We start from the raw sequence: 114,205 nt of genomic DNA, 5'->3' as shown, positions 1-114,205 counted from the left end.
GAGCACGCGGATTATCCGATGATCGCCGACGTCACGGCCGATTTCGTTTACCTCCGGCTACAGAAGGGCAGCGACGACATCGAAACCTGCTATGCGCCGGACAAGCTCGACCTCTGGGCCGAGCGTGCCAAGGCTTTTGCGCGTGGTGACGAGCCGAGCGGGCTCGAGAAGAGTGCTCCGACCCGCGAAGCTGCAAAGGAACCGCGTGACGTGTTTGCCTTCTTCATCACCGAAGGCAAGGTGAATGCGCCGAACGGCGCACGGGAACTGCAAAGGCGCGCTGGCTAAGTATCAGGTCGAGGAGCGGGAACGTACGCAAACGTCCCGTTCCCACCTCCATCGCGTGACACGGGTGGCGGCAGAATGCCTGACTGTTTTTTCTGAGCTTCGGGCGCATCGGCGAGCAAGGCGATTCAACCCTTCGTGCAGCCATTTATGCATCGTTCAAGCCGCGGCCACTGGGATCTGAAAAACGAATCACCGTCGCCCACCCCATATCGCTTTCGCAGACGCAACCAAGGGTGCCGTTAGGGATGGGTTTTATCCGGTTTTTTACCCGTCAATTTTTTGATTTTCCGCTGACCGTTGCGTCAGTCTCACAGGCAACCTCCGGAAGTGCCTGATTTTCATGATGTTGACCGATGTCCCCGTTTTCCACAGTCGAGCCACACAACATCTAGCGCTCAAACTTCCGTCACAAACCACCCCTTGACGCCCCCGGACGATTCACGGTTAATAGATTTCACGTTGCAACGGCGGCGGACCGGATTGGTTAAGTTCCGGTTCCTCTCACCAAATCGGCGGTTCTGACAGGCGACAGTCATGGATTTCACCATGCGGTCGCCGTGAGGATTTCTGTGCGGTTTTTTTGGCCTGTCGGAGCAACATTTGGCTGGCATAAAGATGCTGTTAACACTATATTTAGTGCTTGCAGCCAGCCTATCTCACAAGATACAGGGTCACCCAGCAATGGGTTTCTCTCCAAGGACGGAAGCTGAGACTGGCTGCGGGATACCCCTGCGGCCGGGCGGGGACAATTGCGCCTGTGGCGGGCGCGAGGCAACACGAAGGACCAGGGACAATGAAGATCGAACGTCGTTTCACAAAGGCCGGGCAATCCGCCTATGCGGAGATCGAATTCCGCAAGGCTACGAGTGAAATCAAGAATCCCGACGGATCGATCGTCTTCCGCCTTGCCGACATCGACGTGCCGGCTCAGTTCAGCCAGGTCGCTGCCGACATTCTCGCCCAGAAGTATTTTCGCAAGGCTGGCGTCCCGGCCAAGATGAAGCGCGTTGAGGAGAACGATGTCCCCTCCTTCCTCTGGCGCTCGGTTCCCGATCAGGACGCGCTGAAGGCGCTGCCGAAGGAAGAGCAGTACGGCTCCGAAACCGATGCCCGTCAGGTCTTCGATCGCCTGGCCGGCACCTGGGCCTATTGGGGCTGGAAGGGCGGCTACTTCGACACCGAGGAAGACGCCTCCGCCTTCCAGGACGAGCTTGCCTACATGCTCGCCACCCAGCGCGTCGCCCCGAACTCGCCGCAATGGTTCAACACCGGCCTGCACTGGGCCTATGGCATCGACGGCCCCGGTCAGGGCCACTTCTACGTCGATCCCTTCACCGGCAAGCTGACCAAGTCCAAGTCGGCCTACGAACACCCGCAGCCGCATGCCTGCTTCATCCAGTCGGTCGCAGACGATCTCGTCAACGAAGGCGGCATCATGGATCTCTGGGTGCGGGAAGCGCGCCTGTTCAAGTATGGCTCCGGCACCGGCTCCAACTTCTCGCACCTGCGCAGCGAGGGCGAAAAGCTTTCGGGCGGCGGCAAGTCCTCGGGCCTGATGTCGTTCCTGAAGATCGGCGACCGCGCAGCCGGCGCGATCAAGTCGGGTGGCACAACCCGTCGCGCCGCCAAGATGGTCGTCGTCGATATCGACCATCCGGATATCGAGGAATACATCAACTGGAAGGTCAAGGAAGAGCAGAAGGTTGCAGCCCTCGTCACCGGCTCCAAGGTCGTCGCCAAGCACCTGAAGGCGATCATGAAGGCCTGCGTCAACTGCGACGGCACTGACGACGCCTGCTATGACCCGAAGCAGAACCCGGCGCTGAAGCGCGAAATCCGCGCTGCCAAGCAGGCGTTGGTTCCGGAAAACTACATCCAGCGCGTCATCCAGTTCGCCAAGCAGGGTTACAAGGACCTCGAGTTCAAGACCTACGACACCGACTGGGATTCGGAAGCCTACCTCACGGTTTCCGGCCAGAACTCCAACAATTCCGTCTCGATCAAGGACGACTTCCTGCGCGCCGTCGAAGCCGATGGCGACTGGCACCTGACCGCCCGCAAGGATGGCCGCGTGATGAAGACGCTGAAGGCGCGCGACCTCTGGGAATCGATCTCCTACGCCGCGTGGGCGTCTGCCGATCCGGGCCTGCACTTCAACACGACGATGAACGACTGGCACACGAGCCCCGCCGCCGGCCCGATCCGCGCGTCGAACCCGTGCTCGGAGTACATGTTCCTCGACGACACCGCCTGCAACCTCGCCTCGCTGAACCTGATGACGTTCAAGGATGCGGCGAGCAAGCGCATCAACATCGCCGACTACGAGCACGCCGTGCGCCTGTGGACGATCGTTCTCGAAGTCTCGGTCATGATGGCGCAGTTCCCGTCCCGCGAGATTGCCGAACTCTCCTACGAGTACCGCACGCTCGGCCTCGGCTACGCCAATATCGGCGGCCTGTTGATGTCCTCGGGCATCCCCTATGACAGCGCCGAGGGCCGCGCGATCGCCGGCGCCCTCACCGCGATCATGACCGGCATCTCCTATGCCACCTCGGCCGAGATGGCCGAGAAGCTCGGTCCGTTCCCGGGCTTTGCGCCGAACCGCGACAACATGCTGCGCGTCATCCGCAACCATCGCCGCGCCGCCTATGGCGAGACGACCGGTTACGAGGCGCTGTCGGTGAACCCGGTCGCGCTCATCCATGCCGACAATCCGGATCAGGACCTCCTCATCCACGCCATGAGCGCCTGGGACAAGGCGCTGGAACTCGGCGAAAAGCACGGCTACCGCAACGCCCAGGCAACCGTGATCGCGCCGACGGGCACGATCGGTCTCGTCATGGATTGCGACACGACCGGCATCGAGCCCGACTTCGCTCTCGTCAAGTTCAAGAAGCTCGCCGGCGGCGGCTACTTCAAGATCATCAACCGTGCCGTTCCGGAAGCGCTGCGCTCGCTCGGCTATAGCGAAAGCCAGATCGCCGAGATCGAAGCCTATGCAGTCGGCCACGGCAACCTGAACCAGGCGCCGGCCATCAACCCGTCGACGCTGAAGGCCAAGGGCTTCACCGACGAGAAGGTCGAGGCCGTCAATGCCGCGCTGAAGAGTGCCTTCGACATCAAGTTCGTCTTCAACCAGTGGACGCTCGGCGCCGACTTCCTGAAGGGCACGCTGAAGGTCACCGACGAACAGCTTGGCTCTATGGACTTCAACCTGCTCGACCACATGGGCTTTACGAAGAAGGACATCGAGGCGGCCAACATCCACGTCTGCGGTGCGATGACGCTCGAAGGCGCGCCATTCCTCAAGAACGAGCACCTGCCGGTCTTCGATTGCGCCAACCCCTGCGGCAAGATCGGCAAGCGCTACCTCTCGGTCGAAAGCCACATCCGCATGATGGCGGCTGCCCAGCCGTTCATCTCGGGCGCGATCTCCAAGACGATCAACATGCCGAACGAGGCGACCGTCGAGGATTGCAAGAACGCCTACATGCTTTCGTGGAAGCTGGCGCTGAAGGCAAACGCGCTCTATCGCGACGGCTCCAAGCTGTCGCAGCCGCTGAACGCCTCGCTGATCGAGGACGACAAGGACGAGGATGCGCTGGAAGACCTGATCCAGGCGCCTGCCGCCGCCCAGGCCGTCACCATCACCGAGAAGATCGTCGAGCGCGTCATCGAGAAGGTGATCCGCGCCCGCGAAAAGCTGCCGAACCGTCGCCAGGGCTATACCCAGAAGGCCGTCGTTGGTGGGCACAAGGTCTACCTGCGTACCGGCGAATTCGGTGATGGCCGCCTCGGCGAGATCTTCATCGACATGCACAAGGAAGGGGCCGCCTTCCGTGCGATGATGAACAACTTCGCTATCGCCATCTCGCTCGGCCTGCAATATGGCGTACCGCTGGAAGAATATGTGGAGGCCTTCACCTTCACCAAGTTCGAGCCGGCCGGCATGGTCCAGGGCAACGACGCGATCAAGAACGCGACGTCGATCCTCGATTACGTCTTCCGCGAACTGGCCGTCTCCTATCTCGGCCGCCACGACCTTGCCCATGTCGACACCTCCGACTTCGGCAACACCGCGCTCGGCAAGGGCATCCAGGAAGGCAAGACCAACCTGATCTCGACGGGCTGGACCCGCGGCTACAAGCCGACCATCGTCGGCGGCACCGCCGACCGCACCGGCAGCGAACCGAAGGGCTCCGCAACGGCTGCCCCTGCCCGGGCCTCGTCCGGTGCAACGGTAACGGCGATTGCCGGCAACACCGTGCGCAAGATCGAGACGACAACGGCGATTGCAACGTCAGAAATCGTCGCCTTCAAGCGCGACTATGAAGAGCGCGCGGCAGAACTGGCGGAAGAGATCGCCGAGGAATCGGTGAGCGAAGCGCCGGCCGATGTCACCGCCCTCTTCTCCGACAAGGCGGCCGCCGAAGCGGCCTCGGCCAAGACGGACGCCAAGAAGGTGGAAGCCGAACGTCGCGCCCGCTCGATCATGCAGGGCTACACCGGCAACATGTGCACCGAGTGCCAGAATTTCACGATGGTGCGCAACGGCACCTGCGAGAAGTGCGACACCTGCGGCGCCACCAGCGGCTGCAGCTAAGCGGTCCGAACTCCTATTGTTGTCACCTGTCGGCGGCGACACGAACCTGCGGCCAACCCGAATTTTTCGGGTTGGCCTATTTTTCGGAACGAAACGTGAATATCACGCATCCAGGACCTGGGTCGAACGAGCCGGATACGCCACCGGCGGCCGCGCGAACCCGTTCAGCAAAGCCGAGCAGCCCTCATGTCCGCGCCAATCCTTGACATCGTCCTCGAAGACCCGAGCAGCGACGACCTGCGCAGCATCGTCGCGCCTCTGGACGCCTATAATGACGCCCATAGCGGCATGGTCGATCTTCCCGGCTTTGCGATCGTGCTTCGCGATCCGGAGACGAAAGTCGCGACCGGCGGGCTCTATGCGACGGACGGCTACGGCTGGGCCTTCATCCGCTATCTCGCCATTCCCGAGCAGTATCGCGGCCAGGGCCTTGGCCGACGCCTGATCGAGGAAGCGGAGAAGATCGCGCGAGATCGTGGCTATGTCGGCCTCTGGCTCGACACCTTCGAATTCCAGGCCCGGCCTTTCTATGAAAAGCTTGGTTTCGAAGTCTTTGGCGAGCTCGAAGGCGGCCCGGGCGCAATCGCACGTTACTTACTGAAGAAGCGGTTCTGAGCTCCCAACGCGAACACGGCAATCAGATCTACGCCAATATCTCGCAGTCAGCCCCGTCGCCCAAGGCGTCGCGCACCAAGAGACCGCCATCCCGTGCGTTCCCAGTCACATGGTTCGATCGCCGCAATTTGGCTGCTGCGTTGCCTCTTGCAATGAAATCCGATTGGTTCATGATTCCGCTGGAGTGGGGCCGTAGCTCAGTTGGGAGAGCGCCGCAATCGCACTGCGGAGGTCGAGGGTTCGACTCCCTTCGGCTCCACCATTCGGGGGATGTCCAGACCGGAGATGTAGGCAGCAACTTACCCTCGAACATCGAACGCCGCTCGCTCCGACCTACCGGCGCGCCCAAACGTCGGCGTCTGTCGTTGACAAGAGCAGCCGATCCGAAGCCCTCGTGTCGGCCGCTCCCTTCCCCCAGCAACGCGACCGGCGTGTCTTGCAGAAAGAACTGTTGAACACATGACAGTGATCGGCATGCTTGCTGGACTTCGGAACGAAAGCGCGGTTCACATCGTTAACCAACCTTTCGCTCACCCCGCACCAAGTGGACGATACACCGTGCTTGCCGCCCTGCTTATCGCTTCGATCGTCGCATCCCCCAATATGCCTGATGTCACGCTCAGTGCCGCCAGCGTCGACGAACTGCAGACCGATTTCGAATCGGCGGTTCCCTGTCACCAGATCGACGGTCGCAATGTTTGGAAAGGTGCAATTGCCTACTACATCCAGTCCTTCGTCTATGACGGAGACACGCCGGTGGCGACCGATGCGGCGGACGCGGTGCTGCCCGAAGACAACAGCGCCGAGACGGTAAAGGAGTTCGAGGACGCCTGCTCCGGAGCACAACCGGTCTGATTCTCGAACGAAAGGCCGCCCACACATCGCGCGAATCAGCTGGCCTTTCTTGCGCTCAAGCGTTCCCACGGAACCTCTCCACGCACGCCAACAGCGCCAAAGCATCCATTTTTGGGCCTTTAAAGCGGCATCGACGCCCCGCCCGGCGCAATTCACGGAATTTTAGGCACTTGCGGAACACATATGGAACAGATAGTGTCTGTTCTTGATTTGTTTCATGCCTCTCTGGAGCGTGCCATGCTGACCCGCAAGCAACAGGAATTGCTTCTGTTCATTCACGAGCGAATGAAGGAATCGGGCGTGCCGCCATCATTCGACGAAATGAAGGATGCACTCGACCTCGCATCGAAGTCCGGTATTCATCGGCTTATCACGGCTCTCGAAGAGCGCGGTTTCATTCGCCGCCTTCCAAACCGGGCGCGCGCGCTCGAAGTCATCAAGCTTCCCGAGGCCTATGCCTCCAATCAGCAGCAGCCGCGTCGCGGCTTCTCACCAAGCGTGATCGAGGGCAGCCTCGGCAAGCCGCCGGCAGCACCCCCTGCCCCACCGAAATCAGCACCCGTCGCCGACAACGCCTCGGTGTCCGTGCCGGTCATGGGACGAATTGCCGCCGGCGTGCCGATCTCGGCCATTCAGAACAACACCCATGACATAACCGTGCCGCTCGACATGATCGGCAGCGGCGAGCACTACGCCCTTGAAGTCAAGGGCGATTCGATGATCGAGGCCGGCATCTTCGACGGCGACACGGTGATCATCCGCAATGCCACAACCGCCAATCCCGGCGACATCATCGTGGCGCTGGTTGATGACGAGGAAGCGACGCTGAAGCGCTTTCGCCGCAAGGGCGCATCGATTGCGCTCGAGGCCGCCAACCCTGCCTATGAGACGCGGATCTTTGGTCCGGATCGCGTAAAAATCCAGGGCAAGCTTGTCGGGCTGATCCGGCGCTACCACTAAGTCCCAGGGCAATTCCAGGAAGGGCGTGAAACGGCTTCCCGTCCGGAATTGCATAGTCTCAGAACCTTGGATCCTTTCACTTGTTTGGTGAAACAATGAAATGATCCGGAGAATTGCTCAAAAAGAAAAACTCGCTGCGCTTTGCTGCAGCGAGGTTCTTCTTTTGGTCGGCTCAGTGGCCCTTGGTGGTGGCCCTTACTCGTGGATCGAGTATTCGCCGAGTACGCAAAGATCCTGCGTGTCCTCGGTCGTATCGAGGCCGGAACCTTCCTCAAATTCAAAGCGCATGTCGTACTTGCAGACATCACGGCCATCGGCGATCGTGATCTCCATGTTTTCGCCCGGGTTCAGAACTTGCCGACCGAAAACATCGTCTTCCCATTCGTTGACGCCCACGGGGGACGTGTAGAAGTTCGTCAGTACGGCACTGGTGTTGTTCTTAAGCTTGAACACTAGGTCTTCTGCGCGCGCCTCAAATGTGGTCGCGGCCAAGCATCCCAGGGCCATCAGGACAAGTCTCGTCTTCATGAATGCCATTGCCTCCGTTTTGGATGTGGACGGACGCTATCGAAGCGGCTGATGTCAGCGGAGTCATCGTTCCCCCTCTACCGATTGCACCGAGCGATAAGATCCGACCAACACATGGCAGGCCTGGCTTGCGCGGGCGTGTGGCGGCGAAGGTCAATCGGTGTGCCTGCAGATTAAGCGCGACCTGCGCCAGAGGTGAGACGTTGGGGCGCCGGACCCGGAATGACTGAACTGCGCGCGTTTACGCCTCAACCATCACCGCGCCTGCTGATCGCGTGGGGAGACGGCGGCAATTAAGGAAGTTGCGCGATGTCGAAGCGGTTCTTGAAGAATAGCGCCAGGGCGGCCACCCCGCCAAAAAACCGATTATCGCCACATAGGGCCATTGCTCTGTCAGAGCATCGCTTAGCCCGCCTTCAACCTTGAAGCCGGCAACGTTGATCGCAAACTGCACGATCAACTGCCTTCCGAATAGCATTGCCCACCGCAAAGGAGACGATGTTGAGCGGCATGACGATACCGAGCTTGCAATCATCCTTTCGAAAGGAAGCGAAAGGATAGACGTCGAAGTTCTACACGCGGAATGCCGAGCACGCCCCGCCTGGCACTGCGGAGCGCCTCCAGGATCACGCGGGACGGCGAACATCTGCTGGCGCCTGGGGACAATGAAAAGAAGGGCCTAAGAACGACGTGCCACGCACAAAGGGAAGTATGCTACCTGGCGGATTTCGGGCGGAAAACTCTCGCCATAAGTCCAATATCCAGGTGTGGCTTTGGAGGCCTCGCCCGGAATTGAACCGGGGTACAAGGATTTGCAGTCCTCTGCGTCACCACTCCGCCACGAGGCCTCAGCGCTCGGATAACTGAGCGTTGGCGCGGATTTAGAATGATTGCAGAAAAACCGCAAGAGGCATTTTCTGAAAAACGCACCACCAAATTTTCAGAGCATCGCTTTCCACAGGGCGTGATGGACCAGCGCGGTTATTCACCGGGAAGACAGTTCAACACCACGGCGTCGCCTGGCCTGTCCATGGCCGAACCAGGCCTTCAGAGATAAGAACCCGCCCAAGCGATTGATCGCCGCGGGTGACCAGCCGCAGTTTTTCACCGGCCTTGGCATCCTGCCGCGCAGCCGCGGCCACCAGCCTGAAATCGCCTGCATTCAGCAATTCGCGCAGCCGCTGTTTGGCGTAGAAGCCGCGCGAACGCTCCTTGTCGCAACTTGCCTGGCGGATTCTCGGCGCATCGATGTCTGCCACCCGGATCGTCTCGCCGTGGTAGAGGAAAGTGGCGCCGTCGATCACGCAATTGTCGTTGCGGATCCCGCAGAAGTAAAATTGGTCCGTCCTGACGGATGCCGTGCTCACCTCCCCGTTCGGCCGCACAACCGGTGTCGGCGCAGTGACGCCGACGTCGACGGCCGGCACCGGAGCGGCAAGTGCGACTTTCGTCGCCGGTTTCGGTCTGTGACTTTCCGCTTGCCGTACGGGACGCTCGTCCGCTCTCTGCACGGCGCGAACGGGCTTCGGTTTTGATTCCTGGCGCGACGTGAATGCCATCACGTCCGAAACCACCGGCCAATGCCGCAGCTCGGCGCGATGATCATAGGCGGCCACGCCACCGACCGTAAGCGCGGCGGCCAGATACCACGGCGCCATTCCGGCTGATTTGCTCCCGCTTCGGCCAGAGCTCTTGCGTCGACGTTTGGTAGTGGCTTTGGCCATGCGTCCCCATCCTGATTCACGACTGCATTATGCGATGGATGCGTTGCCGAAAAGTTTTCGACAGGCTCCCCAACACAGGCGTGCTGCTCCGCAGAAATGCGATCGGCAACAAATCCGGGATCGAAACACAGGCCTCGGCGACAGCGATCAGATGAAGGTCTTCATGTTCTGCCAGGGATGCCGCTCTGGTGGCACCGGGCCATCAACCCTTCGAGGAATCGGTGCGCCCACGCCAGCGCGCCCACCAGACCGCCAAGCGACGGCGGCGACGGCGAACGGACGGGATGTCATGGGAAAGCACGATGAGACCGAGCGGAATCATCCAGAAGCCGAGCACCGGCAGAAAGCCGAGAAAGCCGCAAAAAATCAGCAGCGACCCCAACAGGATGCGCAGCAACGGAGAGTCGGGCAACGCAATACGCCATTTGCCAAGCACGATCTGGCGCGTCTGCGGATCAATGCCGAAATGCGTCTGCTTCCTGTTTTTGCTCATCATTCCCTATCCGGCGTGTTTTCCAACAATTGGGGGCTTCTCCACAGCCTCGCAACCAAACTTGTCATTTTTTTTGAAAAAACCGCTTGGCAAATCAGAAAAGCATGCGTATTAGCAGCCTCACTTCTGAAGCGCACAGCAAACAGCGGCGCGGATGATCCCTGGTAGCTCAGCGGTAGAGCATTCGACTGTTAATCGACAGGTCGCCGGTTCGAATCCGGCCCGGGGAGCCAGTTTCAAAAAGAGCCATTTGCAGAGATGCGAATGGCTCTTTTTCATTTTGCACCTATGTTCCCCGCGTGATCAATCCCAATCCGCAAACGGTACCCATGACAAAGGCTCAAGCGGCGCCCATCATTGTCTGGTTCCGCAAGGACCTGCGCCTTGCCGACAATCGCGCCCTTGCGGCAGCAGCAGGCGAAGGCGCCGTCATCCCGCTCTATATCCGCGAGCCTGTTGAAAGCGGCAACGGCCCACTTGGTGCCGCGCAGCTTTGGTGGCTGCACCATTCGCTCGAGGCCTTAGGCGGCCGCCTTGCGCAGCGCGGTTTGCAACTGATTTTGCGTTCAGGAGATCCGCTTGACGTGATCGGCGACCTTGCGCGGGCGACGGGCGCCGATCGCATCTATTGGAACAGACGCTATGACCCTGCCGGCATCGCCACCGATGCTCCCTTAAAGAAGACGCTCGTGGCACAAGGCATTACTGCCGAGAGTTTTGCCGGGCAATTGCTGCATGAGCCCATGCGTCTGCTCACGACGACGGGCGGCCCCTACCGTGTGTTCACACCGTTTTGGCGCGCGCTTGGATCCAGAGGCGAGCCGGCAGCCCCGATCGACGAGCCGCACCATCTCGCCGCGCCGCAAGCCTGGCCCATGTCCGAACGGCTCGACGATTGGTCGCTGCTGCCAAAGAAGCCCGACTGGGCGGCAACCTTCGCCGAGGTTTGGACACCAGGGGAGCAAGGCGCTGCCGCGCGCCTCGAGGACTTCATCGACGGCAAGCTGGACGACTATAAACGCGACCGCGACTTTCCCGACGCCAACGGCACCTCTCTGCTTTCTCCTCACCTCGCCTTTGGCGAAATCTCGCCGTCAAAAATCTGGCACGCGACAGCACGGCTACCGGCGGGCGCCGGCGAAGGCGTCGCCACCTTCCGCAAGGAACTCGCCTGGCGCGAATTTTCCTACCATCTGCTGTTTCACTATCCGGAGCTGCCCGCTCGCAATCTCAACCGCCGATTCGACGGCTTCCGCTGGATGAACGCTGACGATGATTTCACACGCTGGACCAAGGGCATGACGGGTTTCCCGATCGTCGATGCCGGCATGCGCCAGCTTTGGCGGCATGGCTACATGCACAATCGGGTGCGCATGATCGCCGCCTCCTTTCTGATCAAGGACCTGCTGATCGACTGGCGGCAGGGCGAAGCCTGGTTTCGCGACACGTTGCTCGATGCGGATCCGGCCAACAACGCAGCGAGCTGGCAATGGGTCGCGGGATCAGGCGCCGATGCCGCGCCCTTTTTCCGCATCTTCAATCCGATCCTGCAGGGGGAGAAGTTCGATCCCGATGGTCACTATGTAAAGCGCTTCGTGCCCGAGCTGGAGCGCCTTGCCGCCCGCTACATCCATCGCCCCTTCGCAGCGCCCGCGACCGCCCTTGAGAAGGCCGGCATCAAGCTCGGCACGACCTATCCGAAGCCGATCGTCGATCATGCCGTCGCACGGGATCGTGCGCTTGCGGCCTTCCGGGAAATCACCAGCGCGGCGAGAGAGGCGTAGCCGGCAGAGACCCCTCCGGTAGAATTCCTCAGTTGGCGTCTCGCCCGATTGCAGCTAGGCTCACGCTGCGGATGCAACAGCTTGAGGGGGTGGTGTATGCGTGAATTCGAACCCGACTTTGCCGCATTCGACGGGGCGGTAACGTTGTCCTCTGACAATCTCGCAACCGCCTTGCGGGACTTCCCGTTCAAAGCACGGATGGTGCTTGGGGCACTGGTGCATCTCCAGGTGGGGACACTGATGCTCTCTACCCCCGACGGCCGCAAGCTGGTGATCAACGGCACGAGAGCCGGTCCCCGTGCGATACTCGCCCTCAACAACTGGAACCTGCCGCAGCGGGCGATATCGGGCGGCACGATCGGCGTTGCCGAAAGCTATATCGATGGCGACTGGGATAGCCCTGATGTCGGGGCCTTTCTCGAGCTTTTCCTCGTCAACGCCGAAATCGGCAGCAATTTTCCGAACCGGGCGCGTGGTTTCCTGCGCCTCCTCGACAAATTCCTGCATTGGCGCCATGCCAACACCCGGTCCGGTGCGCGCCGCAACGTTTCGGCCCACTACGACCTTGGCAACGCCTTCTACAGCGAATGGCTCGATCCGAGCATGACCTATTCCTCCGCGCTCTACGCCACAGGCGCCAACGATCTACGCTCCGCACAGAAGGCCAAGTACCGCGCGCTCGCCGAAGCGACGAACCTGCGCGCCGACGACCATGTTCTGGAAATCGGCTGCGGCTGGGGCGGTTTCGCCGAATTCGCGGCAACCGAAGTCGGCTGCAAGGTAACGGGGCTTACGATTAGCCGCGAGCAACTGGCCTTCGCCCACGAGCGCATGCGACGGGCCGGCGTTGCCGATCGGGTCGAACTGAAATTCCAGGACTATCGCGAAGAGAAGGGCACCTATGACCGCATTGTCTCGATCGAGATGTTCGAGGCTGTCGGCGAGAAATTCTGGGCGACCTATTTCTCGCAGCTCAAGCGATGCCTGAAGCCCGGCGGCAAGGCCGGTCTGCAGATCATAACGATCAAGCCCGAGGCCTATGAGGAATACCGCTCCAATCCGGATTTCATCCAGAAATACGTCTTCCCGGGCGGCATGCTGCCGACGCGCGAGCATCTTATCGAGCTTGGCCGCAATGTCGGTCTGCGCATGATCAACGACTTCGGCTTTGGCATCGATTATGCCCGCACGCTTGGCGAATGGCGGGAACGGTTCTGGTCGGTCTGGAACAGGATCGAGCCGCTCGGCTTCGACCTGCGCTTCAAGCGGCTTTGGGAGTTCTATTTCTATTACTGCGAAGCCGGCTTCCGCGCCCGCAACATCGACGTCCGGCAGATCGTTTTCGAATGAGAACGCTTGCGGCGCGTCTTTACCCCGTCCCGCTTAATGCCTAAGAGGCGGGCGGTCCGATCCAAACTGTTTTTGAAGGTTCCGCATGCGTCTTGCATGGTTTTTCCTCGCGCTCGCCATCGCGACTGAAGTGGTGGGCCTGACGGTGATGAAGGCCGCTTCCACAAGCGGCAACTATTTCGGCCACATCGTCATGTATGTCTCGATCGCGCTTTCCTATGTCTTTCTGGCGAAGGCGGTGAAGACCATTTCGGTCGGCGTCGCCTATGCCATCTGGGAAGGCTCAGGCGTCGCGATCATCACGCTCGTCTCTGTCTTCGTCTTCGGCCACGTGCTGACGGGGCGCGAAATGCTGGGGCTGTCGATGGCGATCATCGGCATCCTTCTCGTCAATGCTGGCGAGCGCCACGATGAAGATGAAGTCTCGGCAGAAGGAGCAGCCAATGAGCGCGCCTAGCATCTACTTCGTTCTGGCCGTGCTTGCGGGCATTCTCGACGTCGCGGCCAACCTCGCATCGACGAAATCGGAAGGTTTTGCCCGCCGCGGCTGGGGCGCGCTCTCCATCCTGCTGGTGCTTGCCGCCTTCGCTCTGCTGGCCGAAGCCACCAAAGGCATGGAACTGGCGATCGCCTATGCCGTGCTTGGCGCAACCGGTATCTTCGGCACGGCGATCTGTGGACGGATCCTCTTTGGACAGAAGCTCAAGCCGATTGGCTGGGCCGGGCTCGCGCTCATCTTCGGCGCGGTGCTGGTGCTTCACACCGCCTGATGCCGACGCTCGCCTGGGCCGGCGCGCTTTGCCGGTCCCGCCGCCTCGGCGCTGCCGGCCGTCAGCCACTTGAGAAGGCCGAAATAGAGGCCGTAGGGCAGCAGACGCATGAGTTTCACCGCATAGGCGAAATGCCGCGGGAAAGCGATTTCAAAGCGCTTCGACTTCAAGCCGGCGACGATCCGATCAGCGGCCTCGTCAGCACTGAGCATGGCAGGTCTCGGAAAGCGAATTCTCGCCGTTCCAGGCGTGTCCACAAATCCCGGACAAATGATCTGCAGCCGGATGCCGATCCGGTCGAGATCGAACTTCAGGCTTTCGGCCATGTTGATCAGCGCAGCCTTCGAGGCCCCGTAAGCGGCACTGGTGGGCAACCCGCCATAACCAGCGGCCGACGAAACGATGGCGATATGGCCGTGCCCTTGAGCCTTCATATGGGCGACGGCCGGCAGCAGACAGTTGACGACGCCGTTGACGTTGACCGCAAAACTCGTCTCGAAAGCTTCTCTATGGAGGTCGTCGCCTCGGACTGACAGCGCGACCCCGGCATTGAGCACAACGAGCGCAAGGTGGCCGTGGTCATACTCGATGGCGGCCATCACCCGCTCCATGTCGTCCGGATCGGTGACATCGCCATCGAGCACGGTGATCCGCCCCTCGCCTGCCGCTTCCTGCTGCAGCTCCACCAGTTTCTCATGGCTTCTGGCGGTAACGACGACCGAATAGCCGGCGCGCACCAACCGAAGCGCCAAGGCGCGCCCAATTCCCGCACTCGCACCCGTAACCCAAGCCAGTTTCCGTTCCGGTTTCGTGGAATTTACACTCATCACCTACTCCTCGGCACGCGCCGGGAAACACGCACACATCGCTACGGGGCAGGACAACGCGCCTGGCCCCAGACCAAATCCTCTCCTATCGCAGCAGCGCTTGCCGCCATTGAGCGCTCCCATGCCCCGGAGACGATTTTTGTTCGGGACAGAGCGGCAGCGAAACGCTATTTCTTGCCTGAAGTGCAGGCTGAGCCGAAAACACGCCAACATTTCGGCGATCCGAGATCGTTGTCGCTAATCGCTGGTCGCCGCTTAATTTTACCTGGTACGTGCCGCCCTGCTGCGGCGTCTGTCCTCAAACACGAGGTTCTGCAAATGGCCATTCTACCGTCCGTCCTCGAAGCGATCGGCAACACGCCCCTGATCCGGCTGAAATCCGTGTCCGAGGCAACAGGCTGCACGATCCTCGGCAAGGCCGAGTTCCTGAACCCCGGACAATCGGTGAAGGACCGTGCGGCGCTGTCGATCATCCGCCATGCGGAACGCACCGGGCAGTTGCGGCCGGGTGGCGTCATCGTCGAGGGCACTGCCGGCAACACCGGCATCGGCTTGGCGCTCGTCGGCCAGGCCCTCGGCTATCGCACCGTCATCGTCATTCCGGAAACCCAAAGCCAGGAGAAAAAGGACGCCATACTGCTGCTCGGGGCCGAACTCGTCGAGGTGCCCGCCGTTCCCTACAAGAACCCCAACAACTACGTGAAGATCTCCGGCCGGCTCGCCGAGCAACTGGCCAAGACCGAGCCGAATGGCGCCATCTGGGCGAATCAGTTCGACAACGTCGCCAACCGCGACGCGCATGTGGAAACCACGGCACCGGAAATCTGGCGCGATACGGATGGCAAGGTCGATGGTTTCATCTGCGCCGTCGGCTCCGGCGGAACCCTTGCCGGCGTCGCGCTGGGGCTCAAGGCGAAGAACCCGGCAGTCAAGATCGGTCTGGCGGACCCCCAAGGGGCTGCACTCTACAATTTCTATACCAACGGCGAGCTGAAATCCGAGGGCAGCTCGATCACCGAGGGCATCGGCCAGGGCCGCATCACCGCCAATCTGGAAGGATTCACACCGGATTTCTCGTACCAGATCCCCGACTCAGAGGCGGTTCCCTACGTCTTCGACCTGATCGAGCGCGAGGGCATCTGCGTCGGCGGCTCGACCGGCATCAACATCGCCGGTGCCGTGCGCCTCGCCAAGGAACTTGGTCCCGGACATACGATCGTGACGATCCTCTGCGACTATGGTAACCGCTATCAGTCGAAACTCTTCAACCCGGACTTCCTCACCTCCAAGGGACTGCCGGTACCGGCATGGTTGAAGACGTCTTCCAACCTTGCAGTGCCATACGAATCAGTGGGATAGGAATGCGATGACCAGGACCGTGACTGCCCTTTTCCGAGACGATTTCTACCTCTCGACCTGCGAAGCAAGCGTCACGGCAATTCTGGAAGATGGCGGGATCGAGTTTGATCAGACCTGCTTCTATGCGACTTCAGGTGGACAGCCCGGTGATACGGGCTTTCTGGAACGTGCCGACGGCAGCCGCATCGACATTGCTGTTGCCCGTCACGGCGAAACCAAGGACATCATCATTCACGTGCCGGCCGAAGGTCAGCCACGGCCTGAAATCGGCGAGACGCTCGTTCTTCACATTGACTGGCCGCGCCGCTACCGGCTGATGCGCATGCACACCGCCTGCCATCTGCTCTCCGTCGTCTGTCCCTTCCCGATCACCGGCGCTTCTGTCGGCGAAGACGAGAGCCGTGTCGACTTCGACATGAGCGAGACGATCGACAGGGACGAGGTCACCACGGCGCTGATGAAGCTCATCGAGGAAAATCACCCGGTTTATGTCCAATGGATCACCGACGAGGAACTGGCCGGCAATCCCGGCATCGTCAAATCGAAGAACGTGCGCCCGCCGATCGGGCTCGGGCGTGTCAGCCTTGTCTGCATCGGTGAAGATTCGGCCATCGACAGCCAGCCCTGCGGCGGCACGCATGTGTCGGAGACCCAGGAGGTCGGCGCCATCCACATCGCCAAAATCGAGAAAAAGGGTAAGGAGAACCGCCGGTTCCGTATCCGCTTCGGTACGCCCGAAGATCGTGCATCAGTCTGAGTAGGAGCTGCGACCGTGACCACCAACAATAGCGCCTTTGTCGTGTCCGCCGATTGGCTGCAGGAGCGGCTCGGCGATCCGTCGATCCGGATCCTCGACGCCGCCTGGTACCTGCCGGCACAGAACCGCAACCCGAAGGCTGAATACGATGCCGGGCACATTCCCGGCGCTGTCTTCTTCGATCAGGACGCCATTGCCGACCACACAAGTGGCCTCCCGCACACGCTTCCGACACCGGAAGCCTTTGCCGAGGCAGTCGGTGCCCTGGGCGTCAGCGAGACGGACACGATCGTCGTTTATGATGGCCCCGGCATCATGACGGCGCCGCGCGTCTGGTGGGAACTGCGCATCATGGGCGCCAAGAACGTCTACGTTCTCGATGGCGGCATGGACGGCTGGAACAGGGAAGGACGCCCCGTCACCACGGACGTCCCCTCGCCCAAGCCGGCCACATTCAGGGCGAGTTTCACGCCGACGGCCGTGACCTCATTGGCCGAGATGAAGGACATCGTCGCCGGCAGCTCCGTCCAGATCGCCGATGCCCGCGGTGCAGCACGCTTCTATGGCGAGGAACCGGAACCGCGCGCCGGTCTGCGCTCCGGTCACATGCCGGGTGCCCACAGCCTTCCCTCGGGTGTCTTTTCGGAAAACGGCAAGCTCAAGGATCTCGCAGCACTCCGCCAGACCTTTGCCGACGCGGGCGTCGATCTTTCAAAGCCTGTGGTGACCACATGCGGATCGGGCGTTACCGCCGCCATCATCACGCTGGCGCTGCAATCGCTCGGCCATGCCGACAATACGCTCTACGACGGCTCCTGGTCGGAATGGGGCGGTCGAGCCGACACTCCGGTCGTGACCGGTCGAGAGTGATATCATGCGCACCCAGAAGCTCGCCCCACTGACGGCGCATGTGACCGAACTCGAAATGACGGCACCGCCGAAGCAGAGCCTGCCGATGCCGGTCAATATCCAGACCGCGATCTTGCGTGTCTCCGACATTCCGCTCAGCTACTATCGCTTCCTCTATCTGCGGGTCGGCAAACGCTGGCACTGGACCGAGCGGCTGCGGATGAGCGACGAAAAACTCGCCGAGGTGCTGGGCGACAAGCGGACGAGCGTGACTGTGCTCTACGTCAACGGTGCGCCGGCGGGGTTCTTCGAGTTGCACCAGGGTGAAGACGACATCGTCGAGCTTGTCCATTTCGGGCTGATGGAACATGCGCTTGGCCTCGGCCTTGGCAAGTGGTTCCTGCTGCAGACGCTGTTTGCCGCCTGGGCGCTCAACCCAAGCAAGCTGACGGTCACGACCAACAATCTCGACCACCCCCGCGCGCTCCAGCTCTACCAGCAGTTCGGTTTCTCGCCGGTTGCGACCCGGGAGGCGACCGTCGAACCTTTGACTGACGCCGAACTGCTTGGCCTGGCGAAAAGCCTCTGACGGACCCGACGCGGCAAGTTCCGGGTGTCGGAACGGCCGCGACCGGTGCAGTCTCCTGATCGAGCAATTCGGACCGATCAAGGAGATACACCATGCCGTTGCGCTACGTTCCAATGTCCGCCGACGACGCCCGCCGGATGCGGGAAGGCGAGCCAGATGCCTACGGCAATGCGCCGGAGCGACAGATTTCCGATGGCAGCGGCGTGCCATGTCGTCATTGCCTGGACTATGTCGAGGCCGGCGCGCCCTACCTGATCTTCGCGCTTCGGCCGTTCTCCTCGATGCAGCCTTATGCGGAAACCGGCCCCGTCTTCATGCATGCCGAGGTATGCCCCGCGCATGATGGCAAATCATTGCCGCCGATCCTGGTCTCGCGCGACAACTATCTCCTGCGCGGCTACAGCGACGACGAACGAATCGTTTATGGAACCGGCGACGTCGTTGCGAGAGACGATCTCGAAACCAGAGCGAAAGAACTGCTTGCGCGTTCGGACGTCGCGGCTGTGCATGTGCGCTCGACCCGATACAATTGCTATCAGTGCCGGATCGTCGGCGCTTGACGCATTGGTAGCAATCGGCCCGGCATTTTTGCCGGGCCGCTGCAATTCTTCATCAATCAGGCGACGTTCAAGACAGCCTCGGGCGCATAGGCGTCATAGCCGAGCGCTTCGGCAACCGGGCCGTTGGTCACGCGGCCACGGTGAACGTTGAGGCCGGCGCGAAGGTGGCGATCCTCAGCGATCGCCTTCAGCCCCTTGTCGGCGAGCTGCAGGCCATAGTGAAGCGTGGCGTTGTTCAGCGCATGCGCAGAGGTCACCGGCACGGCGCCCGGCATGTTGGCGACGCAGTAGTGAACGACACCGTCGACCTCATAGGTCGGATCGGAATGCGTGGTCGCATGCGAGGTCTCGAAGCAGCCGCCCTGGTCGATGGCGACGTCGACGATGACCGCGCCCTTCTTCATGCCGGTGAGCATCTCGCGCGTGACGAGCTTCGGAGCCGCTGCGCCCGGAATGAGCACGGCACCGATAACGAGATCGGCGGAGAACACTTCTTCTTCGAGCGCATCGATCGTCGAGTAGCGCGTGTGCACCCGTCCGGCGAAGAGATCGTCGAGCTGACGCAGGCGCGGGATCGAGCGATCGATGATGCTGACGTCGGCGCCAAGGCCGGCCGCCATGCGCGCGGCATGCAGACCGACGACGCCGCCGCCGATAACAGTGACCTTCGCCGGAAGCACGCCAGGTACGCCGCCAAGCAGGATGCCACGGCCGCCATTGGCTTTTTGCAGCGAGGTCGCGCCCGCCTGGATCGCGAGACGACCGGCCACTTCCGACATCGGCGCCAGAAGCGGCAGCCCGCCGCGTTCGTCGGTGACGGTTTCATAGGCGATCGCCGTGACGCCGGAGTTCAGCAGACCCTTGGTCTGCTCCGGATCCGGCGCCAGATGCAGATAGGTATAGAGAATTTGGCCTTCGCGAAGCTGCGCCCACTCGGAGGGCTGCGGCTCCTTGACCTTGACGATCATGTCCGACTTTTCGAACACTTCCTTTGCCGTCGCGACAATTTTCGCGCCAGCGGCACGGTAGGCATCGTCATCCGCGCCGATCCCTGCCCCGGCCTTGGTTTCCACGATCACCTCGTGGCCATGGGCAACATATTCACGCACCGAGCCGGGCGTCAGGCCGACACGATATTCATGGTTTTTGATTTCCTTCGGGCAACCGACACGCATCCTCGCGTTCCTCTCCTTTTTTAGGCATTTCGCCATTTGTAACGAGACATCCAAGCAAAACACGCAGTGAACCGAATGTCCTTGCAAAGACATGATCGGCGGGGCAATGATTTCGAAGAAAATTGCACAAATTCAGCCGAGATCAGGGGAAATCACGAATGAGCGAACTCGACGCCATCGATCATGCGATTCTGCGCATTCTTCAGCAGAACGGACGCATATCGAACGCCGATCTCGCGGCAAAGGTCGGGCTGTCGCCGTCGGCCTGCTCCCGCCGGGTCGATATCCTGGAAAAGTCGGGGACGATCGCCGGTTACCATGCACGCATCGCCCACAAGGCGCTCGATTACCAGATCATGGTAATCGTCCATATCTCGCTGTCGGGACAGTTCGCCAAGACGCTCGCCGAGTTTGAATCGGCAGTGAAGCTCTGTCCGAATGTGCTCGTCTGCTACCTGATGTCCGGCGAATACGACTACATACTAAGGGTCGCGGCCAAGGACTTGCAGGACTACGAGCGCATTCACCGTGACTGGCTTTCGGCCTTGCCCCACGTGGTCAAGATCAACTCCAGCTTCTCGCTGCGCGAAATCATCGATCGGCCGAATGTCGGTATCTGATGTCGTCGAGTGCTATCGGCCGACAACGCAATTGCGACCACGCCCCTTGGCTGCGTAAAGCCTGAGATCGGCTTGCGACAGCAGATCTTCGATCACCGTCCCGTCGGCAGGTGTCGACGAAAGGCCAATGCTCGCTGTCACCGGTCGTCCATCTGGCGTCGACAGCTGCTCGGAGACTGCGATCCGGATGTCGTCCGCACGGCGCAATGAGTCCGGATGAGCCATTGCCGGGCAAAGGATCACGAATTCTTCGCCGCCATAGCGAAACAGCCGATCCACCGGGCGCAACCTCGACTTCACCGTCTCGACCAGGCGCTGCAAGACACGATCGCCTTCCATATGGCCGAAGCGATCGTTGACCCCCTTGAAGTGGTCGACATCGATGATCATCAAGGTGACGGCTTCACCCTCGGCACTCGCCGCTCGCAGCATGTCCGGCCCCTCGACCTCAAACCGGCTGCGATCGAGCGATCCGGTCAAGGTGTCTTGGCCTGAACGCGACAGCAGATCCTCGTAGCGCTCGCGGAACGTCAGCGTGTTGAAGATATCGCCAAGTGGACGGTTCGACATGGCGAGCGACGGGTGGCGCGAAGCGTTAAGGTAGAGGCCGATGGCGATTGCGTAAAACGGAGCGGCCAGCATCTTTGCAAACCACCCGCCCCAAAACACCTCGGCCGGCGCCCCGTTCCACCAGCGAAGCGCTGCGTAAAAGGCCGCCTGATCGAAGGTGAGCACCAGGACGCTACAAACCAGAAAACGGGCCGTCGCGAAACGCCGCAACCACGGCCCCAGGCGCTCATAAAGCAAGATGATCATCAGCGAGTCGAGGTAGAGAATGGTCGTTCCCCAGACCATCAGCCAGCCCATTTCATCAATGAAGGCAAGGTCCGCGGAGCGTTGCGGCACAATCGCCACGGTGTCGTGCTCGCGCAACAGGAGGCTCAGCGCCACGGTCAGGAAATTTCCGGCGAGCAGACCGTAGATCGGCTGGCGCACCGTGGCTGCATCCTCCTTCACGTAAAGCAGAAGGATCATCATCAGCTTGCCGGAGAACAGCACAGCCGATCCGGGCGAAATCACGCCGAACGGCAATTGCACATAAAAGACCGCGGCCAGATAGGTTTCGATGAAGTGCATCACGCCGAGGGCTGCGACGAAGACACCAAGACCCAATCGGGCACGAAGATGCAAGAGCCCGATCATCGCCGTGACGTAGACCAGCGCCTCGCCGACGAAGAGAAGAAGGTTGGCGTTTGGCATGTGCTTGAAAAAGTTCCGTTTCCCGACGCAGGGTTAACCAGGAAGCTTAAAGAAAACTTTACTGGGAACGGACCGGCAGGCGGCTTGCGACTGCGAAAATCCGCCGCTTTCAGAAACGTCTGTGTTGCGGCATAGTCGCTGCCAACCCACCGTGGTTCGCACGTCAGCGAACAAAACTCCGGATTGCATATGCCGCACAATAGATCCGGATTCTTGATCAATGGAGGACCGTATGACATCGATGATATCCCCGCTCCACCTCACGCGCCGCTCGCTTCTTGCCGGGGCTGCGGCCACTTCGGCACTCGTCATGCTGCATCCGTTCTCCGCTCGCGCCGCGGCCAACCAGGCGCATCTGCGAATCATGGAAACGACGGACCTGCACGTCCACGTCTTTCCCTATGATTACTATGGCGACAAACCCAACGACACGGTCGGCCTTGCACGCACCGCGTCGATCATCGACGCCATCCGCGCCGAGGCGACGAACTCCATCCTCGTCGACAATGGCGACTTTTTGCAGGGCAATCCGATGGGCGACTACATCGCCTACCAACGCGGCATGAAGGATGGCGATGTCCACCCTGTTATCGCCGCCATGAACGTGCTCGGCTATGATTGCGGCACGCTCGGCAATCACGAATTCAACTACGGCCTGGACTTCATGTTCAAGGCACTGAACGGAGCCAACTTCCCGCTCGTCTGCGCCAACCTGACGAAGGGTGCCCTCGCGGCCAGCGCGCGTCAGGACGAACTGTTCCTGAAGCCCTACGTCATTCTCGACCGCAAGGTGAAGGATGGCTCGGGCGAGGAACATCAGATCCGCATCGGCCTCATCGGCTTCGTGCCGCCGCAGATCATGACCTGGGATGCGAAGCATCTTGAAGGCAAGGCCAATGCCCGCGACATCGTCAAGGCGGCTGAAGCCTGGGTGCCGCAGATGCGCGAGGAAGGCGCCGATATTGTCATCGCCCTCTCGCACTCTGGCATCGGCCAGCAGACCTATGCCGAGAATCTCGAGAATGCCACCATACCGCTGGCCGCGATCGAGGGCATCGATGCCATCGTCACCGGCCACAGCCACCTGGATTTCCCCGGACCGAAGTTCGACGGCGTCACAGGCGTCGACAACAAGAAGGGGCTGATTTCCGGAAAACCTGGCGTCATGGGCGGCTTCTGGGGCTCGCATCTCGGCCTGATCGACCTCTTGATCGAACGCGAAGGCGGTGGCTGGCGCGTGGTCAGTTCGACGAGTGAGGCGCGGCCGATCTATCGCCGCGAGGAAAAGAAGGTGATCGCCGAAGTCGCCGATAGACAGGATGTTCTCGCGGCAGCGCAAAAGGACCACGAGGCGACACTTGCCTATGTGCGCACGCCGGTCGGCAAGACCAGCGCGCCACTCTATTCCTACTTCGCGCTGGTCGCCGACGACCCGTCGGTACAGATCGTCAGCCAGGCGCAGACCTGGTACATCAAGGAGATGCTGAAGGACACGGAGCACCGTGATCTGCCGGTGCTTTCAGCGGCCGCCCCCTTCAAGGCCGGCGGTCGCGGCGGTGCCGATTACTATACCGACGTTCCGGCCGGCGACATCGCGATCAAGAATGTCGCTGATCTCTATCTCTATCCCAACACGGTCCAAGCCGTCATCGTCACCGGCGAGCAGGTGCGCAACTGGCTGGAAATGTCGGCCGGCATCTTCAACGAGGTCAAGCCCGGCGCCTCCGACGCACCATTGATCAACGGCAGTTTCCCGTCCTACAATTTCGACGTCATCGACGGGGTTACCTACCAGATCGACCTTTCAGTGCCGCCGAAATTCGACAAGGACGGCAACACGATCAACGCATCCTCGAACCGCATCAAGAACTTGCAGTTCAATGGAAAACCGATTGATCCGGCGCAGAAATTCGTCATCGCGACCAACAACTATCGGGCGGGCGGCGGCGGCAACTTCCCCGACATCACCGCCGACAAAGTGGTGTTCGTGGCGCCTGATACCAACCGCGATGTCGTTGTGCGCTATATTATCGATCAGGGCACGATCAACCCTTCGGCCGACGCCAACTGGACATTCGTGCCACTCGCCAATACGAGCGCAACTTTCGACAGCGGACCGAAAGCGCGGCAGTTCCTGGCGCAGGTAAGGGGTGTCACGATCGAAGATGCCGGTGATGCCGCCGAAGGTTTTGCCCGCTTCCGGATCAAACTCTAGACTTCCACCGATCAGATCGGGCCGCACATTGTGCGGCCCGCCATTCAAAGCGGATAGCGATGAGCCATCGGCGCTCTCGTGCGCCTGAATCGAAGCGGAAACTGGTCCGCGCGCGGCAAAACAAACCGACACATCACATTAGCAATATCGGTCAACGTTCTGAAAATAAAAGATATGTTGCCGCCGCTAAACCTGACGCGATTGCGCTTCGTCGGAAAACAGCGACGGGCCGGTCTGGTCGATGATCTGACGCCCCTTGCGCAGCGCCGCGTCAATCGCGTCCTGCTCAGAGGTGAAGAGATCGGCCCGGATGAAGTTGCGGACCTTGGCAGCGCCTTCTGGCGAAACCTTCTCGATGCTGCCCGCCAGACGGAACTGAGAGCCTTCGCGCATCGGCGTCGCGCGAATGGTGCAGTCGGCATAGGCCTCCGCTTTCCCGGGCGCTGCCTGCGCCTGATTTTCGGAAGTGCCGGAACGGCCGAACAATTTCGAGAAAAACGATGCCATGCCCAAGACTTAGACGCCGCGACCGACACTGTCAAAGCCTAAGTGCCGATAATGGACCGCGACGCCCGCATCCCCGTTTAGATGATGAGGTTTGAGAGGATCTCGTTCTCGGTGATGTCCTGGTAACGCAGTCCGGCGGCGTCAAACCGTGCCTTCAGCAGTGGAAAGTTCTCGGCGTGTCTGGTCTCGATGCCGATCAGGATCGAACCGAAATTCCGCGCCGATTTCTTCAGATATTCGAAGCGTGAAATATCGTCCTCATCGCCGAGGAGGTTGAGGAAATCGCGGAGCGCACCGGGTCGCTGCGCCATGCGCAGGATGAAATATTTCTTGAGGCCGGCGTGACGCATCGCCCGTTCCTTGACGTCGGGCAGCCGTTCGAAATCGAAATTGCCGCCGGAAACCACCGCCACGACAGTCTTTCCCGCGAGCGTCTCGGGGCCGAGCTCCTCCAGGGCCGCAACCGACAGGGCACCGGCCGGCTCCAGCACGACACCTTCGACGTTCAGCATATCGACGATCGTCAGGCAGATCGCATTTTCCGCCAAGAGCATCACCTGATCGGCGGAGAAGCGACGGAGCGCTGCAAAATTGAGATCGCCGATCCGTCCGACAGCGGCACCGTCGACGAAGTTGTCGACCTGATCGAGGGTTACGACGCTGCCGGTTTCAAGGCTCTCGCGCAGGCTGGGTGCGCCGGCGGGTTCGCAAAAGATGAAATGATCCGCTGCAACCACGTCCTTGAGATATCCCGTCACGCCGGCGGCAAGACCACCACCGCCAACAGGCAGAACAACAAGATCGGGCGTGACGCCGTCAGGCAGTTGCCAGGCAATTTCGGCGGCGACGCTTGCCTGGCCTTCGATGATATCGGCATGATCGAAGGGCGGCACCATGACGCCGCCGATCGCTTCGACATGATCACGCGCCGCCTTGTAGCACTGGTCGAAGATATCGCCGACGAGACGGATGGTGATGAACTCGCCGCCGAACATGCGGGTCTTGTCGATCTTCTGCTGCGGCGTGGTCACCGGCATGAAAACGACGCCCGGCACGCCGAAATGACGGCAGACAAAAGCAAAACCCTGGGCATGGTTGCCGGCAGAGGCGCAGACGAAGGTCTTGCCCGAAGCACCGTCGCCAATCGCCTTGCGGAAGAAATTGAACGCGCCCCTGATCTTGTAGGAGCGGACGGGCGACAGGTCCTCGCGCTTGAGATAGATGTTCGCGCCGTAGCGTGCGCTGAGGTGCTCGTTGAGCTGCAGCGGTGTCGGCGGGAAGATCTCCCGCAGGGCTTCGGTTGCGGTTTCAACATCGTGCTTCATCACGCGCGGTCTTCCGTTGAGGTGATCGATGGCCGTCGCTATTGCACATTGCCACACATGAAGCCATCGCTTTGACACGAATCGGGTCGCCGTGAAAAATACGGTCACACCCTATTCGGCCGGCACGCCCGCAACACTCTCCGGGAAAATGAACGCTTGAACGCCACCCTGATCCGGCATGCCGTCCATATCTCGGCGATCCTCGGCATCTACCTTGCCTGCGCGATGCTGGTGCCGGCGATGGTCGATCTCTATTACGGCCACCCGGATTGGAGCATCTTCGCCGCTTCGGCTTTCATGGTCGGCGGTCTCTCGCTTGCGACGTTCATGGCCACACGTATGGGTCCGCCGCCGTTTTCAAAGAAATTCGGCTTCGTCCTCGTCAACATGCTGTGGGCCGTGTTTTCGGTGGTGGGCGCAATCCCGCTATGGCTGTCTTCGCTGAAACTCGATTTTGCTCAGGCCTTGTTCGAATCCGTCTCGGCAATCACCACGACAGGTGCGACGGTGATCGTCGGCCTCGACGATGCCCCGCCCGGGCTCCTGGTCTGGCGCTCGCTGCTGTGCTGGCTCGGCGGCATCGGCATCGTCGTGCTTGGCCTGTTCATCATCCCCTATCTGCGCGTAGGCGGGATGTCGTTTTTCAAGATGGAATCCTCCGACACCAGCGACAAGCCCTTTGCCCGCCTCGCCAGCTTCAGCCGTGCCTTCCTCATCGTCTATGTCGTCATCACACTTCTGTGCACCATCGGCTACTTCCTGACGGGCATGAACCGGTTCGATGCCATCAACCATGCGATGTCGACGGTGGCGACAGGCGGCTTTTCTACCCATGACGCGTCCTTCGGCTACTTCGGCAGCATTCCGCTGCTTTGGACGGCGACCTTTTTCATGGCGCTCTGCAGCCTGCCCTTCTCGATCCTGATCGTGCTGGTGGCGCGCGGTCGGCTCGATGCGCTGCGGGATCCGCAGATCATCGTCTTTCTCGGCTATCTCTCAGCCTTTTCGATCGCGGTCGCGGTCTATCATCGCCTCGTCAACGGCGTTGAATTTCACCTGGCGCTCGCACACTCCTTCTTCAACATCACCTCGATCCTGTCGACCAGCGGCTATGCGAGCCAGGACTATACGCTTTGGGGTCCGTTTGTGGTCATGGCCGCCTTCATCGCCACCTTCATGGGCGGTTGTTCCGGTTCCACCGCCGGCGGCATCAAGGCTTATCGCTTCATCGTGCTCTTCAACGCGATCCGCTCCGGCCTCAACAAGCTCGTCTATCCCAACGCGATCTATGCGGTGCGCTACGGCAAGAACACCGTTGATGCCGACACGCAGCGCGCCATCTTCCTGTTCTTCATCACCTACATCCTGCTGTGGGTCCTTGGAAGTCTCGCCATGGGTGCACTCGGTTACGATCTGGTCACCGCGACGTCGGCAGTCATCACCTGCCTCTCGAATGTCGGCCCCGGACTCGGCAACATTATCGGGCCCGCCGGGAACTTCTCCACGCTCAAGGATCCGGAGCTCTACCTCCTGTCGCTGATGATGCTGCTCGGCCGTCTCGAGGTCTTGACGGTGCTGGTGATTTTGACGCCGGTCTTCTGGAAGCATTGACCATTTGCATGCCGGCCCTATCGTCTTGACTCGATGCGGCAAATGCCGAAAGTCGGTCGAGATCGGCGATGGGGAAACGTCATGGTGAAACATCTGCTTCTTCTGGCGGCGTTGGCCACCGCCACAACGCTGTCCACATTTACGGCTGCCCAGGCTGGCCCGCTTGCCGAAGCGGCAACACAGGCAGAAAAGCTCGCGGCATCGGGTGACACGGCGAAGGCCCATGACCTCTTGCGACAGGCAATGAGTGATTTCTCGCAAACGCTGCCCTTTGCAATCGGCAAGGCGGTTTTCGTCTCCAAGCCGCCGACCGGCTATGCCATGTACCAACCGCGCGACGGCTCCGTGTTCAAGTCCGGAGAATCGCTGATCTCCTACATCGAGCCGATCGGGCTGAGCTGGAAGGATGCGGCAACAAAAGGCCAGCTCGAAAGCCACTTCACCGTCGATTTCGATATCCTCAATCCGAAGGGCGATGTCCTTGCCGGACAGAAGGCGTTCGGGGATTTCACGTTCACCGGTTTCCTTAGAAACCAGGAAATCTATTCGACGCTGACGATCGACGTTTCCGGAGCACCTGCCGGCGACTACGTGCTGCGCTTCCATTTCAACGACGTCAACAGCGGCAAGAGCGCCAGCGTTGACCAACCATTCAAGATCGCCGGACCTTAAAGACCATGCCCCATGCAATAACGACCGTCGGCTTCGACGCCGACGACACACTCTGGCAGAACGAGCAGTTCTACCGGCTGACGGAAGCGCGCTTTGCCGATTTGCTGCGGGATTACACCGACACCGAACATCTGCCCGAACGGCTGCTCGCGGCCGAGAAGCGCAATCTCGGCCTCTACGGCTTCGGCATCAAGGGCTTTGTTCTGTCAATGGTCGAGACCGCCGTCGAGGTGACAGAGGGTAACGTGCCCTCCTCCGTCATCGCCGAGATTCTCGCCGCGGGACGCGAAATGCTCGTCCATCCGGTCGAACCGCTGCCCCATGTCAAGGAAACGCTCGACGCGCTTCACGGCCAGTTCCGTCTTGTGATGATCACCAAGGGCGATCTCTTCGATCAGGAACGCAAGCTGGCGGCCTCCCGCCTCGGCGATTATTTCGATGCCATCGAGATCGTCAGCGACAAGAATGTCGCCACTTACGACCGCATCTTCAGTCGCCACGGCGACGGCCCTTCAAAAAGCCTGATGGTCGGCAATTCTCTGAAGTCGGACATTGTGCCTGCGCTCGATGCCGGAAGCTGGGGCGTCTATGTTCCCCACGCACTCACCTGGGCGTTCGAGCACCACGACAAACCGGAGCATCACCCGCGTTTCCGCGAGCTCGAAGACCTCGGCGGACTGGCCGATCTCGTTCGCGCTTTGGAAGGCTAAGTCTCTCCGACCGCGTGACCTAGTACTGCCAACAAACCGTCGTGGCCGCCGAGACAAAGCTGCGTCCATCCCCTTGACGCGGCAGCGCAAGTGATTGATCTAGGAGCCATGCGGGCGTGGCGAAACTGGTAGACGCAAGGGACTTAAAATCCCTCGGCCTTGGCTGTGCGGGTTCGATCCCCGCCGCCCGCACCAGACAACCGGCTTCTCAGGACCACTTTGCGGCGCGCGTCTGCGCTTCCGCCCAGCGGTATGGGCGTTTACCTCGGTGAGAGGCGACCCTCAGTTGTTATAGTAGTAGCAATCGCATTCGGCCCGGTAGGCATCGTCGTGCCATACCCGGACGGCGAGTTTCGTTGCGCATCCCTGGTCTTCCAGCCTGAGGCCGAGAAGCGAGACCGCTGCCGCCTTCGAATTGGGGGCGTCCACCTCGATTGCCGATCCGACCTGGTGGACACCCTGCCGCGGGGTCCAGGTGAAGATCTGAACGCTGTAGTGCATCGAAAACCCTCCGTGGAGTGATGGTGTGCACGCACTGCTGTTGAAGAAGAGCGTCCTTGGTGCGTTCAGATGAACGCATGGGCGTTCTCGTGTCCGGATTGAGCCGGTGGTCTAAGGCCATTCAACCGTCTTCGACGGTCGCCTCCGGCCGGTCGCCGCCATCTGTGTGTTCGAAGTGCCAGTGGCCCTCTTCGTCCTGAAAGCTAATGTCTTCGTCATCGCCACCGACCTGTTGCTCGGCGGCGACCGCCTTGGCGGCGGCAACCGCCATGTCGCGGCTGGGAAAGGGTTCCGAATAAGCGTCGGCGGCCTTGTAGGCCCAGCCTCCGTCATGAGGAACGATGGTGTAAGTAATCCGCGCCATGCTTCTCTCCCGATAGCCCGAAGACGTTACTGTCCTCGGCGGGCCGTTGCCGCACGGCCCTGATTTTCCTCCTCGTCAATGGCATGCTCATGCCGAACGCGGCGGATATTACCACAGGTGTGGTACGGATAGCCACATTTGCGAATCACCCGGAAAGGCTAACCTCAATGCAAAAAGGCGGCCCCTTGCGGAACCGCCCAAACGCATGATTCGACTTGCTTCCGTTGATCAGCCTGCGAGCTTCGCAGCGATCTTGGCGACGTGCGCGCCCTGGAAGCGTGCCGCTTCGAGTTCGACTTCGGAAGGCTGGCGCGAACCATCGCCGCCGGTGATCGTCGAAGCGCCGTAGGGCGAACCACCCTTGATCTCGTCGACGCCCATCTGCCCCTGGAAGGCGTAGGGAAGGCCAACGACGACCATGCCGTGGTGCATGAGCGTCGGGATGAAGCCGAGGATCGTCGATTCCTGGCCGCCATGCTGGGTCGCAGAGGACGTGAAGACCGAGCCGACCTTGCCGACGAGCTTGCCCTTGGCCCAGAGACCGCCGGTCTGATCAATGAAGTTGCGCATCTGCGAGGCGACGGTGCCATAGCGCGTGCCCGCGCCAAAGATGATGGCGTCGTATTGCGCAAGCTCTTCGACGTTGGCGATCGGCGCCGCCTGGTCCAGCTTGAAGTAAGAGGCCTTGGCGATCTCGTCCGGCACCAGTTCCGGAACGCGCTTCACATCAACGTCCGCTCCGGCCGACTTTGCGCCTTCAGCCACGGCGTAGGCCATCGTTTCGACGTGTCCATATGCCGAATAGTAGAGAACTAGAACCTTGGCCATAAATTGCTCCTTTGGATTCAAGCGATCCCACTTGATCACTGCTGCGCGGAAGATTTATCAAAATGCGTCCGGCTGCCAGGAGCCATCGGGGAAACAGACCGTTCTTATTACTCGAACAATAATCGATCACTGTTAAACGTTTCGCTCACATAATAGGAATAGCCGATGAGCAGCACAAAAGTCGTCACTGCCGCCATGGTCGCCATCGGCGACGAACTTCTGTCGGGCCGGACCAAAGACAAGAACATCGGCCACCTCGCCGACATGATGACCATGGTCGGCATCGACCTTAAGGAAGTCCGGATCGTTGCCGATGACGAGGCTGCAATCGTCGAGGCCATCAATGCCGTACGCAGCCGTTACGACTATGTGTTCACCTCGGGCGGCATCGGCCCGACGCACGACGACATCACCGCCGACGCCGTGTCACGTGCCTTCGGGGTCGAATGCATCCATGAGCCGGAGGCGATGGCCCTGCTCGGCGCCATGTACGAGCGCCGCGGCATGGAGTTCACCGATGCGCGCAAACGCATGGCCCGCATGCCGCTGGGAGCACGCCACATTCCCAACCCCGTCTCGACGGCGCCGGGCTTCGCCATTGGCAACGTTCATGTCATGGCTGGCGTTCCGCAGGTGTTCCAGGCGATGCTCGACGCGCTGCTGCCCGGCCTTCAAGTCGGCTCTCCGCTCCTGTCCCGGACCGTGCGCTCGCCTTTCGGCGAGGGCGACATCGGCACCCCGTTGACGGAGGTCCAGAAGAACCATCCGGAAACGAGCATCGGTTCCTACCCCAAGTTCGACGGCAAGCATTTCTCGACCGATATCGTCGTGCGTGCACGTGAGCCGGAAGCGCTGGCCGCAGCGGAAGCCGACGTTCAGGCGATGATCCAGGCAATTGCCGACGCGCGGGCAAAGGGATAGACGCGAAGCCCTTGCACTCTGGCCGTCAATGCCGTTATTGCATGTCGGCTAATCAGGATGACGCGTTCCCGCCTGCCCGATCTGCCGGACGCTTCGCCTTTACCTCGTTCAGACAAGCCGGAGCCCACCCCATGTCGCTGCCCGATAAAGCCTTTCCCGTTTCCTGGGACCAGTTCCACCGTGATGCCCGTGCGCTTGCGTGGCGGCTCGCCGACAACGGCCAGGAATGGCGCGCCATGGTCTGCATCACGCGCGGTGGCCTTGTTCCGGCCGCCATCATCTCCCGCGAACTCAATATCCGGATGATTGAGACCGTCTGCGTCGCCTCCTATCATGACTATGATACGCAAGGGCAGATGAAGGTGCTGAAGGGCATTGCGCCTGAAATCGCCAAGGACGGCGGCGAAGGCGTTCTGATCGTCGACGACCTGACCGATACGGGCAAGACCGCTGCAGAAGTGCGCGCCATGCTGCCGAAGGCGCATTTCGCTGCCGTCTATGCCAAGCCCAAGGGCCGGCCGCTGGTCGACACCTTCGTGACCGAAGTGAGCCAGGACACCTGGATCTATTTCCCCTGGGACTTGGGCTTCACCTATCAGGAGCCGATCGCCAAGGGCACGCGCGGCTAACGGGCCGACAATCAAACAAAGACATCTCAAGCGATCGCCTCATCGCGAGGCGATCGCTTGACCTTTGCGGCAGGGGTCAAGCGAGCGGCGGAATGACGCGGATCAGCGTCTCGGCGGTCAGCCCCGGCCCCGCGTTGTTGCCGGCTGCGCCGTGCCGCCAGACAGCAGCGGCCGCAGCCTCAAAGGCGGGCATCCCCTGAGCCAGATGTGCGCCAGTGATGCCGGCAAGCACATCGCCGGATCCGGCCGTCGCCAGCCACGGAGGCGCATTGCCATTGACTACCGCCCGCCCGTCCGGCGCCGCGACAACGGTATCTGCCCCCTTGTAGACGATCACGGCATGGCTCAACTGTGCGGCCTGCTGCGCCTTTTCGATCTTGGAAAGGGCCTGATCGCCGGCGATCTCAGGAAAGAGGCGGACGAACTCGCCTTCATGCGGCGTCAGCACTGTTTGGCCGCCGCGACAGGCCAGTGCCGCGAAGAGTTCGTCCGGGTTCGCCTGGAACGAGGTGATGCCATCAGCGTCGAGAACCAGGGCGCGATCGCACACTGCAAGCGCAAAGTCCCTCGCCTTCTTGCCGACGCCGAAGCCGGGTCCAAGGACGAAGCTGCCCAGGCGGTGGTCCCGCAACCATTTCGTCAGATCCCGCTTGCCGTCGACTTCCTTCACCATCACTGCGGTCAATTGAGACGCATTGATGCCAAGCGCTGCCTTCCCCGTGGCAACGGTGACAAGACCAGCGCCGGCCGCAAGACCCGCCGCCGCCGAGAGGCGCGCGGCGCCCGTTGCCTGCCGGTCGCCGGAGAAGACGACGAGATGACCGCGCTTGAACTTGTGCGTCGATGCTGCCAGGTCACCGCTCCAGCCCGCCCAGACGGCAGGCGTGTTGAGGCGCAACGAACCTGCGCCTGCGCGCACGATGCGCGACGGAATGCCGATATCGAACACCTCGAGAGTGCCGCAGAGGGACCGCCCGGGCAAAAGCCAATGGCCGGGTTTCGGCGTCATGAACGTCACGGTATGGCGGGCGAAAAAGGCGGCACCGCGGATCTGGCCCGTCCGGCCGTCGATGCCGCTCGGCAGATCGATGGCGAGGACCGGAACCCCGCTGGCATTGACCCGCTCGATCAGGTGGACGACGTCGTCCGTCAGATCGCGCGACAGTCCCGCCCCGAAGAGCGCATCGACAACGACATCGCCGGCCTGCGGCCCGAATGCGGTGAGCGGCGCCACCGGTCCATCCCATTCTGAGCGCGCCCGTGCGGCGTCGCCTTGAAGGGCCCCGGGGTCGCCGAGCGCAAAAACCGTGACATCCGCCCCACTTTCCGAGAGACCGCGGGCCGCAAGGTAACCGTCGCCGCCATTGTTGCCGGGGCCGCAGAGAACGACAAAACGGTGGGCACCCGGGAAATGTCGCAGCGCCGCCGCGGTCACCGCCAGCCCGGCGTTGCGCATCAGCATGAAGCCATCGATGCCGGATTGGGCGGCCGCCCGATCAATTGCCGTCATCTCCGACGGCGTGATCAAAAGGTGCTGAAGTTCGGAGCGCATGCACAGACTTATCCATGCCCGACGGCGTGAAGCAAGACCTCGGCCATCATATCGGATTTGCCCTTAAAATAAGCATCTGCACATATTTAGTGCTCAAATAACGTGCTTCTCGGCAGAAACGATGCGGAACCACGACTAGAACCGGACATCTTTCAATCGAAAATCATAAAAAATAGGCAGATCGCGCCCCGCCAAGGGCATGGAAATCCCGCAATCGGCGCGGCGACAGCAGATTTTTTGTCGTTTTGACAGATTTTCGCAGAAAAACTGGCATGCAACGTGCATATTCAGGGCGAGCGGGCATGATCCTGCTTTAAAGGGAGAAGCGGAGAGACATTTTCTCATGAAAAAGATCGAAGCGATCATTAAGCCCTTCAAGCTCGACGAAGTGAAGGAAGCCCTTCAGGAAGTCGGCCTGCAGGGCATCACCGTCACTGAAGCCAAGGGCTTCGGGCGGCAGAAGGGTCACACGGAACTGTATCGCGGCGCCGAATACGTGGTGGACTTCCTGCCGAAGGTTAAGGTCGAAGTCGTGCTGGCGGACGAAAACGCGGAGGCCGTCATCGAGGCGATCCGCAATGCCGCACAAACCGGCCGCATTGGTGACGGAAAGATTTTCGTTTCCAATGTGGAAGAAGTCATCCGAATTCGCACGGGCGAAACCGGCCTCGACGCCATCTGATATCACGGGCCGTCCGGCCCGGTTTTTTTCAAACCTCGTCATCTCACACAGGGAATAACGGCAAATGACGACTGCAAGCGATATTCTGAAGCAAATCAAGGACAACGACGTCAAGTTCGTCGACCTGCGCTTTACCGATCCCAAGGGCAAGCTGCAGCACGTAACGATGGATGTGGTCTGCGTCGACGAAGACATGTTCGCCGACGGCGTCATGTTCGACGGCTCCTCGATCGGCGGCTGGAAGGCCATCAACGAGTCCGACATGGTGCTGATGCCCGATCCGGAAACGGCGCACATGGACCCGTTCTTCGCGCAGTCGACGATGGTCATCATCTGCGACATTCTCGACCCGGTTTCGGGCGAATCCTACAACCGCGACCCGCGCGGCACGGCCAAGAAGGCGGAAGCCTATCTCAAGGCCTCCGGCATCGGCGACACCGTCTTCGTTGGCCCGGAAGCCGAATTCTTCGTCTTCGACGACGTCAAGTACAAGGCCGATCCGTACAACACCGGCTTCAAGCTCGACTCCTCGGAACTGCCGTCGAACGACGACACCGACTATGAGACCGGCAACCTTGGCCACCGTCCGCGCGTCAAGGGCGGCTACTTCCCGGTTCCGCCGATCGACAGCTGCCAGGACATGCGCTCGGAAATGCTGACCGTTCTCGCCGAAATGGGCGTGACGGTCGAAAAGCATCACCACGAAGTGGCTGCTGCCCAGCACGAGCTCGGCGTCAAGTTCGACGCTTTGGTGCGCAACGCCGACAAGATGCAGATCTACAAGTACGTCGTACACCAGGTCGCCAATGCCTATGGCAAAACGGCAACCTTCATGCCGAAGCCGATCTTCGGCGACAACGGCTCGGGCATGCACGTGCACCTGTCGATCTGGAAGGACGGCAAGCCGACCTTCGCCGGCGACGAATATGCCGGCCTGTCGGAAAGCTGCCTCTATTTCATCGGCGGCATCATCAAGCATGCCAAGTCGCTGAACGCCTTCACCAACCCGTCGACGAACTCCTACAAGCGTCTCGTCCCGGGCTACGAAGCACCGGTTCTGCTCGCCTACTCCGCTCGCAACCGTTCGGCATCCTGCCGCATTCCGTTCGGCACCAACCCGAAGGCCAAGCGCGTCGAAGTCCGCTTCCCGGATCCGACCGCCAACCCCTACCTCGCCTTCGCCGCGATGCTGATGGCCGGCCTCGACGGCATCAAGAACAAGCTGCACCCGGGCAAGGCCATGGACAAGGACCTCTATGACCTGCCGCCGAAGGAACTCAAGAAGATCCCGACGGTTTGCGGCTCGCTGCGCGAGGCCCTCGAGAGCCTCGACAAGGACCGCAAGTACCTGACCGCAGGCGGCGTGTTCGACGACGACCAGATCGATTCCTTCATCGAACTGAAGATGCAGGAAGTCATGCGTTTCGAAATGACGCCGCATCCGGTCGAGTACGATATGTACTACTCGGTCTAAGACCGTACGGACCGGCGGCAATGATGTTGCCCTCGGTCCGGCACCGTCACGAAAAGCCGGCGGCTCACTATTCGGGCCCGCCGGCTTTTTCTTTGAAACAAGCCAACGGACACGATGTCTGAACCCGGCGCCTTGGCGCCACGGCGTGGTTTGAGCAATTGTGTGATATTATGTTGTCAGCAACTTTTACGCGTCCAGAGAGGGCGGGCGAATACGATTGATCAACGGAGGGCGGAAGGGAGTTCCCTATTGATGTTTTGGGTACGCCAACCCAGATAATCTCCTGAAAGGATGTGTTGCGTCATGAAGCAGAGAAACGCCAAATTCGAGATCGGACAGGTGGTTCGCCATCGGATTTTCCCGTTCCGCGGCGTCATTTTCGACGTCGACCCGGAATACGCCAACACCGAGGAGTGGTGGAACGCCATTCCGCAGGAGATTCGTCCGAGCAAGGATCAACCCTTCTATCACCTGTTCGCCGAGAACGACGACAGCGAGTATGTCGCCTACGTGTCTGAGCAGAATCTGGAATTCGACGACAGCGACCGGCCGATGCGCCACGCTCAAGTCGATGCCCTGTTCGACAAGGATGGTATCGGTCACTACAAGCCCAAGACGACGACGTTCCGTCACTAGGCGCTATTCCAGGAGACGTGTGAAACGGCCTTCTGCCCAACCATTTCACCGTTTCAATGAATGAAATGATCACCCCGGAAATGGAAAACGCCCGGACGCGAGGTCCGGGCGTTTCTTTTTAACTCGCGAAGGATCGCTTAGTTCTGCTTGGCAGCCTTCTGGGCTTCCTCAAGCTTCTTGCGGGCGTCCTCTGCCTTCTTCTGCATTTCTTCCTGCAGCAGACGCTGACGCTCTTCCAGCTGCGACTGCTCGATCGGCTCGCCGTCGAACACGCCGGTGAAGCCGGTCAGGGCCATCTTGATCGGGTTCGGCGCGCGCTGGAAGTTGACCGACGTGAAGACCACTTCATTGCCCTTCTTCAGGCTGGCGATCAGCTGGTCGGAGAGCGGCGCTTCGGCGACGCACTTGTCGGGCATGCAGATCGCGTAGTCGAGCTTCACCGGCTTGCCGCCGTCAATCTGCATCTGAACACCGGTCGGGATCAGGCGTGCGGACGGTACGGAAACCTGCATGATCTTGCGGTTGACCTTGCCCTGCACGGTGATGAGGCCGACGGCGGTCACGAGCTGGCCGTTGTTGGCGGTCAAGAGGTTCTGCACGATGCAGACGTCGTTGTCTTCCTGCTTGGTGCAAACCTTGAACCAGCCCTGCGGCGGCTTGCCGCCAGCCTGCTGAGCGGAGGCAACGCCCGGTACGCCCGCAGCAGCTACCGAGAGCGCCAGCGCCGCCATTCCTGAGCGAGTAATATTCGACTTGAAGATCATTGTGATTCCGTCTCCTGAAATCCGGTAACGGAACAGTTCGTTCCGCAGGTGAGTATCGTCAGCCGCCGTTGTCCTGTTGGCCAAATAAGGCAAATGCATGACCCCGTTTCCGGAAACACCTGTTACATTGGCTTGCACCGATTATCCAGTGTTTCATGTCATTTTTTGACTTTCCACCCGCCGGTTTTTGGGCGTTCCATCGGTTGGATTCATCGACCACCGTTGGTAACGTTAAGGGAATCGACCTGTTGACGCCCTCACGGGAGGTAACCTTGCGTGCAATTCTTTCCGGTCTGGCGCTGCTGCTGACCGTCACTTCATTCGGCAATGGTGCGGCAGCCGCTCCGGTGCATGCCATTGCCATGCACGGCGAGCCTGCGCTGCCGGCCGATTTCAAGAATTTTCCCTACGTCAATCCGAACGTGAAGAAGGGCGGGAAGATCTCCTACGGCGTCGTCGGCACCTTCGACAGCCTCAATCCCTTTATCCTGAAGAGCATGCGCACGACCGCGCGCGGCATGTGGGATCCGGAATACGGCAACCTCGTCTACGAATCGCTGATGCAGCGGTCGCGCGATGAAGCCTTCACCATGTACGGCCTGCTCGCCGAAACAGTCGAATGGGATGACGATCGGACGTTCATTCAATTCAACCTCAACGCCAAGGCGCGCTGGGCCGATGGGCAACCGGTCACGGCCGACGACATCATTTTCACATTTGAACTTCTGCGTGACAAAGGCCGCGTCCCCTTCGCCAACCGCCTGGCGAAAGTGGCGAAGATGGAGAAGGTTGGCGACCTGAGCGTACGCTTTACCTTCACCGAGGAAGCCGACCGCGAACTCCCGCTGTTGCTCGGGCTCTCACCAATCTTGCCGAAACACGCCATCGACGTTGCCACTTTCGACCAGACAAGCCTGAAGCCGCCGCTCGGCTCCGGTCCCTACCGCGTCGCCGAAGTGAAACCAGGCGAGCGCATCATCTACAAGAGGAATCCCGACTACTGGGCAAAGGACCTGCCCTCGAAGGTCGGCCAGGACAACTACGACGAAATTTCCGTCGAGTATTTTCTCCAAGAGAATTCACTTTTCGAAGCTTTCAAGAAGGGCGAGATCGACATCTATCCGGAGGGCAGCGCGACCAAATGGGCGCGCGGCTACGACTTCCCAGCAGTCCGCTCCGGTGACGTTGTCAAGGAGACCTTCACGCCGAAGACACCGTCGGGCATGCTCGGCATCGTCTTCAACACCCGCAAGCCGATGTTCAACAATCTCAAGCTGCGGCAGGGTCTCGCGCTGGTGTTCGATTTCGAATGGGTGAACAAGAACCTGTTCGACAGTGCCTATACGCGCACCCAGAGCTACTGGCAGAATTCGACATTGAGCTTCCTTGGTGCACCGGCCGACGACCGCGAACTCGGACTCATCGGCGATGCGCGCGACAGGATCAATCCAGCGATCCTTGACGGCACCTACCGGTTGCCCGTGACCGACGCGTCGGGACGCGATCGCAACGTGCTGCGCGTTGCGGTCTCGCTGATGCGCGAGGCCGGCTACCAGATCAAGGACGGCAAGATGATCGACCCTCAAGGCAAGCCGCTTGCCTTCGAGATCATGAGCCAGAACGCCGGCCAGGAAAAAATCGCACTCGCCTATCAGCGTTTTCTCACGCCTCTCGGCATTCAGGTCTCTGTGCGTACCGTTGACGATTCGCAATATCAGCAGCGCAGCCAGTCCTTCGACTATGACGTGATCATCAAATCCTTCCCGTCAACGCTTTCGCCCGGCATCGAGCAGGCCGGACGCTGGTCCTCACAATCGCGGGACCGGCAGGGCAGCGACAATTTCGCCGGCGTTGCCGACAAGGACGTCGATCGGATGATCAACAACATCCTGCAGGCGCGCACAGCCGAGGACTTTACCGCCGCCGTGCGCGCGCATGACCGGCTGCTCGTCAACAATTCCTATCTGGTGCCGCTCTATCACCTTGACGCTCAGTGGCTGGCCCGACGCAAGCATATCGGCCGCCCTGACGTCATGCCGCTCTACGGCTACCAGCTTCCGACCTGGTGGGACCAGAACGCGCAATAAAGGGTCGGTTCCCTTTTGGTAACGCATTGAAAGCCGGGTCAAACCGGCTTATCTCGCCGCTATACCAAACAAGGAAAGGCAATCGCACCATGCAAACCGTCAGTATCGATATCGTCTCGGACGTCGTCTGCCCCTGGTGCTATCTCGGCAAGGCAAGGCTCGATCAGGCGATTGCCGGTGTGCCGGATATCCACGTCTCGGTGCAATGGCGCCCCTATCAGCTCAACCCCGACCTTCCACCTGAAGGCGTCGACCACAAACAGCATCTGGCGGCAAAGATCGGCGGCCAGGCGGCTGTCGACCGGGCGCATGAAATGTTGCGCGAACTCGGAAGCGCAGACGGCATCGCCTTCGACTTCGATGCGGTTAAGATCAGCCCGAACACGCTCGACGCGCATCGGCTCGTCCGCTGGGCGGCAACCGATGGCGCAGATGTGCAATCGGCCGTTGTCGACCGCCTGTTCAAGGCGAATTTCGAAGAGGGCCGCAATGTCGGCGATCATGCCGTGCTATTGGATATCGCCGAGGCCGCGGGGCTTGATCGCCCTGTGATCGCAGCATTGCTCTCGTCCGATGCCGACAAGGATGCGGTCAAGGAAGAGGTCGACATGGCCCGTGAGATGGGTGTGACCGGCGTACCCTGCTTCATCATCGAAGGACAATACGCCGTGATGGGCGCACAATCGGTCGAAGTGCTGACCAATGCGCTGCGCGAAATCGCTCAGATGAAGGCGAGCGGCAAGCCGAACTGAGCGGGGCGGCCAGCTGGCGCTGCCGTGTCATGCGGCAGCGCGACAGACTTACTTCGCCAACCCTGCCAGCTGCGTCATGACCATTGCAGCCCCTGAAAGCCGCTTTTCCGGTGTCGCCAGCTCCCGCTGGAGGAAGACGCTGTGGTCCGGCCGGATCTTCGCAAGCGTTCCCTGCTTGGCGATGTAGCCAACGAGTGCGGCGGGGTTCGGGAACTCCTTGTTGCGGAACTGGACGACCACACCCTTCGGTCCGGCGTCGAGCTTCTCGACATTCGCCGTGCGGCAGAGCGACTTGATGTAGACGATCTTCAAAAGGTGCTGCACCTCGATCGGCAGCGGACCGAAGCGATCGATCATCTCGGCGCCAAAGCCGTCGATTTCCTTGAGATCCGTCAATTCGCCCAGACGACGATAGAGACCAAGCCGCAGATGCAGATCCGGAACATAGTCTTCGGGGATCATGACCGGCGTTCCGACCGAAATCTGCGGCGACCAGCCGGTATCGTGGATTTCTTCCTCACCCTTGAGTTCAGCGACCGCCTCTTCGAGCATCTGCTGGTAGAGCTCGAAGCCAACCTCCTTGATGTGGCCGGACTGCTCTTCGCCGAGCAGGTTTCCGGCACCGCGGATGTCGAGATCATGGCTGGCGAGCTGGAAGCCCGCGCCCAGCGTGTCGAGCGACTGAAGCACCTTCAGCCGGCGTTCGGCCATTCCCGTCAGCGTCTTGTTGACCGGTAGCGTGAACAGCGCGAAGGCCCGCACCTTCGAACGGCCGACCCGACCGCGAAGCTGGTAGAGCTGGGCAAGACCGAACATGTCGGCGCGATGGACGATCAGCGTGTTGGCAGTCGGCACGTCGAGGCCGGACTCGACGATCGTCGTCGACAGCAGCACGTCGTACCGGCCGTCGTAAAACGCGTTCATGATGTCTTCGAGCTCGGTTGCCGGCATCTGGCCGTGGGCAACGGCCACCTTCAGTTCCGGAACATCGGACTTCAGGAAATCATGGATTTCCGAGAGATCGCTGAGGCGCGGGCAGACATAGAAGCTCTGGCCGCCACGATAGTGCTCGCGCATCAGCGTTTCGCGGATTACCAGCGCGTCGAAGGGCGAAATGAAGGTGCGCACCGCCATGCGATCGACCGGTGGCGTGGTGATCAGCGACAGCTCGCGAACGCCGGTCAGCGCCAACTGCAGCGTGCGCGGGATCGGGGTCGCCGACAGGGTCAGGACGTGCACGTCGGACTTCAGCTCCTTCAGCCGCTCCTTGTGCTTGACGCCGAAGTGCTGCTCTTCGTCAATGATGAGCAGGCCGAGATTGGCGAAGTTGACCGAAGTGCCAAGCAGCGCGTGCGTTCCGACCACGACATCCGTCTTGCCATCCGCCACTTCCTTCTTGGTCAGCGCCAGCTCCTTCGAACCAACAAGGCGTGACGCCTGCTGGATGCGGATCGGCAAGCCACGGAAACGTTCGGAGAAGGTCTTGAAATGCTGGCGTGCGAGCAATGTCGTCGGCACGACCACCGCGACCTGCACGCCGTTCATCGCCGCGATGTAGGCGGCGCGCAGTGCAACTTCAGTCTTGCCGAAGCCGACGTCGCCACAGACGAGCCGGTCCATCGGACGGCCGCTGCCGAGATCGTCGCGCACCGCATCGATCGAACTCAACTGATCCTCGGTCTCGTCATAGGGGAAGCGAGCGGCAAATTCGTCATAGACGCCATCCTGCGCGACGAGAACCGGCGCATGGCGCGTATGCCGCTCGGCGGCGATGCGAATAAGTCCGCCCGCCATGTCGAGTAGCCGCTTCTTGAGCTTGGCCTTGCGCGCCTGCCAGGCAACGCCGCCAAGCTTGTCGAGGATCGCGTCCGTCCCCTCAGTACCGTAGCGCGACAGAAGTTCGATGTTTTCGACCGGCAGGAACAGCTTGGCATCGTCGGCATAGACGAGCTCGAGGCAATCATGCGGCGCGCCGACAGCCTCGATGGTGCGCAGACCGACGAAGCGGCCGATGCCATGCTCGGCATGCACCACGTAACTGCCCTCATCGAGACCAGCGACCTCGGCGATGAAGTCGGCACCACGCTTGCGCCGCTTCGAGCGGCGCACCATGCGGTCGCCCAGGATATCCTGTTCGCCGATGATCACGAGATCGCCAGTTTCGAATCCGGCCTCGATGCTGAGAACGGTCGCAGCCGCTTCGCCCGGCTTCAGCGCTTTCACTTCGGCGAGCGTCTTGATTGGCCGGATGTTGCCGAGACCGTGCTCGGCGAGAACTTGAAGCAGACGGTCGAGCGAGCCTTCGCTCCAGCCGGATATCACCACCTTGGCGCCCTTCGAGCGGCGCTCGGCGATGTATTTGACCGCCTGATCGAAGACGTTGACGCGGTCGTTCTCCGCTTCGCCCTCGCCCGCCGACTTCGCCCAGCGCATGCCCTGGCGCGCCTCGACCGTGATGACCTGCCGGGCTTCACCTTCATGTTCGTTGAACGGCGACAGGCGGATTGCGTCGCGCGCCGTCAGCGCCGCACTGAAGCCCTGCGACGTCAGGTAGAGCAATTCCGGCGGTGCGGGTTTGTAGGGCGTACCCTGGGTGGCCTGCGCCTTGCCCGGAGAAGCCGACGCCAGGCGGGCGTCGTAGTAGTCGAGGATCAGCTTCGACCGTTCGGTGGCAGCTTCGCGCGCCAGGTGATCGGTGACGATACGGAAACCATTCAGGTAGTCAAAGACCGTCTCCAGCCCATCGTAAAAGAGCGGCAGCCAGTGCTCCATGCCGGCATAGCGCCTGCCCTCCGACACAGCCTGATAGAGCGCGTCGTCGCGGGTGGTCGCGCCGAAGAGCGAGAGATATTGCTTGCGAAAATGGCTGATCGTCTCGGGCGTCAACGATACCTCGCTCATCGGGTTCAGATCGAGCGAACGAACCTGCCCGGTGGTGCGCTGGCTTGCCGGATCGAAGGAACGGATGGTTTCGAGCGTATCGCCGAAGAAGTCGAGGCGCAGCGGTTCGGCGCTGCCGGGTACGAAGACATCGAGAATGCCACCGCGTACCGCATATTCTCCGACTTCGCGCACCGTCGCGACCCGGTCGAAGCCGTTACGTTCGAGCCGGGCGGCGATGTCGTCCATGCGCACCTGGTTGCCGGGCCGGGCGGAAAACGCCAGGCTCTGGATGACGTCCTGCGGCGAGATCTTCTGAAGAGCCGCGTTGACCGTCACCAAGACGATCGCGGCGTGGGGCTTCTTCTTGTGTGCGATCAGGGCGCTGAGCGCCGCAAGGCGACGCGCCGACGTGTCGGCGCTGGGCGAAACGCGGTCATAGGGAAGGCAATCCCACCCCGGCAGGGTCAGCACCGGGATGTCCGGCGCCACGAAGCCTAGAACCTGCTCCAGGTCGGCGATGCGCTGTCCGTCCGAGAGAATATAGGCAACCGGCTGGCCGGCGCGTGCGAGTTCGGCGAGAACCAACGCCTCGGCGCCTGACGGAACCGGGCCGATCGTGATCTCCCGCTGTGCTTCGACAATCTTCTTCGGATCAAGACCAGCCAGCATCATCGGTTACTTCATCCCTTCGGGGAGCTTCTCGAAATCGGGACGATAGGCGGCAATGCGCGTAAACATCGGCGTCTGATAGCGTTCCGGCACCGGCTGTTCGCCGGTGATCCACTTGACGAGATCGTTGTCCTCTTCGCGCATGATCGTCTCGAGTTCGTCAAGATCAGCGTCGGAAAGCACCGAAAGCTCGGATTCGGCGAATTGCCCGAGAATCAGATCCATCTCACGAATGCCGCGATGCCAGGCGCGAAACAGGATCCGCCGTCGACGCGGATCGAGATCGGCGCTGGTGCGTGAAATGCCAGTCATGGGAATTCCTTCCTGCCCGCTCGATAGAGCGCCGCGAGCCTCAGCAGACACGCGAAGAACGCTCCAGCGCTTTGATACCCGGGCATGCCACCGGCTTCGGTGAATCCACTCAAACGCGGCGTGCCCTAAGGTACGGTTTGTCGTCCATGGGCTCTATAAACGCTGAATAGGTGATTGTCAGCCTTGCCAAAGCCCGAATTATCATCGCAATTTCATTGCCATGCGCCCCGCCCTGCTTGATCCGCTCTTCTCGCCACTCGACACGCTTCCTGGCATCGGTCCGAAGATCGGCGAGCTCTATGCCCGCCTGCTCGGTCGCGAGGCGATCGAGGATTGCCGTGTGGTCGACCTCGTGTTTCACGCGCCGCATTCGTTGATCGACCGACGCCAGCAGCCCGGCATCGCCCATGCACCGCAAGGCGTCATCGTCACCATCACCGGCCGTGTCGATCGCCATCAGCCGCCGCCACGCGGCAAACCCAACCTTCCCTATCGCGTCTTCCTCCACGACGAGACCGGCGAACTGGTGCTCACCTATTTCCGCGTCAAGGGAAACTGGCTGGAAAAGTCGCTGCCGGTGGATGAAACGGTCATCGTTAGCGGCAAGGTCGACTGGTTCAACGGCCGGCCTTCGATGGTCCATCCGGACTATGCGGTGCGGGCAAGCGAGGCGGAAAACCTGCCGCTGGTCGAGCCGGTCTATGGGCTGACCGCGGGACTTTCGCCCCGCACATTGCGCAAGTCGATCGAAGCGGCGGTTGCCCGCGTTCCGGAATTGCCCGAATGGATCGATGACGCACTCCTGGAGAAACAGGGGTTCCAAAGCGCCGTCGACAGTTTCCATGCCTTGCACGAGCCGCGCGATGCAACGGATATCGATCCGCAGGCACGCGCGCGACGACGCCTCGCTTACGACGAGTTTCTCGCCGGCCAATTGTCGCTCGCGCTCGTTCGTCAGCGTCTTCGCAAGGTTGCAGGAACCCCTGTGCACGCGACTGGCGCGCTCTCCCGGCCGGTCATCAGCGCCCTCCCGTTCTCGCTGACTGCCAGCCAGTCAACCGCAATCGCCGACATCCTGAAGGACATGGCCGGGACCGACCGCATGCTCCGGCTGCTGCAGGGTGACGTCGGCTCCGGCAAGACGATGGTTGCGCTGATGGCAATGCTGGCCGCGGTTGAATCCGGTGGTCAGGCGGTTCTGATGGCGCCAACCGAGATTCTTGCACGGCAACACCATGCGACCCTCGCGAGGATGGCGGCCCCCGCGGGCGTCACGATCGACGTTTTGACCGGGCGCACCAAAGGCAGGGAGCGCGACGCGATCCTCGAGCGGATTGCTTCGGGTGAGACGCGCATCGTGGTCGGCACCCACGCGCTGTTCCAGGATACGGTGAACTATCACCGGCTGGCGCTCGCGGTTGTCGACGAGCAGCATCGATTCGGCGTTCACCAGCGCCTGCGACTGACCGCCAAAGGGATCTCACCCCATATGCTCGTCATGACGGCGACCCCGATACCGCGCACGCTGGTACTTGCGGCGTTTGGCGATATGGACGTTTCGAAGCTCACGGAGAAGCCCGCCGGGCGAAAGCCGATCCAGACCGTGACGATCCCGACGGAGCGCGCGGGCGATGTTGTCGAGCGGTTGGATGCCGCATTGCGCGAGGGCAAGAAGGCCTACTGGATCTGCCCGCTGGTCGAAGAATCGGAAGCGGTCGACGTCATGTCGGCCGAAGAGAGATTTCAAAGCCTCGCCCAGCGCTTCGGCAACAATGTCGGGCTCGTGCATGGCCGCATGAACGGGGCGGAGAAGGACGCTGTCATGCTCGCCTTCAAAAACGGTGAGATCCGCCTGCTCGTGGCGACAACCGTCGTGGAAGTCGGCGTCGACGTACCCGACGCAACGATCATGGTGATCGAGCATGCGGAACGATTCGGGCTTGCGCAGTTGCACCAGTTGCGCGGCCGCGTCGGTCGCGGCGACGAGGCATCGACCTGCATCCTGCTCTACAAAGGGCCGCTCGGTGAAACCGGCCGCGCGCGACTATCGATCCTGCGCGACAGCGAAGACGGCTTTCTGATCGCTGAAGAAGACCTGAAGCTGCGCGGAGAAGGCGAACTGCTTGGCACGCGCCAGTCAGGCACGCCAGGTTTCCGCATCGCCAGCCTGGAAGCCCATGGCGATCTCCTGGAAATCGCCCGCAAGGACGCCGCCTATGTGATCGAGCGCGATCCGGACCTGACGTCGGAGCGCGGGGAAGCGCTCCGGACCCTGCTCTACCTTTACCGGCGCGACGAGGCGATCCGCTTCCTGCGGGCCGGCTAGCGCAATTCGTGGAAAGGTGTGACGCGGCTTTCCGTCCGGAACCGCGCCTGAAGCCTCAGGCGGTCTTCTGCTGGGTGATTTTCAACGGTGTATTGGCAAGCGGCTTGTAGTCCGGCGTTACCAAGCCACCGGAAATCAGCAGCTTGGCCGCATCTTCCGCGCTCATCTCAAGCGGGATGATCTTGTCGCGCGGAACAAACAGCAGAAAGCCGGCCGTGGGTATCGGAGTCGGCGGCAGGAAGACCGCCACCATGTCCATGCCGCGATCGTCGAACTTGGCTGCGATTTCGCCTTTAACATCCGTAGCGATGAAGACCAGCGACCAGATGCCCGGGCTCGGATACTCGATCAGCCCGGCCTTCTTGAAGGAGGAGGACTGATCCTGCAGTACCGTCTGGAAAATCTGCTTCGTGGATTTGTAGATCGTACGGACGAGCGGCGTGCGGTTGAGCAGGGACTCGGCGAGATTCACGATCGACCGACCGACGAGGTTCGCGGTCATGAAGCCAACGAATGTGATCACGAAAATGGCGATGAGCAACCCGAATCCGGGAATGGCAACAGGCGAATAGGTGTCCGGATTGTAGAAATTCGGCAGATACGGCTTCACCCAACCATCGGCCCAATCGATAAACGTGCGCACGAGCCAAACGGTGATTGCCACCGGTGCGCAGATGATCAGGCCGGTCAGGAAGTAGTTGCGCAGCCGTGTACCGAAGTAGCCGCGTTTTGAGTGTTCCGTCATGCTTCTTCCGTCTTAACCTCACTCCACCCCGAAGGCCGGATGATAGGCGACCGTGCCGGCCGCCATCGCACCGGAAAGAGCCAGCGCCATGAAATATTGCGGCGCACAACCGGGGAATACAAGAGCCGATTCGTTGCGGAAGCCGAACTTTTGATAATAGGCGGGATCGCCGACGACGACGCAGCCGGAAGCACCCTCGGCACGCAGCCATTCGAGGCCCTCGCGGATCAACTGCCTGCCTATGCCCTGCGCCTGAACATCAGGCTTGACCGAGACCGGACCGAGACCAAACCAGCCAGGTTCCACAGGCGTCAGCGTCACCGGCGAGAAGGCGACATGACCGACAACCTCTTCGTCCTTCTCCGCAACCAGCGACACGCTGAGCGCACCGGCTTCGCGCAGGCGTTCGATGATGAACGGCTCGCTCTGGTCGCTGTGCGGATGTCCCTCGAAGGCAGCCGCGGTCACGTCGTGGATCGCCTTTTCGTCGCCCGGGCGCTCCTGCCGGATATAGATCATTCGACGGTCACCGATTTGGCGAGGTTGCGGGGCTGGTCGACGTCGGTGCCCATGAACACCGCCGTATGATAGGCAAGCAACTGGATCGGCAGCGAGAAGATCATCGGCGCAATGACCTCATCGACATCAGGCAGTACGATCGTTGCCATGGTCTCGAGCTTGGAGGCTGCCGCCCCCTTCTCATCGGTGATCAGAATGATCCGCCCGCCGCGCGCTGCCACTTCCTGCATGTTGGACACCGTCTTTTCATAGAAACGGTCATGCGGGGCAATGACGATGACGGGCATGTTCTCGTCAATGAGGGCGATCGGCCCGTGCTTCAGTTCGCCGGCGGCATAACCTTCGGCGTGAATGTAAGAGATTTCCTTGAGCTTGAGCGCGCCTTCCATGGCCAGCGGGAAGCTGGTGCCACGGCCGAGATAGAGCACGTCGCGGCACTTCGAGAGTTCGCGCGACAGAAGCTCGATCTTCGGCTGAACGGCGTTCAACACCTGCCCCATGATGCGCGGCATTTCCGAGAGGTGACGAACCAGTATCTGCTCCTCCTCCGCGCTCACCGTACCCCGGGCGCGGCCGGCGCCGATCGCCAGCGACGCCAGTACGGCAAGCTGGCAGGTAAACGCCTTGGTCGAGGCGACGCCGATTTCCGGGCCGGCGAGGATCGGAAAGACGGCATCGGACTCGCGCGCGATCGTCGATTCGCGCGTGTTGACGACGGCGCCGATCTTCAGGCCCAGATCCTTGCAGTAGCGCAGCGAGGCCAGCGTGTCGGCCGTTTCGCCGGACTGCGAGATGAACAGCGCCGCCGCCTCAGGCGACAGCGGGATCTCGCGGTAGCGGAACTCCGACGCGACATCGATTTCGACCGGCAGGCGGGCGTAACGCTCGAACCAGTACTTGCCGACGAGGCCGGCAAGATAGGCCGTGCCGCAGGCCGAGATGGCGAGGCTCGGCACCTTGGCAAAATCGATGGCGCCGTCCGATGCCTTGATGCGATTGCCGGCAAAGTCGATATAGTGACCGAGCGCGTGCGAGATCACCTCCGGCTGTTCATAGATCTCCTTTTCCATGAAGTGGCGGTGATTGCCCTTGTCGATCATGTAGGCGGCGGCGAGCGACAGCTGCTTCGGCCGGTCAACGGCATTGCCGGCGAGATCGAAGATGTGCACGCCGTTCGATCCGATCACCGCCCAGTCACCGTCGATGAGGTAGGTGATCTCGTTGGTGAAAGGCGAAAGCGCGATCGCATCCGAGCCGAGGAACATTTCGCCCTTGCCATGGCCGATTGCGAGCGGCGGGCCGTTGCGTGCCGCCATGATCGTCGAGGGATCATCCTGATAAAGCACGGCCAGCGCATAGGCACCGGTGACCCGCTTCAGCATCGCGTGCATCGCCTCGCGCCGCCCAAGCCCTTCGCGACGGAACTTTGAGAGCAGATGCGCCACAACCTCAGTGTCGGTGTCCGTTTCGAACTTGGCTCCCGCCGCGGTCAGTTCGTCCTTCAGCGCGGCGAAGTTCTCGATGATGCCGTTGTGCACGACGGCAACGCCATCGGTGAAATGCGGATGCGCATTGCGCTCGGTCGGTGCGCCATGGGTTGCCCAGCGCGTGTGGGCGATACCGATCGTGCCGGCGAGCGGGTCCTCGCGCAGGCGGATCTCGAGGTTCACCAGCTTGCCCTCGGCGCGCCGGCGCTCCAGCTTTCCGTCAACGACGGTGGCGACACCGGCGGAATCATAGCCTCGATATTCGAGGCGCTTCAGCGCATCGACCAGTCGCTCCGATACCGCCTGGTTGCCGACGATGCCAACAATACCGCACATAGTGTTCTCCGAATTCGTTCCGCGCCAATCGCAGCGCTTCAACCAACGAGGGCGGATCTCCCACCCGGCGCGTTGCCTTGGTAAAGCATTTGCCGGGCGAGGCAATCCGCCCCGATTTCACTTTCGGTTTCAGTATTTAACGCGCGATCTATCCAGCCGCTTTCGCAGCTTTCTTCGCCGCCTTCACCGCCTCGTAGCGCTCGCGCAGCAACTTCGCCCGGCCCGGCTTGATTTCCTGACGCGCACGGCCGAAGGCAACGGCGTCCGCCGGAACATCCTCGGTAATCACGCTGCCCGACGCCACCAATGCACCGTCACCGATCGCTACCGGCGCTACCAGCGAGGAATTCGAACCGATGAAGGCATTTTCGCCGATCCGCGTCTCGTGCTTGTTCACGCCATCATAGTTGCAGGTGATCGTACCTGCACCAATGTTTGAACCGGCACCGACGAATGCATCGCCGATATAGGTCAGGTGATTGACCTTGGCGCCCGCACCGATCTCCGCCTTCTTGACCTCGCAGAAATTGCCGACCTTAGACTTCTCGCCAAGATCTGCCCCCGGACGCAGCCGCGCGAACGGGCCGACGGTCGCTTCGGCACGGACCGTCGCACCTTCGACATGGGAGAAGGCGTGGATGACCGCGCCACTTTCGATGCGCACGCCGGGACCGAAGACGACATTGGGCTCGATCAGCACATCCTGTTCGAGCACTGTGTCCCAAGCGAGGAACACCGTTTCCGGCGCGATCATCGACACGCCGGACAGCATCAGCTCGTGGCGGCGACGCTGCTGCCAAAGCCGCTCGATGTAGGCGAGCTCGGCGCGCGTGTTGCAGCCGGTCAGCTCCTCCTCAGGAGCTTCGACCGCGATTGCGTGACCGCCGATCGCGCGGACAATCTCAACGAGGTCGGTCAGATAGTACTCGCCCTTGACATTGGCGTTGCCGATGCGGTCGAGTAGGTCGAGTGCTTTGCGGCCATTGATCGCCATCAGGCCGCCGTTGCAATAGGTGATGCGGCGCTCTTCATCCGTCGCATCCTTATGTTCGCGAATGGCGAGCAGGGCACCGTCCTTGACGATCAGACGACCGTAACCGGTCGGATCCGCCGCCTCGAAGCCGATCACCACCACATCGTTGCCGGCGGCGAGCCCCTCGCGGGCCGCCTTCAGTGGCTCCGGCTTAATCAGCGGCGTATCGCCGAAGACGACGAGAACATCGTCATAGCCTTTCGCGATGGCTTCGCGGGCCGCAAGAACGGCATGACCCGTGCCGAGTCGTTCTGTCTGCAGATAGGACGAGATCGGGATATTGCCGATATCGGCGGCGGCCGAAACTGCTTCGGCATCACGGCCGACGACGAGAGCGATATCGGTAATCGCGGCGCTCGCCAGGGCCTCGACGACATGGGCGATCATCGGCCGGCCGGCCACCGGATGCAGCACCTTCGACATGGACGACTTCATCCGTGTGCTTTCACCCGCAGCCAAAATGACGGCCAGGCACGTCCGTTCCATGTATCTCTCCTTGGTCTTTTGCGGGACAAAGCCCTTCGTACAATTCCTTAAATCGGAATCAGCTCAAGTACAAAATCGCGCCCGATTCGGCGCCGTGCTAGCAGCAAGATATTGCGAGAAGCATAATTCGCACAATCACGTCGCATTAACCGGCTTAAAACCCGATGATGGCATAAGGAAGCGCGGAGCCTGTGTCAGCAAGCAGTGCGGGTGCATCGCTCCCCTCGGGAGAACGAAGCCGCAATGCACAGCCGCACCGAACTCGACACATCAGCAAGCGCCAGAGGCGAAGCCTTGCTTTTCGCTCGCTCGCCGCTCCTGCTGCTTGCCCTCGCCTTCGTTGTGCTGGGACTTCTGCTCACCTTCACAATCCCGCAGCCGATCGGCCCGATGTTCTGGGATCACTATCTTTATCTCGATGCTGCCAACCGCATTCGCGAAGGCCAAGTTCCCTCGGTCGACTTCTTCACGCCCGTCGGCGCCCTCGGCTACTACCTTTTCACCGGCCTGCAGAGCATCTTTTCCAACGGCCAGCCGTTGCTGCTCGCAAGCTGGTGCCTGCTCCTCGTCAGCGGGCCATTGATCGCCCTCGTCATCCTCGATGTCCAGAAGCGTTCGAAAGGCCTCGCCTATGCGATCCTCGTGCCGTTCCTGGTCTTCTCGGTGCTGCCGTTCAATACCGGCGATTTCTATCCCTATCCCGGCTCCGACGGCTTCGGCATCTACAACCGCCAGGTTTGCCAGCTGCTTTATGTGCTGGCGGCGGCATTGATCCACGTGCGCGACCGCTGGCTGCTCGTGCTCACAGTCGCCGGTGCCATGGCAGCCCTCTTCTTCGTGAAGATCACCGGCGCCGTAGCCGGCACGGTGCTGTGTCTCATGGCCGTTGCGGCGGGACGCCTGCCCTTCAGATTGGCGATGGCAGCGGCACTGATGGTCTTCGCCATACTTGCAATCGTCGAAGTTTCGCTTGGTGGGGTTTCAGCCTATCTCGCCGATATTCTTGCGCTGCTTTCCGTCAACGACGGCAGCCTGTTGCCGCGTCTGCTGCAGGCAGCTTCGCTCAATGCCGGCTTGCTGATCCCGGCCGGACTGCTCTGCCTGTTGCTATTTGGCGCCCACCTTGGGTCCTTTACCCAATCGCTGCGACAGCTTGGCGAGGGACCGTCTATTGCTGCAGGCGCCAAGGTGCTCGACCAGCCGCTCTTGTGGCTTGCCGCCTTTGTTGTCGCCGGCATTCTCTTCGAGAGCCAGAACACCGGCAGCCAGGCCTTCATCTTCCTGCTGCCGTTGCTGCTCAAGCTTGTCATCGATGAGGTCAAAGCCGCCCGGTCCCGGCCACTCGCAATCGGCATAGCCGTCCTCGCGTTCGCCGCGGCCTTGCCGCCGGCCACAGCAGTCGTGCAAAAAAGCGCCCGTGCCTGGGTCGGCGCGATCAACAACGTACCGCTGGAAAGCCGCAATCTCAAAACGATGGGGGCGGTGAATCTCCGGCCGATCCTGGCGCTGCGCGCCGGGCGCTTGCGCGAAATCTACGCCGCACAACGACCTGCGTTCGACGCCTTTGCCGAAGCGGGCGAATTGCCGTCATTTCTGCTCTACAGCGACTTCGACTTCCAGGCCGGCTGGCTGGCGAATGCAGACGAGGCCGTCGACGCGATCCGGGCGTATGAAGCTGCCAACGGCGTGCGCTTCGGGACGATCTTCAATGTCGACTTCAGCAACCCGTTCCCCTGGTTGATGGACCGTAGCGCCCCTCGGCATGTGGCGATCGGCGCTGATCCGTTCCGCGCCATTCCGCCGCCGGATCAGAACGTTCGCGCCGCCATCAGCGCCGTCGACATCGCGTTGGTGCCGACATGCCCTGTCACCAACGTCAACAGAACATTGTTGTCGCTCTACCTGCCAAGCCTCGAGCCGAGCCACAACCGCATCACACTGACGAAATGCTATGACGCTTTCATACGCAATGGCTTGAAAACCGGCGCCAGGACCATCGAGTTCATAGGCGGCAATAATCAGGCGCCCGGCCGCAGCCGGCTCTCGCTCAACAGCCCACTCTCTTCAAGGATCGGGTAAGCGACGGATGCGATATGGGCGTTGACGCGCTTCAAGTCGCGCAGCATATCGAGGTGAAGAGAGCTCGTCTGCAAGCTCTGGACCAGCCCGTCTCGCAGCCGCTCGATATGCCTTTCGGCCGAGCGTTTCTCCATATGACGGACGTTTACCTTCACCTCGATCAGTTGCTTGGCGAGATCAGCGTTGCGCGTGACGAAGATGGTCTGCGCAACGCGAAGATTGTCGATCGTCAGATTGAAGAGGCTCTTCAGCTCCTGATACCCCTCCTCCGAGAACTTCAGGCCGTTGTTGACCTTCTTGGCGATCTGTTCGCAGAGCCCTTTCTCGATGATATCACCCATGTGCTCGAGGTTGATGGCGTAATCGATGATCACGATCGAGCGGCGACCGTCCTCGGCGCTCAAACCGTCCCGCCCCAGCCGAGACAGGAAGATCTTCACTTCCTGTTGCAACTGGTCCACCTGCTTCTCGAACTTGCCAATGTCGCGAATATCCGAGAGGTCGTTGTTGTTGAAGGCGTTTGCGGCACGCATGAGCATCATTTCGACCAGATCGCCAACGCGCAGCACCTCGCGGGTGGCCCCGGAAAGCGCCATCACGGGCGTGTGCAGCGTGGCCACGTCGAGATAACGCGGGCCGGTCTCCTCCGCCTCGCCGTCCGGGATGAAACGAACCATCAGTTGCGACAGCAATCCGGCAAAGGGCCAGGCAAGGACAGCCACGGCCAGATTGAAGGCGAGATGAATGTCGACCGGAAGGTTCTGCCGCGGCAGCGGCAAGCTCTGGAGAAACTCGACGCTCACACTCGTCAGCGGCAGCGCGATCAAACAGCCGATGGCGCGAACGACGAGATTGCCGAGGGTGACCCTCCGGGCAGACGGCGCCGAAGCAAGGGTCGCCATGACAGGTGGGATGGCGCCGCCAAGGTTGGCGCCAAGCACAAGCGCCACCGTCAGCCCGACGGTCAGGATACCCGCTGAGGAGAGCGACAGCACCAGCATGACGACTGCGAGGCTGGACGAGGATGCGAAGGCAAGGCCAGCCGAAATGATCAGCGCGACCGGCCAGGCGCTGTCGAGCATTGCAAGGAATGTCGCCAAGGCCGGGGAATCACGCATCGGCTCGGTTGCAGCGCCGAGCAGGTGCAGCGACAGGAGCATCAGGCCGATGCCTACGAACGCGGCGCCAAGGCCCTGCCGCGCGTTCGAGCGGCTGGCTCGGTGCAAGACGACCCCGACGAGAATGACAAGCGGCGACAGCCACTCGATGCCGGTCGCGACGATCCAGGCGGTCATCGCGGTGCCCAGGTTGGCGCCAAGCAAGACGATCTGCGCCATGCGCGAGCGGATGAGCCCCTTCTCGACGAAGGACGCGGTCATCAGCGCCGTGGCGGTCGAGCTTTGCAGAGCGAGCGTTGCGACAAGTCCCGTCGCGAAGGAGCGGATGGATCCGTCGGTTCCCTGTGCGAGCCCGGCGCGCAACCGCGCCCCGAACGCACGCGTCACCCCGTCCTTGACGAGGGATAGGCCGAAGAGCAGCAGCGCCACTGCTCCAAACAGGTTAACCATTACGATTGTTGACTGCATTGGCGTGTCTTTCTGCGGGCCTGCCAGAATCGCCCGGCCCCCCGCAACAAAACCACAGTTTCAAGGCGTATTCGAGCCAATGTGACAGATATATTTCAGTTGCCGGCTAATGAATCCGACATCAATTATGCCGCCCACGCCAGCTCGAGCGACGCATCCAGTAGGCCCAGAGGACGCTCAGCCCGGACACTCCGCGGCAGGCGTTGAAAATGCAGACGATTGGAACGGGTGAACGATCCCGTGAGCGGGCGCAATTTGCGGCAAACCACCCTTCATTTCCTGTTTCGTTTGTTTTAAGGAACGATTTCGTTTTGGCGAACAGCCACCGCAATGCAACGAGGTTTCTGCCCCCATGCTCGAATTCCTGAGAACTGCCGCCCAGACCTGGGTCGTCAAAGGCCTGCTAGTCATTCTCGTGCTGTCGTTCATGGTGTGGGGCGGCTCATCGCTGACGATGACGAACCAGTCGGATGCGGTCGTGACCGTCGGCGACGTCAAGGTCAAGGCTCCGGAATTCCGGCTCGCCTACGAGACCATGCTGGCGCAGGCCTCTCGCCAGCTCGGAACGAGGCTGACGCCGCAGCAGGCCCGTGCCTTCGGCATCGAGCAGCGGGTCTACTCGCAGATCGTCGCCGGTGCCGCACTCGACCAACTCGCCAACGACATGAATCTCGGTCTGTCGCAGGATCGCCTTGCCAAGCTGATTGCCGATGACCCGGCGTTCCACAGCGTCAACGGGCAGTTCGACCGACTGACCTTCTCAAGCGTGCTGCGCAATGCCGGCCTGCGCGAACAGGACTACATCAACAGCCAGAGCCAGACCGCCATCCGTTCTCAGATCGTCGATGCGCTTTCAGATGGCTACGTAGCGCCTAAGGTTTTGACAGATGCCATCGGCGCCTACCGCCACGAAAAGCGGGCCCTCGACTATTTGCTGCTCTCGAACGCCAATATCGATCCGGTCAAGGCACCCGGCGATGACGTCCTTACGCCCTGGTACGACAGCCGCAAAGCGAACTATCGCGCGCCGGAGTACCGCAAGATCAGCTTTGTCAAGCTCGAACCGGCAGACGTAGCCGATACCGCGACCGTGACCGACGACGAGATCCGCACCGAATACGATCGCCGCAAGGAGAGCTTCCGGGCCGCCGCGTCGCGGACCATAGAGCAACTCGCTTTCCCCTCGCGTGCGGCAGCTGACGCTGCGTCAGCCAAGCTCTCCTCGGGCACGAGCTTCGACGATCTCGCGAAAGCCGAGGGCAAGACCTCTGCGGACGTTCTGCTTGGGGAATTCACGAAGGATCGCGTGCCGGACGCCAAGATCGCCGAGGCGGCCTTCGCCGTTCCGGCCAACGGCGGCGTAACCCCGGTTGTTGACGGCGCCTTCGGTCCGGTCATCCTGCGGGTGACGAACATCCGCCCGGAGACCGTCCGCAGCTTCGACGAAGTCAAGGAAGAGCTGCGCAAGGACATCGCGCTTAACGCTGCGAGCGAAGAAGTCATGCGCCTGCATGACAAGATCGAAGACGAGCGTGCTTCCGGCGCCCCGATCAAGGACGTGGCCGACCAGCTCAAGCTGAAGCTGGTGACCATCGATGCGATCGACGCAACCGGCAAGGACAAGAACGGCGACGACGTCGCTGGTCTGCCGGAACAGGCGGCCCTCCTGCAGGAAGTCTTCAAGGCGGACGTCGGTGCCGAGACCCTGCCCGTGAACGTCGGCCGGGACGGCTATGTCTGGTTCGATCTCGATGAGGTCATCCCCGCGCGCGACCGCACACTCGACGAAGCGCGCGACGAGATCGGAGCCGACTGGATGGCCGAACAGCAACGCGCAGCCCTTGCCAAGAAGGCCGGCGAACTGAAGCAGCGCGTCGAGGGCGGCGCAAAGCTCGCCGACATCGCGACAGAGCTCGGCCTCGTCGTCGAAACCAAGTCCGGCCTGACGCGCGCCACTTCGGATGCGGCGCTCAGCCCCGCAGCCGTTGCCGCCGCCTTCTCCGGCGCGAACGGCCACGTCGCCAATGCCCCCGGGATCGGCGGTGAGGGACAGGTCCTCCTGCAGGTAACATCGGTAGAAAATGCCGGTCCGGCGGACGTGCTTCAGGACGACAGCCGCCAGATCGAAGCGCTTGCACGTGTCAGCGGCGAGGACATTCTGGACCAGATGGTCGCCACGCTGCAGGCTGCTTATGGCGTTTCCATCAACCAGACGCTTGGCGAAACCGCAATTGCGCAACGATAGGTCCCGAGGAAAGATCGATGAGTGATCTCAAGCCATTCGTCGCCAAGGTCGCCGCCCGCGAGGCGCTGAACCGCGAAGACGCGCGCGCCGCCTTCGAAATCATCATGTCCGGTGCCGCGACGCCGTCGCAGATCGGCGGTTTCCTGATGGCGCTGCGCGTGCGTGGCGAAACGGTCGACGAAATCGTCGGCGCGGTCGGCGCGATGCGCGCCCGCATGCTACCGGTCGAGGCGCCGGCCGGTGCGGTCGATATCGTCGGAACCGGCGGTGACGGCGCGGGCACCTACAACATCTCGACACTTGCGGCGCTCATCGTCGCGGGTGCCGGTGTGCCGGTCGCAAAACATGGCAACCGCGCCTTGAGCTCAAAGTCGGGCACTGCTGACGCGCTCTCGTGCCTCGGCGTCAAGCTCGACATCGGCCCTGAGGCCATCTCGCAGTGCATTCGCGAGGCGGGTGTCGGCTTCATGTTTGCTCAGCAACATCACTCGGCGATGCGCCATGTCGGCCCGACCCGGGTGGAGCTCGGTACGCGAACCATCTTCAACCTGCTTGGCCCGCTTTCCAATCCGGCCGGCGTCAAGCGCCAGCTCGTCGGTGTTTATGCACCGCAATGGGTTCAGCCGCTTGCAGAAGTGCTGCGTGATCTTGGGTCGGAAAACGTCTGGGTCGTCCATGGCGAAGGCCTCGACGAAATCACCACGACCGGCACGACTGAGGTCGCCGCCCTGGAAAACGGCAAGATATCGACCTTCACCCTCACGCCGGCCGATTTCGGCTTGGAGACGGTGACGCTCGATGCGCTCAAAGGCGGCGACGGTGCGCACAATGCCGTGGCACTTCAGGCCGTGCTCGACGGTGCCGAGAACCCCTACCGGGACATTTCCCTTGCCAATGCGGCCGCTTCGCTGATGATAGCCGGACGGGCGAAGGACCTCACGGAGGGCATGGCGCTCGCCCGCCAGTCGCTGTCGACCGGCGGCGCCAAGACGGCGTTGCAGCGCCTGATCAGCGTTTCAAACGCGGCCTGAGGAAGGATCGGCAACGATGACGGATATCCTGCGCAAGATCGAAGCCTACAAGCGCGACGAAATCGCAGCCGCGAAATCGCAAGTTTCGCTCGAAGATCTCAAGGCGCGCATCGCTGAACAATCGGCACCGCGCGGCTTCCACAAGGCCCTCGTCGCGCGCAAGGCGGCCGGCGACTTCGGGCTGATCGCGGAAATCAAGAAGGCAAGCCCGTCCAAGGGCCTCATTCGCCCGGATTTCGATCCGCCGGCGCTCGCCAAGGCTTACGAAGCCGGCGGCGCCGCATGCCTTTCTGTGCTGACGGATGCACCGAGCTTTCAAGGCGCACCTGCTTTCCTTGAAGCCGCGCGTGCGGCCTGCGCCCTGTCGGCACTGCGCAAGGACTTCATGTTCGACACCTATCAGGTTTTCGAGGCGCGCGCCTGGGGTGCCGACTGCATCCTGCTGATCATGGCATCGCTTAGCGACGACGATGCGCGCCGCCTCGAAGACGCCGCGTTCACGCTCGGCATGGACGTGCTCATCGAAGTGCACGACGCCGAGGAAATGGAACGTGCCCTCAAACTCGCCTCACCACTCGTCGGTATCAACAACCGCAATTTGCGGACCTTCGAGGTCGATCTCGCCGTTTCGGAGCAGCTCGCAGCGATGGTGCCAGCCGACCGACTGCTGGTCGGCGAAAGCGGGGTCTTCACGCACGAGGATTGCCGGCGGCTGGAAAAAAGCGGCATCACGACCTTCCTGGTCGGCGAAAGCCTGATGCGCAAGAGCGATGTCGAAGCGGCGACGCGCACCCTCTTGACCGGCGCAGCAAACACACTGGCGGCCGAGTGATGGGTAAGCCGACGCTCACGCATCTCGGTGGCAGCGGCGAAGCGAACATGGTGGACGTCGGCGACAAGGCCGAAACCGTCCGCGTTGCCGTCGCCGAAGGCCATGTTCGCATGAAGCCCGAAACGCTGGCGCTCATTCTCGAAGGCGATGCCAAGAAAGGCGATGTCATCGGCACGGCGCGGCTCGCAGGGATCATGGCGGCCAAGCAGACGGCCAACCTCATTCCGCTCTGCCATCCCTTGATGCTGACGAAGGTCACGGTTGACATCACGCCGGACCCAACGCTTCCAGGCCTCAGGGTCGAAGCTCTTGCCAAGCTCACCGGCCGCACGGGTGTGGAGATGGAAGCGTTGACCTCGGTCAGCGTCGCCTGTCTCACCATCTACGATATGGCAAAGGCCGCGGATCGAGACATGGAGATCGGCGGCATAACGCTTGTCAGCAAGTCCGGCGGCCGGTCCGGCGACTATCGCCGCGAAGGGAACTGATGCCATGTCGCTGCTCTCCGTCGAAGACGCGCTCGAGCGAATTCTCCGCAGCGCGACTCCGCGGCCCCTGGCAGAGAATGTCGCTCTTCACGACGGCTTGGGGCGCGTGCTCTCGCAGGACATCCCGGCACGCGTCACCCACCCAGCCTTCGACAATTCGGCGATGGACGGCTATGCGGTTCGCCATCAGGACATTGAGACCATCGGCGCTGAATTGACCGTGATCGGCCAATCCGCCGCTGGCCACCGCTTCAAAGGCGAAGTCGCCGCGGGCCAGACCGTTCGCATCTTCACCGGTGCGCCCCTTCCCGCTGGCGCCGATACTGTCATCATCCAGGAGGATACCGAGCGCCTGCCCGGCAACCGGATCCGAACCAAATTCGTGCCCGGCAAGGGCCGCCACATCCGGCTGTCGGGCCAGGATTTTACGGCTGGCGAAGCAGCGCTTTCGGCTGGTGACGTGCTCGATGCAGGACGGCTGACTTTGGCCGCCGGCATGAACCACGCAAACCTCCCCGTCTTCAGGCGCCCACGTGTCGCGATCCTTGCAACCGGCGACGAGCTCATGCCTCCGGGTAGCAAGCCGGGCGACGACCAGATCATCGCCTCGAACAGCTTCGGCGTCGCGGCCATTGCGCGCGACAATGGCGCCGAGGTTATCGACCTCGGCATTGTCGGCGATGACCAGCAGGCGATCGCTGCTCAGGTCGCCCGGGCACAGGGAGCCGATGTCGACGTCATCGTCACGCTGGGCGGCGCTTCGGTCGGCGACCATGACCTGGTCCAGGCGACGCTGCTTGCCTGCGGCATGACGCTTGACTTCTGGCGCATCGCGATGCGGCCAGGAAAGCCGCTGATGGTTGGACAGCTTGGCGTAGCCACCGTGCTCGGCCTGCCCGGAAACCCGGTCTCCAGCCTCGTTTGCTCGCTGCTTTTCCTTGAACCGCTGGTGCGCAAACTTGCTCGATTGCCGGAACGGGAACGCATTGCAACCGCGCGACTGGCAAGCCCGCTTCCGGGCAATGACATCAGGCAGGATTACGTGCGCGCACGCCTTTCCAGGGACAGCGACGGAAACCTCGTCGCCCATCCCTTCTCGCGCCAGGACTCGTCAATGATGAAGGTCTTTGCGCAGTCCGACTGCCTGATCGTACGCGCGCCACACGCCGAGGAAGCGCCCCTGGGCACGTCCTGCGACATCCTCAGACTGCGCTGAATTCAATAGAAAATCTGCAAGATCTGAAAATCGGCGTAGCCCGGAACTTCATCTCCAAGGTACCGTCCGGCCACCGCAAGCGATGCGTTCTCAAGCCGGGGCAGGTCTGCCCCGACCTGACATCTCCGAGGATTGGATCAGCTGGTCGTTTCGTCGCTGCGGCTGACAAGGATCTTGTCGATACGGCGTGCATCCATGTCGACGACCTCGAAGCGATACCCGTGGGCGGTGGCAATATCGCCCTCCTCCGGCGTCTTACGCAGCTGCTGCACGAGGAAACCGGCAATCGTCTCGAAATTACCGTCCGCGTCGATCCCCTCAATACCGATCGTCAGGTGGATTTCATCAATCGGCGTGCGGCCGTCGACGAGATAGCTGCCGTCTTCGCGCTGGCGTATCAGCGCATGCTCGATGTCGTCGTAGTTGGAGGGCAGCACACCAACGATGGCCTCAAGGATATCAGCGATGGTGATGATGCCCTCGGTGCTTCCATATTCGTCGACGATCATCGCCATGTTGATGCTCGAGGACTTGAAGGCTTCCAGCGCCTTCAGGCAGGATGCGGTCTCCGGCAGCGTATGGATCTCGCGAGTGTACCGACGCACATCGAACGGACCGGAGCTCGGTGCGTTCAACAGCTCCTTTGCCAGGACCGCGCCGAGAACATCACCGCTCGGGCCATCGACCACCGGGTAGCGCGAATGGCCGAACTGACCGATCTTGCGGCCGACCGTCTCCAGGCTGTCGTTGACGTCGATGAAGCTCACCTCGGTCCGGTGCGTCATAATCGATTTGACGTTGCGGTCGCCGAGCCGAATGATTCGGCGCAGCATTTCGTGCTCTGACTTCTCGATGGCGCCGCTTTCGACACCTTCGGCCATGATCGCATGAACTTCCTCCTCCGTCACATGGTCCGGATCATCCGGACGTATGCCGAGGAGGCGCATGGCGAGCGAAGCCGCAGTCTCGAAGAGATAAACGATCGGAGCCGCGATCCGCGACAGAAGATGCATCGGGCGCGCGACGAACATCGCCAGCGCCTCGGAATTCTTCAGCGCCAATTGCTTCGGGATGAGCTCGCCGATGACCACTGAAAGAAAGGTGATGAGCGTCACGACGAGCGCAACGGCGACCGTGTTGCCGTAGGGATTGATCCAGGCGATCTCATTGAGCAAAGGGGCGAATTTGGCAGCGATCGTCGCGCCACCGTAGGCGCCGGCCAATGTGCCGACAAGCGTGATGCCAACCTGGACGGTCGAAAGAAACTTGCCTGGATCTTCGGCAAGGCTCAGCGCCACTTCGGCGCGGTGATTTCCCTGTTTTGCCATCTGGCGAAGCATGGGCTTGCTTGCCGAGACGATTGCCATTTCCGAGAGAGCAAAAAATGCATTGATCAAAAGCAGGACGAAAATGACAAAAAACTCGGACATGGTCTCCAGATCACCGTTGACGAAAGCCGCTCCACAAGGAACGGCCCCTCACCAGATAAGGCCAGCCGGCGATCTGAGCAAGCGGGAGCGTTGAAATCGACGCGATCTCTTGAACATTGAAAGCGATAATCGCTCTTTTCTTGAACAACCCCGACCAGAAGGAAGATCAGTTGCGGCTGCTGAGTGCGCTGCGAACGCGCTCACGCCCGATCTTGATCACATTCTCCATCGCGAGCCGCGCGCCCATTTCGTCACGCCGGCCGATTTCCTCGACGATGCGAATATGATTGCGGGCCACTTCGTCGATCCCGCCTTTTTCGGCAACGGGCGAACTCAGCTTGAACACGCCGACGAGCGCCGCTTCGATCAGCCCGCCGACCGTGCGCATGAAGGGATTTCCGGACGCTTCGGCAACCGCGAGGTGAAATTTCAGATCCGCAACGGCGAGGCTCTCGGCCGTATGCCCCAGCTCGCCCATGGCAACGGCGAGACGCATCATGCGGCTGATCTCGGCCTCCGAGGCGTTTCGCGCGGCAAGCGCTGCCGCATGCGGCTCGAAGGCCAGGCGCACTTCACTCAGGTGGTAAAGGAAATCTTCGTCAACGCCGCATTCGAAATGCCAGGTGAGGATATCGCTGTCGAACAGGTTCCAGTCGTTGCGTGGCGTCACGCGCGTACCGATACGAGCACGCGGTACAACCAACCCCTTGGCAGCCAATGTCTTCATCGCCTCGCGCAGCACCGTTCTCGATACTTTGAAACGCGCCGCGAGTTCCGGATCACCGGGCAAGATCGAACCGACCGGAAACTCACCAGATATGATCGCCTTTCCCAGTTGATCGACGACATGCGCATGACTGGTACGCTTGCGCGAGCCGGACACCACGGTTTCCAGCAAACTCCTGTTCAATCCATCTCCTCCAGGCACTCCCCTGCCTGACTTCCGTCGATGCGAGGCGCCACAACACCTTGTTGCGGTGACCGAAGCTCGCGTCAATCTTGCTGACGTGAATGTAGTTTGAACCGCCGATTCCGGAAAGCCCTACCAACCCCGCAAAAGCGCATTCCGTGCACGCCATCGGCGAATGACAACTTTTACGCGATATAAAACAACAAACCCCGCCAGATGGCGGGGTTTGCATGTATTCGGCGGGGCCGTCGCTTACTTCGGCAACTGGTCGTCGACACCTTCGACGTAGAAGTTCATGCCAAGCAGAGTGCCGTCATCCGAAGACGCGCCGGCTGCAAGCCATTCGCTGCCGTCCTGTTTCTTCAGCGGGCCGGTGAAGGGCTTCAGCTCACCCGACTTGATCTTGGCTTCGGTTTCCTCGGCCAGCTTCTTCACGTCGTCAGGCATGTTGGTGTAGGGCGCCATGGTCAGGATGCCGTCCTTCAGGCCATCCCAGCTCGACGTCGTTTCCCACTTGCCGTCGAGGAACGCCTGGGTGCGCTTGACGTAGTAGGCGCCCCAGGTATCGACGATGGCCGTCAGCTGAGTGGTCGGGCCGGCCGCAATCATGTCGGAAGCCTGGCCGAAGGCCTTGATGCCGCGCTCGGCCGCAACCTGCATCGGGGCGGTCGTGTCGGTGTGCTGCGTCAGGATATCAACGCCCTGGTCGACCAGCGCCTTGGCGGCGTCGGCTTCCTTGCCGGGATCAAACCAGGTGTTGGCCCAGACGACCTTGATCTTGAAGTCGGGGTTGACCGAGCGTGCGCCGATCACGAAGGAGTTGATGCCCATCACCACTTCCGGGATCGGGAAGGAAGCGATGTAGCCGGCGACACCCTTCTGCGACAGCTTCGCGGCGATCTGACCCTGAATGTAACGGCCTTCATAGAAACGGCTGTTATAGGTCGCGACATTCGGGGCGGTCTTGTAGCCGGTTGCGTGTTCGAACTTCACGTCTGGGAACTTCTGGGCGATTTTGATCGTCGCATCCATGAAGCCGAAAGACGTCGTGAAGATCAGGCCGCAGCCAGAACGCGCGAGACGCTCGATCGCACGTTCGGCGTCGGGGCCCTCCGGTACGTTTTCGAGGAACTGCGTTTCGATCTTGTCGCCGAGTGCCTTCTCCAGCTCCTGGCGGCCGATGTCATGGGCCTGGGTCCAGCCACCATCGGTCTTCGAACCGACGTAGACGAAGCAGATCTTGGCCTTTTCCTGGGCGCTTGCACCCGTAGCAAAGCCGATCGCGGCCGCGGTGCTTGCGAGGACGAGCAGTAGTTTCTTCATTTTCTTGACCTCTGTCGGTTTGAGAAATGTCCGTCTGAAATGCAGCCGTTCACCGGTCCGGCACAAACGGTTTGCCGAGCGATGCCGGCGTGTTGATCAAAGTCATGCGCCGGTTGTGGGAAATGAGGATGAGCACGACGATCGTCGCGAGATAGGGAAGTGACGACAGGAACTGCGATGGTATGCCGATGCCGAAGGCCTGGGCGTGCAGCTGGCTGATCGAGACGGCGCCGAAGAGATAACCGCCGGCCACCAGCCGCCAGGGCCGCCATGAGGAGAAGACCACCAGTGCCAGCGCGATCCAGCCGCGGCCGGCCGACATGTTTTCCACCCATTGCGGCGTGTAGACGAGCGACAGCTGCGCACCGGCAAGGCCGGCACAGGCCCCGCCGAACATCACGGCCAGATACCGCGTGCGGATGACGTTGACGCCGAGCGCGTGCGCCGAGGCGTGGCTGTCGCCAACGGCGCGCAGCTTCAACCCGGCCCGGCTCTTGAACAGGAACCAGTTCACCCCGGCAACGATCGCAATCGAAAGATAGAAAATGATATCCAGACGAAACAGAAGCGGCCCGAGATAGGGAATCTCAGAGAGCAGCGGGATTGCGATCGGCTGCAGCTTGATGCCCTGGATGCCGAGGAAGCTCTCGCCGAGCATGCCGGAAACGCCGATCCCGAGCAGCGTCAGGGCAAGGCCGGTCGCCACTTGGTTGGCCACCAACGTCAGCGTCAGGAAGGCGAAGAGCTGCGAGAAGAGCGCACCGCAGGCCACGCCTCCAAGCATGCCGAGATACGGCGAGCCGGTTAGTTGAGTGATCGCGAAGGCCGACACCGCCCCCATGATCATCATGCCTTCGACCCCGAGATTGAGAACGCCGGATCGCTCCGTCACCAGTTCGCCGATAGCGGCCAATACCAGCGGGGTTGCGGCGGTAATAACGCTCAGGAGGATCGCTTCAACAATACCCATTAGCGGCTCCCCTCGGTCTTGGTCGCGGTCAACCGGTCAAAGATCAGCCTGATGCGGTAGTGAATGAGCGTATCGCAGGAGAGCACGAAGAAGAGCAGCAGCCCCTGGAAGACGCGCGTCACCTTTTCAGAAACGCCGATCGATAGCTGCGCGGCCTCGCCGCCAAGATAGGTGAGCGCCAGAACCAGGCCGGCGGCGACGATGCCGAGCGGATTGAGGCGACCGAGGAAGGCGACGATGATTGCGGTGAAGCCGTAGCCGGGCGAAATCACCGGGCGCAGCTGCTGGATCGCGCCGCTGACTTCGGAAATGCCGGCGAGGCCCGCAAATGCGCCGGACAGCAGCATCGAGAACCAGATCATCCGGCGCGACGAGAAGCCGGCGAAGCGCCCTGCCCGTTCCGATTGGCCAAGGACGGAGATCTCAAAGCCTTTCAGCGTATAACGCATCATGAACCAGACGAGGATCGCGGCGATGATCGCAAAGGCGAAGCCCCAATGGGTCCGCCCGGACGCGATCATCTCCGGCAGGATCGCGTCGGCGGCAAAAGTGCGCGTCTCCGGGAAGTTCATGCCGCCCGGATTGCGCCAGGGACCACGCACCAACCAGTCGAGGAAGAGCTGGGCAACATAGACCAGCATCAGGCTCGTCAGGATCTCGTTGGTGTTCATATGCGCCTTGAGGAAGGCGGGGATCGCGGCAAAGAGCGCGCCACCGAGCATGCCCATCAGCATCATCAGCGGCAGCACCAGCGGCGACTGCCAGTCGTAGAAGACCACCGGCAGGATCGAGCCAGCAATGGCGCCCATGATGAACTGGCCCTCGGCGCCGATGTTCCAGTTGTTGGAGCGGAAACAGACCGACAGCCCAACGGCAATCAGGATCAAGGGCGCTGCCTTGATCGCCAGTTCGTGCAGCGACCAGACCTCGCTCAACGGCTCAACAAAGAAGCTATAAAGCGCCATCGCCGGGTTTTTTCCCAGCAGCGCGAACATGATGCCGCCGAAGACGATCGTCAGCAGGAAGGCAATGAACGGCGACAGGATCGAGAACAGCGTCGAGACCTTGGGGCGCTTTTCCAGTTCAATGCGCATGTCCGGCCTCCGTGCCTTCCATCTTGCCGTACATGCCGCCCATCAGGAGGCCGATCTTTTCGCGCGAAAGCTCATGCGCCGGATAGGGATCGGAAAGCCGACCATCGCTGATGACGGCGATTTCCGTCGCCACCTCGAAGATCTCATCAAGATCCTGGCTGATGACGAGCACGGCGGATCCCGCCTTGGCGAGATCGACGAGCGCCTGGCGGATGCGGCTTGCAGCTCCGGCATCCACACCCCAGGTCGGCTGATTGACGACGAGCACGCTCGGCTGGCGGTCGAGTTCGCGGCCGACGATGAACTTCTGCAGATTGCCACCAGACAACGAGCCCGCCGGCGGGTCTTCGCCGCTCTTGCGCACATCCATCGCCTCGGAAATGCGCTTTGCGGCGCTCGCCACCGCATCGCGGCGGATGACCTTGAGGAAGCCCCCGCCAAGGAATGCCTTGGCGTCCGATCGACTGCGGGCCAGCACGAGATTGTCCGATAGCGGCAGCGCCGACACGGCGGCGTGACCATGGCGCTCTTCGGGAACGAAACCAGCGCCCATCAGGCGGCGGGCATTGATGTTTCGGCTGCCGACGGGTCTCTGGCGGATCTGCACCGCATTGTCGTCGGCAACCGGAAATTCGCCGGAAAGCGCGTCGAAAAGCTCGCCCTGGCCGTTGCCGGCGACACCGGCAATTGCCAGCACTTCGCCGGCATGAACCTTGAGACAGATGTTCTTCAACGAAACGGCAAAGGGCGTGCGCGCGGGAACCGTCAGATGACGAGCCTCGAGCTGCACCTGGCCCTTCGTGCTCGTCCCCTCCGCAGTCACGGCAGCAACATCACTGCCGACCATCATGCGCGCCAGCGACGACGGTGTCTCTGCCTTCGGATCGCAGGCGCCCGTCACCTTGCCATGACGCAGCACGGTTGCGCGGTCGCATATCCGCTGAACTTCCTCGAGCCGGTGGCTGATATAGAGCACGGAGCGCCCCTCAGCCTTCAGCTTGTAGAGGGTCTCAAACAGACGATCGGCCTCCTGCGGCGTCAAGACCGAGGTCGGCTCGTCCAGAATGATGAGGCGCGGGTTCTGCAGCAACGCGCGCACGATCTCGATGCGCTGGCGTTCGCCGACTGACAGGTCGGCCACATGCGCCTTCGGATCGAGCGGCAGGCCGTAGGCGTGCGACAGGCGGGAAGCCTCGTCCGCCACCTTGGCAAGAGAGGTGTTCGCGTCCATCGAAAGCGCAATATTTTCAGCGACTGTCAGCGCCTCAAACAGCGAAAAATGCTGGAAAACCATGCCGATGCCGAGCTTGCGTGCCGCTGCCGGATTGGCTATGCGCACGCCCTGACCCTCCCAGAGGATCTCGCCTGCCGTCGGCGCCAACACACCGAACAGCATCTTCACCAGGGTCGATTTTCCGGCACCGTTTTCGCCGAGAAGGGCGTGGATTTCGCCCGGTTCAATCTGCAGATTGATCCCATTGCAGGCTGCAAAGCTGCCAAACAATTTCGTTAAGTTGCTCACAGCCAATAGGTGACTGTTCGCCGCTACTCCCTCAACAGGCACGCTGCCCTCTTTCCCCTCTGTCGATCCGCGTCCGCCTTAGGGCTTCGATCACGGAATCAGCAGTGTTGTTCCACTCGTTTTTCTTGTCTCGAGATCCGTATGCGCCCGTCCTGCGTCGGCGAGCGGATAAGTCTGATTGATATTGATACGCACTTTGTTGCTTTGCACAATATCAAACAGGGAATTTGCACACGCTTCCAGCGCAGGCCGCGTAGCAACGTAACCAAAGAGTGTCGGACGGGTCGCGAAAAGCGACCCCTTCTGCGCCAGAATACCGATGCTGAACGCCTCCACCGGACCGGACGAATTGCCGAAGCTGACCCACAGACCACGCGGCTTCAGGCAGTCGAGCGACGCCGGATAGGTATCGCGGCCGACAGAATCATAGACGACATCGACACCGCGACCATCCGTCAGTTCCTTCACCCTGGCGACGAAGTTATCGGTCCGATAGTTGATCACATGGTCGTAACCGTGTGCCAGCGCCAGATCGATTTTTTCCTGCGATCCGGCGGTGCCGATGACAGTCGCGCCAAGGGCCTTGGCCCATTGTCCGGCGATCAGGCCGACGCCGCCGGCGGCCGCATGGAAGAGGATCGTGGTGCCCGGACCAACCTGATAGGTCTGATTGAGCAGATATTGCGCTGTCATGCCTTTCAGCATCATCGCGGCCGCGGTCTCGAGACTGATCCCGTCGGGCACTTTCACCAGCTGCGACGCATCGACGTTGCGCTCGCTGGCATAGGCGCCGTCAGCCGATGCATAGGCAACCCGGTCGCCGACCGAAAAAAGACTGACACCATCGCCGACCGCGGTGATCACACCCGCGCCTTCCTTGCCCGGCACGAAGGGCAGGCCCGAGGCGGATTTGTAGAGGCCGGTGCGAAAGTAGACGTCGATGAAGTTGAGACCAACGGCAACCTGGCGGATCTGCACCTCGCCCGGCCCTGGCGGCGAAAGCGTGACGCCTTCCAGTTTCAGGACCTCCGGTCCACCGAGTTCGCGTACCACAATCGCCTGCGCCATTGCCTGCTCCTAATTCCGGCCGAGATTCGGGAAAATCTGCAGCACGAAGCCAATCACATAGAGGTAGATGCCTGTTAGCACGAAGCCGGTCACGACCCAGGCCGGTGTCGCAAAATGCAGGAGTAGTGCATAGACGCCGAGCGCCGACCAGACGAGAAAGATGCCGAGGTTCAACGGCCGCAGACGCTGGACGCGAACTGGGTGCAGGAAATTGATCGGTAGGAAGGTGAGTACCACCGAGACGAAGACCACGATCGACGCCGTCAGCTCGCTTGCCTGGATGACGAAGAGCGTAAAGACGATCATGTTCCAGACGACAGGGAAGCCGGAGAAGAAATATTCGTCCGTCTTCATGCCCATGTCGGCATAGTAGATCGCGCTCGATACCACGATCGCACCGGCGGCCACGAAGGACCAAGGCTCGCCGATCATGCCGCTCTGGTAGAGCGCAAAGGCTGGCAGCAGGACATAGGTCACGTAGTCGATGACATTGTCGAGGGTGTCGCCTGACCAGTTGGGCAGCACTTCCTTGACCCGGACCTTGCGGGCGATAGGGCCGTCGATACCATCAACGAGCAGCGCCAGGCCCAGCCACCAGAACATATCAACGAAGCGATGCTCGGCCGCGGCCACCACGCCGAGGAAGGCAAGAAACGATCCCGAAGCAGTCAAGATATGCACGGAAAAGGCGCGGATCTCGGCGTAGGGAACTCGTCTGTAGTTAAAGAACTTCATCTGCGGACGCCGCCCACCCCTGCCTGTTTTCTCCGCGCGGGCTTCAAGCCCGCCTCGACCGCTCTGCGGCGCATTGCGCGTAATATGCACCCTTTGCAACGCATCGCCACTAAAATTCAAGCTTTGCACTGTCCGCTCGCAGCATTGTCCTGTGGACACCTGCAAATTGCTTCTGCGCTGATTCTACCCATTTATTTCGCTGTCGGCGGCGACTAGAGGTATGATCGAGGCTGGACCAAGGGCCTCAACGCGTGCGGAAAGGGTTCGTTCACATCATGGATCACTACGACATCGCCATCATCGGCGCGGGTCTCGCGGGGTCGCTCGCGGCCATAGCGCTTGCCGACGCTGGTTACCACGTTGCCCTGATCGGCCCGGAGGCTGCAGTTGCCGACGGCCGCACCACGGCACTGATGGACCAGTCAATCGAATACTTGAAGACGCTGGAGCTCTGGGAAAAGGTCGAGCCACTGACCGCAGCGCTCTCGACCATGCGCATCCTCGACGGCACCGGCCGGCTCTTGCGTGCGCCGCCGGTCAACTTCCGCGCCTCCGAAGTCGGGCTCGACGCTTTCGGCTACAACATACCGAACGCGCCCTTCATCAACATTCTGAGGCAGCGCGCCGAAGCGAGCCCGACGCTGACGCGCATCACCGCCTCGGCGATCGGCTTCGATCTTTCCGATACCGTCGCGACGATCGACCTAGCCGATGGCAGCCAGTGCAGCGCCAACCTCCTTGTCGGCGCCGATGGTCGTCGCTCGCCGGTGCGCGAAGCGGCAAAGATCGCCGCCAGCACCTGGTCCTATCCGCAGACGGCGGTCGTTCTCAATTTTGCGCACGAGTTGCCGCACCAGAACATCTCGACCGAGTTTCACACCGAAAGCGGGCCCTTCACCCAGGTGCCCCTGCCCGGCAACCGCTCGAGCCTCGTCTGGGTGCGCAAGCCCGACGATGCCGCGCAAACGCTGATGCTGGATCTCACGGCGCTGTCGCGCGCCGTCGAAGACCGCATGCAATCGATCCTCGGCAAGGTGACCGTTGAGGGCACGCCACAATCGTTCCCGCTCTCGGGCATGACCGCACAACGCTTCGGCAAGGGCCGTGTCGTACTTCTCGGTGAGGCCGCGCACGCCTTTCCGCCGATCGGGGCGCAGGGGCTCAACCTCAGCCTTCGCGATGTGATGACACTTGTCGAACTGATCGGCGCGCCGAGCGGAGAGCCGCTGGCCGCCGATACTGGCGACCGCTTCGACAGTCGCCGCCGGCTTGATATCGTCAGCCGCACGGCAAGCGTCGACCTGCTCAATCGCTCGCTGCTTTCCGGCTTCCTGCCGGTACAGGCGCTGCGCGCGCTTGGGATGCATGTGCTTTCGGCCGTCGGCCCGCTTCGTAGTTTGTTGATGCGCGAAGGTGTGCATCCGGGCAGCGCGCTCAACGCCCTGAGGGAGGGCTTAAGGGAAAAGATCGGGCGGAAGAGCGCCTGAGCGGATGAGGTAAAGCAGGCCTGTCACGGTCGCGACCGAAAGCGTCGTGGTGATCAGGATCGTCGCCGAGGCGCGCTCCTGCCAGACACCATATTGATGGCCGATGACGAAGACGTTCGTCGCCGTCGGCAATGCGGCCAGCAACACCGCGGTCTGCACCCAGATCGGGTCGTAGTTTCCCGTCAGGCTCATGGCCGTGAACATCACAATCGGGTGCAGCACCAATTTCGCCGGAACGATGTAGCCGATCTCGACGGGAATGCGCTTGATCGGCCGAAGTGCCAGCGTCACGCCCATGGCAAAGAGTGCGCAGGGTGCGGCACACTGGGCGAGATAGTCGATGAGCCGCTGAACCGGCACCGGCGGCTGCACGGCGAAAAAGGCCGCGACCACGCCCGCAAGTGTCGCCAGGATGAACGGGTGCAGGATGATCTTGCGCGCGACGCTTGTCGCGAGCACCAGCGGCTTTTGCTGCCCGCCGCCGGCAATCGCCATCATCGCCGGTGCTACGGCAAAATGGGCGGCATTTTCGAAGCTGAAGATCAGCGCCACCGGTACTGCAGCCGCATCGCCCAGTGCGAGCAGCGCCAGTCCCGGGCCCATGTAGCCGATGTTGCCATAGGCTGCGCCGAAGCCCTGGATCGTCGCTTCGGCAATGGAGTTGCGCCTGATGTAGACGCCGACGAGGAAGATCAACGAGAACACGATGTAGGTCGCGCCGACCGTCGTCAGGATGAAGTCGGCGCGCGCCAGCTGCTCGATCGGCGTGCGCGAGACGAGCTTGAAGAACAGCGCCGGCAGCGCGAGGTAGATGATGAAGGTGTTCAGCCATCCCATCGCCTCGCCGGGATGATGCACGAAGCGCGCCGTCAGATAGCCGAGAAAGATCAGGCCGAAGAACGGCAGCACCAGGCCCGCAATTTCCGTCATGTCTTCCCCCCGTCCCTGCCGCTTTCGGCTTGGCCACGCCATCGCCAGGCATCCGCGACACGCCTAGCGCACGAACAAGCCCAAGCATTAGGCCAGTCCTGGCGAAAAGTGATTCCGGATTACGAGGGAATGCCCTAGCCGATTTTCATCAGGATCGGGAAGGTCGTCTGGAACCAGATGGCAACAGAACTGATGAAACCGAAGAGGAAAGCGAGGCCGGCGAGTACCAGGAGCCCACCCATCAGCTTCTCGATAAGGCCGAGATGACGGCGGAAGCGGAAGAGGAAGCGCATGAAGGAGCCGGAAAAGGCGGCCGCGATCCAGAACGGCACGGCAAGGCCCAGCGAATAGATGGCAAGCAGCATGGCGCCATCGCCGACCGTGTCGCGCGCGGCGGCAACGCCGAGGATCGTGCCAAGCACCGGACCGATGCAGGGCGTCCAGCCGAAGGCGAAGGCCAGCCCCATGATATAGGCGCCCGACAGCGTTGCAGGCTTGCCACCGCCCTGGAAGCGCGCCTCTCGCGCCAAGAGACCGATCTTGAACACGCCGAGAAAATGCAGCCCCATGATGATGATGATCACGCCGCCGATGCGCGAGAGCAGATCCATATGCTGCCTTAGCAGCAGGCCGATCGACGAAGCCCCTGCCCCAAGCGCTACGAAGACGGTGGCGAAACCGAGCGTGAACAATAGCGCCGCCGGCAGGACCGCGCGCCTGGTGCTGCCGATCGTCGCCGCATCGCCGCTGCGAAACTGGTCGACCGAGACGCCGGCCATATAACAAAGATAGGGCGGCACCAGGGGCAGGACGCAGGGCGACAGGAACGAGAGAGCGCCGGCAAGAATGGCGGTCCAGATGGAAATATCGGCAATCGACAACGGCAAGAACTCCGGCATGCGGCATTTGGGCTATCCCTTAGCCGCAGGATCACTATGATACCAATCACCTTTTGGCGATCATTGCGCCATGCACCCTTTGTTCGCGAAAATCGCAATTTTTCGGTTGACCGGCGGGAAACACGCGTGCATATGTCCGCCCACTTCCGCCGGGCTTCACAGCCGCGGCCAGGGAGCGCGTAGCTCAGCCGGTAGAGCAACTGACTTTTAATCAGTAGGTCCAGGGTTCGAATCCCTGCGCGCTCACCACGAATTTTCAACGACAAATCAAGCTGCCGCCCTAGCTTCCCGGGTCGCCACGACGGCACCAGATTCCCTGCTTATCGGCAGCTTCGGATCAAGCTACCCAACCCAGCGCATCATCGCCAAGGATCAGATGAGAGTTATCAAACCCTGTCGATTGCACTGGAGGCGCGCTTATGGAGCTCGGTCTTCGCGAATTAGGTTGGTGTCCTGACGGACATCATTCGTTCGACTCCCCACCAGATCAGAACATAATAAGAACACCCGCGACGTTGCGGTCGCATCCTGACAAAAGACGCATGCACTCCGCGCGAGCGGAGGAGGAGAAGCAGCCATGCGAGGCTCGCGCAACGCACAGAGCACGCGCCCTCCTGCTGACCGCGAACCGGATAGGACTTAAGTCCGACTTGCCCCGGCAAAGGTCCCACACGCGTTGCGGAATCGGAACCGCCCTGCCATTCCTAGTTGAGCGTCAACCGCACTTGACGTTAGCAACCCCAGAGCGTGCCCAGCCCCAAGCGGCATTGCGCTCTGGGGTCCGCCTGAAGCCATGACCGTCACCGACAATGTGGTTCGAAGACAAAGGCTTACGCCCTGCTGGAGACGCATAACGGAGAGAGGAAATGTCCCAGCAAAAGAAGCGCGTGATGAAGTCCGGTGAGATCCCAGACTACGTGGCTGAGATGATCGCCGCCGGGTGCGACATCTGCGCCGTCGGCCACTTTACGTACGTTACCGGCGACATGAACCCGAGCGAGGCGGCAATGAACAAAGTTGAGCGCATTGGGGAGAAGTATGGCGACCGCGACCCAATCAGGCAGGAAATTGCGACTTACCTCTGGTCGATCGGCCGGTACGTAGAGGTGGCGTCCGAAGATACGCGGCACTGACAGCGCAATACCCTACGTGGGAAAGACAAGTTTCAGCAGTTGCATGATGGACAGTCGACGACACGACCAACCCATTACTCTCGCCATAGCGATCAACCACCCTCGACAATTCGCCGCGTTGCGTAGATGCTGAACCTCACGCTGAGGATGCAAAGTGTTGAACTGCCCAGGTTGATATCGAGCAAAGGGGTGAAAGCATGAGAAAGCTTGTCATTGCGGCTTTGATGATTGGTACGCTTGCTTCTTGCACGCAGACCGAGAAAGGGACCGCCATTGGCGCCGGAACGGGTGCTATTATCGGCGGCGCAGTGAGCGACAGTTGGGGCGGCGCGGCGATCGGCGCTGTGGCCGGTGGAGTTATCGGCAACCTGATCGGACGTTCTCAGGAGCGCCAAGGCTATTGCATCTATCGTGATCGCTACGGGCGACGGTACGAGGCACGTTGCCGGTAACCGCAACCGCCTCTTGCCGAGGCGGCAGGCGTGTCTCGGCCTGTTCTTCGCGAACGAGATCGAGCGCACGTCCTGCGCGCCCGGCTAGAGGGTGCAAATAGAGCCGCCGAAACCGAACCCGGCGGGACGTCCCCCATCAAGCGTGTTACACTGCGGAAATGACTGACGAAGAGCAGACCTACGAGTTCTCGGAGTTTTCCGGCCAATTCAGTGACGACGGCGTCGTCGTGGAGTTGCGGATTTATCGGCCGGCAGGAACAAATCACGATTGGACCCTCGAAGTCATCGACGAGGAGGGCTTTTCCACCACGTGGGAGGAGCCATTTCCGACCGATCGGGAAGCCTTCGAGGAGTTTATCGCGACCGTTCAGCGCGACGGCATCCAGGCCTTTACCGACGAGCCGCCACAGACCGTGCACTGACGCCGATCCATGCGAATCCGACGGCTCAATCGGCGATCCATCCGGGCGCGTGCCCGTTGGCGCGCAAAGGCCTTGAACCGTTCCTCACGCCACAGCCTCACGTCGCGCCAACCGCATCTTCAAGGGACTGACCCCATATTCGCGGCTATAGGCCCGCGAAAAGACGGACAGGCTGTCAAAACCGCAGCGCAGCGCAATCTCGCGGATGGGGCTGCCGGAATCGCGCACCAGCCTGTGGGCAACCTGGAGGCGGAGGCGCAGATAATAGGCTCCGGGGCTGGTGGAAAGCCCTCTGGCAAAGAGCGACTCCAGCTTGCGCTGCGAAATCGATAATCGCTTGGTCAGTGCCGCAATTGTCAGGGGACGTTCGAGCGTGCGCTCCATCAGCCGGATCGCTTCGGCGAGCTCGGGATCTCGCGTTTCGATCCGACCAAGCGAGACATAGGGCTGCACGTCGGCAGCGCTATGTGTCTGGTCGTAGACGAAGATGCTGGCGACATCGAGCGCCAGAGCCGAACCCAGCCTTTGCGTGATCCAGTGCAGCATCATGTCGAAAGTCGGTGAAGCACCGCCTGAGGTCCAGAACTTGCCGTCGATGACGAAACGGTCGCCAAGCACGGTCAACGCGGGAAAGGCCTGGCTGAAATCTTCGAGCTCTTCCCAATGGGCGGTCGCCTTGCGGCCATTCAGCAGCCCGCTTCGGCCGAGCAGCCAGCAGCCCGATTCGATGCCGGCGACGATATCGAAATGCCGTGAGCACTCCTGCAACGCCCCGATGAATTTCTTGCCGGCGTGTCGATCGAGATTGAAGCCACCGATCACCAGCAGTGCATCGCCGGCAAGCGGCTGCCCCAGCAAACCGTCAACCGCGATCGGCACGCCGCAAGTCAGCGTCACCGGGCCGCCATCGGCCGAAAGCAACCGCCAGCGAAACACGTCGCGGCCGGAGATACGATTGGCGGCACGCATCGGGTCCAGCACCGAGGCGAGCGACATGATCGACGACTCCGGCAGGATGACAACGGAAACTTCGATCACTGAGTGTGGGCGTCCATCGGAAGGCATGCGGGAAATGTCAAATTTCAAGCGAGAAATGTCAATTCCCGCGCCGGCTTTCGGGCATTATCAGACCGTATCGATCTCCCTACGCGCGGCGCTGCAGCCCCGCGCAGAGACGTTCCCCTTTCCGCCTTTTGCCGGAACGGGCCGGTCGGAAACCATCCGCCGGCCCGTTTTTTTATCGGCGCCGGACCTGTGTCCGGACACGAGTTGCGAACACCGCCCCTCCATCGCGCCGCCGTGTCGAAAGCGCCGGATGTGTCGATACTTAGATCCCAGGACCGTCACGGGATCGGACCTCTAACGGCGCATTTCAAGGTTCGACAACCCACAACGCAAGAGCGCCGGTTGCCTTTCCGGCAACCGAGCCTAGCTAGGTAGAGGTGAAAAACGCAAAGGAACACTCTGCATGAGCCGACCCGGTCTCTACCTGATAATCGCCCTCCTCGCCGTGATCGCCACCGGACTTGGCGTCTATGTTTATCGTGAGGAGACGAAGCCAGGTGTCGAGATCAAGATCGGCCAGGACGGTGTTTCCGTTCAGGAAAACTGAGCTCGCCATAAACCGCGGTCCCTAGACCCAACGAGAACGACAAAAAGGGTCGCGCGAAAATTAGCGAAAGCTTGGGGATAGTTTAGCGCGCTTTACTCTCGGCAGCGGGAGGTCGTTGATGACGAAGAATCCGAGATTCCTGTCACCAAAGCGCGTGGGCTCTTACCCGGAAAGAGAGCTCGACTGCCAGTTGGCGATTGAGGATGTGTTTCGAACCGTGGCCGAGTACGCCGAAGCGGCCGGCTGGGATGAACGTGAAGTAGCCCGCGCGCTGATCGAACTGGCGCATAATCACTGGTCCGCTCTGGACGCGAAGGAACGGATGCTAGAGGAGGCAGCCGGTGCATTCGTCCGCAGACCGAAGGTTCACTAGTCCGTTGGTTGATGCCGCGGAATTCGACAAGCACCACTGAGCAGCAGACCAGCACCGTGACAGATCTACGCAAACGGGACGTAACAAACAACTGTGGGAGAGCTGTAAATGGGGGCCATGTGACGCCCAACACCCACCTAAGCGCTTGAAATCATTGGCGACCCCTGCAGGATTCGAACCTGCGACAACCTGCTTAGAAGGCAGGTGCTCTATCCAACTGAGCTAAGGGGCCGTCTCGGGCTGTGCCCGTCGAATGCCATCGAAGGACCCTAGTGGGTCCAGGGCTGCATCCGGTTGAAACGGAAATTGTCCGGGTAGGACACGCTTTTGCGTGTCGCTTCCTTCGGCGCGATCACGCGGTACTCGATGCCGTTGCGTTCAGCATAGGCGATAGCCTGCTCGGCGTTCTCGAAGGTCAACCGCAGCTGCTGCTTCATGTCACCCGAGCTGGTGTAACCCATGATCGGATCGATGGTGCGCGGCTTTTCCTGATCGAACTCCAGCACCCACAGATTCGTCTTGGCCTTGCCAGACTGCATGGCGGTCTTTGCTGGACGATAGATCTTTGCGGACATGGTTTCGAACGGCTCCATACTTTCGCTGGCCACATTCACGGGCACCAGCATGCCGTCATTCCCATAACGCAGAATGATTTAAAACGAAATGACTTTCGGCCGGATAAATTTGGCTTTTCCGCGGGAGATCAGGCGCGACGAAGCTTCCGCAGTGATCAGGCGGGCTCGAAGCAAGCGAAACATCATCTGAAAGTTGGAAAAGCCAGGTAAGGAAGGCCAAGAATGCCACCCGGCGCTTTGAATGGTCGGAGTGGAGAGATTCGAACTCCCGACCCTCTGGTCCCAAACCAGATGCGCTACCAGACTGCGCTACACTCCGTACCAACGGCGCCGGAGATACACGCTTCGCCCGGGGGCCGCAAGATGAAATTTCCTTGACCACAGCCAAAGATGCCATCTCATTGCGAAACGCCCGGGGCGCCAAGGGCAAAAAATGTCCCATATCGGGACAAATCGCCGCTTTGTCATTCGAATTTAGGAATCACTAAATCCATTGCGGTTAGAGCGGAGCGGCGCGCAACCGCGACGTGTCAGCCTCCCAAGCCTGCCCGAGCAATCAGATGACTGCCCAACTCGACCTTGCCACTGTACTCTTGCTTCACAAGTCGTCGTTCCTCATCGGCGCGTTCTGCTTCCTTTATGCGCGCTGGCAATCGCCGCGGGACGAGGGTCTCGGGATTTTGGCGAGCGGCTTTCTGTTTCTGGCTCTGGCATCGACGCTTGCCGGCTACGGCGAGCAGAAGTTGCTACCGGCCCATCTGTGGACGCTCTCCAGCTTCACGCTCGGGATCGGCGGATATGCATTGTTCTGGATCGGCGTGCGGCGCTTGAGCGCCGGTCGGCGCCGCAGCGCCGATTGGCTGGCGCTTTGCGTACCCGTCACCGGTGCGCTGATCGGCCTTGCCACGCATTTTCATGTGGTCAATACCGTTCGCGCCAGCGTCTTTAACGCCACCGCCTTTCTTTTCCTCGCCGCTTCGGCCTTTGCCATCATCTCCGATCGCTCAAGGGAGCCGCTGCCCGCCCGCGCCATGCTCGCAGCCGCCATGACTGTCGGCGCCAACCTTTGCCTCGCTGTCGTGATTGGCCTCGTGAAACCCGGCATCATCCCGGTCACCACCACGTACGCCTTCTTTCTTTCGATCATCTGCCATTTCGCGATCGCACTCTTCGCCCTCGTGCTTGTGAAGGAGCGGGCAGAGGCGGAACTGCGGCGCTCAGCCGACACTGACGCGCTGACCGGCGCCGGCAATCGCCGCTGGTTTCTTGCGCAATTGCCCAAATCGAACTGGCATGGCGACTGCCTCATCGTCATGGACCTCGATTTCTTCAAGCGCATCAACGACCGCTACGGTCACCACACCGGCGATCAGGTTCTGATGGCTTTTGCCGAGCTCGCCAGGAAGAACCTTCGCAAGGGAGATTGTTTTGCACGTTTGGGCGGCGAGGAATTCGGGCTTTACCTTCCTCTGACCAGCGAAGAACGGGCGCAAGCGATCGCCGAGCGGCTACGTCGTGCCGTGGAAGAACTGCGGATCATCAGCCGCGGCGAACAGGTGGCGCTGACCGTCAGCATGGGACTGGCGGTTGCCAATGGCCAAGAACGCTCGTGGGAGGAATTGTTCAACAGCGCGGATGCAGCGCTCTACGAAGCCAAACGCCACGGCCGTAACCGCATCACTTTATCCACCTCGTCAACCGTGACCATTTCAAAGCCGATCGCGCCGCCGCTTAGCCGCGCCGGCTAAACCGACGGATTGCCCGATGCGCGATGTGGAGACGACGCCATCTCGCGAAAAGAAAAGCCGCCTCTGCTCAAGCATTTCGAAGCCGCTTCAGATTGGAGGTGTGTTGGGCGATTCTACCTCAACGGCGAAAATTCGCTTGTGGCCAAATTTCACCTATTCCTCGAGAAATTCCACTCTGGCGCGTGCACAAGATGTCATTGCACTTTGTGCCCGCAGGCAATTCCTATAGGACGGTCGAGCAGCCACCATCGCGCTGTTTCTCGCGGAGTTTCGCTTTGCCTTTGTAAAATCCGGTCTCGCTAGTTTCACCCCGTACGCCCGGTAGCACGAGCTGCTATCGGATTGATTTTTGTTGCGTTCGTTGAGGTGACGGTTCGAGACCGGAATGGCATTGCCGATCTCATGCCTGGCACGGATTCGCCAGGCGGAACCATCACCAAAAAACGTTGCCAGACCGCGTCCCCGGAACGGGTGCTCAAACCGTCGTCTCGATGGACTTCCAATCGGAAGAACCAGACGACATGTCTTACACGTTAACGGTCCATTGGACCATCGAACCACAAACCGCACCACGCCCGTGGCGTGCCTGCAGCCGCTGCCGTGGCCAACGTCCATTCGTCTGCAGCGGCAAGACGCGGCTGAACGCCAATGGGCGACGGCTGGATGCCTGGCTGATCTACCGCTGCGCCGATTGCGCGGACACCTGGAACCGCCCGATTTTCGAGCGAAAGAACGTTCGGGAAGTCGATCCCGATACGCTCCACGCGCTTCAAAACAACGACCTTGCCTGGATCCGCCGCACGGCCTTCGACGTCGAAGACCTTCGCCGGAGCACCGACCGCATAGAGGAGTTTCCCGAATGCCGCGTGCGCCGTCGTGTGCGTGCGAGACCGTTCGAAGGCTGCAACCGCCTCGAGATCGTCCTTGCCGTGGCGATGGCTACGAGCATGCGGGCCGACCGCCTGCTGGCAGCCGAACTCGGCGTTTCGCGCTCGAGGCTTGCCCGGCTCGCCGCGATGGATCGATTGATCCTGCAACCGGAGACGCGAAAGAACCTGCAACGATCGATCAGGGACGGCACGCGCATCATGCTTGATCTTTCGGCAGAAGCGGATCGGGCCGAAATTATCGAGCGTGCGCAAGAAGGGGCGCCGTCGGGATAAGCCTATCGAGAGCGCGCCGGCATCGCGCCGGCGCGCTCTCCTTGACGTTTCCCTGCGATCAGAACTTCACGCCGACACCAACTGTGAACTGGTGCTGGTCGATATCGACGTTGACGCCGCCGAAGTCCTTGTCGCCGTAATCGTTGTAGCGGTACTCGGCGCGTCCAAAGACGCTGTCGGTGAAGGAGTAATCGACGCCGGCGCCGACCGTCCAGCCGTTGAAGGTTTCCTTCTCCTTCGACGCGCCGGGCACGTCGACGAAGCCTCGGGTCACCGCCCAGCCGCCTGTCCCGTAAAGCAGCGCCTTGTCGTTCAGCACGTAGCCGACACGCCCACGGATCGAGCCGGAGACGTCGGTTCCGACCTCCGTCGAGGTTCCGAAGATATCGAACGTCTTGTCATTCCAATTGTAGCTGACGTCGCCTTCTATGCCGTAGACCCAATCGCCCTGCTGATAGTTGAAGCCTGCGAAGGCGCCGAGCAAGCCGCCGCTAAAATCTTGCGAGGCGCTGCCGCCGGGTGCACTCAGATCGCCATTGAGCCAGCCACCCCCACCCTGGAGCCCGACATAGCCACCGGTCCAGACAAACACCGGTGGCGCCTCTACGACAGGGGCTGGCGCCTCCGTCAGATCTGCCGCCATCGCCGCCTGCGCAAACACAGACGTCGCCATGGCCGCCAACAGCACATTCCGGATAACCACAGATGCCTCCTGTTTCGCCCAGAAGAACATTAGCAATCTGTCATAATCAAGCCTGCTCTTAAGGCTTTGCGGCCCTTACCGGCAGAACCAGATTACCATCATCAGATGATTTAGGGGGTGATTCCGGGAGAACAAGGCGTGTTCTCGCGCCGCCCGCAAGAATTACGGCCGCTGGAGCGGGATCCGGGCGCCCTCCAGCCGATCGCCGGGACGGATGTGAAGTCGCCGGACAGTGCCGGCATTGAGCTCGAGCACAAAGGCAACCGGTTCGCCGGAATCAATGATCGCCTCCGAATGGGGCACAGCATCTTCACGGATCGTGCGTACGACGCCGTTGTCGTCGATGAAGAGCATATCGAGCGGCAGATAGGTGTTTTTCATCCACATCATCACCCGACGGGTCTGTCCGAAATCGAACAGCATGCCCTGGTCCGGCGCCATGGATTTGCGAAACATCAGCCCCTGCTCGCGCTGGTCCGGATCGACGGCCAGTTCGACCGTGAGTTCGTGGACCGTCTTGTCGGCTGTCACCAGACGCATCTTGTCCCTGGCAAACTCGACCTCTGCCGAACTCGCTGCGATGAGGGCGAAGAAAAAAAGCGCCAACAGGGCGCTTTCTTTAAAAAGATGACGTGCGACGATCATCAATGCGACCGCGTGGTTGGCGAGGGGCCGTCCGGATGGATTTCAGCCGCCATCAGGCCTTTTTCGCCATCGCCGAAGCGTACGAGGACGACCTGGCCGGGCCGAAGTTCGGTGAGGCCGAAGCGCCGCAGCGTTTCCATGTGAACGAAGATGTCTTCGGTCCCCTCGCCCCGGGTCAGGAAGCCAAAGCCCTTGGTGCGGTTGAACCACTTGACCAGAACCCGCTCGAGGCCGCTTGTCGGCGTCACCTGGACATGGGTGCGCACAGGGGGAAGCTGCGACGGGTGAACGGCCGTCGACTGGTCCATGGAGAGGATACGGAATGCCTGGTAGCCGCGATCCCGCTTCTGGATGAGGGCGACGACGCGGGCGCCTTCAAGCACTGTCTGATAGCCGTCACGCCGCAGGCATGTCACATGGACCAGCACATCCTGCATGCCGTTGTCGGGCACGATGAAGCCGAAGCCCTTGGCGACGTCGAACCATTTGATCACGCCGGTGATTTCGATGAGGTCGAGAGCGTCGCTGCCAAAGTCGTCACCATGCATGACGTCTTTTGAAGATGTCCTATCCGCCATTCTCTCCCAGCCCCTCGTTTACGCGCGACTACCGATACGGTTAACTGATTCTTATTGACCAGAATAACATCGTCCCGCCGCGGATACGCAAGACCCTCGGCATATTTTGGCCGAGAACTAATATGGGGACGCAGCCTTGCCTCTGGCTTGCTGGCGGCCCAGTATACGCCATCTTCTGCAAAACAGGGACATTGCAATGCGCTATCTGCACACGATGGTTCGCGTCAAGAATCTGGACGAGGCCTTGAAGTTCTACTGCACGCTGTTCGGGCTGACGGAGATCCGTCGCTACGACAATGAAAAGGGCCGATTCACGCTGGTTTTCCTTGCTGCTCCCGGCGACATCGAGCGCGCACGCGGCGAACTCTCGCCCTGCCTGGAACTCACCTACAATTGGGATACGGAAGACTACACGGGCGGGCGCAACTTCGGCCACCTCGCCTACGAGGTCGATGACATCTACGGCTTCTGCCAGCATCTGATGGACAATGGCGTGACCATCAACCGGCCGCCACGCGATGGCCATATGGCCTTTGTCCGCTCGCCCGACGGCATCTCGATCGAAATTCTGCAAAAAGGCGAAAACCGCCCGCCGCAGGAGCCCTGGGCTTCGATGGGCAATACGGGCGCGTGGTAAGCTCCGCGCAATTCTGACTGACGAAGATGGTTGCATACAGCCGGTGATCCCGGCTGGCATGGCCGGACCGTCGATCAGCAACAGCTACAAATGATCAAGGCCCGGCTGGTCCGGGCCTTCGCATGTCGGAAACATGCAAGCCCAAGGTTAGCGCCGGTTTACAAATCGCGTATCGTTGAGTATTTTTTCGCGCGAAACGTTGATGCCGGGTCCTATCCGCGATGTCTCGTGGCGGCGACCCCCTTTTGTACTTGGCCTGACCTTTTCCGTGGCGATCCTTCTGATCACCGCGCGAAGTGTGCGTTTGTTTGTTCTGGGCGATGTTTCGGAACTGAAACTTAATGCATGACAAGGCGAAGACTTCGCCCGTCATGCACGGAGAGCGGGGATAGGACGTTGCAACATCTGGACAAGAAGGGGGCCGTGCTCGCTGCCGTTGCGCGCGCGGCCGCCCTATCCGTTTCACTGCTGGCGCTCAGCAGCTGCATGTCGGCGGTTGCAGAAAACGATGCGGCCACTGCGCTGAAGGTCGAGGGGCAGACCGCCTCCCAGCAAACCGCCGAATCGGCTGGGCAGGGCACCGTCCAGGATGCACAGGTGGTTGCGCTTGGCAGCAATCCGCAAGCGCAGCTGGGTGCCGGCAACCCTGCCGCCACGCAAGATGCAGGACAGGCGCAATCCCTGACAATGCAGAGCACCGGTCTCAGGGCTGCATCATCGAGCATCTACGGCCAGGCGCCCGCGGCACAGGCGGCGACAACCGCCCAGCCGCAGACGACGGGCACAGTTCCGCTCCCGGCCGGCCAACCGGCGATGAATGCGACGACCAACAGCCTCTTCAGCGGTACACAGCAGCAGCCGCTGCCGCTCGCAAGCCCCCAGCAAGGCGCGGCGAACACAGTGACCGGCGGCGTCACACCGGACACGGCGGTCGCCGCCTACGCCGCCTCACCCGCCCAAGACAGCGCCCTTCCCGCTGCTGTGCCGGTGCCATTGAGCGCCGCGGCTGCCGTCAGCGGCCAGGCATCGTCGGCGCCACAGGCCGTGGCCAACGCCGAAGTCGCACCTCCCGCGAACCAGGTGGCGGCAGCCCAACAAGCGTCCCCGGAGGTCAAGGAAGGCAACAGCGAGAAAGACGCGCCGAAAACCTGGTCGTTGGCGGCATTGTTTGCCGGAAAGCGCAAGGAGAAGCCGCAGCAGGAAGCAGTTCGGGCAGTGCAACCGGCGGAGAAGAAGACGATAACCACCAGCAATGCCAGCCAGCCACAGACGGCGTCACTCGCCTACACGCTTCCAGGCGTCAAGCTGAATTCGCTCTACAATTTCGAGCACGAAGAGCATATCGGCGACGATGATGGCGCCCCCGTACAGGTAGCCTCTCTTTCAGGTCTGGCGCGTCTGGCACCGAGCGGATTGATCCTCCAAACGAAAAAGGTCGAAGCCGGCTGCTTCAAGCCTGAACTCATGCAAATGCTGAAGAATGTGGAAACGCACTACGGCAAGCAGGTCATGGTGACCTCGGGCCTGCGGCCGATCAAGGTCAATCGCGCGAAGCAGTCGTTGCATACGCGTTGCGAAGCAGCAGATATCCAGGTTGAGGGCGTCAGCAAGTGGGATCTTGCCGAATTCCTGCGCAGCATTCCCGGCCGCGGCGGTGTCGGCACCTATTGCCATACGGAATCGGTGCATATCGATATTGGCACCCAGCGCGACTGGAACTGGCGATGCCGACGCGGCAAGGGCTGAACCCAACCCTTTGTTTCCACGGATGATTCCGGAGGTCTCCCTGCCCGGCTCCTGCCTGTGGATTTTTTACAGAAATATGAAGATTGCCGCTTGCGGTTCTCAAATCCTCTGGCTATAAGGCGCCCACACAGCGAGTGCGCCCTTCGTCTATCGGTTAGGACACCAGATTTTCATTCTGGGAAGAGGGGTTCGACTCCCCTAGGGCGTGCCACTGTGTTGACCTCCTCTCCCCCTCTAGATCATATTTTTCCGTCCGAAGCAGTGCTCTTCTGTTTCCAAGACATTTCCCATTCCGACCTATCGGGCCGCGAGCTTTTGGCGTTGTTTTTAACAGGAAAAACACAAAATTCCTGAGATTGGCGCTTGCGGTATCAAAACCCGCTGGCTATAAGGCGCCCACACAGCAAGTGCGCCCTTCGTCTATCGGTTAGGACACCAGATTTTCATTCTGGGAAGAGGGGTTCGACTCCCCTAGGGCGTGCCACTGTGTTGATCTTCTTCCCCTGAATATCGACATTTTACTCATCTGAAACAGCGATTTGCTGTCTCGGACAGAGCCTCCGATTCCGGCCCTTAATGCGCCGAATATTTCCCGTCGATTTTAACGGGAAAAGCACAAAAATCCTGAGATTGGCGCTTGCGGTATCAAAACTCGCTGGCTATAAGGCGCCCACACAGCAAGTGCGCCCTTCGTCTATCGGTTAGGACACCAGATTTTCATTCTGGGAAGAGGGGTTCGACTCCCCTAGGGCGTGCCACTGTGTTGATCTCCCCGACATTGTAAACCGCTCGCCGGCGCTCGCATGGAAACGAACGATTGCGTTGCCAGCGCATCGACTTGCGTCCGAGGATTTCTCTCGTCGTTTTCGCTTAACAGGCATAGGATGCGGAAATGCGCAGCAATCGCCGGCGCACAACAAGCCCAGAGGCGCCCATCGTCTAGCGGTCAGGACGCCGCCCTCTCACGGCGGCAACACGGGTTCGAGTCCCGTTGGGCGTGCCATTCCCTCCTCGTCGCAGATCGCCGGGCGAATTTGGATCACCTTCTGTCAAAAAGGGTTTCCTTGGCTTTCTCCTGGTTCGATAGGAGAGCAACGAGACTGATTGCCGGATAAATGCTGAGGTCTTCGCTCTCGCTCGCGAGGCACGCCGAAAGTGTCGAGGGATGTCGGCGCGAAGGTGACTGTGGAGCCCGTAGCAAGCTGCCCATATCTTCGGACCGAAGCAGGGCCAACATCATTTGGCAACGGTGGCCTGCCCTTGGGGCTTGCGGGCGCTCACCGCTCGCCAACGATCAAATGGCCTTCGCCGCATCCGTGACGCGCAGCTGCACGCGCCGCTGCCCCTGCCAGAGGTCCGCTGATACCGAGCCTGCGACATGAATGGACGTCCCGCGGCTCGAAAGAAGAAAATCGCCGAGCGGCGTCTCGGTGGCGCGGAACGCGATGCCGTCGAGCCGGCTGCCGTCCTGGCCCTCCAGCGTCACCTTGACGTGGTTTGCGCCCACCTGCCGGCTGTCGCGCAGCCGGTGCTGCGGGAAGGCGAAGACGGGCTGCGGATGCGCCGAGCCGTAGGGGCCGGCCTGCTCCAAGAGATCGATCAGTTCGAGCGTTGCGCCGGATGCGGCGAGCGCGCCATCGACCTTGAGCGTCTGGATGGCGACGAGCTCGCGCACGGCAGCTTCCGCCCGCTCCTCGAAGAACTGCCGGAGTTTGCCGAGATTCGTGCGTTCGACCGTCAGGCCCGCCGCCATGGCATGGCCACCACCCTTGACCAGCAGGCCTTTATCAACCGCGGCGCGGACCATCTTGCCCATGTCGAAACCGTTGATCGAGCGCCCCGAACCCGTGCCCCTGCCGTTCGGATCAAAAGCAATCGCAAAGGTCGGGCGACGGAACTTCTCCTTGATGCGCGCGGCCAGCAGCCCGACGATGCCAGGGTGCCAGTTTTCGCGCGCGGTGACGATGACCGAGGCGCCCTCGCCCGTGCCGTATTCCGCGAGCACCTCGGCCTCGGCTTCGGCCAGCATAGCCGCCTCCATGGCCTGCCGTTCACGGTTAAGCTCATCAAGTTGTGCTGCGATCTTTTCCGCCGCTCCGGAATCATCCATGACCAGGAGGCGGCTGCCGAGCGCCGCGTCGCCAATACGGCCCCCGGCATTGATCCGCGGGCCGACCAGAAAGCCGAGGTGATAGGGCGTGACCGGGCCGCCGATCGCCGCCTTCCTCAGTAACGCCGAGAGCCCGACATTGCCCATATGCCGCGCCGCGATCAGTCCCTTGACGACGTAGGCTCGATTGAGCCCTTTCAGTGGTACGACATCGCAGACGGTTGCCAGCGCCACCAGATCGAGCTGTGCCAGAAGGTCGAAGGACGACGTGCGCGTGTCGCCGGCGCTGCGCAAAACGCGCAGTGTATTGACGAGAACCAGATAGACGACGCCGGCTGCACAGAGGTGGCCCTGGCCGGAAAGATCATCCTCCCGGTTGGGATTGACCAGCGCATGGCAAGCCGGCAGCGTTGCGCCCACCTGATGGTGGTCGATGACCACGACATCAACGCCGCGTTGCGCCGCGACCGCGAGCGCCTCATGGCTCGTCGAGCCGCAGTCGACCGTGACGATGAGATCGGCACCCTTGTCGATCAATTGCTCGATCGCCGTCGGATTCGGTCCGTAGCCCTCGAAGATCCGATCCGGAATGTAAATCTCGGCCTCGATGCCGAAATGGCGAAGGAAGCGGGCCATCAGCGCCGAGGATGCGGCGCCATCGACGTCGTAGTCGCCGAAGACGACAACCCTTTCACGCCGCTTGATTGCCGCCGACAGGCGGTCTGCGGCCTTGCGGCAATCCGTGAGCTTGTCCGGGTCCGGCATGAGCGAGCGAAGCGTCGGATCAAGAAAGCTTGCGGCATCGTCGAGCACGACACCGCGGCCGGCAAGCACCCGACCGAGAAGATCGGAATAGCCGTGAACCTGGCTGATGGCGAGCGCCCGGTTCTGGCCCGCCTGATCAAGCCGCGAAACCCAGCGCTGGCCGCTGATCGATTGCTCGACGCCAAGAAAGGCCCGCTGTACCGGATCCACCAATTCTTCCATGCTCGCCCATCCGCCTGCATCCAACCGTTCTTAGCGCATAACCTCGAAAATCGTGACCGTTTTTGGAACGGCATGCACAGAGATCCGCGTCGCCTCGGGGTTTTCGCGGCCCATTACCCGTTGAGCCGCCCCAAAAAGCGAGAGACCCTGCCGGCGCGGGCGCGCAGCAGGGCCTCAAATGGATCGATGGTGATCTGCGTCGAACGCCGCGCCTTATCCAAGCCAACGCCGTTCGAAGCCGTCCTCAGCTTGCCTTAGGGCGCTCGATGCGGATGACCTGCGGCTCGCCGACGAGATAGCCCTCGCTCTTGATCGCCTTGATGGCATCGCGAACGGAGTGTTCCGAGGTCGCGTGCGTCACCAGGATGATCGTCTGCGGCTCGCCGCTCTCCATCAGGTGTTTGGAATGCTGCATGATCGATTCGAGCGAGATGCCGTTGTCGGCCATGCGGGTCGCAATGCTCGCGAACACGCCCGTGCGGTCGACCACCTTCAGGCGAATGAAATAGCCGCCTTCGTGGCTCTGGATCTGGGCACGCTTGTAGGGCAGCAGCGCGTTGGTCGGGCGTCCGAAGGCCGGGACATGCTGAGCACCGGGGCGGCTCTTCGCGATATCGGCGATATCGCCCAGAACAGCCGATGCCGTTGCATTGCCGCCGGCACCGGGGCCGACCATCAGAAGCTCGCCGAGAATATCGGATTCGATCGCAACGGCATTGGTCACCCCATCGACCTGCGCAATGACGGAATCATAAGGCACCATCGTCGGGTGAACGCGCTGTTCGATGCCGCTTTCGGTGCGCTGGGCGACGCCCAGGAGCTTGATCCGGTAGCCGAGATCAGCAGCCGCATGGATGTCGTCGATCGAGATATTGGTGATGCCTTCAAGATAGATGTCGTCGGCAGCGATCGCTGTTCCGAACGCAAGGCTCGTCAGGATCGACAGCTTGTGCGCCGTGTCGTTGCCTTCGATGTCGAAGGCGGGATCCGCTTCGGCATAGCCAAGGCGCTGAGCTTCCTTCAGGCAGGCTTCGAAGGAAAGCTCTTCCTTCTCCATCTTCGTCAGGATGTAGTTGCAGGTGCCGTTCATGATCCCGTAGACGCGCGAGATCGTGTTGCCGGTCATGGATTCACGTAGCGCCTTGATCACCGGGATGCCGCCGGCGACCGCCGCTTCGTAGTTCAGAAGCGCGCCCTTCTCCTCGGCGATCTTGGCGAGCTCGATGCCATGGGCAGCCAGCAGCGCCTTGTTGGCCGTTACCACATGGACACCACGCTGCAGCGCCGCCTTGACGGCCGAATAAGCCGGATCGCCGGCACCGCCCATCAGTTCGACGAACACGTCGATATCCGCATCACGCGCGAGCGAAATGGCATCGTCGAACCAAGCGATATCAGAAAGATCGACACCGCGATCCCTGTTGCGGTCGCGCGCCGCTACGGCCGTGGTCTCGATTGCCCGTCCGCACGTTGTCGCAAGCATCTCGTGACGATCCTGGAGGATTCGCACGAGCGAGGCACCGACGGTACCCAAGCCCGCAATGCCGATTTTGAGGGCATCTGCCATAGCCATTTCCTAACATGTAGAGGGCGAACCGCGAGAACCGCGGGGCCGTTGTGGAAGGAGGCGCACCAAAAGCGCGCCTCCCGTCTTGTTACCTGTGCGCGTTGAGCGAGATGACGTTGTGCATCGTCTCGTCGGCGGTCGACAGGAATTTCTTGATGTTGCGCGCCGCCTGGCGGATGCGGTGTTCGTTCTCAACCAGCGCAAGGCGGACATAGTCGTCGCCCTGCTCACCGAAGCCGATGCCGGGCGCAACCGCGACATCCGCTTTCTCGACCAGCAGCTTCGAGAACTCGAGCGAGCCCAGATGACGGAACTTCTCGGGGATTTTCGCCCAGGCGAACATCGTCGCTGCCGGCGGCGGCACTTCGAAGCCGGCCTTGCCGAAGCTCTCGACCATCACGTCGCGGCGGCGCTTATAGACGCTGCGAACCTCTGCAATGTCGCTGCCGTCACCGTTCAGCGCCTGGGTCGCCGCCACCTGGATCGGCGTGAAGGCACCGTAGTCAAGGTAGGACTTCACGCGGGTCAGCGCCGCAATCAGCCGCTCGTTGCCAACGGCAAAGCCCATGCGCCAGCCGGGCATCGAGAAGGTCTTCGACATCGAGGTAAATTCGACCGTGCAGTCGATCGCACCCGGAACTTCCAGCACCGACGGCGGCGGAGCGTCGTTGAAGTAGATTTCCGAATAGGCAAGATCCGAAAGCACGATGATGTCGTGCTTCTTCGCAAAGGCGATGACGTCCTTGTAGAAGTCGAGCGTCGCGACCTGGGCCGTCGGGTTCGACGGATAATTGAGGATCAGCGCCAAAGGCTTCGGGATCGAGTGGCGCACGGCGCGCTCGAGCGGCGGAAAGAAGGTTTCATCGGGCTCGACCGAGATCGAGCGGATGACGCCGCCTGCCATCAGGAAGCCGAACGCGTGGATCGGATACGTGGGATTCGGGCACAGGATGACATCGCCAGGTGCTGTGATCGCCTGGGCCATGTTGGCGAAGCCTTCCTTGGAGCCAAGGGTAGCGACGACCTGCGTTTCCGGATTGAGCTTGACGCCGAAGCGGCGGGCGTAATAGGCGGCCTGGGCACGACGCAGCCCGGGAATGCCCTTCGACGACGAATAACGATGCGTGCGCGGGTCCTGAACGACCTCGCAGAGCTTGTCGACAATCGACTGTGGAGTGGGAAGATCCGGATTGCCCATGCCGAGGTCGATGATGTCAGCACCGGCCGCTCGCGCGCTTGCTTTCAAACGGTTGACCTGTTCGAAAACATAGGGCGGCAAACGCCGGACTTTGTGAAACTCTTCCATCTCCAAACCTCGTTTGGCGCACGCTCCCGCCAGCGGCTCAAGCCTTCGCGAAACCGTGCGCTGTGGTGAACGGCCGTCCATGCGGCCATTGAACGCTTTGCGTCCAAATCACCGGAAAGGCAAGCGCTAATTCTGTATCTCTTTCAGCGTGTCAGTGCCGTGCTGCTCGGCCAGTGCACGCATCTCCTTCAGTCGACGCTGATATTCAGCTTCAGAGATCGCTCCGGACTTGCGCGCAGCCCCCAATGACGACAGACGTGCCTGCATGTTTGCGGCCTCATCATTGGTCATCTGCGCCGTCGCGGCCGGCTTTTGACCATAGACCGAAGGGTAGTTTTCAAAATTGGTTGTCTGGCTGTTGCAGCCTGCAAGCGTGCCGATGAGGACGATCCCTGCAACCCAGGTGATGGAGCGCTGTTTTCCGACGGCAAGCATGCTGAAGACGACCTCTGATTTGACGGCGCGACGATGCGCTAGCCCTTGTAATCATTTTCGGGCAGAATGTAAAAATACAAAACAAACAAGATGCTGTGGAGGACGCCGGGTGACAGCAGAGAGGAATGCGGAAGGCAAGGACGGCTTCGCAGGCTTCGACCCCAGATCCGTCGAGCCTTACATCGTCAAGGACCCGGAAGGCCTCGCCGTCAACCTAGCCCGCGCCATGGAGCAGCTTGGCAAGGCAGCCTCCGCCTGGCTGGCACCGCGAGAATCGGGACAAAAATCCGATGTCTTCTCAGAGCCTGTCACCGATATGGTAAAGACGCTCTCCAAGGTCTCGGAATACTGGCTCTCCGACCCCCGCCGCACGCTGGAAGCGCAAACGCACCTGATGGGCAGCTTCTTTGAGATCTGGTCGCGCACGCTCCAGCGCATGTCCGGCGAAGAGACGACGGCAGGGCCTGCCGCCCTCCAGCGCAACGACAAGAGATTTACCGACGAGGATTGGGTGAAGAACCCGTTCTTCGACTTTATCCGCCAGGCCTATCTCGTGACATCCGATTGGGCCGAGCGCATGGTCGAGGACGCGGAGGGCTTGGACGATCACACCAAGCACAAGGCGGCTTTCTACGTCAGGCAGGTTTCGAGCGCTCTCTCGCCCACGAATTTCGTGACCACCAATCCACAGCTCTACCGGGAGACCGTCGCGTCCAGCGGCGCCAATCTGGTCAAGGGCATGCAGATGTTTGCCGAGGACATCACCGCCGGCCGCGGCGATCTCAAGCTACGGCAGACCGATACCAGCAAATTCGCGATCGGCGAAAATATTGCGATGACGCCCGGCAAGGTGATCGCTCAGAGCGACGTTTGCCAGGTGCTGCAGTATGAAGCTACGACCGAGACGGTGCTGAAACGGCCGCTGCTGATCTGCCCGCCGTGGATCAACAAATTCTACGTTCTGGATCTCAACCCACAGAAATCCTTCATCAAATGGGCTGTCGATCAGGGGCATACCGTGTTCGTCATCTCCTGGGTGAACCCGGATGAACGCCATGCGACGAAGGACTGGGAATCCTATGCCCGCGAAGGCATCGGTTTTGCCCTCGACATTGTCGAACAGGCGACGGGCGAGCGCGAGGTCGACGCCATCGGCTATTGCGTCGGCGGCACATTGCTTGCGGCGACCCTTGCGCTGCACGCCGCCGAAGGCGACGATCGCATCCGCTCCGCGACCCTCTTCACGACACAGGTCGATTTCACCCTTGCAGGTGACCTCAAGGTCTTCGTCGACGAGGAGCAGATTCGCCAGATCGAACAGAACATGAGCGTGACCGGCTATCTCGACGGCTCGAAGATGGCGACCGCCTTCAACATGCTCAGGGCCTCGGAGCTTATCTGGCCCTACTTCGTCAACAACTACCTCAAGGGCCAGGAGCCCCTGCCGTTCGACCTGCTCTACTGGAACTCCGATTCAACGCGGATGCCCGCCGCGAACCATTCCTTCTACCTGCGCAACTGCTACCTCGATAACAAGCTTTCAAAGGGCGAAATGGTACTTGCGGGCAAGAAGGTGTCGCTCGGCGACGTCAAGATCCCGATCTACAATCTCGCCACCAAGGAAGACCACATCGCTCCGCCGCGTTCCGTCTTCCTCGGCAGCGCCTCTTTTGGCGGCAAGGTCACCTATGTGCTGTCCGGCTCCGGCCACATTGCCGGCGTCGTCAACCCGCCGGACAAGGGCAAGTACCAGTTCTGGACCGGCGGCGCGCCCAAGGGCGAGTTCGACGACTGGTTCAAGGCCGCCAAAGAAACACCGGGATCCTGGTGGCCGCATTGGCACCAGTGGATCGAGAAGCTCGACAAGAGGCGCGTTCCTGCCCGCAAGCCCGGCGGTCCGTTGAATTCGCTCGAGGAAGCGCCGGGATCCTACGTGCGCGCCCGGGCCTGATACCGTTGCAGGACATATCTTGATCTTCGATCCCCCGCTCGCGACCGCGACTCTCGTCCAGCGCTACAAGCGCTTTCTGTTCGACGCCGTGCTGCCCGATGGCACTGACATGACCGGCTCCTGCCCCAACACCGGCTCGATGCGCGGTCTGACGACGCCCGGCTCGCGCATCTGGATGTCGGAGCACAACAGTCCGACGCGCAAGTACCGCCACATGCTCGAAATCGTCGAAGCCGATGGCACGCTCGTTGGAATCAACACAGGCCTGCCAAACCGGCTTGCGGAAGAGGCAATCCGGCTGGGCCTGGTCGCAGATCTTCACACGTACCAGCAGTTTGCGCGCGAGCAGCGCTATGGCCGCAATTCGCGGATCGACATTCTGCTCAGCGACCCCGACCGCGGTCTTGCCTATGTCGAGGTCAAGAACGTGCATTTCAGCCGAACGCCCGGCCTTGCCGAGTTTCCGGATAGCCCGACAGCGCGCGGCGCAAAACATCTCGAAGAACTCGGCGACATGGTCGAGGCAGGCCACCGCGCCGTCATGATCTATCTCGTGCAGCGCGGTGATTGCGACAGTTTGAGGATCTGTTGCGATTTCGACCCCGCGTATGCGCAAGCCTTTGACCGCGCGATGGCGCGCGGGGTCGAGGCCTATGCCGTGAAATGTCAGGTTTCGCCAACGCAAATCCGTCCGACCGGATTGATGAGAGTGGACGAAGTAGCCCTGGCTGCTCTATGAAATCCGACTTGGAACAAATGAAAGTTTTGGAATGGTGACTTACATCGAGGCGGGGTCTGCGCCCTACAAGAACACCGGCGTTATCCGGCTCTATGGGCCGGAAGGGTTTGAGGGCATGCGTAGGGCCTGTCAGGTGACGGCGCGCTGCCTCGACGAACTCGTCTCTCGCGTGCAGCCCGGTGTCACCACCGACGAGATCGACCGCTTCGTCTTCGAGTTCGGCATGGACAATGGCGCCCTGCCCGCGACACTCAACTATCGCGGCTATACGAAGTCGTCCTGTACGTCGATCAATCACGTCGTCTGCCATGGCATTCCGAACGACAAACCGCTGCGCGAAGGCGATATCGTCAATATCGATGTCACCTATGTCGTCGATGGCTGGCACGGCGATTCGAGCCGCATGTATCCGGTCGGCGAAATCAAGCGCGCAGCCGAGCGGCTGCTCGATGTCACCCATGAGAGCCTGATGCGCGGCATCGCCGCCGTGCGCCCCGGCGCCCGCACCGGCGCGATCGGCGAAGCGATCCAGACCTATGCCGAGGCCGAACGCTGCTCTGTCGTGCGTGATTTTTGCGGCCACGGCGTCGGCAAGCTCTTCCATGACGCGCCCAACATCCTGCACTACGGACGCGCCAACGAAGGCCCCGAGCTGCGCGAAGGCATGATCTTCACCATCGAGCCGATGATCAATCTCGGCCGTCCGCACGTGAAGGTGCTTTCGGATGGCTGGACGGCTGTTACCCGTGACCGGTCGCTTTCCGCACAATACGAGCACACGATCGGCGTCACCGCCGATGGCTGCGAGATCTTCACGCTTTCGCCTGCCGGCCTGTTCAAGCCCGGCGTCAATACGCTCGGCGCAGCATGACGAAGCGTCTGATCTCCTCTGACGGCGACATGGCGCCATCGGCGGACGAAAGGACGTTCTTTCCGCAATTGCAGCTGGATCATGCGCCGGTGGCCAAGAAGCCTCCGGCGCCCGAAGTGCACTATCACGGTCATCGCGACCGGCTGCGGGCACGCTACCGCGAACAGGGTGACATGGCGCTCGCCGACTACGAAATCCTGGAAATGCTGTTGTTTCGGCTGATCCCGCGCAAGGATACCAAGCCGATCGCGAAAGCCTTGCTCACACGTTTCGGAACACTTGCCGGCGTCTTCGGCGCGCCGATCGCACTGCTGCAAGAGGTGAGCGGTATCGGCGAGACCGTGGCTCTCGACCTCAAGCTCATCTCCACGATCGGCCACCGCACGCTGAAAAGCGAGCTTCGCCAGAAGCAGCTTCTCTCGTCCTGGAGTGCGGTCATCGACTACTGCCATGCGGCGATGGCCTACGAGACGAAGGAACAATTCCGCATCCTGTTCCTCGATAAGCGCAACACGCTGATCGCCGACGAAGTGCAGCAGACAGGCACGATCGACCATACGCCGGTCTATCCGCGCGAGGTCGTCAAGCGCGCATTGGACCTCTCGGCCACGGCGATCATTCTGGTGCACAACCATCCATCCGGTGATCCGACGCCGTCACGCGCGGATATAGACATGACCAAGCTGATCGCCGAGACCGCCAAACCGCTCGGTATCACCGTGCACGACCACATCATCATCGGCAAGGATGGCCATGTCAGCCTGAAGGGGCTACGGCTGTTCTGAGAGCGGATTGCGGGCGGAACCGTCCGCACACTCTTGCTCGGGCATCTACAGCCATTTCGCCCGACGGAAGAAGCGGTAGAGCGTCCCGCACAATCCGATGATGACCGCAAGGACAACAAAATAGCCATAGCGGAACCTCAGCTCCGGCATGTCGTCGAAATTCATCCCATAAATGCCGGCAATCGCCGTCGGAACGGCAAGTATCGCCGCCCAGGAGGCGAGCTTGCGCGATATCTCTGTCTGTTCGGACTGCCCGACCATCAGGCTCGCCTCGAAGGTGAAGGCAAGGACTTCGCGCAGCGCGTCGATATCCTCCTGGACGCGGCGCACATGGTCCGTCACATCGCGAAAGAGCGGTTGCAGCGCTGCATCCATGCCAGGCATATCGATGTGTTCGTGTCGTCGGCATACATCGACGAGCGGCACCACGGCATTGCGCAGCCTGAGGAGATTGCGCCGGAGCAGATAGAGCCGCTCGATGTCGCTCTTGATCAGCCGCTCCCGCAGCAGCCGATCTTCCAGTTCCTCCACTTCCTCGTGGATCGCCTCGATGACCGGCATGTAATTGTCGACGATGAAATCGAGGATCGAATAGAGGATATAGTTTTCGCCATGGGCCAGTGCTGCCGGCGAAGATTCGCAGCGCTGGCGGACGGCCATGTACGAAGTCGAGGCGCCGTGCCTGACCGAGACGACATAACCGCGCCCGACGAAAAGATGCGTCTCGCCAAAAGCGATTTCGTCGCCGACCATATGGGCCGTCCGCGCAACGACAAAGATCGAATCGCCGTAAATCTCGAGCTTCGGCCGCTGGTGCGCCTTGCAGGCATCCTCGATCGCCAGGTCATGCAGATCGAATTCGCGCTGCACCTGGCGCAGCAGGTCCGCATCGGGTTCGTGCAAGCCGATCCAGACGACCGTTCCCGGCCGCGCTCGCCACTTGCCGGCGTCTTCGACACGGATATCGCGAACCCGCACGCCGTTTTCGTAAACGGCGGCTGCGACGACGCCCGGCCGCTGCTCGGCGCCATCGGATTGCGGCATCGCCCTGTTCGTCAGTTCCAATCCCATCGTCACCCTCCCAGGCAAACACGACACCGATGGGCTCGGCACGTCGTTATGAGGCCGAGCATACGCGCATTCTCTTATATTCTCATCCGGCAGTTTTCGGTTATGAAAACCACTTCATTAAACCGTGCCATTGACGATATAGAGGCTTCAAAGCGAGAGTCTTTCGCAACGCACAACGATTCCTGACTTTAACGGATACGCCCATGAACCAGTTCGATCTCATCGTTGTCGGAAGCGGACCGGCCGGTCGCCGCGGTGCCATCCAGGCCGCCAAGCTCGGCAAGAAAGTCCTCGTCATTGAACAAGGAAAACGCGTCGGCGGGGTTTCGGTGCACACAGGCACCATTCCTTCGAAGACCCTGCGCGAGACGGCGCTCAATCTTTCGGGCTGGCGCGAACGCGGCTTCTACGGGCGCGCCTATCGCGTCAAACAGGAGATCAGTGCCGACGATCTGAGGCAGCGGCTGATCATCACGCTCAATCATGAAGTCGAGGTTCTCGAACACCAGTTCGCCCGCAACCGCGTGCAGCAGATGCGCGGCAAGGCGAGCTTCGTCGATCCGACCACGGTCGAGGTCGTCAAGGACGACGGTGAAACCCTGCTCGTTTCGGGCACGAGCATCATGCTGGCCGTCGGCACGAAACCCTTCCGTCCGGACTACATACCCTTCGACGGCAAGACCGTGCTCGACAGTGACGAACTGCTCGACATCTCCGAGCTTCCCCGTTCGCTCGTCGTCATCGGCGCCGGTGTCGTCGGCATCGAGTATGCGACGATCTTCAGCGCGCTCGACACGCACGTGACGGTGATCGATCCGAAGACGACGATGCTCGACTTCATCGACAAGGAGATCGTCGAGGATTTCATCTACCAGCTGCGCGACCGCAACATGAAGCTCCACCTCGGCCAGAAGGCCGACAAAGTGGAACGGCTCGACGATGGTAAGGTGCTGCTGACGCTCGACAACGGTCGCAAGATCGTGACCGACATGGTGCTTTTCGCCGCCGGGCGCATGGGTGCGACCGACACGCTCAACCTGCCTGCGGCAGGCCTCGAAGCCGACAGTCGCGGGCGGCTCAAGGTCAATCCCGAGACGTTCCAGACCTCCGTGCCGAACATCTATGCCGCCGGCGACGTGGTCGGTTTTCCCAGCCTTGCCTCGACATCGATGGAACAGGGGCGCATCGCAGCGCGTGTCGCCGTCGGCGCAATCGCGATGGAACCGCAGAAATATTTCCCCTATGGCATCTATGCCGTTCCCGAGATTTCGACCTGCGGCCTTTCGGAAGAAGAGGTCAAGGAACGCGGAATCCCTTATGAATGCGGTATGGCGCGCTTCCGCGAAACCTCGCGCGGCCACATCATGGGCCTCGATTCCGGGCTGTTGAAGATGATCTTCTCCCTGAAGACCCGCCGCCTGCTCGGCGTGCACATCATCGGCGAAGGCGCAACCGAGCTGGTTCACATCGGCCAGGCGGTACTCAACCTCAAGGGCACGGTCGAGTATTTCGTCGAGAATACCTTCAACTACCCGACGCTTGCCGAAGCCTACAAGATCGCCGGGCTCGACGCCTGGAACCGCATGGGCGAAATCAAGCAGGACGCGGCGAAGGCGTAAGTCACTGCGAACGCACTGAGTGCGCCCGCAAGAGACACTGACCACCATCGCGGACCACAAACAGTCGCGCGTCGATGCCCAGGGCGAGGCAACCTGCCCCGTCGTCCGGGCAGCTTTGCGCCTCCTCGGGCCGGCGCGCGCTTCCGCAATGATGCCCCGATGGGGTGGCGAATCGGGTAGCTTCACCGCTCGTTCGATGAAGAGGCCCAACGCATGCGCATCCTTTCCCTCAATGCCTGGGGCGGCAAGCTCCATTCGCCGTTGATAGCCTACCTCGCAGAGGTCGATGCCGATGTTCTGTGTCTGCAGGAGGTCGCGCGTTCGCCGACGACCGAGGCCGAGTGGCTGACCTATCGCGATGGGGACGTCGAGCTGCCGCAACGTGCGAACCTTTTCGACGAGATTGCGGCCGTCCTTCCCGGACATGACGGTTTTTTCTGTCCGACGGCGCGGGGCACGCTCCTTGATGGCAACAAACCCGTGACATCAGAGTTTGGCCTGGCGACCTTTGTCCGCCGCTCACATTCCATTATCGGCCAGACGCTCGGCTTCGTGCATGGCAGCTTCTCATCCGATGGCTGGGGGCCGCATCCACGTGCGCGCAACGCGCATTGCATTCGCATCTTCGACCATGGAGCCGGGGCGGCGATCACCATCGCCCAGATGCATGGCCTAAGGGAGATCAGTGGCAAGAACGACAGCCCTGCCCGGCACGCGCAGGCAGATGTTCTGGCGAAACTGATCCGCCAGGTATGGCCCGGCAACGAACGGCTCGTCGTATGCGGCGACTTCAACGTGCTGCCTGACAGTGCCACCTTCCAGGTGCTTGCAGAGCTCGGACTGACCGACCTGGTGGTGTCGCGCGGTCATACAGATACTCGGACGTCGCACTATCTGAAGGACGGGCGCTTTGCTGATTACATGCTGATGAACGGCAACGCCCGCGCCGCCCGGTTCGAAGTCGTCGCGCAGCCTGAGGTCTCGGACCATCGCGCCCTGCTTCTCGACCTTAGATGAGCCGGAAACACAGCACTCAAAGCAGCACAACAAGAAAGGCCCTGCCGCGAGCGGCAGGGCCTTTCGATTCCTAAGGCTTTGGTCCGATTACTCGGCGCTGTCGTCAGCGGCCTTCTTCTTGGCCGGAGCCTTCTTCTTCGGAGCGGCAGCTTCTTCGCCTTCGGCAGCTTCCGCCTTGGCAGCGGCCTTCTTCTTGGCCGGAGCCTTCTTGGCAGCCTTGCCTTCAGCTTCTTCGTCGTCAGCCGTCAGCTCTTCCTTGGAAACCTTCTTGTCGGTTACCGAGATTTCGCCGAGCAGGTGGTCGACGACCTTTTCTTCGAACAGCGGAGCGCGCAGCGAAGCAGCAGCACCGGGGGTGTTCTTGAAGTAGTCGAGGATCTGCTTTTCCTGGCCCGGGAACTGGCGGAGCTGTTCGAACAGCGAACGCTGCAGTTCGTCGTCGCTGACCTGGACGCCGGCCTTCTCGCCGATTTCCGAGAGAACGAGACCGAGGCGAACACGACGCTCAGCGAGCTTGCGGTATTCGGCGCGGGCTTCTTCTTCCGTGGTTTCTTCGTCAGCGAAGGTCTTGCCGGCCTGCTGCAGGTCGGTGTTGATCTGGCGCCAGATGTTTTCGAATTCGGCGTCGACGAGGCGCTCCGGCGTTTCGAACTGGTAGAGTTCGTCGAGCTGGTCGAGGATCTGGCGCTTGACCTTCTGACGGGTCAGGTTGCCGTACTGGCTTTCGATCTGGCCGCGGACGATTTCCTTCAGCTTGTCAGCCGATTCGAGGCCGAGCTTGGTGGCCAGTTCGTCGTTGATTTCGATATCCTGGGCGCCGGCAACGTCCTTGACGGTGATGTCGAAGGTTGCTTCCTTGCCGGCAAGGTTTGCAGCCGGGTAGTCAGCCGGGAAGGTGACGGTGATGGTCTTCTCGTCGCCAGCCTTCACGCCGACGAGCTGCTCTTCGAAGCCCGGGATGAAGCGGTTGGAGCCGAGAACGAGCTCAGCGTCTTCGTCCTTGCCGCCGTCGAAGGCAACGCCGTCGACCTTGCCGAGGTAATCGATCGTGACGCGGTCGCCGTTGGCGGCCTTGCCCTTCTTCGACTCGTAGCTGCGGGCGCTTTCGGCGATCTTCAGAATCTGCTCGTTGACTTCGTCTTCAGCAATCTCGACAACTTCGCGGGTCACCTTGAGGCCGCTGACGTCCTTGAGTTCGATCGCCGGGATGATTTCGTAGGCAACGGTGAACTCGAGGTCAGCTTCCGCGTTGAGGATCTTGTCGGCTTCGGCCTCGTCCTCGGTCATCGCGATTTCCGGCTGGGTCGCCGACTTTTCGCCACGGCCCGAAAGGATCTCGGTCGGCTTGTCGCGAACGATCTCGTTGACGAGATCAGCCATGATCGACTTGCCATAGACCTTCTTCAGATGCGCGACCGGCACCTTGCCCGGACGGAAGCCGTTGATCTTCACACGGTCCTTCACTTCGGCCAGACGCTCGTTCATACGAGCTTCCATGTCCTTGGCCGGGATAACGACCTTGAGTTCGCGCTTCAGCCCTTGAGCGAGCGTTTCGATAACCTGCATGTTCAAACCTTCATTTCACGTTGACTGTGCTCTTCCCCTTCGAAAGGTCTGGCGAGCACGTGAGCCGATCCATTTGCCGGGAGTGGCTTTACGCAATTCCGTAACCGTTTTGCAAGCAAAATGGCACTCCAGCCCCCTTCATCCTCGCAGAATCCGGACTTTGGGCGCGATCGCTGATCTGGTGCGGGTAGAGAGACTTGAACTCCCACGCCTTGCGGCACCAGAACCTAAATCTGGCGTGTCTACCAATTTCACCATACCCGCGTTCAGACAATCGCACCACCTGACCGTATTCCCGCAAGACCAACCAGCGGAATACCGCGGATACAATGGGCATGCTGAAAGTTCAGGGCTTTCCCGAGCGCGGCGTCTCTATATCACTCGTTTTCACGGGATCAAAGGGAAAATGCGGAATTTCACGACGGATAGAAGTGTGGCTGCAAACCTCAATAGAGAGGCTCTTCATAGACCGGGCTTCCATTGACCGCGATCTCTCGGATCTGGGCCTTGCCGCTGCCGTCAACGCGAATGTTGACCGAGAGCGCCTGTGCATTGCGCGCCTCCTCCAGGGTCCGCCCTTCGCCTTCCGGCACGTAGAAACGCTCGATGCCATAAGCCACGTTGACGGACGTCGGCGGCGACGACGGATAATAGGAAAACGGGAGGGAGCGAAGAACAACGCTGTCGCCGGCCGCTGGCAAAGGCTGGAACGAGGCCTCCGTTGCCGTCCAGAAGCCATCGAGTTGTTTCTCCAGCCGGACGTAGAGTTGCGCTTCTTCGGCCTCAGCCGGAACATCGCCCTTGAACAGTTCCGGTGCGATCCTGGAAATGTCGTAGCTTAGGATCACATAATCGCCCCGCAGCAGGTCGCGCGGGTCGACCGGCACAGTCTTCAAGAGGACGTCCCGGCCGTTTCGCAGAATCGAAGCCCTGCCCTCGATCATGTAGCCAAGCGCCGCCGTCTGTGCGCCGGCGACAAGCAGAGCCGCGAGCAGCGGGTTCAGCCAACGGGTCTTTGATGCAACGGCACTCATTGTGAAGCCCCCGTCTGACGTGTGCGTGCCATATGTCCTTCGATGCGGATGACAAGCCAGGCGATGCACGCGACGACCAATCCCGAAATCAGGAAGAAGCCTGACGTGCCAAGCATCGAGCCGAGGGTTTCGAAGGCGAGGTAGAGAAGCTCTCCGGCAAAGGCCACATAGCCGAGATAGCGCACGGCACCGTTCTGCGCGCCGGCGAGCCCTATGCCGAGGAGAGCCACCAGCAGCGTGCATGCGCCGGTCACAACCTCCGTTGTCAGCCCCACCGCCTCGTACTGAAGTGCCGTGAAGCCAAGCAGGGCCAGGGAAAAGGAATAGAAGGCGGGCGCCGAGCCGGCGTCGAGCGCGAGGGGGCGCAATGGCGAGCCCGGCAGGGTCACCGCCAGAAAGCCGACAAGGCCAAATGCCGCAAGGCCGCCGGCGAAGGCGAGCGAGGGGCTATCGATGTAAAGCCAGGCCAGCCAGGAAAGGAAGAGCAGATAGGCAAGATGGCGCGTCCTGCCGGCCTCGGTGAAACGAACCAGCAGGACAACGATGACGGCCAGTGCTGGGACGGACCAGCTGCGCCAGTCCGAGACCATACTGAACCCATCTTCTGTCAGCACGGTTCCGAAATAAAACCAGGCGAGGCCGCCGGCAACCGTCGCCATCGCAGCCGAGCGAAACCCCAGGGCCGAAACGCAAGCACCGGCAAACCAAAGCAGTGCCGCATCGGCCGCATCGCCCGACAGGTGGTACATCTGCCCGACAAGAGCGATGCCGCCGCCAAAGGCGGCCGCACCGAGCACGAGTGCCGCCGCGGCAAAGGCCGCCCTGCCGTTCCGCACGAGCCATGCGGCGGCGAAATGGAAGCCCCAGATCAAGGCGACGATGCCGGCAACCCTTGCCAGGCGCGGCAGTGCGTCCCAATTGGCGGCGACGAGCAGTAGGATCGAGGCAGACAGCAACAACGCCGCCAGGATGAGCAGGACGCGCCCGGCACGGAAGGTCGACTCCCGACCGTCGTACTCGGCAAGCATGGCGCGCGCGGTGTTTTCCTGCAGCAGCCCCTTGTCGATCCAGCTCTTGAAGTCTCGTTCGAGACGCGCGCGGTACATCCTGCCCCCAAAGTCTTCGAATTCTGCGCTTGAAATGACCAAGCCCTGTCACCACCTAACCACGTATCGGCGCGGAAAGACAATCGCCCTCGCACGGCTGGGCCCGCACCGATAGGGACGCTGACAAGCGGCTTGCGCAATGCGCATATCTTCCATGCGGATATTGCACTGCACAAATCGATTTAAAGACCCTATATTCAAATCATCAAAGGCGAACGCGGCAACAAGCCAGCCGGGCGCCGGCGGAAACGGCCAACCGCCCCAGAATGCTGGGAAAGGTCGACGGAATTCGGACGAGCGTACTCCTCCTCCCAACGCTCTTCCGATCAGACTGGCAACACTCCTCCTCCCAGTTGCCAGTCACTTCAAATGACGCTCGCTGGACCTCCTCCCCCAGCGGGCGTTATTGCTTTTCAGCTCTTCCCTACGACAACAGCCCGATCCGTGCGCGACTGCACAATATTCGTGCAGGATTTGGCTACTTCGGTGTCAAGCCATGCATAAGACGCATGGGTGCCATTCAAGATCAGCTCTACACCTCCGCCAGGCTCCGTACTATCTTCAACTCATCGATCGGGGCGGCGCACTCCTCCTCCCAGCGCCCCTCGATTTGGATCGGCGACACTCCTCCTCCCGGTTGCCGATCAGAATAAAACAACGCTCGCTGGACCTCCTCCCCCAGCGAGCGTTGTTTGTTTTCAGCCATAGCTTTCAGCACCACTCCCCTGAACCATCCGCTCCAAACAGACGTCGCGCTGCCGCATCTCGCGCCGGCATGCGCCCAATTAGGGCTCCACAAGGCTTGCACGTGTTGCATGGGTGCGATGCAGCATTATCTCTGTAACTTCTGCTCAGATCGACTATATTCCAGACCATCAGATGACGGCCAGCAAGGAAGATAGAGCGCTGGCAAACGACCCTAGAAAGGATAGGATCATGAACCTCGCACGTTCTTTCAACAATTGGCGCAAGTATCGTCAGACCTGCAACGAACTCGGCCGCATGAGCGACCGTGAGCTGAGCGACCTCGGCATCGGCCGCGGCGACATCCCCTACGTTGCTCGCCAGGCGATCAAGTAATTCAGGCTGCGCCTTCGGGTGTGACCGACCTCCAGTAGACGCCCTCCGGTTCATTCCGGAGGGCGTTTTCTTTTTGTCCGCCCGGTAAGTCACCGCGCCTTCGCACCTGCGAGATGGAGTTGACCCCTTCGCCAGCCGTCGTCGCACCCAGCAGTAAGGTCACGCTCGTCAACGACGCAGCGAACGCTCGCGCTTCCACTCAAAAAACACTTAAAAGACAAAGTGTTAATGCGGAACAATTGACATTTTAATCAATCGTTAATTGATGCCGTCTTTTCAAGCGGTGCCCATCTATGTGGCGATGCACTGCACAAATGCATAGCAGCTGCATTTTCTTTGCACTCCACCTTCTAATTAGACAAGCGTATAAGAACCTCAACGACGCAGACAGATGGCTGTCGCGACAACCTGATTTGAGGAAAAGACCATGAACCCGATTCGTATCGCAAAAAGCTGGATCAACTATCGCCGCACCGTCAGCGAGCTCGGCAACCTGTCGAACCACGCTCTCACTGACATCGGCATCACCCGCTACGACATCCGCAACATTGCGGCCCGTTCCTTCCGTTAATCGGAACGAACGACCGGACTTCCAAGACGGCGCCTTCAGGGCGCCGTTTTCGTTTATAGACGTTGGAACCAGGGGCCGAGGCGTGATAGGAAGCCGGCCATGAGCAAAGACACTTCTTCCCACTCCCCCATCCACGTCATCGGCGGCGGCCTCGCCGGATCGGAAGCTGCGTGGCAGATCGCCGAGGCCGGCGTACCGGTCGTCCTGCACGAGATGCGCGGCGTGCGCGGCACCGATGCGCACAAGACCGACGGCCTTGCCGAACTCGTCTGTTCCAACTCTTTCCGTTCTGATGACGCAACCAGCAATGCGGTTGGCGTGCTCCACGCGGAAATGCGTCTTGCCGGCTCGCTGATCATGAAATCCGCCGATGCCAACCAGGTTCCGGCCGGTGGCGCACTTGCCGTCGACCGTGATGGATTTTCTGACGCCGTCAGTGCCGCCATTGCCGCCCATCCGCTGATCACGGTCGTGCGCGAGGAAATCTCCGGCCTGCCGCCCCGCGAATGGGATCTTGCGGTAATTGCAACCGGACCGTTGACGGCGCCGGATCTCGCCGAAGCGATCCGTCAGGAAACCGGCGCCGATGCGCTCGCCTTCTTCGATGCCATCGCGCCGATCGTCTACACCGAGACGATCGACATGGACATCTGCTGGTTCCAGTCCCGCTACGACAAGGTTGGCCCCGGCGGCACCGGCAAGGACTATATCAACTGCCCGATGACCGAGGAGCAGTACAACGCCTTTGTCGATGCACTGGTCGCCGGCGACAAGACGGGCTTCAAGGAATGGGAAGGCACGCCCTATTTCGACGGCTGCCTGCCAATCGAGGTGATGGCCGAACGTGGCCGCGAGACGCTCCGCCACGGGCCGATGAAGCCGATGGGCCTCACCAATGCCCACAACCCCACCGTCAAGCCTTATGCAGTCGTGCAGCTGCGCCAGGACAATGCGCTCGGCACGCTCTACAACATGGTCGGCTTCCAGACGAAACTGAAGTACGGCGCCCAGGCCGAAGTCTTCCGCATGATTCCGGGGTTGGAGAATGCCGAGTTCGCACGCCTCGGCGGCCTGCACCGCAATACCTACATCAATTCGCCGACGCTGCTTGACGGAACGCTGACGCTGAAGTCGCGGCCTGGCCTGCGCTTTGCCGGTCAGATCACCGGCTGCGAGGGCTACGTGGAGAGCGCCAGCATCGGCTTGCTCGCCGGTCGCTTCGCCGCTGCGGAGCGCAAGGGCGAGGCACTTGTGGCACCACCGGCCACCACCGCCTTCGGCGCGCTTCTCAACCACATCACCGGCGGCCACATCGTCTCTGACGATGAGCCGGGCAAGCGCTCGTTCCAGCCGATGAATGTCAACTTCGGCCTCTTCCCACCGCTCGAGGCAGGGGCAATTACGAAGCCTGAAGGGGCAAAGCGCTTCCGCGGCAAGGAGAAGGCGCTCGCCAAGAAGCAGGCAACGGCAGCGCGCGCCCTTGCCGATTGTGCAGCCTGGCTTGGCAACACCTGACGAGGTCAGTCTCAAAGCAAAAACGACAAGGCCCGCTCGCGGGAACGCAAGCAGGCCTTGTCGTTATGCGCCGCGCATCCTCTCAGACACGCAAAAGTCGTTGTATGCCTTCGAACTTATTCGGTCGCCTGGGCCGGATGCGACGGCTCGGCCGCTGCGGGCGGTGTAAATTCCGATTTCGGATTGAAGCTGCCAAGCAGCCAAAGCGAGACTTCCGCTGCCTCTCCCGCGCTTTGAAACTCGAAGTCGTTGTCCAGGTAGGCGAAGTCCGGGAAGTGCACGATCAGGCCGCGCCCGGTTTCTGAACTGTTGACCCGGACCTTGCCCGGATGAATCACGTGGCAGACATAGTGCGTGCCATGAGACTGAATGAAGCCCGCCTTGCCATCATGCAGCCTCAGGAAGATAGCCTTTCGATCCGCGGTGGAATGCAGTGCGCGGATCGCCTCATCCGGAAACGCCCGTCCGAACTCCACCATCGCCGAGCCGGCATCGGGGTTGTCCCAATCCCGTTCGGCGCGGGCATTCATCCGCATGTAGAATGCGCCGGCCAGAATGACGACGGCGATGAGCAATAACCAAAGCATCCGCGGGCGCTCCTCTTCGCTCGGCATGACGCCGATAATGCGCTTCTATACGCTGCGAGGCTTGTGCCAATTTGTCTTCGCGTCAGACGCGCCGACCCACCGGATGCTCTGGCCGCCTCAGAACAGACGACGCCGGCTGGCCCGCCACATCCACCATTGCCGCCGCCACTGCGCCGGACGGACGGGCTTCTGCAGAAGCCCGGCACCAGCCGCTTCGGCGCGATCGAAGATCGGCTCGGCGAGCGCGACAGGCACGAAGGCCGAAAAATTCGACGGCGAGATCGCGTCGAGATGCGCGCGTGCCTTGATGAGGTGATCGCGGCCGAAGCCTGCGAAAGCGCAGATCGCGCGACTGATCGCTTCCTTGTTTTCACCGGCGATGAGCGTTTCGCGGTCAAGGCCGGTCGCGCGCAGCAGTTCGGCCGGCAGATAAACCTGGCCACGCCTCAAATGCAGCGGCAACAGCATCAACAGGCCGGCGACCGTCTGCGCTACGCCCGCATGGCCTGCGGCCTCTGCCGACTTCGCGGCGTTCTCAGGGTCGAGGACCAGGGATGAAAGCTGGATCAAGGCCGAAGCGGTCTCGCCGGCATAGCCTTCAAGCGCTAACCGGTCTTCCATCGGATCGTCGTAGAGATCGAAGATCCGGGCATCGATCATGTTGTCAAACACGGAAACCGGCAGGCGATGGGCACGAATGCACTGAAGCAAGGCCTCGGCAAGCGGATGCCCCTCCCCGGTTGCCGCGGCATTGCCAATGAGCTCCCGCCACCATTGCATGCGGATCTCGCCGGGAATCGGCTCATGCACCAGATCGCGGATGCGTGCGAGCTCGGCGTTGAAGGCATAAAGTGCTGCAAGCGCGTGTCGCTTGTCAGCCGGCGCAAGCAGGCAGGCAAGATAGCGGTCGCGATCCGTATCCCTGAGGTCAGCCAGGATCTGGGTAGAAATGTCTTGCACGTCGTCTTCCCCGAAACCCGATCAGACTGCGATCAGCGCGACGGCGACGGCTCGCGATTCGGCGAGCATCACATTGTAGGTTCGAACGGCCGCCCCGGTGCTCATTGGGTCCGACGAAATATTGACGGCGCGCAGCACCGTCTTCAGTTCGGCCGGCAATGGACGAATGTCACGGCCGGTGCCGACCAGAAGCACTTCAATCTCCTGCGCCTCATCGATGACCCGAAGGAACTTCTCGACATCAAGGGGATCACCTTCTTCAACGTCCCATGCGTAGACGCCCGAAGGCAGCATGAGGATCGAGCCCCGATGCGACATGTCGGCGAAGCGAAAACCGCCATTGCCGTAGGCATCGATGGGCGCACGTCCCGGAAAGTGTGCTTCGCGAATTTCAATTCCCTTGGGCATTTCAAACAGCACCCTTTGCCGCGCCTGCAGCACCCGTACCCGCACCGGACGCGTTCTCGTCTCCTGGAATGTGGTCGGTCCGCTTCCTGAACAGGATGAGGATCGGCCCGGCGATGTAAATGGACGATATCGTCCCGACGATGACGCCAAACAGCATGGTGACGCTGAACGCGCGAATGAGGCCGCCAAAGAAATAGAGCGCCGCAAGCGCCAAAATGGTGGTCAGCGCCGTCAGGATCGTGCGCGAGAGCGTCTGGTTGATCGATGTATCAATCAGCACCGAAAGTGGCATGCGCCGATAGCGGCCAAGGTTCTCGCGAATGCGATCGTAAATGACGACCGTATCGTTGAGCGAATAGCCGACGATGGTCAGAACTGCGGCAATGCTTCCAAGGTTGAACTCTATGCCAGTCAGCACCAGGAAGCCGATCGTCAGCAAGACGTCGTGCAGTGTCGCGATGATCGCGCCCACGGCAAAACGCCACTCGAAGCGCAGCCAAACATAAAGCAGGATGGCCAAAAACGAAATCGCAAGGCCGATCGTACCCGCGCGCGTCAGTTCTCCGGAAACAACGGGGCCGACCACTTCGACGCGCCGGAACTCGTACTCGTCCGTCAGTTCGGACCGGATAACGCCAGCAGCCGTCTGCTCGGCGTTATCGCCTGCTTCTTGCGACGGCACGCGCACCAGCACGTCTCCGCCCGATCCCAGCTGCTGCACCTGGACTTCGCCGAAGTTCAACTCGTCGAGCCGCGCGCGAAGATCGGCCACATCGACCGGTCCCGCCTTCGAATGCAACTCGATGATCGACCCACCCTTGAAGTCCACGCCGAGATTGAGCCCGATACCGGCGAGCAGCAACACGGAGGCGAGCGACAATGCCGCCATCAGGATGAACACCGGATTGCGGATCCTCATGAAACGAACATCCAGATCGCTGAAGCGACCGGTCCGGATACCCTTGGGCAGGCGCTGTGACTTCCAGTGTCGCAGCCAGCGCTTCACGATCAAACGTGTCACCGTGTAGGCGGTAAAGAGTGTGGTCACGCTGCCGATCGCAAGCGTGACAGCGAAGCCGCGCACCGGGCCCGAGCCAAGATAGAACAGGATGGCGCTGGCAATCAGCATCGTCAGATTGGCATCAAAGATGCTGCTGAAAACACGCGAAAACGCGTTGTTGATCGTGCGCCGTAGCGGTTCGGCGCCGCGCACCTCCTCGCGCAGGCGCTCATAGATCAGCACGTTGGAGTCGACCGCGACGCCGATCGTCAGGATGATGCCGGCGATCCCCGGCAGCGTCAGCGTTGCACCGGAGACGGAAAGGGCCGCGATGATCAAAATGATGTTCAAGGCGAGCGCGATGACCGCGAAGACGCCGAAAACGCCGTAGAAGAAGATCATCGAGGCAGCAACGGCAACCGCCGCAACAAGGCCCGCTTTCAGTCCATCGGCAATCGCGTCGCCACCGACGCCCGGGCCAACTGTCCGTTCCTCGACAAAGGTCAGCGGCGTCGGAAGCGGTCCGGTCCTGACGAGGGCCGCGAGGTCCGTGGCCCCTTCTGTCGGAAGATCCGCGGAAATGCGCGCCGTGTCGGCCTTGATCGAATCCGAGAGTTTGAGCGTTACGATGACTTGGCCATCGAGAACGATCGCCACAACCTTGTCCGATTGCTGCGCGGTCACGGCCGCAACCCGCTGCTGCGACGCTGCGTCGATCTTGATGGCGACCGAGGCGCTTTCAGCAGTGGCGTCCGCTTCCGGCTGCGCGGAAAGAAAGTTCTCCGCTCCAAGCAGCGGAACCTTTTCGACGAGATAGGGTACCGGTGGGTCGTCGAAGGAATAGAGAACCTCCGTGCCGATCGGAGGCTGGCCCTCAACCGCGCGCTGGATGGGCACGGAAGTATCGAGCAAGCGGAAGGTCAGATTGGCGCGCTGGCTGAGCAGGTCCTTCAAGCGCTGCGGATCGCCGAGGCCGGGCACCTGAACGATCAGCCGGTCATCGCCGCGACGCTGGATCAGCGGATCCACGGCACCGACCTCGGCGACGCGCCGGCGGACCACGTCAACGGATTGCGCCAGAGCCAAGGAAAGCCGGTAGTCGATACCTTCATCGGTCAGACGCAGGCGGACGAGTTCATCCGGCTCTGCGCTGTCGAACACGATTTCGGATAGGGGCTCGGAACCGAATCCACCAACATCGACAGGCGCCGTCAGCGGCTTCAGTCTCTCGCGGGCGGCTGCGAGTTGGGCGCGGTCCCGGACGCGGAACGCGATCGCCTGTCCCTCGCCCGAAAGGCCGATATAGGCGATGTCGGCATCGCGCAGCGACTTGCCGACATCGTTGGTAACCGCTTCGAGCCGTTCCGCAAGGATATCGCTGCGCGCTGCGCGCAGCATGAAATGCGAGCCTCCCTGCAGATCAAGGCCCAGCGCCACCTGGCGATGAGGCAGGAAGGACGGCAGTCCGGCCGCCTCCTCGCGGGTCAGAACATTCGGCAAGGCGAAGGCGATGCCGGCAAGAGCCACCAACCAGACAAGGAGACGTTTCAACGGCGGTAATCTGCGCATGCCTCAAACGCTCCAGTTGCTCGGCCGGTGGTGGCTGTCGTCGCCCTTATTCTTTCACAGGCTCGCCCTTGACGCGAACTTCCGAAACGCCGCCGCGAACGACACGGATCTTCACGCCTTCGGCGATTTCGACTTCGAGTTCGCTGTCGTCGACGACCTTCGTCACCTTGCCAACGATGCCGCCACCGGTCACGACCTGATCACCGCGACGGATGTTCTTCAACAGTTCCTCGCGGCGCTTCATCTGCGCGCGCTGCGGACGGATGATCAGGAAATACATAACAACAAAAATCAGCAGGAAAGGCAGGATGGACATGAGAATGTCCGCGCCACCGGCGGAAGGGGCACCGGCTGTCTGCGCAAAAGCTTCGGTAATGAACATCGATCACTCCTTGAGTTCAAATATCGGCGGTTCCTCCGCACCAAATCGGCCGGAATATAGGGACGCCCGGCCGCTCTGCAAAGCCGTGGGCACCCGTACCCGTTCCTGTGCCTCTGACACAAATTGCACAACAGGAGAACCCCCCGCGCAAGGCTCTGCGGCCTTTTCCAGCGTAAACCTGCGTGCTACCGGGTTTCTGGTGGGTCACGGCCGCGAAGCGGATACCGTTAACACTCCGGCCGTGGCGTATCGAATCAGCGCAGCACGGCCAAACGACTGATTCAGCTAGTGGAGAGAGACAGATGCCGGAAGCAAAGATCGACGTTCTCATCAGGGAAATGCAGAAGCTTTCCGCGGCGATCGAGCGCATGGCGGGCCCTGCCGCGGCAGCCAATGACTGGAATGCCGCCGAATGCTTCGTATGGGCGCCGGCAAGCCATCACCTGCAGCCGGTCGCCAAGCCGAACCGTATCGAGCTCTCGTTGATAACCGGCGTCGATCATGTGCGTGACATCCTGCTCGACAACACGCTGCGCTTTGCCGACGGATATCCGGCCAACAACGTGCTTCTCTGGGGCGCGCGCGGCATGGGCAAGTCCTCGCTGGTGAAGTCCGTACACGCACAGGTCGCACGCGATACCGGCGTCGCAGTCAAGCTCGTCGAGGTGCACCGCGAGGATATCGCCACCCTGCCCGCGCTGATGGATATCCTCAAGAACGCGCCGGTGCCGGTAATCGTCTTTTGCGACGACCTGTCGTTCGATCATGACGATACCTCCTATAAATCACTGAAGGCGGTGCTCGACGGCGGCGTCGAAGGGCGTCCGTCGAATGTTCTGCTCTACGCAACCTCGAACCGGCGCCACCTTCTGCCGCGACATATGATGGAGAACGAGCAATCGACCGCCATCAATCCGTCGGAAGCCGTCGAGGAGAAGGTGTCGCTTTCCGATCGTTTCGGCCTGTGGCTCGGTTTCCACAAATGCAGCCAGGATGACTACCTTGCCATGATCGACGGCTATGCACGGCACTACGGCTTCAAGGTCGAAAGCGAGGCCTTGCATGCCGAGGCGCTGGAATGGGCGACGACCCGCGGCGCCAGGTCAGGCCGTGTCGCCTGGCAATTCATCCAGGACCTTGCCGGCCGTCTGCGCCACAGGCTCGAGGCATAATCCCGGGCCGCGCATCGCGCAAAGATCCCGCGAGGCAAGCGAAACGACGGCGGCACCGCCTGTCCGAATGGTCAGGCGGTGCTGCACAATTCTGATCGTCAACTCGCTCCCGCCGCCGTATCCGACCAGCGGGAGCCGCTGTGTCCGACTACTCGAGGAAGGTTGCCGGGTTTACGGCCGTTGCGTTCTTGCGCACTTCGAAGTGAACCTGAGGCTGGCTGGCGCGACCGGTCATGCCGGAGGCGGCGAGCGTCTGGCCGCGTTGAACCTTCTGGCCGCGCTGAACCTTGAGTTCGGACGCGTTGCCATAGACCGTGACCGTGCCGTCATCGTGACGGACCAGCACAGCATTGCCGAGTTCCTTCAGGCTGCTGCCCGAGTAGATGACGACGCCGTTTTCGGCTGCCTTGACCGGCGTGCCCTCGGGCACCGAGATGTTGATGCCGTCGTTGCGGTTGCCGTCGACGTTGGCGCCGTAACCGGCGACCACTGCGCCGCGCACCGGCCAGCGATACTTGCTGATGCCCGTCGACTTCGGAGAGTCCTCGTCGACATCCGTCTTGATGGCCGCAACGTCCGTAACGCTCTGCTTGGTGGCCGGCGGCTGGTATTCCGCTGGCTTGCTCTTGTCGAGCGACGCGACCTGCTGCTCAGCCTTCTTGCCCGGAACCGAAGCGGTCTTGACCGGATCCGGCGCAGTGCCTTGCGCGCCCGGCAGCTTCAGCGTCTGGCCGACGCGGATCGACTCGGCCGTCAGGCCATTCGCCTGCTTGAGAGCCGCGACCGACACGCCGGTCGTCTTGGCAATGCGGTTCAGCGAGTCGCCCGCCTTAACAGTGTAGGATCCGCCACCAGCACCCTCGCCGTTCGTTGCCGGCTTGCCAGCAACGACGTCGCTCTTGCCTTCGCCCTTTTCGCGGGACTGGGACGATCCCGGCAGGATCGCAACGTCGCGCTGATTGGTCGGCAGCGGCGAAGGCTGGCGGTTGTTGCCATCGAGATCTGCGAGCGAGTTGGTGGCAGCCGCTTTCGCAGCACTGCCGGCAACCCCGAAGGTCGGGATGACGAGGCGCTGGCCGGTTTCGACCTGCGCTGCGGACTGCAGGCCGTTGGCCTTGAGGATTTCTTTCTCCGGAACCCCGAAGCGCTTGGACAGGACCGCAACCGTGTCACCGGGGCGAACCATGATCGTCGGCGCATTCTGCGTCGTCCAACCGCTCTTGCTGGCCGTTTCCTTGACCGTTGTCGGCAGCGACTGCTGCGTCGCAAGTGCGGCCTGCTGGCGTGCAGCCGGGAACGGCTGCGCTTCCGGGCGCCGATGCGTTGCCGACGTCGGGTCGGCCAGCGTCGTACGCTGGACCGAGATGGGGGTCGACGCGCTCCGGGCGTTCGAAACCGGCGTGGATGCCGTATTTACCGGATCATAAAGACCCTGCCCGCCAGCAGCCGGATAAGGCTGACCGAGAGCGGCGTTGCGCGAATCTGCCGACGTTGCCATCTGGCCGACATCCACGTCGCCACGCGGGACCGGCGTCGTGTTTCGCGGAATTGAATTTGTCGTGATGGTGTCCGACCGGGAGAACAATCCATCAAACCGGCTGGCATCCGAGCTGCAGCCCGTCGCGACGCCTGCTAGCAGGACCGCCACGCACAGGCGGATCGTCGACTTTCCAACCCCGGGAGATACAAACTTACGCATGACGCTTACCCACTCCGAACGCAACTCGATGTGGGATGATTAAAGCGTATTAGAGTTACCGCTCAGTTAAGGTCGGCACCCCCAATGGACTAATTTGACCAAATGCTAACCATAGCCCGTCCGACCTCTCGTCCCGCTCGATTGAGGCCTCCGAAAGGTCGCGCCAGATTGGGGATCAGCCCTTCCGAATTGCTGCCAGCTGTTACATCAACTCGGCGTATAGGCGCTCGATCTCGGATACGGATCTCCGCTCCGTCTGCTCGTCTTCATAGCTGATGCTTGTCAGATCCCACCCGAAGATCTGACGCCCAGACGGATGGACTGGGGCTTCGGACTGTGCCGTCTTGTCTTCTTCGAGCAGCACGCTCACCAGTGTCTGAAAGGCAGATTCTCCGTCCGCACCACTCGCCTGGTCGTATTCGAGCGATCGCAGACCGGCCACGGCGGCTTCACGTGTCCCGAAATAGCGCAGGC

The 114,205-nt window shown here is 61.2% G+C and carries 103 protein-coding genes and 12 tRNA genes (2 of these 115 only partly in view); 61 read left to right on the top strand and 54 right to left on the bottom strand.

Going from position 1 to position 114,205, the window contains the following annotated elements; genetic code table 11:
* The 6 genes from BBX50_RS25095 to lexA form a co-directional block, all read left to right on the top strand.
* Window positions 1-288, top strand: the final stretch of a protein-coding gene (locus tag BBX50_RS25095) for a DUF72 domain-containing protein (protein WP_065778037.1). It extends 516 nt beyond the left edge of the window; only the last 288 of its 804 coding nucleotides appear in the window; its start codon lies off the left edge, out of view; its stop codon occupies window positions 286-288.
* Window positions 289-1,081: 793 nt separating this feature from the next.
* Window positions 1,082-4,891, top strand: coding sequence for a vitamin B12-dependent ribonucleotide reductase (locus tag BBX50_RS25090; protein WP_065777997.1), 3,810 nt, complete (start codon window positions 1,082-1,084; stop codon window positions 4,889-4,891).
* Window positions 4,892-5,077: 186 nt separating this feature from the next.
* Window positions 5,078-5,506 carry a GNAT family N-acetyltransferase gene (locus tag BBX50_RS25085; RefSeq protein ID WP_065777996.1) on the top strand — a complete coding sequence of 143 codons (429 nt, stop codon included), beginning with the start codon at window positions 5,078-5,080 and terminating at the stop codon, window positions 5,504-5,506.
* Window positions 5,507-5,692: 186 nt separating this feature from the next.
* Window positions 5,693-5,768: transfer RNA gene (locus BBX50_RS25080), tRNA-Ala, on the top strand.
* 296 nt (window positions 5,769-6,064) lie between these two features.
* Entirely contained in the window at window positions 6,065-6,361 is a 297-nt protein-coding gene (locus tag BBX50_RS25075) for a hypothetical protein (RefSeq protein ID WP_139108442.1), read from the top strand.
* 237 nt (window positions 6,362-6,598) lie between these two features.
* Entirely contained in the window at window positions 6,599-7,321 is a 723-nt protein-coding gene (lexA, locus tag BBX50_RS25070; RefSeq protein WP_065777995.1) for a transcriptional repressor LexA, read from the top strand.
* A gap of 195 nt (window positions 7,322-7,516) precedes the next feature.
* Here lexA and BBX50_RS25065 read toward each other — a convergent pair whose 3' ends face one another.
* The 4 genes from BBX50_RS25065 to BBX50_RS30890 all read right to left on the bottom strand — a co-directional run bounded on the left by BBX50_RS25065 (window position 7,517) and on the right by BBX50_RS30890 (window position 10,066).
* Window positions 7,517-7,849 carry a hypothetical protein gene (locus tag BBX50_RS25065; protein WP_065778035.1) on the bottom strand — a complete coding sequence of 111 codons (333 nt, stop codon included), beginning with the start codon at window positions 7,847-7,849 and terminating at the stop codon, window positions 7,517-7,519.
* A gap of 774 nt (window positions 7,850-8,623) precedes the next feature.
* Window positions 8,624-8,697: transfer RNA gene (locus BBX50_RS25060), tRNA-Cys, on the bottom strand.
* A gap of 153 nt (window positions 8,698-8,850) precedes the next feature.
* A complete protein-coding gene (locus BBX50_RS25055) occupies window positions 8,851-9,507 on the bottom strand; it encodes a thermonuclease family protein (protein WP_139108435.1) in 657 nt (218 codons plus the stop codon).
* A gap of 268 nt (window positions 9,508-9,775) precedes the next feature.
* Window positions 9,776-10,066, bottom strand: a complete 291-nt coding sequence (locus BBX50_RS30890; protein WP_065778034.1) for a hypothetical protein — start codon at window positions 10,064-10,066, stop codon at window positions 9,776-9,778.
* 158 nt (window positions 10,067-10,224) lie between these two features.
* Between BBX50_RS30890 and BBX50_RS25045 the strand changes: the two genes are divergently transcribed.
* The 5 genes from BBX50_RS25045 to BBX50_RS25025 all read left to right on the top strand — a co-directional run bounded on the left by BBX50_RS25045 (window position 10,225) and on the right by BBX50_RS25025 (window position 13,970).
* Window positions 10,225-10,299, top strand: a tRNA-Asn gene (locus tag BBX50_RS25045).
* Window positions 10,300-10,395: 96 nt separating this feature from the next.
* Complete coding sequence (locus tag BBX50_RS25040; protein WP_065777993.1) at window positions 10,396-11,850, top strand: deoxyribodipyrimidine photo-lyase; 1,455 nt, start codon at window positions 10,396-10,398, stop codon at window positions 11,848-11,850.
* Window positions 11,851-11,946: 96 nt separating this feature from the next.
* Window positions 11,947-13,200, top strand: coding sequence for a cyclopropane-fatty-acyl-phospholipid synthase family protein (locus tag BBX50_RS25035; protein ID WP_065777992.1), 1,254 nt, complete (start codon window positions 11,947-11,949; stop codon window positions 13,198-13,200).
* An 85-nt stretch (window positions 13,201-13,285) separates the two neighbouring features.
* Window positions 13,286-13,657 carry an SMR family transporter gene (locus BBX50_RS25030; RefSeq protein WP_065777991.1) on the top strand — a complete coding sequence of 124 codons (372 nt, stop codon included), beginning with the start codon at window positions 13,286-13,288 and terminating at the stop codon, window positions 13,655-13,657.
* Window positions 13,644-13,970: an SMR family transporter gene (locus BBX50_RS25025; RefSeq protein WP_065777990.1), complete on the top strand. Its 327-nt coding sequence runs from the start codon at window positions 13,644-13,646 to the stop codon at window positions 13,968-13,970. Before BBX50_RS25030 ends, BBX50_RS25025 begins: the two co-directional genes overlap by 14 nt.
* Here the strand turns inward: BBX50_RS25025 and BBX50_RS25020 are convergent.
* Entirely contained in the window at window positions 13,958-14,797 is an 840-nt protein-coding gene (locus BBX50_RS25020; RefSeq protein ID WP_083213798.1) for an SDR family NAD(P)-dependent oxidoreductase, read from the bottom strand. The two genes, BBX50_RS25025 and BBX50_RS25020, sit on opposite strands and share 13 nt — an antisense overlap.
* A gap of 318 nt (window positions 14,798-15,115) precedes the next feature.
* Between BBX50_RS25020 and BBX50_RS25015 the strand changes: the two genes are divergently transcribed.
* From BBX50_RS25015 to BBX50_RS24995, 5 genes are all read left to right on the top strand, one after another.
* Window positions 15,116-16,156, top strand: a complete 1,041-nt coding sequence (locus BBX50_RS25015) for a cysteine synthase A (protein ID WP_065777988.1) — start codon at window positions 15,116-15,118, stop codon at window positions 16,154-16,156.
* Between the two features lie 7 nt (window positions 16,157-16,163).
* Window positions 16,164-16,913, top strand: coding sequence for an alanyl-tRNA editing protein (locus BBX50_RS25010; RefSeq protein ID WP_065777987.1), 750 nt, complete (start codon window positions 16,164-16,166; stop codon window positions 16,911-16,913).
* A gap of 15 nt (window positions 16,914-16,928) precedes the next feature.
* On the top strand, window positions 16,929-17,783 hold the full coding sequence (gene sseA, locus BBX50_RS30885) for a 3-mercaptopyruvate sulfurtransferase (RefSeq protein WP_065777986.1): 855 nt from the start codon (window positions 16,929-16,931) through the stop codon (window positions 17,781-17,783).
* Window positions 17,784-17,787: 4 nt separating this feature from the next.
* Window positions 17,788-18,351 (top strand): GNAT family N-acetyltransferase, encoded by a 564-nt coding sequence (locus tag BBX50_RS30880; protein WP_065777985.1) that lies wholly within the window; start codon window positions 17,788-17,790, stop codon window positions 18,349-18,351.
* A gap of 92 nt (window positions 18,352-18,443) precedes the next feature.
* Window positions 18,444-18,911: a DUF1203 domain-containing protein gene (locus BBX50_RS24995; RefSeq protein ID WP_065777984.1), complete on the top strand. Its 468-nt coding sequence runs from the start codon at window positions 18,444-18,446 to the stop codon at window positions 18,909-18,911.
* 56 nt (window positions 18,912-18,967) lie between these two features.
* Here the strand turns inward: BBX50_RS24995 and ald are convergent, their stop codons facing one another.
* Window positions 18,968-20,086: an alanine dehydrogenase gene (gene ald / locus BBX50_RS24990; RefSeq protein ID WP_065777983.1), complete on the bottom strand. Its 1,119-nt coding sequence runs from the start codon at window positions 20,084-20,086 to the stop codon at window positions 18,968-18,970.
* Between the two features lie 158 nt (window positions 20,087-20,244).
* Between ald and BBX50_RS24985 the strand changes: the two genes are divergently transcribed.
* Window positions 20,245-20,706 carry an Lrp/AsnC family transcriptional regulator gene (locus BBX50_RS24985; protein ID WP_065777982.1) on the top strand — a complete coding sequence of 154 codons (462 nt, stop codon included), beginning with the start codon at window positions 20,245-20,247 and terminating at the stop codon, window positions 20,704-20,706.
* 12 nt (window positions 20,707-20,718) lie between these two features.
* Here the strand turns inward: BBX50_RS24985 and BBX50_RS24980 are convergent, their stop codons facing one another.
* Window positions 20,719-21,966, bottom strand: coding sequence for a GGDEF domain-containing protein (locus BBX50_RS24980; protein ID WP_065777981.1), 1,248 nt, complete (start codon window positions 21,964-21,966; stop codon window positions 20,719-20,721).
* Between the two features lie 244 nt (window positions 21,967-22,210).
* Between BBX50_RS24980 and BBX50_RS24975 the strand changes: the two genes are divergently transcribed.
* Window positions 22,211-24,181, top strand: a complete 1,971-nt coding sequence (locus BBX50_RS24975; protein ID WP_065778033.1) for a bifunctional 2',3'-cyclic-nucleotide 2'-phosphodiesterase/3'-nucleotidase — start codon at window positions 22,211-22,213, stop codon at window positions 24,179-24,181.
* Window positions 24,182-24,367: 186 nt separating this feature from the next.
* Here BBX50_RS24975 and BBX50_RS24970 read toward each other — a convergent pair whose 3' ends face one another.
* On the bottom strand, window positions 24,368-24,688 hold the full coding sequence (locus BBX50_RS24970; RefSeq protein WP_065777980.1) for an HlyU family transcriptional regulator: 321 nt from the start codon (window positions 24,686-24,688) through the stop codon (window positions 24,368-24,370).
* Window positions 24,689-24,765: 77 nt separating this feature from the next.
* Window positions 24,766-26,013, bottom strand: coding sequence for a threonine ammonia-lyase (gene ilvA / locus BBX50_RS24965; RefSeq protein WP_065777979.1), 1,248 nt, complete (start codon window positions 26,011-26,013; stop codon window positions 24,766-24,768).
* Window positions 26,014-26,169: 156 nt separating this feature from the next.
* Between ilvA and BBX50_RS24960 the strand changes: the two genes are divergently transcribed.
* The 4 genes from BBX50_RS24960 (at window position 26,170) to BBX50_RS24945 (ending at window position 29,201) form a co-directional block, all read left to right on the top strand.
* Window positions 26,170-27,624: a TrkH family potassium uptake protein gene (locus BBX50_RS24960; protein ID WP_065777978.1), complete on the top strand. Its 1,455-nt coding sequence runs from the start codon at window positions 26,170-26,172 to the stop codon at window positions 27,622-27,624.
* 81 nt (window positions 27,625-27,705) lie between these two features.
* Window positions 27,706-28,296, top strand: coding sequence for a hypothetical protein (locus BBX50_RS24955; protein ID WP_065777977.1), 591 nt, complete (start codon window positions 27,706-27,708; stop codon window positions 28,294-28,296).
* A gap of 5 nt (window positions 28,297-28,301) precedes the next feature.
* Window positions 28,302-29,006 (top strand): HAD family hydrolase, encoded by a 705-nt coding sequence (locus tag BBX50_RS24950; protein WP_065777976.1) that lies wholly within the window; start codon window positions 28,302-28,304, stop codon window positions 29,004-29,006.
* Between the two features lie 110 nt (window positions 29,007-29,116).
* A tRNA-Leu gene (locus BBX50_RS24945) sits at window positions 29,117-29,201 on the top strand.
* Window positions 29,202-29,288: 87 nt separating this feature from the next.
* Here the strand turns inward: BBX50_RS24945 and BBX50_RS24940 are convergent.
* From BBX50_RS24940 to wrbA, 3 genes are all read right to left on the bottom strand, one after another.
* Window positions 29,289-29,507, bottom strand: a complete 219-nt coding sequence (locus BBX50_RS24940) for a hypothetical protein (protein WP_065777975.1) — start codon at window positions 29,505-29,507, stop codon at window positions 29,289-29,291.
* Window positions 29,508-29,628: 121 nt separating this feature from the next.
* Entirely contained in the window at window positions 29,629-29,871 is a 243-nt protein-coding gene (locus BBX50_RS24935; protein ID WP_065777974.1) for a DUF2188 domain-containing protein, read from the bottom strand.
* 228 nt (window positions 29,872-30,099) lie between these two features.
* On the bottom strand, window positions 30,100-30,699 hold the full coding sequence (gene wrbA / locus BBX50_RS24930) for an NAD(P)H:quinone oxidoreductase type IV (protein ID WP_065777973.1): 600 nt from the start codon (window positions 30,697-30,699) through the stop codon (window positions 30,100-30,102).
* Window positions 30,700-30,864: 165 nt separating this feature from the next.
* Between wrbA and BBX50_RS24925 the strand changes: the two genes are divergently transcribed.
* The gene (locus BBX50_RS24925; protein WP_065777972.1) at window positions 30,865-31,620 is read left to right on the top strand and encodes a competence/damage-inducible protein A; all 756 of its coding nucleotides are present in this window, start codon (window positions 30,865-30,867) and stop codon (window positions 31,618-31,620) included.
* A 131-nt stretch (window positions 31,621-31,751) separates the two neighbouring features.
* Complete coding sequence (gpt, locus tag BBX50_RS24920; protein WP_065777971.1) at window positions 31,752-32,249, top strand: xanthine phosphoribosyltransferase; 498 nt, start codon at window positions 31,752-31,754, stop codon at window positions 32,247-32,249.
* Window positions 32,250-32,325: 76 nt separating this feature from the next.
* Here the strand turns inward: gpt and BBX50_RS24915 are convergent, their stop codons facing one another.
* Window positions 32,326-33,801 carry a bifunctional ADP-dependent NAD(P)H-hydrate dehydratase/NAD(P)H-hydrate epimerase gene (locus BBX50_RS24915; protein WP_065777970.1) on the bottom strand — a complete coding sequence of 492 codons (1,476 nt, stop codon included), beginning with the start codon at window positions 33,799-33,801 and terminating at the stop codon, window positions 32,326-32,328.
* A 343-nt stretch (window positions 33,802-34,144) separates the two neighbouring features.
* On the opposite strand from BBX50_RS24915, the gene BBX50_RS24910 reads away from it, so the two are divergent.
* The 3 genes from BBX50_RS24910 to hspQ all read left to right on the top strand — a co-directional run bounded on the left by BBX50_RS24910 (window position 34,145) and on the right by hspQ (window position 36,593).
* Window positions 34,145-34,483: a P-II family nitrogen regulator gene (locus tag BBX50_RS24910; RefSeq protein WP_003528058.1), complete on the top strand. Its 339-nt coding sequence runs from the start codon at window positions 34,145-34,147 to the stop codon at window positions 34,481-34,483.
* 64 nt (window positions 34,484-34,547) lie between these two features.
* On the top strand, window positions 34,548-35,957 hold the full coding sequence (gene glnA / locus BBX50_RS24905) for a type I glutamate--ammonia ligase (RefSeq protein ID WP_065777969.1): 1,410 nt from the start codon (window positions 34,548-34,550) through the stop codon (window positions 35,955-35,957).
* Window positions 35,958-36,260: 303 nt separating this feature from the next.
* Window positions 36,261-36,593: a heat shock protein HspQ gene (hspQ, locus tag BBX50_RS24900; RefSeq protein ID WP_065777968.1), complete on the top strand. Its 333-nt coding sequence runs from the start codon at window positions 36,261-36,263 to the stop codon at window positions 36,591-36,593.
* Between the two features lie 137 nt (window positions 36,594-36,730).
* On the opposite strand, the gene BBX50_RS24895 is transcribed toward hspQ, so the two are convergent.
* Window positions 36,731-37,357, bottom strand: a complete 627-nt coding sequence (locus tag BBX50_RS24895; RefSeq protein WP_065777967.1) for an invasion associated locus B family protein — start codon at window positions 37,355-37,357, stop codon at window positions 36,731-36,733.
* Window positions 37,358-37,629: 272 nt separating this feature from the next.
* Between BBX50_RS24895 and BBX50_RS24890 the strand changes: the two genes are divergently transcribed.
* Window positions 37,630-39,444: an extracellular solute-binding protein gene (locus BBX50_RS24890; RefSeq protein ID WP_139108434.1), complete on the top strand. Its 1,815-nt coding sequence runs from the start codon at window positions 37,630-37,632 to the stop codon at window positions 39,442-39,444.
* An 89-nt stretch (window positions 39,445-39,533) separates the two neighbouring features.
* Complete coding sequence (locus tag BBX50_RS24885; RefSeq protein ID WP_065777966.1) at window positions 39,534-40,196, top strand: DsbA family oxidoreductase; 663 nt, start codon at window positions 39,534-39,536, stop codon at window positions 40,194-40,196.
* Window positions 40,197-40,244: 48 nt separating this feature from the next.
* Here the strand turns inward: BBX50_RS24885 and mfd are convergent, their stop codons facing one another.
* Together mfd and BBX50_RS24875 are read right to left on the bottom strand one after the other, a co-directional pair.
* On the bottom strand, window positions 40,245-43,748 hold the full coding sequence (mfd, locus tag BBX50_RS24880; RefSeq protein ID WP_065778031.1) for a transcription-repair coupling factor: 3,504 nt from the start codon (window positions 43,746-43,748) through the stop codon (window positions 40,245-40,247).
* A gap of 6 nt (window positions 43,749-43,754) precedes the next feature.
* Complete coding sequence (locus BBX50_RS24875; RefSeq protein WP_065777965.1) at window positions 43,755-44,060, bottom strand: succinate dehydrogenase assembly factor 2; 306 nt, start codon at window positions 44,058-44,060, stop codon at window positions 43,755-43,757.
* A gap of 220 nt (window positions 44,061-44,280) precedes the next feature.
* Here BBX50_RS24875 and recG point away from each other — a divergent pair, with 220 nt between their 5' ends.
* Window positions 44,281-46,386, top strand: coding sequence for an ATP-dependent DNA helicase RecG (gene recG / locus BBX50_RS24870; RefSeq protein WP_065777964.1), 2,106 nt, complete (start codon window positions 44,281-44,283; stop codon window positions 46,384-46,386).
* 55 nt (window positions 46,387-46,441) lie between these two features.
* Here the strand turns inward: recG and BBX50_RS24865 are convergent, their stop codons facing one another.
* The 4 genes from BBX50_RS24865 to glmU all read right to left on the bottom strand — a co-directional run bounded on the left by BBX50_RS24865 (window position 46,442) and on the right by glmU (window position 50,992).
* A complete protein-coding gene (locus BBX50_RS24865; protein WP_065777963.1) occupies window positions 46,442-47,131 on the bottom strand; it encodes a DUF502 domain-containing protein in 690 nt (229 codons plus the stop codon).
* Window positions 47,132-47,149: 18 nt separating this feature from the next.
* The gene (locus BBX50_RS24860; protein WP_065778030.1) at window positions 47,150-47,647 is read right to left on the bottom strand and encodes an N-acetyltransferase; all 498 of its coding nucleotides are present in this window, start codon (window positions 47,645-47,647) and stop codon (window positions 47,150-47,152) included.
* Window positions 47,647-49,473, bottom strand: a complete 1,827-nt coding sequence (gene glmS / locus BBX50_RS24855; protein WP_065777962.1) for a glutamine--fructose-6-phosphate transaminase (isomerizing) — start codon at window positions 49,471-49,473, stop codon at window positions 47,647-47,649. The genes BBX50_RS24860 and glmS overlap by 1 nt, the downstream gene beginning before the upstream one ends.
* Window positions 49,474-49,621: 148 nt before the next feature.
* Window positions 49,622-50,992: a bifunctional UDP-N-acetylglucosamine diphosphorylase/glucosamine-1-phosphate N-acetyltransferase GlmU gene (glmU, locus tag BBX50_RS24850; protein WP_065777961.1), complete on the bottom strand. Its 1,371-nt coding sequence runs from the start codon at window positions 50,990-50,992 to the stop codon at window positions 49,622-49,624.
* A 243-nt stretch (window positions 50,993-51,235) separates the two neighbouring features.
* Here glmU and BBX50_RS24845 point away from each other — a divergent pair, with 243 nt between their 5' ends.
* The gene (locus BBX50_RS24845; RefSeq protein ID WP_065777960.1) at window positions 51,236-53,071 is read left to right on the top strand and encodes a hypothetical protein; all 1,836 of its coding nucleotides are present in this window, start codon (window positions 51,236-51,238) and stop codon (window positions 53,069-53,071) included.
* Here BBX50_RS24845 and BBX50_RS24840 read toward each other — a convergent pair.
* The gene (locus BBX50_RS24840) at window positions 53,011-54,657 is read right to left on the bottom strand and encodes a Na/Pi cotransporter family protein (protein WP_065777959.1); all 1,647 of its coding nucleotides are present in this window, start codon (window positions 54,655-54,657) and stop codon (window positions 53,011-53,013) included. The two genes, BBX50_RS24845 and BBX50_RS24840, sit on opposite strands and share 61 nt — an antisense overlap.
* Before the next feature lie 352 nt (window positions 54,658-55,009).
* On the opposite strand from BBX50_RS24840, the gene BBX50_RS24835 reads away from it, so the two are divergent.
* The 5 genes from BBX50_RS24835 to glp are packed head-to-tail and all read left to right on the top strand — an operon-like array spanning window position 55,010 to window position 60,469.
* Window positions 55,010-56,902, top strand: coding sequence for a SurA N-terminal domain-containing protein (locus tag BBX50_RS24835; protein ID WP_065777958.1), 1,893 nt, complete (start codon window positions 55,010-55,012; stop codon window positions 56,900-56,902).
* A 17-nt stretch (window positions 56,903-56,919) separates the two neighbouring features.
* Window positions 56,920-57,933 (top strand): anthranilate phosphoribosyltransferase, encoded by a 1,014-nt coding sequence (gene trpD / locus BBX50_RS24830; RefSeq protein ID WP_065777957.1) that lies wholly within the window; start codon window positions 56,920-56,922, stop codon window positions 57,931-57,933.
* A 16-nt stretch (window positions 57,934-57,949) separates the two neighbouring features.
* Window positions 57,950-58,765 (top strand): indole-3-glycerol phosphate synthase TrpC, encoded by an 816-nt coding sequence (gene trpC, locus BBX50_RS24825; protein ID WP_065777956.1) that lies wholly within the window; start codon window positions 57,950-57,952, stop codon window positions 58,763-58,765.
* Window positions 58,765-59,253: a cyclic pyranopterin monophosphate synthase MoaC gene (moaC, locus tag BBX50_RS24820; protein WP_065777955.1), complete on the top strand. Its 489-nt coding sequence runs from the start codon at window positions 58,765-58,767 to the stop codon at window positions 59,251-59,253. Before trpC ends, moaC begins: the two co-directional genes overlap by 1 nt.
* A gap of 4 nt (window positions 59,254-59,257) precedes the next feature.
* Window positions 59,258-60,469: a gephyrin-like molybdotransferase Glp gene (gene glp, locus BBX50_RS24815; RefSeq protein WP_065777954.1), complete on the top strand. Its 1,212-nt coding sequence runs from the start codon at window positions 59,258-59,260 to the stop codon at window positions 60,467-60,469.
* A 137-nt stretch (window positions 60,470-60,606) separates the two neighbouring features.
* On the opposite strand, the gene BBX50_RS24810 is transcribed toward glp, so the two are convergent.
* From BBX50_RS24810 to pcsA, 8 genes are all read right to left on the bottom strand, one after another.
* Entirely contained in the window at window positions 60,607-61,899 is a 1,293-nt protein-coding gene (locus BBX50_RS24810) for a hemolysin family protein (protein ID WP_065777953.1), read from the bottom strand.
* Between the two features lie 166 nt (window positions 61,900-62,065).
* On the bottom strand, window positions 62,066-62,809 hold the full coding sequence (locus BBX50_RS24805; RefSeq protein WP_065777952.1) for a FadR/GntR family transcriptional regulator: 744 nt from the start codon (window positions 62,807-62,809) through the stop codon (window positions 62,066-62,068).
* A gap of 252 nt (window positions 62,810-63,061) precedes the next feature.
* Window positions 63,062-64,132: a BMP family ABC transporter substrate-binding protein gene (locus BBX50_RS24800; RefSeq protein WP_065777951.1), complete on the bottom strand. Its 1,071-nt coding sequence runs from the start codon at window positions 64,130-64,132 to the stop codon at window positions 63,062-63,064.
* A gap of 49 nt (window positions 64,133-64,181) precedes the next feature.
* Window positions 64,182-65,102: an ABC transporter permease gene (locus BBX50_RS24795; protein WP_065777950.1), complete on the bottom strand. Its 921-nt coding sequence runs from the start codon at window positions 65,100-65,102 to the stop codon at window positions 64,182-64,184.
* Window positions 65,102-66,196, bottom strand: coding sequence for an ABC transporter permease (locus tag BBX50_RS24790; protein ID WP_065777949.1), 1,095 nt, complete (start codon window positions 66,194-66,196; stop codon window positions 65,102-65,104). The genes BBX50_RS24795 and BBX50_RS24790 overlap by 1 nt, the downstream gene beginning before the upstream one ends.
* On the bottom strand, window positions 66,186-67,760 hold the full coding sequence (locus BBX50_RS24785; RefSeq protein WP_065777948.1) for an ABC transporter ATP-binding protein: 1,575 nt from the start codon (window positions 67,758-67,760) through the stop codon (window positions 66,186-66,188). The genes BBX50_RS24790 and BBX50_RS24785 overlap by 11 nt, the downstream gene beginning before the upstream one ends.
* A 48-nt stretch (window positions 67,761-67,808) precedes the next feature.
* Window positions 67,809-68,786: a quinone oxidoreductase gene (locus BBX50_RS24780; protein WP_065777947.1), complete on the bottom strand. Its 978-nt coding sequence runs from the start codon at window positions 68,784-68,786 to the stop codon at window positions 67,809-67,811.
* A gap of 9 nt (window positions 68,787-68,795) precedes the next feature.
* On the bottom strand, window positions 68,796-69,521 hold the full coding sequence (pcsA, locus tag BBX50_RS24775) for a phosphatidylcholine synthase (protein WP_065777946.1): 726 nt from the start codon (window positions 69,519-69,521) through the stop codon (window positions 68,796-68,798).
* Window positions 69,522-69,796: 275 nt separating this feature from the next.
* On the opposite strand from pcsA, the gene BBX50_RS24770 reads away from it, so the two are divergent.
* On the top strand, window positions 69,797-71,008 hold the full coding sequence (locus tag BBX50_RS24770; RefSeq protein WP_065777945.1) for a UbiH/UbiF family hydroxylase: 1,212 nt from the start codon (window positions 69,797-69,799) through the stop codon (window positions 71,006-71,008).
* Here the strand turns inward: BBX50_RS24770 and BBX50_RS24765 are convergent.
* Complete coding sequence (locus BBX50_RS24765; RefSeq protein ID WP_065777944.1) at window positions 70,976-71,938, bottom strand: AEC family transporter; 963 nt, start codon at window positions 71,936-71,938, stop codon at window positions 70,976-70,978. The genes BBX50_RS24770 and BBX50_RS24765 overlap by 33 nt on opposite strands.
* A gap of 134 nt (window positions 71,939-72,072) precedes the next feature.
* The gene (locus tag BBX50_RS24760; protein ID WP_065778029.1) at window positions 72,073-72,819 is read right to left on the bottom strand and encodes a cytochrome c biogenesis CcdA family protein; all 747 of its coding nucleotides are present in this window, start codon (window positions 72,817-72,819) and stop codon (window positions 72,073-72,075) included.
* Window positions 72,820-73,010: 191 nt separating this feature from the next.
* On the opposite strand from BBX50_RS24760, the gene BBX50_RS24755 reads away from it, so the two are divergent.
* The 4 genes from BBX50_RS24755 to BBX50_RS24740 all read left to right on the top strand — a co-directional run bounded on the left by BBX50_RS24755 (window position 73,011) and on the right by BBX50_RS24740 (window position 74,844).
* Window positions 73,011-73,086, top strand: a tRNA-Lys gene (locus BBX50_RS24755).
* A 617-nt stretch (window positions 73,087-73,703) separates the two neighbouring features.
* Entirely contained in the window at window positions 73,704-73,970 is a 267-nt protein-coding gene (locus BBX50_RS24750; RefSeq protein WP_065777943.1) for a hypothetical protein, read from the top strand.
* 197 nt (window positions 73,971-74,167) lie between these two features.
* Window positions 74,168-74,422, top strand: a complete 255-nt coding sequence (locus tag BBX50_RS24745; protein ID WP_065777942.1) for a YMGG-like glycine zipper-containing protein — start codon at window positions 74,168-74,170, stop codon at window positions 74,420-74,422.
* Between the two features lie 158 nt (window positions 74,423-74,580).
* Window positions 74,581-74,844, top strand: coding sequence for a hypothetical protein (locus BBX50_RS24740; RefSeq protein WP_065777941.1), 264 nt, complete (start codon window positions 74,581-74,583; stop codon window positions 74,842-74,844).
* A gap of 84 nt (window positions 74,845-74,928) precedes the next feature.
* Here the strand turns inward: BBX50_RS24740 and BBX50_RS24735 are convergent, their stop codons facing one another.
* A complete protein-coding gene (locus tag BBX50_RS24735) occupies window positions 74,929-75,909 on the bottom strand; it encodes a GlxA family transcriptional regulator (RefSeq protein ID WP_065778028.1) in 981 nt (326 codons plus the stop codon).
* 403 nt (window positions 75,910-76,312) lie between these two features.
* On the opposite strand from BBX50_RS24735, the gene BBX50_RS30620 reads away from it, so the two are divergent.
* Together BBX50_RS30620 and BBX50_RS24730 are read left to right on the top strand one after the other, a co-directional pair.
* Complete coding sequence (locus tag BBX50_RS30620; protein ID WP_201723519.1) at window positions 76,313-76,456, top strand: hypothetical protein; 144 nt, start codon at window positions 76,313-76,315, stop codon at window positions 76,454-76,456.
* A 118-nt stretch (window positions 76,457-76,574) separates the two neighbouring features.
* Window positions 76,575-76,829 (top strand): hypothetical protein, encoded by a 255-nt coding sequence (locus BBX50_RS24730; RefSeq protein ID WP_065777940.1) that lies wholly within the window; start codon window positions 76,575-76,577, stop codon window positions 76,827-76,829.
* A 155-nt stretch (window positions 76,830-76,984) separates the two neighbouring features.
* Here the strand turns inward: BBX50_RS24730 and BBX50_RS24725 are convergent.
* From BBX50_RS24725 to BBX50_RS24715, 3 genes are all read right to left on the bottom strand, one after another.
* Window positions 76,985-77,061, bottom strand: a tRNA-Arg gene (locus tag BBX50_RS24725).
* Between the two features lie 37 nt (window positions 77,062-77,098).
* A complete protein-coding gene (locus BBX50_RS24720) occupies window positions 77,099-77,404 on the bottom strand; it encodes an ETC complex I subunit (RefSeq protein ID WP_034791376.1) in 306 nt (101 codons plus the stop codon).
* A 242-nt stretch (window positions 77,405-77,646) separates the two neighbouring features.
* Window positions 77,647-77,723, bottom strand: a tRNA-Pro gene (locus tag BBX50_RS24715).
* A gap of 241 nt (window positions 77,724-77,964) precedes the next feature.
* Here BBX50_RS24715 and BBX50_RS24710 point away from each other — a divergent pair.
* Together BBX50_RS24710 and BBX50_RS24705 are read left to right on the top strand one after the other, a co-directional pair.
* Window positions 77,965-79,152, top strand: a complete 1,188-nt coding sequence (locus tag BBX50_RS24710; RefSeq protein ID WP_065777939.1) for a GGDEF domain-containing protein — start codon at window positions 77,965-77,967, stop codon at window positions 79,150-79,152.
* A gap of 521 nt (window positions 79,153-79,673) precedes the next feature.
* Window positions 79,674-80,315: a DUF1062 domain-containing protein gene (locus tag BBX50_RS24705; protein WP_083213801.1), complete on the top strand. Its 642-nt coding sequence runs from the start codon at window positions 79,674-79,676 to the stop codon at window positions 80,313-80,315.
* A gap of 58 nt (window positions 80,316-80,373) precedes the next feature.
* Here BBX50_RS24705 and BBX50_RS24700 read toward each other — a convergent pair whose 3' ends face one another.
* From BBX50_RS24700 to BBX50_RS24690, 3 genes are all read right to left on the bottom strand, one after another.
* Complete coding sequence (locus tag BBX50_RS24700; RefSeq protein ID WP_065778027.1) at window positions 80,374-80,988, bottom strand: outer membrane protein; 615 nt, start codon at window positions 80,986-80,988, stop codon at window positions 80,374-80,376.
* Between the two features lie 192 nt (window positions 80,989-81,180).
* Window positions 81,181-81,663, bottom strand: a complete 483-nt coding sequence (locus BBX50_RS24695) for a DUF192 domain-containing protein (protein WP_065777937.1) — start codon at window positions 81,661-81,663, stop codon at window positions 81,181-81,183.
* On the bottom strand, window positions 81,663-82,241 hold the full coding sequence (locus BBX50_RS24690; protein ID WP_065777936.1) for a cold-shock protein: 579 nt from the start codon (window positions 82,239-82,241) through the stop codon (window positions 81,663-81,665). Before BBX50_RS24690 ends, BBX50_RS24695 begins: the two co-directional genes overlap by 1 nt.
* A 196-nt stretch (window positions 82,242-82,437) precedes the next feature.
* Between BBX50_RS24690 and BBX50_RS24685 the strand changes: the two genes are divergently transcribed.
* The 6 genes from BBX50_RS24685 to BBX50_RS24660 all read left to right on the top strand — a co-directional run bounded on the left by BBX50_RS24685 (window position 82,438) and on the right by BBX50_RS24660 (window position 85,627).
* Window positions 82,438-82,878: a VOC family protein gene (locus BBX50_RS24685; protein WP_065777935.1), complete on the top strand. Its 441-nt coding sequence runs from the start codon at window positions 82,438-82,440 to the stop codon at window positions 82,876-82,878.
* Window positions 82,879-83,274: 396 nt separating this feature from the next.
* Window positions 83,275-84,624, top strand: coding sequence for a YcbK family protein (locus BBX50_RS24680; protein ID WP_065777934.1), 1,350 nt, complete (start codon window positions 83,275-83,277; stop codon window positions 84,622-84,624).
* A 136-nt stretch (window positions 84,625-84,760) separates the two neighbouring features.
* A tRNA-Glu gene (locus BBX50_RS24675) sits at window positions 84,761-84,835 on the top strand.
* A gap of 198 nt (window positions 84,836-85,033) precedes the next feature.
* Window positions 85,034-85,108: transfer RNA gene (locus BBX50_RS24670), tRNA-Glu, on the top strand.
* A gap of 199 nt (window positions 85,109-85,307) precedes the next feature.
* Window positions 85,308-85,382 (top strand) — tRNA-Glu (locus tag BBX50_RS24665).
* Between the two features lie 170 nt (window positions 85,383-85,552).
* Window positions 85,553-85,627 (top strand) — tRNA-Glu (locus BBX50_RS24660).
* 291 nt (window positions 85,628-85,918) lie between these two features.
* Here the strand turns inward: BBX50_RS24660 and recJ are convergent.
* The 4 genes from recJ to BBX50_RS24640 all read right to left on the bottom strand — a co-directional run bounded on the left by recJ (window position 85,919) and on the right by BBX50_RS24640 (window position 91,029).
* A complete protein-coding gene (gene recJ, locus BBX50_RS24655; RefSeq protein ID WP_065777933.1) occupies window positions 85,919-87,721 on the bottom strand; it encodes a single-stranded-DNA-specific exonuclease RecJ in 1,803 nt (600 codons plus the stop codon).
* A gap of 244 nt (window positions 87,722-87,965) precedes the next feature.
* Window positions 87,966-89,288, bottom strand: a complete 1,323-nt coding sequence (locus tag BBX50_RS24650; RefSeq protein ID WP_065777932.1) for a homoserine dehydrogenase — start codon at window positions 89,286-89,288, stop codon at window positions 87,966-87,968.
* A gap of 88 nt (window positions 89,289-89,376) precedes the next feature.
* The gene (locus tag BBX50_RS24645) at window positions 89,377-90,594 is read right to left on the bottom strand and encodes an LL-diaminopimelate aminotransferase (protein ID WP_065777931.1); all 1,218 of its coding nucleotides are present in this window, start codon (window positions 90,592-90,594) and stop codon (window positions 89,377-89,379) included.
* Window positions 90,595-90,720: 126 nt separating this feature from the next.
* Entirely contained in the window at window positions 90,721-91,029 is a 309-nt protein-coding gene (locus BBX50_RS24640) for a hypothetical protein (protein WP_065777930.1), read from the bottom strand.
* A 109-nt stretch (window positions 91,030-91,138) separates the two neighbouring features.
* Between BBX50_RS24640 and phaC the strand changes: the two genes are divergently transcribed.
* Genes phaC through radC form a run of 4 tightly spaced genes read left to right on the top strand, consistent with a single transcriptional unit; the run spans window position 91,139 to window position 95,375 of the window.
* Window positions 91,139-92,980 carry a poly(3-hydroxyalkanoate) polymerase subunit PhaC gene (gene phaC, locus BBX50_RS24635; RefSeq protein WP_065777929.1) on the top strand — a complete coding sequence of 614 codons (1,842 nt, stop codon included), beginning with the start codon at window positions 91,139-91,141 and terminating at the stop codon, window positions 92,978-92,980.
* A 19-nt stretch (window positions 92,981-92,999) separates the two neighbouring features.
* Entirely contained in the window at window positions 93,000-93,719 is a 720-nt protein-coding gene (gene sfsA / locus BBX50_RS24630; protein WP_065777928.1) for a DNA/RNA nuclease SfsA, read from the top strand.
* A gap of 31 nt (window positions 93,720-93,750) precedes the next feature.
* Window positions 93,751-94,590 carry a type I methionyl aminopeptidase gene (gene map, locus BBX50_RS24625; protein WP_065777927.1) on the top strand — a complete coding sequence of 280 codons (840 nt, stop codon included), beginning with the start codon at window positions 93,751-93,753 and terminating at the stop codon, window positions 94,588-94,590.
* A complete protein-coding gene (gene radC, locus BBX50_RS24620; RefSeq protein ID WP_065777926.1) occupies window positions 94,587-95,375 on the top strand; it encodes a DNA repair protein RadC in 789 nt (262 codons plus the stop codon). The genes map and radC overlap by 4 nt, the downstream gene beginning before the upstream one ends.
* A 45-nt stretch (window positions 95,376-95,420) precedes the next feature.
* On the opposite strand, the gene BBX50_RS24615 is transcribed toward radC, so the two are convergent.
* Window positions 95,421-96,446, bottom strand: coding sequence for a magnesium and cobalt transport protein CorA (locus tag BBX50_RS24615; protein WP_065777925.1), 1,026 nt, complete (start codon window positions 96,444-96,446; stop codon window positions 95,421-95,423).
* 203 nt (window positions 96,447-96,649) lie between these two features.
* Here BBX50_RS24615 and sthA point away from each other — a divergent pair, with 203 nt between their 5' ends.
* The gene (gene sthA, locus BBX50_RS24610; RefSeq protein WP_065777924.1) at window positions 96,650-98,065 is read left to right on the top strand and encodes a Si-specific NAD(P)(+) transhydrogenase; all 1,416 of its coding nucleotides are present in this window, start codon (window positions 96,650-96,652) and stop codon (window positions 98,063-98,065) included.
* 213 nt (window positions 98,066-98,278) lie between these two features.
* Window positions 98,279-99,082 carry an endonuclease/exonuclease/phosphatase family protein gene (locus BBX50_RS24605; protein WP_065777923.1) on the top strand — a complete coding sequence of 268 codons (804 nt, stop codon included), beginning with the start codon at window positions 98,279-98,281 and terminating at the stop codon, window positions 99,080-99,082.
* A gap of 87 nt (window positions 99,083-99,169) precedes the next feature.
* On the opposite strand, the gene tig is transcribed toward BBX50_RS24605, so the two are convergent.
* The 4 genes from tig to BBX50_RS24585 form a co-directional block, all read right to left on the bottom strand.
* Window positions 99,170-100,648: a trigger factor gene (gene tig, locus BBX50_RS24600; protein WP_065777922.1), complete on the bottom strand. Its 1,479-nt coding sequence runs from the start codon at window positions 100,646-100,648 to the stop codon at window positions 99,170-99,172.
* 179 nt (window positions 100,649-100,827) lie between these two features.
* Window positions 100,828-100,912, bottom strand: a tRNA-Leu gene (locus BBX50_RS24595).
* A gap of 182 nt (window positions 100,913-101,094) precedes the next feature.
* Entirely contained in the window at window positions 101,095-101,682 is a 588-nt protein-coding gene (locus tag BBX50_RS24590; protein ID WP_065777921.1) for a GDYXXLXY domain-containing protein, read from the bottom strand.
* A complete protein-coding gene (locus BBX50_RS24585) occupies window positions 101,679-102,788 on the bottom strand; it encodes a DUF2157 domain-containing protein (protein WP_065777920.1) in 1,110 nt (369 codons plus the stop codon). The genes BBX50_RS24590 and BBX50_RS24585 overlap by 4 nt, the downstream gene beginning before the upstream one ends.
* 936 nt (window positions 102,789-103,724) lie before the next feature.
* On the opposite strand from BBX50_RS24585, the gene BBX50_RS24580 reads away from it, so the two are divergent.
* From BBX50_RS24580 to trmFO, 3 genes are all read left to right on the top strand, one after another.
* A complete protein-coding gene (locus BBX50_RS24580) occupies window positions 103,725-103,868 on the top strand; it encodes a DUF1127 domain-containing protein (RefSeq protein ID WP_065376908.1) in 144 nt (47 codons plus the stop codon).
* 427 nt (window positions 103,869-104,295) lie between these two features.
* Window positions 104,296-104,439: a DUF1127 domain-containing protein gene (locus tag BBX50_RS31045; protein ID WP_065777919.1), complete on the top strand. Its 144-nt coding sequence runs from the start codon at window positions 104,296-104,298 to the stop codon at window positions 104,437-104,439.
* Window positions 104,440-104,538: 99 nt separating this feature from the next.
* Complete coding sequence (trmFO, locus tag BBX50_RS24570; protein WP_065777918.1) at window positions 104,539-105,954, top strand: methylenetetrahydrofolate--tRNA-(uracil(54)-C(5))-methyltransferase (FADH(2)-oxidizing) TrmFO; 1,416 nt, start codon at window positions 104,539-104,541, stop codon at window positions 105,952-105,954.
* Window positions 105,955-106,070: 116 nt separating this feature from the next.
* Here trmFO and BBX50_RS24565 read toward each other — a convergent pair whose 3' ends face one another.
* The 5 genes from BBX50_RS24565 to yajC form a co-directional block, all read right to left on the bottom strand.
* Window positions 106,071-106,541 (bottom strand): hypothetical protein, encoded by a 471-nt coding sequence (locus BBX50_RS24565; protein ID WP_065777917.1) that lies wholly within the window; start codon window positions 106,539-106,541, stop codon window positions 106,071-106,073.
* A gap of 117 nt (window positions 106,542-106,658) precedes the next feature.
* Window positions 106,659-107,501, bottom strand: a complete 843-nt coding sequence (locus BBX50_RS24560) for a phytoene/squalene synthase family protein (RefSeq protein WP_065777916.1) — start codon at window positions 107,499-107,501, stop codon at window positions 106,659-106,661.
* 21 nt (window positions 107,502-107,522) lie between these two features.
* On the bottom strand, window positions 107,523-107,909 hold the full coding sequence (locus BBX50_RS24555; protein WP_065778026.1) for an Mth938-like domain-containing protein: 387 nt from the start codon (window positions 107,907-107,909) through the stop codon (window positions 107,523-107,525).
* Between the two features lies 1 nt (window position 107,910).
* Window positions 107,911-110,478 (bottom strand): protein translocase subunit SecDF, encoded by a 2,568-nt coding sequence (secDF, locus tag BBX50_RS24550; protein WP_065777915.1) that lies wholly within the window; start codon window positions 110,476-110,478, stop codon window positions 107,911-107,913.
* Window positions 110,479-110,524: 46 nt separating this feature from the next.
* A complete protein-coding gene (gene yajC, locus BBX50_RS24545; RefSeq protein WP_065777914.1) occupies window positions 110,525-110,860 on the bottom strand; it encodes a preprotein translocase subunit YajC in 336 nt (111 codons plus the stop codon).
* A gap of 302 nt (window positions 110,861-111,162) precedes the next feature.
* Between yajC and BBX50_RS24540 the strand changes: the two genes are divergently transcribed.
* Window positions 111,163-112,032 carry an ATP-binding protein gene (locus tag BBX50_RS24540; protein WP_065777913.1) on the top strand — a complete coding sequence of 290 codons (870 nt, stop codon included), beginning with the start codon at window positions 111,163-111,165 and terminating at the stop codon, window positions 112,030-112,032.
* Between the two features lie 148 nt (window positions 112,033-112,180).
* On the opposite strand, the gene BBX50_RS24535 is transcribed toward BBX50_RS24540, so the two are convergent.
* Window positions 112,181-113,731: a peptidoglycan DD-metalloendopeptidase family protein gene (locus BBX50_RS24535; protein WP_065777912.1), complete on the bottom strand. Its 1,551-nt coding sequence runs from the start codon at window positions 113,729-113,731 to the stop codon at window positions 112,181-112,183.
* A gap of 202 nt (window positions 113,732-113,933) precedes the next feature.
* Window positions 113,934-114,205, bottom strand: partial view of a biotin biosynthesis protein BioC gene (locus BBX50_RS24530; protein ID WP_065777911.1) — the final stretch only. 373 nt of this gene lie beyond the right edge of the window; only the last 272 of its 645 coding nucleotides appear in the window; its start codon lies off the right edge, out of view — the gene reads right to left on this strand; it ends in the stop codon at window positions 113,934-113,936.

The sequence above is a fragment of the Ensifer sp. LC11 genome (genome assembly GCF_001695835.1).
Taxonomy (GTDB): domain Bacteria; phylum Pseudomonadota; class Alphaproteobacteria; order Rhizobiales; family Rhizobiaceae; genus Ensifer.
Note: the sequence above shows the minus strand (reverse complement) of the source record. Positions and strands in the feature narration are given on the sequence as shown.

Coding starts and splice junctions, on each gene's coding strand:
- trmFO (WP_065777918.1), top strand. CDS start 104,539: ATGAGCAAAGACACTTCTTCCCACTCCCCCATCCACGTCATCGGCGGC.
- mfd (WP_065778031.1), bottom strand. CDS start 43,748: ATGCTGGCTGGTCTTGATCCGAAGAAGATTGTCGAAGCACAGCGGGAG.
- BBX50_RS24940 (WP_065777975.1), bottom strand. CDS start 29,507: ATGCACTACAGCGTTCAGATCTTCACCTGGACCCCGCGGCAGGGTGTC.
- glp (WP_065777954.1), top strand. CDS start 59,258: ATGTCGCTGCTCTCCGTCGAAGACGCGCTCGAGCGAATTCTCCGCAGC.
- BBX50_RS24690 (WP_065777936.1), bottom strand. CDS start 82,241: ATGGCGGATAGGACATCTTCAAAAGACGTCATGCATGGTGACGACTTT.
- BBX50_RS24955 (WP_065777977.1), top strand. CDS start 27,706: ATGGTGAAACATCTGCTTCTTCTGGCGGCGTTGGCCACCGCCACAACG.
- ald (WP_065777983.1), bottom strand. CDS start 20,086: ATGCGTGTCGGTTGCCCGAAGGAAATCAAAAACCATGAATATCGTGTC.
- BBX50_RS30890 (WP_065778034.1), bottom strand. CDS start 10,066: ATGAGCAAAAACAGGAAGCAGACGCATTTCGGCATTGATCCGCAGACG.
- BBX50_RS24915 (WP_065777970.1), bottom strand. CDS start 33,801: ATGCGCTCCGAACTTCAGCACCTTTTGATCACGCCGTCGGAGATGACG.
- BBX50_RS24685 (WP_065777935.1), top strand. CDS start 82,438: ATGCGCTATCTGCACACGATGGTTCGCGTCAAGAATCTGGACGAGGCC.
- BBX50_RS24645 (WP_065777931.1), bottom strand. CDS start 90,594: ATGGAAGAGTTTCACAAAGTCCGGCGTTTGCCGCCCTATGTTTTCGAA.
- BBX50_RS24535 (WP_065777912.1), bottom strand. CDS start 113,731: ATGCGTAAGTTTGTATCTCCCGGGGTTGGAAAGTCGACGATCCGCCTG.
- BBX50_RS24950 (WP_065777976.1), top strand. CDS start 28,302: ATGCCCCATGCAATAACGACCGTCGGCTTCGACGCCGACGACACACTC.
- BBX50_RS25055 (WP_139108435.1), bottom strand. CDS start 9,507: ATGGCGCCGTGGTATCTGGCCGCCGCGCTTACGGTCGGTGGCGTGGCC.
- BBX50_RS24770 (WP_065777945.1), top strand. CDS start 69,797: ATGGATCACTACGACATCGCCATCATCGGCGCGGGTCTCGCGGGGTCG.
- BBX50_RS24640 (WP_065777930.1), bottom strand. CDS start 91,029: ATGCTTGCCGTCGGAAAACAGCGCTCCATCACCTGGGTTGCAGGGATC.
- BBX50_RS24910 (WP_003528058.1), top strand. CDS start 34,145: ATGAAAAAGATCGAAGCGATCATTAAGCCCTTCAAGCTCGACGAAGTG.
- BBX50_RS24730 (WP_065777940.1), top strand. CDS start 76,575: ATGACGAAGAATCCGAGATTCCTGTCACCAAAGCGCGTGGGCTCTTAC.
- recG (WP_065777964.1), top strand. CDS start 44,281: ATGCGCCCCGCCCTGCTTGATCCGCTCTTCTCGCCACTCGACACGCTT.
- BBX50_RS24780 (WP_065777947.1), bottom strand. CDS start 68,786: ATGGCGCAGGCGATTGTGGTACGCGAACTCGGTGGACCGGAGGTCCTG.
- BBX50_RS24970 (WP_065777980.1), bottom strand. CDS start 24,688: ATGGCATCGTTTTTCTCGAAATTGTTCGGCCGTTCCGGCACTTCCGAA.
- BBX50_RS24740 (WP_065777941.1), top strand. CDS start 74,581: ATGACTGACGAAGAGCAGACCTACGAGTTCTCGGAGTTTTCCGGCCAA.
- BBX50_RS30880 (WP_065777985.1), top strand. CDS start 17,788: ATGCGCACCCAGAAGCTCGCCCCACTGACGGCGCATGTGACCGAACTC.
- BBX50_RS24885 (WP_065777966.1), top strand. CDS start 39,534: ATGCAAACCGTCAGTATCGATATCGTCTCGGACGTCGTCTGCCCCTGG.
- BBX50_RS24765 (WP_065777944.1), bottom strand. CDS start 71,938: ATGACGGAAATTGCGGGCCTGGTGCTGCCGTTCTTCGGCCTGATCTTT.
- map (WP_065777927.1), top strand. CDS start 93,751: ATGGTGACTTACATCGAGGCGGGGTCTGCGCCCTACAAGAACACCGGC.
- glmU (WP_065777961.1), bottom strand. CDS start 50,992: ATGGAACGGACGTGCCTGGCCGTCATTTTGGCTGCGGGTGAAAGCACA.
- BBX50_RS24605 (WP_065777923.1), top strand. CDS start 98,279: ATGCGCATCCTTTCCCTCAATGCCTGGGGCGGCAAGCTCCATTCGCCG.
- BBX50_RS24995 (WP_065777984.1), top strand. CDS start 18,444: ATGCCGTTGCGCTACGTTCCAATGTCCGCCGACGACGCCCGCCGGATG.
- BBX50_RS24720 (WP_034791376.1), bottom strand. CDS start 77,404: ATGTCCGCAAAGATCTATCGTCCAGCAAAGACCGCCATGCAGTCTGGC.
- gpt (WP_065777971.1), top strand. CDS start 31,752: ATGTCGCTGCCCGATAAAGCCTTTCCCGTTTCCTGGGACCAGTTCCAC.
- BBX50_RS24700 (WP_065778027.1), bottom strand. CDS start 80,988: ATGGCGACGTCTGTGTTTGCGCAGGCGGCGATGGCGGCAGATCTGACG.
- trpC (WP_065777956.1), top strand. CDS start 57,950: ATGACGGATATCCTGCGCAAGATCGAAGCCTACAAGCGCGACGAAATC.
- BBX50_RS25065 (WP_065778035.1), bottom strand. CDS start 7,849: ATGAAGACGAGACTTGTCCTGATGGCCCTGGGATGCTTGGCCGCGACC.
- BBX50_RS25010 (WP_065777987.1), top strand. CDS start 16,164: ATGACCAGGACCGTGACTGCCCTTTTCCGAGACGATTTCTACCTCTCG.
- BBX50_RS25040 (WP_065777993.1), top strand. CDS start 10,396: ATGACAAAGGCTCAAGCGGCGCCCATCATTGTCTGGTTCCGCAAGGAC.
- BBX50_RS24705 (WP_083213801.1), top strand. CDS start 79,674: ATGTCTTACACGTTAACGGTCCATTGGACCATCGAACCACAAACCGCA.
- BBX50_RS24710 (WP_065777939.1), top strand. CDS start 77,965: ATGACTGCCCAACTCGACCTTGCCACTGTACTCTTGCTTCACAAGTCG.
- BBX50_RS25090 (WP_065777997.1), top strand. CDS start 1,082: ATGAAGATCGAACGTCGTTTCACAAAGGCCGGGCAATCCGCCTATGCG.
- radC (WP_065777926.1), top strand. CDS start 94,587: ATGACGAAGCGTCTGATCTCCTCTGACGGCGACATGGCGCCATCGGCG.
- trpD (WP_065777957.1), top strand. CDS start 56,920: ATGAGTGATCTCAAGCCATTCGTCGCCAAGGTCGCCGCCCGCGAGGCG.
- BBX50_RS31045 (WP_065777919.1), top strand. CDS start 104,296: ATGAACCCGATTCGTATCGCAAAAAGCTGGATCAACTATCGCCGCACC.
- lexA (WP_065777995.1), top strand. CDS start 6,599: ATGCTGACCCGCAAGCAACAGGAATTGCTTCTGTTCATTCACGAGCGA.
- BBX50_RS24745 (WP_065777942.1), top strand. CDS start 74,168: ATGAGAAAGCTTGTCATTGCGGCTTTGATGATTGGTACGCTTGCTTCT.
- recJ (WP_065777933.1), bottom strand. CDS start 87,721: ATGGAAGAATTGGTGGATCCGGTACAGCGGGCCTTTCTTGGCGTCGAG.
- sthA (WP_065777924.1), top strand. CDS start 96,650: ATGAACCAGTTCGATCTCATCGTTGTCGGAAGCGGACCGGCCGGTCGC.
- BBX50_RS24925 (WP_065777972.1), top strand. CDS start 30,865: ATGAGCAGCACAAAAGTCGTCACTGCCGCCATGGTCGCCATCGGCGAC.
- BBX50_RS25025 (WP_065777990.1), top strand. CDS start 13,644: ATGAGCGCGCCTAGCATCTACTTCGTTCTGGCCGTGCTTGCGGGCATT.
- glmS (WP_065777962.1), bottom strand. CDS start 49,473: ATGTGCGGTATTGTTGGCATCGTCGGCAACCAGGCGGTATCGGAGCGA.
- pcsA (WP_065777946.1), bottom strand. CDS start 69,521: ATGAAGTTCTTTAACTACAGACGAGTTCCCTACGCCGAGATCCGCGCC.
- hspQ (WP_065777968.1), top strand. CDS start 36,261: ATGAAGCAGAGAAACGCCAAATTCGAGATCGGACAGGTGGTTCGCCAT.
- BBX50_RS24895 (WP_065777967.1), bottom strand. CDS start 37,357: ATGATCTTCAAGTCGAATATTACTCGCTCAGGAATGGCGGCGCTGGCG.
- BBX50_RS24800 (WP_065777951.1), bottom strand. CDS start 64,132: ATGAAGAAACTACTGCTCGTCCTCGCAAGCACCGCGGCCGCGATCGGC.
- BBX50_RS24980 (WP_065777981.1), bottom strand. CDS start 21,966: ATGCCAAACGCCAACCTTCTTCTCTTCGTCGGCGAGGCGCTGGTCTAC.
- BBX50_RS24810 (WP_065777953.1), bottom strand. CDS start 61,899: ATGTCCGAGTTTTTTGTCATTTTCGTCCTGCTTTTGATCAATGCATTT.
- tig (WP_065777922.1), bottom strand. CDS start 100,648: ATGCAGGTTATCGAAACGCTCGCTCAAGGGCTGAAGCGCGAACTCAAG.
- BBX50_RS24695 (WP_065777937.1), bottom strand. CDS start 81,663: ATGATCGTCGCACGTCATCTTTTTAAAGAAAGCGCCCTGTTGGCGCTT.
- yajC (WP_065777914.1), bottom strand. CDS start 110,860: ATGTTCATTACCGAAGCTTTTGCGCAGACAGCCGGTGCCCCTTCCGCC.
- BBX50_RS24875 (WP_065777965.1), bottom strand. CDS start 44,060: ATGACTGGCATTTCACGCACCAGCGCCGATCTCGATCCGCGTCGACGG.
- BBX50_RS24985 (WP_065777982.1), top strand. CDS start 20,245: ATGAGCGAACTCGACGCCATCGATCATGCGATTCTGCGCATTCTTCAG.
- BBX50_RS24580 (WP_065376908.1), top strand. CDS start 103,725: ATGAACCTCGCACGTTCTTTCAACAATTGGCGCAAGTATCGTCAGACC.
- BBX50_RS25015 (WP_065777988.1), top strand. CDS start 15,116: ATGGCCATTCTACCGTCCGTCCTCGAAGCGATCGGCAACACGCCCCTG.
- BBX50_RS24555 (WP_065778026.1), bottom strand. CDS start 107,909: ATGCCCAAGGGAATTGAAATTCGCGAAGCACACTTTCCGGGACGTGCG.
- BBX50_RS25085 (WP_065777996.1), top strand. CDS start 5,078: ATGTCCGCGCCAATCCTTGACATCGTCCTCGAAGACCCGAGCAGCGAC.
- BBX50_RS24845 (WP_065777960.1), top strand. CDS start 51,236: ATGCACAGCCGCACCGAACTCGACACATCAGCAAGCGCCAGAGGCGAA.
- ilvA (WP_065777979.1), bottom strand. CDS start 26,013: ATGAAGCACGATGTTGAAACCGCAACCGAAGCCCTGCGGGAGATCTTC.
- BBX50_RS24790 (WP_065777949.1), bottom strand. CDS start 66,196: ATGCGCATTGAACTGGAAAAGCGCCCCAAGGTCTCGACGCTGTTCTCG.
- BBX50_RS24565 (WP_065777917.1), bottom strand. CDS start 106,541: ATGCTTTGGTTATTGCTCATCGCCGTCGTCATTCTGGCCGGCGCATTC.
- BBX50_RS25030 (WP_065777991.1), top strand. CDS start 13,286: ATGCGTCTTGCATGGTTTTTCCTCGCGCTCGCCATCGCGACTGAAGTG.
- moaC (WP_065777955.1), top strand. CDS start 58,765: ATGGGTAAGCCGACGCTCACGCATCTCGGTGGCAGCGGCGAAGCGAAC.
- wrbA (WP_065777973.1), bottom strand. CDS start 30,699: ATGGCCAAGGTTCTAGTTCTCTACTATTCGGCATATGGACACGTCGAA.
- secDF (WP_065777915.1), bottom strand. CDS start 110,478: ATGCGCAGATTACCGCCGTTGAAACGTCTCCTTGTCTGGTTGGTGGCT.
- BBX50_RS24735 (WP_065778028.1), bottom strand. CDS start 75,909: ATGCCTTCCGATGGACGCCCACACTCAGTGATCGAAGTTTCCGTTGTC.
- BBX50_RS24650 (WP_065777932.1), bottom strand. CDS start 89,288: ATGGCAGATGCCCTCAAAATCGGCATTGCGGGCTTGGGTACCGTCGGT.
- BBX50_RS24540 (WP_065777913.1), top strand. CDS start 111,163: ATGCCGGAAGCAAAGATCGACGTTCTCATCAGGGAAATGCAGAAGCTT.
- BBX50_RS24795 (WP_065777950.1), bottom strand. CDS start 65,102: ATGGGTATTGTTGAAGCGATCCTCCTGAGCGTTATTACCGCCGCAACC.
- BBX50_RS25020 (WP_083213798.1), bottom strand. CDS start 14,797: ATGAGTGTAAATTCCACGAAACCGGAACGGAAACTGGCTTGGGTTACG.
- BBX50_RS30620 (WP_201723519.1), top strand. CDS start 76,313: ATGAGCCGACCCGGTCTCTACCTGATAATCGCCCTCCTCGCCGTGATC.
- BBX50_RS24935 (WP_065777974.1), bottom strand. CDS start 29,871: ATGGCGCGGATTACTTACACCATCGTTCCTCATGACGGAGGCTGGGCC.
- BBX50_RS24615 (WP_065777925.1), bottom strand. CDS start 96,446: ATGGGATTGGAACTGACGAACAGGGCGATGCCGCAATCCGATGGCGCC.
- BBX50_RS24840 (WP_065777959.1), bottom strand. CDS start 54,657: ATGCAGTCAACAATCGTAATGGTTAACCTGTTTGGAGCAGTGGCGCTG.
- BBX50_RS24750 (WP_065777943.1), top strand. CDS start 73,704: ATGTCCCAGCAAAAGAAGCGCGTGATGAAGTCCGGTGAGATCCCAGAC.
- BBX50_RS24865 (WP_065777963.1), bottom strand. CDS start 47,131: ATGACGGAACACTCAAAACGCGGCTACTTCGGTACACGGCTGCGCAAC.
- glnA (WP_065777969.1), top strand. CDS start 34,548: ATGACGACTGCAAGCGATATTCTGAAGCAAATCAAGGACAACGACGTC.
- BBX50_RS24835 (WP_065777958.1), top strand. CDS start 55,010: ATGCTCGAATTCCTGAGAACTGCCGCCCAGACCTGGGTCGTCAAAGGC.
- BBX50_RS24590 (WP_065777921.1), bottom strand. CDS start 101,682: ATGAGTGCCGTTGCATCAAAGACCCGTTGGCTGAACCCGCTGCTCGCG.
- BBX50_RS25035 (WP_065777992.1), top strand. CDS start 11,947: ATGCGTGAATTCGAACCCGACTTTGCCGCATTCGACGGGGCGGTAACG.
- BBX50_RS24585 (WP_065777920.1), bottom strand. CDS start 102,788: ATGTACCGCGCGCGTCTCGAACGAGACTTCAAGAGCTGGATCGACAAG.